Genomic DNA, 115,343 nt, shown 5'->3' with positions numbered 1-115,343 from the left:
CGGATGACCCGCGCGGTCTGCGGTGCGACCCGCACGTCGACCAGACGATCCAGCCGGCCACCCACCACCAGCGTCGGTGCGCGTACCGCCTCGGCGAGCCGCCACAGCGAACCCGACCCTGGCAGGTACGCCCGCAGGAAGCTGGAGACCAGACCACGGAACGTCCGGACGTACGCGGCCGCGTAGTGCTCCGCCTCGTAGCGGACCCGGATCTCCTCCAGCGCCTCGGCCCGACGTTGGTCGCAGATCCGGCTGAGATCGGCGACGCAGGCCTCCAGCACCTGCTGGGCCATCACCTCGGGCGGAAGCTGGGTGAGCCGCCGGGCGACCAACCGTTCGCCGCGCGGAATGGCGAGCACCGGCAGCATCCGCCCCTGCAACGAGCGGCGGAAGTCCAGGAACGGCAGAGCCGGGGAGATCAGGGTGAGGGTACGGACCAGGTCGGGCCGGAGCCCGGCCACCTGGACCGCGACCGCTCCGCCCAACGAGTTGCCGAACAGGTGCACCGGACCACGGTCGGAGTGCTCGATCCAGCGGACGACGAGGTCCGCGAACGCCGGGATCGTGTAGCGGGGCCCCGGCTCGCTACGACCGAAGCCGGGCAGGTCGATGGCCTGACCGTCCAGCCGGTCGGCGAGCAGCCCGGCCAGGTCGGTCCAGTTCTGCGACGACCCGCCCAGCCCGTGCACGTACAGCGCCGGCTCCGCGCCGGCGGCGGTGGCCGGAGTGTCCCGCACGTACGTGACCAGGCCGTCGAGGCGGACCTCCCGGCCCGGCCACGGCGGGGGAACATGGTCGTCGGGAAGGAGGTGGTCCGGCCAGAGGGTGGCGCGTCTCATCGTTCCAGTCTGCCTCGGACCACTCAGGACAGCAGCGCCTCCAGCCGACGGTTCACCGCTGCCAGCGTCGCCCGGACCACCGCCTGCCGGGGATCACCGGCGACCAGAGCCGAGCCGGCGAGCTGCTCGACCCAGCCCTCGCAGACGAGAAGCGCCACCACGGTGGCCACCTCACAGTTGCCGAACGGCACCACAGCGGCGTGCTCGACGAAGCAGCGCCCCCGCTCGGCGTTGTCGGCGCCGCGCAGCAACTCGTCGACAGCTGCGGCCGCCGCCACCGCGCAGAGCCGCAGCACATAACCGTCCACCGCCGGGCCGGTGGCGTACCCGGAGGCGGTCTCGCCCCCGGCCAGCAGCCGGACCTCCACGTTCGCGTCCAGGCCGAAGGTGCTGACCTGCACGTGGTCGATCACCACCCGGGGCCCCGGCGCGCCACCCGTCTCCAACGGCCGGGACGGCGCCGACTCCGTCGTGGTCACCTGACCACCGGAGTACGACGTGCCGAGCGTCGCCGGGCTGCCGGTGGCGGCACCAGCCGGCGCGGCCGAAACCGACCCCGGCTCCTCGACGGTCGCGCGACCCCGGTGCGGCGCGTTCGACCGGCGGCGGCGCGAGACGTCGGTGCCCGGCCTCTGCTCCGGGCCCGTCGGCACGGCCTCCACCCGACCGCCGGACGGTCGGATGGGCGCCGTCGCATCGGCCGCCCGGGCCTCACCGCCACGCGGGTCGGCGCCGGCATCGCGCGCAGCCGCGGTCGGGGAATCCGGGGTACGCCGTTCGGCGACCCGCGGCTCGGCCACGCGACGGCGAACCGGCGGAGGCGGCGTGCTGGGCATTCCGGGCACGTTCTGCGGTGCGGCGGCCAGCCCCATCCGGTCCTGGAGCAGGCGGGCCACCTGTCGGCTCACCTCGGCCGGGTCGGCGCCGTCGGCCAGGTCCAGTCGCAGGCTGTGCGCCCCGGCCGGGGTACGACGCAGCGCGGCGTCGCGGACACCTGCCACCTCACGGACGGCGTCCAGGATCGCGTTGACGTCGAACCCCTCGGGGCGCTCCCGCAACGGTGCCGGCTCGTCGTCGCGGCGGAGGTGCGTGGCGATGCGGGCGGGTTCCGGGGTTTCGGCGGGTGGGTCCACAGCTGGCGGCTCCGGCACGACGGGCACGTCCGGTTCTGCGGGGACGCGCTGCGGCAGCACCACCGCTCTCGGGTCCGACTGCCCGTCGTCGTCGGCGGACGACGCCGCGTCGGGTGCGGATCGGCGAGCCGCATAGGCGGAGGCGGGCGCGGTGGCGGGCCGGTCGCGGGGTTCGGGCCCGTTGGTGGCGGGGGGTGGCACCGCCCCTGTCGAGGACGACGTGACGTCGGTGGATGACGGGGCGCTCGGCGGCGCGGCCGGACGGTGTGACTCGACCGGGCCGGGCGACTCGGGCGTCGCCGGACGGAGCCGGAACGGCCCGGTCGGCCGGACCTCGGGGCGGGTCGGGCCCGGGGTCTCGTCGTCGCCCCCACGGGGACGTTTGGCCGACTGGATCGAAGCCCAGGAAGGACGCTCGACCGGGGTGGCGGGAATGCGCCCCTCGGACCAGTCCGGCCGTTCCTCCCTGCTCGGGTTCGCCGAGCCGGTCGGCGAACCACCGGCCCAGGAGGGGCGTTCCGCCACCAATGGCGGGCCCGCCGGAGCGGGCGGCGGGTCGGCCAGCGTGGGAGGTGCCCCCGCAGGCGCCGGAGGCGGTGTGGTGGGCGACGCCGGGCTGGTGGCCCAGGACGGCCGGGCGGGCGGGGCACTGGTCGGCTCGGCATCGGCCCCGCCGGCCCAGGACGGGCGGGGCGGCGGCGCACTCGTCGGCACCGGGTCGGCTCCCCCGGCCCAGGACGGCCGGGTCGGCGCGACGTCGGCAGACTCGGAATCGCCTCCGCCAGCCCAGGACGGGCGGTCGCTCCGGGAGGCACGGGCGGTCCCGGACCCGGCCCAGGACGGGCGGTCGGCCGGCGGCCCACTGGTCGGGGACGGACCACCAGCCCAGGACGGACGGTCGGCCGGCGGCCCACTGATCGGGGACGGGCCACCGGCCCAGGACGGACGCCCCACGGTGGGCGGCGGTGCCGACGACACCGGCGGGCCGCTGGTCGGGGACGGGTCCGAGTCGACGGACCGGAGCGACCGATCGGCAGGTGGCGCAGCGGACGGAGCAGCCCAGGACGGGCGGGCGGTCGGCGGCACGCCGCCCGGCTCGACAGGGTTGTCCGGCGCGGATTCGGGCGCGGTCTCACCTCGGACGGGCTCGTACCCACGCGGCGGATCGGCGCGGACCGGTTCGTACGGGCGGGGTGACTCGGCCCGTACCGGCTCGTACGGCTGGACCGGATCGGCTACCCAACCGGACGCGGACTCGTCCCGCGTCGGCGGGCCGTCCGGCTCGTCGTTCTGGCGGGACCAGGGCGGTGCCCAACCGCGGTCCCAGCTCGGACGGTTCCAGCTCGGCCCCGACCAGTCCGGCTCGACGGCCGGAGGCTCCCCGGCGCGGTGCGTCTCTCCCGAGCGAGGGCCTTCGGCACCGCGACCCGGCTCGGCACCGCGACCCGGCTCGGCACCGCGACCCGGCTCGGCACCGCGACCCGGCTCGGCACCGCGACCCGGCTCGGCACCGCGACCCGGCTCGGCACCGCGACCCGGCTCGGCACCGCGACCCGGCTCGGCACCGCGACCCGGCTCGGCACCGCGACCCGGCTCGGCACCGCGACCCGGCTCGGCCGCGTCGGCGTGCGCGTCCGGCCCCGGGGTACGCCCCGCTGCTGCCGGAGGCTCCGGGGTCAGCGGGTCCCGCCAGTCGCGTGACGTGGCCGACGGATCGTCCGCCGCGAGTCGTTCCCCGATCGGCGCGTGGAAGCCGGGCGGCACCTCGAAGCCCGACGCGGCGGTGCCGACGGGCGGCACCTGGACGGCCGGCGGCGCCGAGGTGGGCAGCCCGGGCTCGGCCCAACGGGCGCGATGCGCGGCGGCGGGATCGGCTGTGGAACGGGGACCGGCGCCCGTGTCCGGCTCGCCGACGCCCTGCTCCGCCGACGGCACCGGACGTTGCGCGGGAACCACCAGACGGTCGCCGGCCGTCTCGGGTCGCCCCTCGCCGGGCAGCCCGGGTGGTGCGCTCACCGGCGTGGGACGTCCCCCGGTCGGTTCGAGACCGGGGCGACGGACGCCGTTGGTGTCGTCCGGGGGGTGCACACCGTTGGCGTGGTGGCCGTTGACCCGGGCCGGCGGCTCCGGGTCGCCGGGCGACCCGGCCAGGGGCGACGGAAGGTCGCCGTGTCGAGTGGAGGAGGTGCGCCAGCCGGAAGCCGGGTCGGGCTGCCAGCGCGGCGCCTGCTCCCGGGCGTCATCGGGGTCGGCGGCTCGGGGCCACCCACCCGACTGAGGCGCCCACCCACTGACGGGACGACTCGGGTCGTCGTGCTGACCCGCTCCGTCACCGTGTTCTCCCGGGGTGGCGGCTCCGGGTTGCCCTGTTTCACTCACCGCGCGCTCCTTGGTCGCCCCCGCTGAGGCTACCGTGTGCCGAGAGTGGCGATAAGTTACAGCGGCGGGCCATTTCCACGACGGTGGTCAGTGACCTCGCCGGTCTGGGGGGAAAATGCCGGCTCGTACGGAGAACTCGGAGGATCCCATGACCGCTGCGGGGAATGGTGCACAGACCGCTGGCCGGCCCACCCGCCTGCCCCGCTCCGCGCGTCGTAAGCAGCTTCTCGCTGCGGCGCAGGAGGTGTTCGTCGCCCAGGGCTACCACGCCGCCGCGATGGACGACATCGCCGAGCGGGCCGGGGTGTCGAAGCCGGTGCTCTACCAACACTTCCCCGGGAAGATGGACCTCTACCTCGCGCTGCTCGACACGCACTGTGACGCCATCGTCGCTCAGGTGCAGGACGCGATGCGCGGCACCAGCGACAACAAGGAGCGCGTCAGCGCCTCGGTGCGCGCGTACTTCGACTTCGTCGACCACGAGAGTGAGGCGTTCCGGCTCGTCTTCGAATCGGATCTGCGCAACGACCCGGCAGTGCGGCAGCGGGTGGAACGGGTCGAGCAGGGCTGCATCGCGGCGATCACCGACACCATCATCTCGGACACCGGCGTGAGCCGGGCGCACGCCGAGCTGCTCGCCTCCGGGCTGGTCGGCGCCGCCGAGACGGCCGCGCAGTTCTGGCTGGCCGGTGGCCGGCAGGTGCCGAAGGCCGAGGCCGAGGCGTTGGTGGCCGCGTTGTCGTGGCGGGGCATCGCGAGCTTCCCGCTGCAAGGTGAGTCAGCCTGACCGCCGACCCCGTGATCGGATAGCCTTCGCAGGGCGGTTCTTTAGCCCCAGTTGAGGAGGCACAGTGGAGGTCAAGATCGGCGTGCAGTACGCGCCGCGCGAGCTGGTACTGGACAGCGCGCAGTCGCCGGCCGAGATCGAGCAGATCGTGACCGACGCCTTCGCCGGTAACGGCGGCACGCTCTCCCTGACCGACGAGAAGGGCCGGCGGGTCATCGTTCCGGTCGAGAAGGTCGCCTACGTCGAGATCGCCGAGGCGTCGCCCCGGGCGGTCGGTTTTACCGTCCGCTGACCGGTCCGGCCATCGCGGCAGGTCGGCGTTCGGCCCACCTGCCGCAGGCCGGCCCCGGTCCCGACCGTCGCAGACCGGCCCCGACCGGCCGGGCGGTCAGTTGTTCAGCCCGGCGGCGGCCATCCGCTCGGTGTGCGCGGCGGTGAGCCTGCCGAACAGCCCGGGCACGTCGACCCGGTCGTCCCGCGCGATGAGCGTGGTGAGTGCGGCCCGCTCGGTGGCGACACGGCTCGCCTGGGACAGCGCCTCGCCGACCAGCCGCCGCCCCCACATGGACAGCCGGCCGGCCACTCGCGGATCGTCGGCGACCGCGGCCCGGATCTCGGCCGCGGCGAATTCGGCGTAGCGGGAGTCGTGCAGGACGTCGAGCACCAGTGCCCGTTCCGGTTCCTCCAGCGCGTCGGCGATCTCCCGGATGAAGTCGTCGGTGATGGCGTCGCCGACGTACGCCTTGGCGACCACCTCCGCCCAGTCCCGAGGCTCGGTCGAGTCGTGGTACGCCTGCACCGGTTCGACGTAGGGCGCCATCGCGTCCTCGGGCGGCACACCCAGCGCGGTGAGCCGGTCGGCGAGACGCCGGTAGTTGACGATCTCGGCGGCGGCCATCTCGTTCAGCGCGGCTCGACGGCGCAGGTCAGGGGCGAGCCGGGCATCGCCGGCCATCCGCTCGAAGGCGAGCAGTTCGCCGAAGGCGACCAGGCCCAGCAGGTCGGTGACGGCGGGACCGGGGGTGGTCGGCGTGGACACGAGCGCAGGCTACCCCGTCTCCGAACGCTCGGCTTGACGTGACGTAGCTCACATTTGCTTGCCCCGCGTGGCGAGTGGCCGGATGGGAATCGGGACGGGGGCATGCCTGTTCAGGTAGCATGGAGCAGTTGCCGTGGGCGCCGATCTGATCGAAGCTCAGCCCGCGGCGCGCGTGCGGCCCGGTCCGGCTCGGCAGTCTGCCGCCGACCGTGTGGCCCGCGTCATACCGAACGCGCCCTGAGGACATGACGGGCGCACCCACGAGAGGGCACCCCCACATCCAGATGAGCGAGTTGACTCAAGATCTGATGGACGGCCAGGAACTGGCCCCCACCGCCCCGGTTCGACCGGAGGCCCCCACGTTCGCCGCACTCGGCGCCCGCGCCGAGACCGTCGAGGCTCTGGCCGCGGCGGGCATCACCCGCGCCTTCGCCATCCAGGAGTACGCGATCCCGATCGCGCTGCGCGGCGTCGACCTGATCGGCCAGGCACCCACCGGCACCGGCAAGACCCTCGGCTTCGGGGTACCCCTGTTGGACCGGGTGTTCGCGCCGGGCGAGGGAGGCGACGGCGTCCCGCAGGCGCTCGTCGTCGTCCCCACCCGTGAGCTGGGCATCCAGGTCGCCAAGGACCTGGCCGCCGCCGGCCGTACACGCGGCGTCCGGGTGCTGCCGATCTACGGCGGCGTGGCGTACGAGCCGCAGATCGACGCGCTGCGCAAGGGCGTGGAGATCCTGGTCGGCACCCCCGGCCGGTTGATGGACCTGCAGAAGCAGAAGCACCTCCGTCTGGACCGGGTGCACGCCCTCGTCCTCGACGAGGCCGACCGGATGCTCGACCTGGGCTTCCTCGACGATGTCGAGAAGATCCTCGCGATGCTTCCGGAAGACCGGCAGACGATGCTCTTCTCGGCCACCATGCCGGACCCGATCGTCACGCTGTCCCGGCGCTTCCTGCGCCAGCCGATGACGATCCACGCTGGGCACACCGCCGAGACCGGTCCGTCGCCGCAGACCCAGCAGTTGGTCTACCGCACCCACTCGATGAACAAGGTCGAGGTGGTGGCACGCATCCTCCAGGCGGAGGGGCGTGGGCTGACCATGATCTTCACCCGCACCAAGCGGGCCGCCGACCGGGTCGCCGAGGACCTCGACTTCCGCGGGTTCGCGGTCGCCGCGGTGCACGGTGATCTCGGCCAGGGCGCTCGCGAGCGGGCACTGCGCGCCTTCCGCGCCGGCAAGATCGACATCCTGGTCGCCACCGACGTGGCGGCCCGAGGGCTGGACGTCACCGGCGTCACCCACGTGATCAACTACGACTGCCCCGAAGACCAGGACACCTACACCCACCGCATCGGTCGTACCGGCCGGGCCGGCGCGACGGGCGTGGCGGTGACCTTCGTCGACTGGGACGACATGCCGCGCTGGCGGATCATCGACAAGACCCTCGGTCTGGAGATGCCGGAGCCGCCGGAGACGTACCACACGTCGCCGCACCTCTACACCGACCTGCACATCTCCACCGACGTCAGCGGCACGCTGCCCACGGCCGAGCGCACCCGGGCCGGGCTGTCCGCCGAGATCGAGGAGGACCTGGGCGGGACGACGCGCTCCCGCCGGGGCGACGGCGGTGGTCGGGGTTCCCGACGCGGTGAGAGCCGTGGCGAAGCGCGGGGCGAGCGGCGGGGCCGGGGCGACAGCCGCCGTGGCCGCTCCGACGCCGGCACCGCGGACGTCACCGAGGCACCCGCAGTCGACGCCAGCGAGGAAGGCACCCGTACGCCCCGCCGTCGGCGTCGTCGCCGGGCCGGCGAGGTGGTCGCGGGCGAGGCGACCGCGGTGATCGCCGCCGAGACCGGCGCCACCGAGCCGGCCGCCGCATCCGACGGCGAGCCGTCGAAGCCGCGTCGCCGCCGGCGTCGCCGTGGTGGCGGCTCCGGTGCGGGTACGCCGGCCGAGGCGACCGCCGACTGACCAGCAGCCACACCTGACATCCCCCGCACCGCCCCGCGCGGTACGGGGGATGTTCCCTTCCCACCCCACCTGCCGAAGATGGAACGATGCCGGAACCACTGGACGCCGCCCTGACCGAGGTCCGGGCGCTGCTACTCGACCCCGCGCTGACCCGGGCGGTCGCCGCCGGACGACGCCGTGGGCACCGCCCCTCGATGGTTCGGGCCGAGCTGCGGCCGGTGACGCTCAAGGCCGGGCCCCGCATCCAGATCGCCACGTCCGACGGCGCTCGCCCGTACACCCGTAATGTCGCTCGCGGCGCGGAGGCCGCCGTAGCGGTCGACGAACTGTTGGCCGAACCTTTCGGCAATTGGCACGTGGAGACGGCCGACGCGACGCTCCAACTGCGGGTGACCAAGTCCGGCGAGGCTCAGGTGCACCGGGCCGCGACCACCCGTGCGGCGGCGACGCCGGGCGGGAACGACCGGGCCAAGGATTACCTCCTCGATCCCGGTGACCCGATCTTCACCGAGATCGGCGGCTCGGCGGCCAAACGCCGCCAGGTGGACGCGTTCCTGCGGGCCCTCGCCGCGACCCTGCCCGACGACCTGACCGGCCCGCTCCGGGTCGTCGACCTGGGCTGCGGCAACGCCTACCTGACGTTCGCCGCGTACCGCTACCTGACCGGTCGAGGGCTGGACGTGCACCTGGTCGGTGTCGACGTCCGCGAAGACCAGCGGCAGCGCAACACCGAGTTGGCGCAACGGTTGGGCTGGGCCGACCAGGTCAGCTTCGTGGCCGGCACCATCGCCGACGCCGTCGTCGACCCCGCGCCCGACCTGGTGCTGGCGTTGCACGCCTGCGACACCGCCACCGACGAGGCGTTGGCCCGCGCGGTGCGTTGGGACGCCCGCTGGGTGCTGGCCGCCCCGTGCTGCCACCACGACCTGGCGAAGCAGCTCCGCGCCCACCCGGCCCCGTCCCCGTACGACCTGCTGACCCGGCAGGGCATCCTGCGCGAGCGTTTCGCCGACGTGCTCACCGACGCGCTGCGCGCCGGGTTGCTGCGCGTGCACGGGTACCGGGCCGAGGTGGTGGAGTTCGTGGACTCCCAGCACACGCCGCGCAACCTGCTGATCCGTGCGCGCCGCACCGGCGGCGGGCCGACCGAACCGCAGCGTGCGGAGTACCGCGAGCTGGTCGATCAGTGGCAGGTCACGCCTCGGCTGGAGACCCTGCTCTCCGCCGACGCCGAGAAGCTCGCCTAACGGCGGCGGTCGCTGCGGTCGCGGGCGCCGGCACCGCCGTCGAGGACGGACACCCGGTCGATGCCGGGCCGGTGGCCGGCCCGATCGCCGTCTCCCGGAGCGGTCGGGAACGGGACGACCTTGCCCGTGCTCTCGGCGTTGCCGGCTGCGGCGAAGGCGTTCCAGGAGATGTCCACCAGGAGCTTCTTGACCTCGGCGTGCCGGACGGCCGCACTGTGCTGCAACGCCATCCGGGCACCGAGCACGACACCGACCAGCGTCGTGGTGATCGCGCCGGTGGCGGCCAACACGTGCAGACCGGTCGCGGAACTGGTGCGGAGCACCAGGACCAGCAGCCAGACCCAGAACCCGGCAGCGAAGACGCCGGCCTTGGCGACGAAGAAGAGGCTCACCGCACCGGGCTGGTACGGGTGGGGGCGGCTCGGGTCGACCATGGTGCTCCTCGGCGATGGTGCGGTCGGACGCGGCAGGCGCAAGACGCCAGGCCGGGACGGGCACCGAGCTTAGTGGAACAACGATGATGATCGCTCGGTGCACATTTCAGACCGCACCATGCTGCCGGAGAAAAAGTCTCATCCACGGGACAGTTTGTGCGGTCAGTCAATTGTTTCCGCCCTTGGGCGTACTACCCTCGGAAGCGGCATCGTCCCGGTGCTCCGGCAGGAGGGAAAGACACACAGGGATGGCATCAGCCGACGTATCACCGCAGATGGCCTTCGCCCGCTTCGTCCGGCGCGCCATCGATGACGCTCGCGACGAACGTGGCTGGACCGTGACCGATCTTGCCTCACACACGGGCGTTGGCCGCTCCACCGTGTTCCGCTGGCTCGCGGGTGACTGGCAGGACTATCCCGAACTGGCGAAGGTACGCGGCTTCTGCGCCGCACTGGATCTGCCGGTCGCGGCAGCCTTCCGTGCGCTCGGGTTGCCCGACGCCGGCCCCACACCGCGGCGGCGCCACGACGACGGCCCCGTCGAGGCGGACGTCCGCGCCATCCTGGACCGGCTCGCCGACCCCTCGGTCCCCGCCGAGGAGAAGCACCACATCCGCGACCTGCTCCGCTACCTGGCCCGACGCCCCATCCGCCGCGCCGGCTAACCCCCCGCGCCCCCGCGCCACCGCGCCACCGCGCCACCGCGCCACCGCGCCACCGCGCCACCGCGCCACCGCGCCACCGCGCCCAAGATCGTCACAACATCGGCGATGTTGCTGCCTCAGACGCAGCGGAAGCAGCAACATCCCCGATGTTGCGCGGATCTCCCGCCGGAGAGGCTCGCGCGCCAGAAAGCACGACGTCAGCGGCGACCGAGACCGATCCTCGGCCTGGAACGAGAGGGGGCGACCCGGGGCGAGTGGGGCTTCAGGGGACGGCGAGGGTGAACTCCGCCGTGTGGACGGTGGGGCCCACCTGGAAGTCGAGGTAGAGGCGGTAGCGGCCCGGCCCCGGGGTGGTCAGCCAGAACTTGATCTGACCGTCGACCAGTTCCGGTTCCGGGTGCACGTGCAGGTAGCCGAGGTCACCCTCGCGCAGTGCCACCAGGTGCCCGTACGCCCCGAGGTAACGCTCCAGCTGGGCGGCACCGCCCGCGCCGTCGACCCGGAAGGTCAGTGGCACTGTCGTCCCGGCCTGCGGAGTGCCCTGGTAGCCGACCGTGAACCCGTCCACCGTCGTCGAGGTGGCCGGTCCCGGCAGCGGGCGAGGCTGGTAGTCACCGGGCACCACCAGGTCCGCGCCGAGGGTCACCGCGGTCTGCGCGCCGTCGTCCGCGACGACGGTGAAGTCGGTGTACGCGCGCCAGACGCCGGGCTGCGCGAGGGTCAACGGCACCGACCAGGTGCCGTCGGCCGCCATGGTCGGGTGCAGGTGCTGATAGCCGGTCAGGTCCCGTCGTACGACGATGAGGTGCATCGGCTTGTCGTGCACGACGGCGAAGCGGGTGACCGGCCGACGCTGCACGTCGCGTACCTGGAAGCGGAGCTGACCGGGGCGACCGGCGGTGAAGTCGGTGGACAGCGGCACCAGCGTGAGCCCGGCCGAGCTGACCGCCAGGCCACCCGGCTCGGTCGGCGCGCCCTGGTCGGTGCCCGTGGCGGTGCCGTGGTTGTGCGGGCCGACGCCCGGTGGGTCGCTGTGTTCGGCGGCCAGGGAAGGGACGCCGGTGGTGGTGCCGCCCTCGTTCAGCCGGCCGAGGCCGAAACCGAGCAGGACCGCCAGCACCAGCCCGCCGACCACCAGCGCCAGACGGAGTGTGGCCCGGTCCGGCGCGGCGGAGACCTTGTCAGGCACCGGCGCGGCGGAGACCTGGTCAGGCACCGCCGACGCCCAGCACGTGAACCCCCTGGTCGAAGGCGGCGCGGGTGTCGGGCTGCTGGTCGGTCATGCCGCCCACGGTACCGCCGTGCCGGGCCGACCCGGACCGACGCCCGGACGGCGTGGCGACGATCGCATTCGACGCCGCCCGGGAACTTCTCCACCGCCGCCGACCGCCACCGAAGCGAGCCACCGACGCCGAGAGCGGGTCACCCGGCGACGGCCAGGGCGAGCGGGAGCACGTCGGGTGCGCCGGCCCGGCGTAGTGCCCGAGCCACGAGCGTCATCGTCCAACCCGAGTCGATCAGGTCGTCGACGAGGAGCACCGGGCCGTCCAGGCCGGCCACTGCGTCGGCCAGGTCGGTCGGCACGGTGAAGGTGTCGTGCAGCGCGCGTACCCGTTGGGCGCTGTTACCGCGCGGCCCGCCGGGACCACCCGCACCGGCCGGCGTGATCTGGCCGAGAAGCGGCAGCCGACCCACGGCCGAGATCCGCTCGGCGAGCGACCCGACCAGCCGGGGCCGCCGCCGGGAGCCGACCGCGACCACGGCCACCGGTCGGCGGGGCCACGGGTCGTCGCCGTGCGCCCACGCCTTGAGCACCTCCACCACGGCGCCGGCCACGTCGTCGGGCACCGGCGCGTCGGGCGCCTCCGGGCCGACGAGATCCCGTAGCCGGCCACCCCAACCCAGGTCGGAGAGACGCCCGACCGCGCGGCCCGGCAGGGCCTGCTCCGCGGGGGCGATCCGGCCCTTGAGGGGTACGCCCACCGCGTCGAGCCCGGTCGGCCAGAGCTTCTTGGGGGCGATCTCCACACCGGGCCGGCCCAGGAAGGTCTGCGCGGCGGCGAGAGCGGCCGTCGACACGTCGGCGACGAAGAGGGGCTCGGCGCACCTGTCGCAGCGACCGCAGTCGGTCGCCCCGGTGTCGTCCAGGCGTTCCCGTAGATACCGCATCCGGCAGTCGGACGTGGTCGCGTACTCCCGCATGGCCTGTTGTTCGACGGTGCGTGCCTCGGCGACGCGGCGCAACCGGGCCTCGTCATAGGTCCAGGGCTCGCCGGTGGCGAGCCAACCACCGCGCACCCGGCGGACCGCGCCGTCCACGTCGAGAACCTTGAGCATCAGCTCCAACCGGGCCCGGCGCAGGTCGACGAGGGGTTCGAGGGCCTGGGTGGAGAGCGGGCGGTCGGTGTGCAGGGCGGCCAGCACGGCTCGGACCTGCTGCTCCGGCGGGAACGCCAGCGAGGCGAAGTACCGCCAGATCGCGGCGTCCTCCGCACCGGGCAGCAGCAGGACCTCGGCGTGCTCCACGGCGCGCCCGGCGCGGCCGACCTGCTGGTAGTACGCGATCGGCGACGGTGGCGCGCCGAGGTGGACGACGAAGCCCAGGTCGGGCTTGTCGAAACCCATGCCGAGCGCGCTGGTGGCGACCAGCGCCTTGATCTTGTTGTCGAGCAGGTCCTGCTCGGCGGCCCGCCGGTCGGCGTCCTCGACCTGCCCGGTGTACGACGCCACCGGGTAACCCCGGGAGCGCAGGAACTCGGCGGTCTCCCCCGCCGCGGCCACGGTCAGCGTGTAGACGATCCCCGAGCCGGGCAGCTGGTCCAGGTGGTCGGCGAGCCAGGCCAGCCGGTGCGCCGGGCTGGGCAGGTCGAGCACTCCGAGGCGCAGCGACTCGCGGTCCAGGGTGCCACGCAGGACGAGCGCGTCGCCCAACTGCTCGGCCACGTCCTGGGTGACCCGGGAGTTGGCGGTGGCGGTGGTGGCCAGCACCGGCGTGCGCTCCGGCAACTCGGCGAGGAACGTACGCAGCCGCCGGTAGTCGGGGCGGAAGTCGTGCCCCCAGTCCGAGACGCAGTGCGCCTCGTCGACCACCAGCAGCCCGGTGGTCGCGGCCAGCTTGGGCAGCACGCCGTCACGGAAGTCCGGATTGTTGAGCCGTTCCGGGCTGATCAGCAGCACGTCCACGGCCCCGGACTGGATCTCGGCGGTGATCTCGTCCCACTCGTCGAGGTTCGCCGAGTTGATCGTGCGGGCCCGGATGCCCGCCCGGGCCGCCGCCTCGACCTGGTTGCGCATCAACGCCAGCAGCGGCGAGACGATGACAGTGGGGCCGTGCTCACCGCCGTCCCGCAGCAGGGCCGTGGCCACGAAGTAGACGGCCGACTTGCCCCAACCGGTGCGCTGCACGCAGAGCACCCGCCGCCGGTCGACGACGAGCGCCTCGATGGCCCGCCACTGGTCCTCGCGCAGCCGGGCGTGGTCACCGGCCAGCCGGCGCAGCACCGCCTCGGCCCGCTCCCGTACCGCTGCTCGATCGTGGCTCATCCGGCATTTCTACCAGCCGCCGCCGGGGGACCCCCACGGTCAACGGGGGCCGAAGCGCTCCGTTGACCGTGTCGTCGCGGGAGTGTGCACCGGCAGGAAGAGCAGGACGTCGTGGAGCGCCTCGGCCGCCGCTACCGGAAGTGGGCAACGCGCGGCCAACTCCTCCATCGACCCGTACGGGCCGCGTACCCACCGGTCCATCGCCACCTGGCGGCGTTGCGCATCGGTGAGCCCGGGCAGCGTGGCGAGCACCTGGTCGGGTACGGCGTTGACGTCGACGAGCCCGCCGTCGTCGAAGGCGCGGGGCAGGTCCGGTCGGCCGATCGCGAACTCCAGACGTGCCGAGGGGTAGCGGTGCAGCAGGTTGCGCGCCTGCTGGCGACGAATCCGGCGCTCCTCCTCGAGGGCCTGCGCCACGCGCGGCCGACCGGTGATCCGTCCCCAGACCCAGCTGTTGAGCAGGACTATGTGCGCGGAGCCCACCAGCCAGCAGAGAAAGACCACGCCGAGCGCGGAGAACACCTCCGCCGGTGAGTCCTCCGTCTCCAGGTCATCGGTGGCGATCATGACGACAAGCAGCGTCGCGGTGAGGAAGTAGCCGAGGGCCGCGAGGCCGAGCCGTCGACTGCGTCGTCGTACCGCGTACGCCAGCACCACCAGCCAGGTCCCGGTGCCGAACGACACGAGTGCCAGGAGGGTCCCGAGGACGGTGGTGGTGTTGCTCACCCACGTCGGTAGGGGGTGTCGCTCCCGACGTGGCTGTTCGACAGCGAACGGCGACGGCGAGCCGGCGGGTAGACCGTCACGTGCGGGGTGGAGCGGCGAGGGCTGATCCGCGTAAAGAGGAACGGTCGCCGGGTTGTTTTCCTGGACCGGGGCGGCCGCCTGGACCGCTACCGTCGGAGCGGGTCGCTCGGCATTCGGGACGCCCGCGGTGAGGGTCGGCTCTGCCCGAAGGATCCGCGCGTGCAGCTCCCGGAGTGCCTCGCCGGGCCCGATGCCGTGCTCCTCGCGGAGCAGGCTGTCGATGTCCCGGTACGCAGCCAGCGCCTCGGCCTGCCGACCGCTGCGGTACAGCGCGAGCATGTACTGGTGGCGCAGCCGCTCCCGGACCGGGAACTCGGCCACCAACTCGACCAGCTCGCCGACCGTCTCGCGGTGCCGCCCCCTGTCCAGCTCCAGCTCCGCGCGGGTCTCCAGGGCGACGGCCCGTAGCTCCACCAGGCGGCGCCGGGCGGCCTCGAACACACCGCCGGCGAAGCCGGTGAACGGCTCGCCGTGCCAGCGGGCCAGCGCATCCGTCAGCTCGGCCAGCGCCCGCTCCGGGCTTTCCGACGCGTGCCGCCGGGCGGCGTGGACGCCCCGCTCGAAGCGGATCGCGTCCACCGCCTCCGGGTCGACCCGGAGCAAATAGCCGGCATCGGTCAGGCTCAGCACCTGCCCGGGGGTACGCGGCGAACGGTCCGGTTCCAGCACCCGGCGCAGCCCGGCGACGTACTTCTGCACGACGTTGGGGCCGTTCGCGGGCGGATCCTCCGGCCAGACCGCCTCGATGATCTGCCCGGTGGACACCGGACGGCCCGGAGAGAGCAGCAGTACGGCGAGCACCGCGCGTTGTTTGCCCGGACCGAGGTCGATCTCCCGGTCGGCGTACCAGGCCCGCTGAGGCCCGAGGATCTCGAAACGCAGCTGTCCTGACATGCGAGTTTCCGCTCCTGACACCCCCGTGAGCACCGGACGGCAGTGCCCGGCAGCCGGACGGCAGCATATCGGCAGCCGGACCGCCGTGATGGTCCGCAACATCGTCATCGGCAGAAGCCACGCAGCGAGAAAGAGACATGCGATGACACAGGCAACGGGCACCGCCGGCACCTTCGGACGGACGGTCGGCACGATCGCCGCCGTACTGGCAGCGACCACCCTTCTCGGGGGTTGCGGGACGAAGGACGAGCCCGCCGCGGCACAGCAGAGCGGCCCGAGCGCCAGCCCGACGGTCGATCCGAAGCAGGCGCTCCTCGACGCCGTCCCGGACGGCACTGAGGGGACGTTCCGGTTCAGTGGGAAGGACTCCACCAATACGCACACCGGTCGGGTCGACCCCACGTCGAAGGCTGTGGAACTCAGCATCACTGGCGCGCCGGGTTCCGACGGCATCACCACGAAGATGTCGTTCCTGCTCATCGGCGAGGAGGCGTGGCTGAAGGCGAAGTTCAGCGGCAAGCCGGGCCTGCCGAAGTTCCCGGACAAGTGGATGAAGCTGGACCGCGGGAAGCTGACCGGCGCCGACACCATCCCGGCCTACGACAGCGCCGACCAGGGCAACACCGGCCCGCTCATCGAGGCGGCCAGCTCGGTGAAGGAGCAGAGCCCCGGTCAGTACGTCGGTGTCGTCGACGTGAGCACCGGTAACGCGGCAGAGGTGCTGGACGACGGCGAGGCGGCAGCACTCGGCGAAGCCGGTAAGACGGTGCCCTTCACCGCGGTAGTCGACGAGGACAAGCGCCTGACCTCGCTGACGTTGAAGATCCCGGCCACCGGCAAGGCGAAGGCGTACGACTACGTCGTCAACTACACCGGCTACGGCACCACCCCGAAGATCACCGTCCCCACGGGCAGCGCCGCGACCAAGGCGCCGGCGATGGCGTACGACATGCTCAACGGCTGACCCGCATGAGAGGGCGGCGGCCACACGGGGGGCCGCCGCCCCAAACCCTGTTGATCAAGAGGTTTGCGTCATCGTTCGGCCGAATTTTGACGCAAACCTCTTGATCAACGAGGGCGGGGCAAGGGTGGGGGTGGGGTGGGGTGGGGTGGGGTGGGGTGGGGTCAGCGGCGGGGGCGGAGAGCTCTGGTCAGGTGGGCTACGCGGGGGGCCAGGCCCGCCAGGCCGCCAGGGAAGAAGTAGACGGCCAGGATGAAGACCGTCCCCAGGACGAACAGCGGCTGGCTCAACGGGTGGCTGAGGACAGCCGGCAGGTTGTCGACGGCGTCGCTGGCGCCGAAGGCGGTGAGCCGGTGGTCCAGGTACATGTAGAGGACACCGCCGAGCACCGGCCCCCACCGGGTGCCCGGCCCGCCGAGCACCACCATGACCAGCAGCGACAGGGTCAGCTCGGAGGACGTGATGTGCGGCGACGCGCCGCCGACGATCAGGACGTAGACCACCCCGCCCGCCGACGCCAACCCACCGGCCAGGGTGAACGCGACCAGCTTGTAGCGGTACGGGTCCAACCCCAGCACGCCGATCCGCCGTTCGTCGTCACGCAGGCCGGCGAGCACGCGACCGGTCGGCGAGCCGCTGACGCGGTGCACCACGAAGACCACGAGCGTCAGGTACGCCAGTGCCAGCCAGTACAGGTTGACGGTGTTGGTCACCCCGACCAGCCCGGCGGGCAGCCCGGACACGTCCAGCGGCAGGCCCTCCTCACCGCCGGTGAGCCCACCGAAGTCGCGGGCCACCAGGATCGCCCCGACCTGCGCGAAGGCCAGTGTGACCATGGCGAACGCGATGCCCACGGTCCGCAGGGCCACCGCACCGAGCAGCGCGGCGAGGATCGTGCCGCCGGTGACGGTCAGCAGGGCTGCCTGCCACAGCGGCAGGCCGGCCCGGGTGACGAGGATGTCGGTGCCGTAGACGCCGGCGGCGAAGTACAGCGCGTGCCCGAAGGAGAGCATCCCGGTCCGACCGAAGAGCAGGTCGTACCCGGCCGCCAACCCGCCGAAGATCAGGCAGATGGCGAGGATCTGCAGGGTGCCGGGCGAGTTGACCGGCCCCTCGAAGATCCCCGGCAGGGAGAGCGTCGAGTACGGCAGGATCGCCAGCACGACGAGCGCGACGAGCGGCAGGAACGGGCGGACCCGGTGCCACCGTCCCCGCTGCGGGGTCAGTTCGTCCGGCACCTGTGCGGGAGGCGCGTCGATCACCGTCATGCCGTTGCCACCTTTCCGGCGATGCCCTGCGGGCGCAGCAGCAGCACCACGGCCAGCAGCCCGACCACGCAGATGTCGCCCAGCCCGGACGTGCCGTAGTAGTTGACGAACTGCTGCACCAGCCCGACGACGACCGCCGCGTACGCGGAGCCGACCACCGAGCCCATCCCACCGATCACCACCACGATGAACGCGAAGATCAGCAGTGAGCTGCCCTGACCGGGCGAGACGGTGCCGAAGTAGACGCCGCCCAGCGCGCCGGCGAGCGCCGCCGCCGCCCCGCCGATCGCGAAGACCAGCGTGAACGCCTTGCGCACGTCGATGCCGAGCGCGGTCACCATTTCCCGGTTCTCCACCCCGGCCCGGATCACCAGGCCGTACCGGGTCCAGCGCAGGAACGCCAGGATCGCGCCGAGCACCAGCACCGCCGCGATGATCAGCAGCAGGCCGCCGTTCGGCACCTGCGCGCCGAGGATCCCGGTCACCTGCCGCGTCCAGTCGGGGCGCGGGAACGGACGGGCGTCCGCGCCCCAGGTGGCCTGCAACAGCGCCACCCCGGCCAGCGACAGACCGACGGTGACCAGCACCTGCTCGATGGTGCGGGAGTAGAGCGGACGGATCAGCACCAGCTCGACCAGGATCGCCACCAGCGTGCCGGCGGCCACTCCGAACGCGACAGCCAATACGAAGCCGAACCCGTCGGGTCCCGCGCCCGGCAGGTTGCCCGCCGCCCACCAGGTGCCGTACGCGCCGACGCCGAGGAACAGCCCGTGCGCGAAGTTGAGCACGTCGGCCAGGCCGAAGACCAGGGACAGGCCGGAGGCGACGAGGAAGTACAGCGCCGCCAGGCCCAGCCCGGTCAACGCCAGAAGAATGACGGTCCCCATCAGATCTGGTCCTTCCTCGCGACTGCGGGGCTCGCGAGCTCACTCCTCGCGCTCGGCGTGACCGCCTCCGCCGAGCCGACACCCAACAGCGACTTGGTCAACGCCGTCTCCAACAGCAACTCGTGGGCGTCACCGGTCCAGGCAACCTTGCCGGCGGCCAGCACCACCGCGTCGCGGGCCAGCCGGCGTACGACGGCCAGGTTCTGCTCGACGAGCAGCACGGGCACCGACTCCGCCACCCGTTCCAGCACCTCCGCCACCTCGGTCACCACCTTCGGCGCCAGCCCCTTGGTCGGCTCGTCGACCAGCAACAGCCGGTTGTCGTTGAGCAGCACCCGACCGATCGCGAGCATCTGCTGTTGGCCGCCGGAGAGCGAGCCGGCCCGTTGCCGTCCGCGCCGGTCCAGCTCCGGGAAGAGCGCGAAGACCTTGTCGTACGCCGGGCTGGTGCCACGCCGTTCGGCGAGCCGGAGGTTCTCGGCGACGGTGAGGCCGGCGAACACGTCCCGGTCCTCCGGCACGTAACCGAGCCCACCGCGGACCAGCCGGTGGGTGGGCTGGCTCAGCAGGCTCTGCGCGCCCATCCGGATGGTGCCGCGGACCTCCCCGGCGGGCGGGGTGAGCCCGAGGATCGCGCGCAACGTGGTGGTCTTGCCGACACCGTTGCGGCCCAGCAGGACCGTCACGCCGGTCGGGGCGACGGTGAAGGACACGCCCTGGAGGATGTGCAGTCCGGAGATCCGGACCGACAGGTCCTCGACACTGAGAACGGGTTCCAGCTGAGCCGCTTCAGTTCGCGACTGCGGGGCTCGCAAACCCGGCTCACTCCTCGCGCTCACAGCGACTCCCCCAGGTAGGCCTCTTGCACTGTGGGGTTGGCCATCACCGTCTCCGGGGTGTCGCAGGCCAGCAGCGCGCCGTGGTGCATGACGGCGATCCGGTCGGCCAACTCCAGGATGACGTCCATGTGGTGCTCGACCATCAGCACCGCCCGGCCGCTGTCGCCGGTCAGCGACTTGATGACGGCGACGAGTTCCGGGATGTCCTCGGCGCTGACCCCGGCCATCGGTTCGTCCAGCAGCATCACCCGGGGTTCACCGGCGAGCAGCAGGGCGATCTCCAACTTGCGCTTCTCGCCGTGGGCCAGGGTGCCGGCGAGTGCCGTACCCCGGTGGGCGAGGCCGACCCGGTCCAGCGCCGCGTCGGCGGCGGCGGCCACCTCCCGGTCGGCCGCCGCCCGCCGCCACAGTGCCATCGAGCCCCCGCGGTGCGCCTGGACGGCGAGCCGGACGTTCTCCCGCACGCTGAGCGAGCCGAAGACCGAGGACGCCTGGAAGGTACGGCCCAGCCCCAGGCGGGCACGCCGGTGCGGCGGAAGCGCACCGATGTCCTGCCCGTCCAGGGTGATCCGGCCCTCCGTGGCCCGACGCAGGCCGGTGATCAGGTTGAACAGTGAGGTCTTGCCGGCGCCGTTCGGCCCGATCACGCCCAGGAACTCCCCGGGCTCCAGGTCGAGGTAGACGCTGTCGACGATGGCGACCTCACCGATCCGCCAGGTCAGACCGCGGGTGGCGAGCATGGGTCAGCCCTTCATGGCCACGGCCGGTGGCGCGGTCTCGTCACCGGTGAGGCTCTTCTGCGCGGTGGCCGTGAACGCGGTGCCGCTGCCGGCCAGCTTGGCCTGGAACATCGGCTGGAGCAGCGCGTGGTCGGCGGCCCGGATGGTCATCTTGCCCTTGACCCCGTCGAAGCTCCAGCCCTCCAGAGCGGTGACCATCTTGTCGACGTCGTCCCCGCCCTCCTGCGCCGCCCGGACCACCATCTGGGCGGCGGCGAAGCCGTCCGGGTGGAACAGGTCGATGGTGTTCACCTTGGCCTTCAGCGCCTTGCTGGCCTCGGTGTCGCTGGCACCGTCGAAGTAGTGCGACAGGAAGGAGATCTTGGTGCCGGCGGCCCCGAAGGTCGGCCACGAGGCGCGGATGTCCAGACCGGTGACCACGGTGGTGGACGCGAGCACACCCTGCTGGTCGAGGGTCTGCCACATGGCCGGGGCGGTCGTGCCGGCCCAGGCCACGAAGAGCAGGTCCGGCTTGGCGGTCTTGATCTGGCTGGCGAACGGGGTGAACTCGGTGGCGCTGGCCGGGGCCCGGACACTGCTCACGGTGGCGCCCGCCCCGCCGATGACGGCCTTGACGGCCGCCTCGTTGGCGTCGCCGAACGCGCCGTCCTGCGCGAAGACCACCACCTTCTTGCCGGTCGGGTCGCCGATGAACGACTTGGCGGTCACCACGTCCTGGTAGGACTGGCGGCCGGAACGGAACGTGTACTTGTTCGCGCCGGTCACCGCGTCGGTGGCGGCCGGTCCGCTGATGAACAGGACCTTGTTCTGCGCCGCGATCGGCGCGACCTGCAACGCCACACCGGAGGCGGTGGAACCAGCGATGATCTTCGTGCCCTTGCCGATCAGGTCCTTGGCTGCGGAGACGGCCTTGGCCGGGTCACCCGCGTCGTCGACCTCGGTCAACTCGATCTTCCGGTCACCGACCTTGCCGGTGCCCTTCGTGGCGAAGTCGAGCCCGGCCTTGAACCCCTCGATGTACTGCTTTCCGTAACTGGCCAGGGCACCCGACTGGGAGTACACCAAGCCGACCTTGACCGGCGCGGCGCTGTCGCCGCCGCCGGTGGCGGTGTCCTGCGGGCTACCACAGGCCGTGGCGGCCAGCGCCGCGGCCATCATCGTGGCGGCGGAGAGGAACACCCGCCGCGTCGTCCGGACCGTCATTGCGACTCCACATGAGGACTCGGAGGGAGAGAACTTCTTCGTGACGGCTCACGCTAGAAGTGACGTCACCCACGAGCTATGTGGCAGAAACACACAAGTAACAGGAATGAGGTGGCCGGAGGTTACAACGGCCCGCACGGCCGCCGGAGCGTCGTCGGTCCCGGTGGCCCGAACCCCCACGGACCGCACGTGGTGTGTGTCGTCTCGCGCCATCCGCCCCGGTTCGGTCAACCGATGATCGACTCCACATCGGCGAGGTCGTTCCATCCCGAGCGCCGGACACCCCCACGTCGCCGACCTAGTCGATCACTCCGCGTGGCCTGACGGTTCGCGCCTCGGACGTGCCGCTGGCCCGCCGTCCGGGTGGCGGACGACGGGCCAGCGTCTGGGCCGGGCGTGATCGGCCCAGCGATCGGTCGGAGCGGATCAGCTCCGGCCGAGGTCAGTTGTCGGCGAGCAGCGCGCCGGCCACGCCGAGGGTCGAGAGGGTACGTCGCAACGCCGTCTCCTGTCATCGAAGGGTGTCGCGGACAGCAGACCGCCCGCGGTTGGCCGGGAGTTGGTCGACGACTGACCGGCAGGTGAATCTCCGGAATGGGCGTTCCCGCTCCGACATCGGTCCGGAAAAGGAAGATTGTCTGGTGCGCTGGTTCTTTCGCAATCCCGTGCGGCTGGTGCCGCTGGGATTCCTGGTGCCGATCCTGCTGGGCACCGGGCTGCTGATGGCGCGCTGGGCGACAGTCGATCACCAACGTCCGCCAGTGGTCACCGCATTGTTCACCGCCACCTCGGCGGTCTCGGTGACGGGGATGGCGATCAACGACACCCCCAACTACTGGTCCGGCCCGGGCCTGGTGGTGATCACCCTGCTCACCCAGCTCGGCGGTCTCGGCATCCTCACCGCCGCGGCGCTGGTCATCCTGGTGGTCTCGCGCCAACTGGGCCTGCGCAACCGACTGCTGGTGCAGGCGGAGACGGCGGAGTTCGGGATCGGCGACGTGGCCCGCCTGCTGCGTCGGATCGCGGTGACCGTCTTCGCCTGCGAGGCGGTGATGACCGCCGTGGTCGCCGGCCGGCTCTGGTGGGCGTACGACTACGGGCCGGGAAGGGCCCTCTGGTCGGGGGCGTTCCACGCGGTCCAGGCGTTCAACAACGGTGGCTTCGCGCTCTACAGCGACGGGCTGCTGGCCTTCGCCCGCGACCCGTGGGTGTCGCTGCCACTGGCGTTCGGTGCCATCGTCGGCGGGCTCGGGTTTCCGGCCCTGTTCGAGGCGGTTCGTGAGTGGCGCAAGCCGGCGGGGTGGGTGGTGGCCACGAAGCTGACCATCTGGGGCAGCCTCGCCCTGCTGCTGCTGGGCTTCGCCGGCCTGCTCGCCGCCGAGTGGACCAACGCCAGCACCATCGGCTCGTACGACGCCGCCGGCAAGGTGCTCGCGTCGTTCACCCAGATCGCGTTGAGTCGCACCGGTGGGTTCAGCGTGCTGAACATCGCCGAGCTTCAGGAGGAGAGCTATCCGCTGCTGATCGTGCTGATGTTCATCGGCGGCGGCAGCGCCAGCACAGCCGGGGGCATCAAGGTGTCCACGTTCTTCCTGCTCGGGTTCACCATCTGGGCGGAGTTGCGCGGCGAGCCGGACGTGACGGTCGGGCACCGCCGGGTGGCCACCGCCAGCCAGCGGCAGGCCGTCACCGTGGCTCTGCTCAGCGTCGCGCTGGTCACGGCCGGGACGATGCTCCTGCTGCTGCTCACCGAGGGCGTGCGATTCGTCGCGGCCCTGTTCGAGGTCACCTCCGCGTTCAGCACCACCGGGCTCACCGTCGGTCTCGCCGGCGATCTGCCGGCCAGCGGCCAACTCGTGCTCACCGTGCTGATGTTCATCGGCCGGGTCGGGCCGCTCACCCTGGGGTCGGCGATCGCCCTGAACACCCGACGCAGGCTCTACCGCTACCCCCAGGAACAACCAATTGTCGGTTAGGGTCTGTTTTGTGAGGGCGGCCGAGCCGAGGCGGAGTCCGGGCGTCGATCCGGCAAGGCGCGGTTTCGTCCGGATACCGGTGTCGTATCCGGACGAAACCGCAACGCCGCCGGGCGTCGTCCGGGCCCGCCGCAGGCCGGCCAGTTCTCACAAAACAGACCCTGGATGTGAGGAGGGTCGAGGTGTCGGCGAGACGATCTGACGGCGGCGGCATCGTGGTGATCGGGTTGGGTCGCTTCGGCTGCCATCTGGCCTCGTCGCTTACCCGCATGGACCGCGAGGTGCTGGCCGTCGACCGCAACCCGGACCAGGTCCAGCGCTTCTCCGACCAGCTCGACCGGGTGGTGCAGGCCGACTCGACCGAGGAGGGGGCGTTGCGTCAGCTCGGCGTCGCCAGTTTCGCCCGGGCGGTGGTGGCCATCGGGGCGTCGGTGGAGGCGAGTGTCCTCACCGTGCTGGCGTTGGTCGAGTTGGGTGTGCCGCAGATCTGGGCGCGGGCGACCTCGCAGAAACACGCCAAGATCCTGTCGTCGGTGGGCGCGCACCACGTGATCTTTCCGGAGGCGGAGACCGGTGACCGGGTGGCGCACCTGATCGTCAGCCGGCTGCTGGACTTCGTCGAGTTCGACGACGACTTCGCGATCGCCACCGTCCGGGTTCCGGAGTCGTTCGTCGGGCGCACCCTGCTCGACCTGCGCCCGGACGAGCGTTCCGGAGTCCGGGTGATCGGCGCGAAGGTGCCCGGCGAGCGTTTCCGGTACGCCTCGGACGACACGACCCTCACGCAGGGTGGGGTGCTGATCGTGGAGGGCGGGATCGACCAGGTCCAGCGGTTCGCGGGGCGACGCTGACCATCACTTCTTCGGCCCACCGTGCTTCTCAGGGCCCTTCACCCTTTTCCCGGACCACCCCCCTTGGCCTCGCCGGGCTTCCCGGGCCCCTTTCCGGGCTTCGACGGCTTCGCCTTCTGGGCGGCACCACCCCCGGTGCCGCTGGGGGTTGTCGCCTTCTTCGGCGGGGCCTTCGTGGTGGTGGCCGCCTTCGTCGCCGGTGCGGTGGACGGGACGCTGCCGGCCACCCCGGAGACGCGTACCCCGCAGGTCACGTCACCGAGCCGGAACTCCACCGGCAGCGGGTTGGCCCCGCTGTACGTGCCGGACAGGGTGACCTTCTCGGCGGTGCCGGGCGCCAGGGTGGTGCGCTGGGCCGCGGGTCGGATCAGCACGGTGCTCCCCTGCTGCTGCACCGACGTCGGCTCGGCCTTCGTCACGGTCTGCTGGCCGGGGAACGTGAAGTTCATCGTCCAGTCCCGGAGTTCCTGCTTGCCGCTGTTGGTCACCGTCAGCTCGGCGGCGAACTCCTTGCCGGTGTCGGCCCGCAGCGCGTACGTCACGTCGCAGGTCGGTGCCTGCGGCAGGCCCATCCGCGCCTCGGTGGTCGGCCGGTCGTCGCCGCTGGCCGGGCTGCGCGAGGTGAAGCCCCACATCGCGCCGGTGACAGCGATCAGGCCGACGGCGGCCACCCCGGCCTCGACCCGCCGGCGACGCCGGTCCATCCGCCGGCTCCGGTTGCGGGTGCGGGACAGCGGCAACGCGTCGGTCGCCGCGGACCAGGGCAGGATCGTGGTGCCCGCGTTGGCCAGCGCGGTCGGGTCCAGGTGCCCGGCGGCCGGCGACACCGGCACCGCGGCGAGCATTCCGGCCGCCTCGGCGAGGGTCCGGGCCAGTTCGGCGGTCGCCGGGCGGTCACCGGGCCGCTTGGCCAGGCAGCGCCGCACCAGGTCGGTCACCTCGTCCGGCAGGCCGGGCACCGGTGGCATCGGGTCCGGGTCGTTGTACATGTGCGCACGCAGCATCTGCGTGGTCGTGCTGGCCTGCCAGGGCAGCCGACCGGTGAGCATCCGGTAGAGCAGCAGACCGACGGCGTACACGTCGGTGGCCGGGGAGACCTGGCCGTTGTCCAACCGCTCCGGGGCCAGGTAGGCGGGGGTGCCCAGCAGTGCACCGTCCGGGCCCTTCTCGCTCTCCCCCACCAGCGCGGAGATGCCGAAGTCGACGACCTTCACACCGGTCGGCGTGAGCATCACGTTGCCCGGGGTGACGTCGCGGTGCACCACACCACGGGCGTGCGCGGTGGCCAGCGCCGAGCTGACCTCGGCGCCGATCGTCACCGCCTCCCGCCACGGCAGGCTGACCTCCCGACCCAACCGGTTGGCGAGTGAGGCTCCGTCGACCAGTTCCATCACCACGTACGGCACGGTCAGGCCGACCTGCTCGGACTCGCCGTAGTCGTACACGTTGGTGATGTTGGGGTGGCAGAGCCGCGCGGCGGCCTGCGCCTCCACCCGGATCCGGTGACGGAAGGCCCGGTCGCTGGCCAGCCGCGAGGCCAGCACCTTCACCGCGACCTGGCGGCCCAACACCTCGTCGTAGCCACGCCAGACCACCGACATGCCGCCCGCGCCGAGTTGCTCGACGAGCCGGTACCGCTCATCGAGGAGTTGCGCGTTGTTCCGGTCCCCACCGCCCATGGTGGCCGTTGTTGCCCAGGCTGGACACACCTACACCTGAAGGATCGGAATCGGTCAGGAAAGTCACCCGATCAGGCGGTCGCCAACAGTTGGTCCACCGGGGCGTAGTCGTCGGTCAACACCAGCGCCGAGCCGACGAACTCCGTCAGCTCCGCGCCGGAGAGCAGACTGACCTTGGGGTCCACCTGGCTCAGCCGGGCGCGGACGGCCTCCAGCGGCAGCGGCGCGTCCGAGCCGACGATGAGGAAGTTGGAGCCCTGCTGCTCGGCGAGGGCCTCGGGCGGCGCGATCAACGCGACGTGCCGGAACTCGGCCCCGACGGTGGCCAGCTCGGCGCGGATGAACCGCAGTGGCGGGTAGTCGATGACGTTCTGCACGTACACGCCACCGGGGCGGGTCACCCGCCGGATCTCGGCCGCCATCTCCCGGGTGGCCAGGTGCCACGGCACCACCAGGTGGCCGAACGCGTCACCGACGACCAGGTCCCGGCTGTCCGTCGGCTCGCCGGCCACCAGCATCCGGGCGTCACCCACCACCGCCCGCAGCTCCGGCCCCGTGCGTACGCCCAGTTCCCGCCTGCCCAGCTCGACCAGGCCGCCGTCGATCTCGAACACCACGTTCTCGGTGCCCGGCCGGGTGGCGGTGAGGTAGCCCGGGACGGTGAAACCGCCGCCGCCCAGGTGCAGCGCGTCCAGTCGCTGCCCGGTGGGCGCGGCGACGTCGGCGACCGCGCCGATCCACTTCGTGTACGCGTACTCCAGGTGCTTCGGGTCGGCGAGGTCCACGTACGAGTGGTGGGCCGAGTTGAGCAGGAGTGTCCGGCCGGTGGGCCGCTTCGGGTCCGACGCGACCCGGGCGCAGTGGTACGCCGTCTCGATGTCGCACGGGTTCGGCGCGATCGTGGTCAGCCCTGCCCCGACCAGGCCGAGGACAGCCAACGCGGCCCTGGTCCGGGCCGGGCCGGGCAGTGCGGTGGGCTCCTGCCGGCGCAGGTACCAGCCGAGACCGATACCGACCAGCCCGAGCGCGATCGCGAGGGTCAGCAGGATGACAGTGCTGCGCAGCGCGGCGACCAGCACGAAGCCGGTGAGCAGGGTGGCGGTGATGCCGCCCAGGGTGCCGATCCCGGAGAGTCGACCGACCACCTGGCCGGTGCGGCGCAGGTCGGCGAGTTGGAGCTTCACGACCAGCGGGGTGACGGCGGCCAGCAGGGCGGCCGGCACGAACACGGCCAGCGCCACCAGCAGCAGGATGCCGCTGGCCGCCCCGCCGCGCAGCACCTCACCGGCGTAGCGGACCACCGGCAGGGTGATCGCGGTGGCGATGCCGGCCAGCACCAGCGCCGGCGCCAGCAGGCCGCGCGGGTTGCGCCGGTCGGCCAGCCACCCGCCGGACCACGCCCCGTACGCGATGGCGGCCAGCGCGATGCCGATCACCGAGCTGGTCACCTGGAGGGTCACCCCGACGTACGGGCCGACCAGGCGCAGCGCGACGGTTTCCAGCACCAGCACGGCCCCGCTGGAGAAGAAGACCAGGAAGGCGGCCAGACCGTTGGGCAACGCCCGGCCGGTGGCCGGAACGGGCGAGGCCGGGGATGCCGGTGGGGCGGTTACGTCGGACGGTGGGGAGCTCATCGTCGCGATGGTACGCAGCGAAGCTGGTGCTTCGGGTCAGTACATCGAGAGATGAACATGGTTCGTGTGGGATGCGGCGGGGCTGCCGCTGCCACTGTAGGCGCGCCAACCGGTGCCGGGATGCCAGATCTGCCGGTACCAGATCACGTAGAGCACACCGAGGCGGTCGGCGTTGCGCACGTGCCAGGCGGCCAGACTGTCCCCGTACGACTTGTCGCCACCGGTCGCGTTCTTGTCCTCGAAACCGTTGGTGGCAGCCGAGAAGTCGCAGGCCCGGCCCTTGGGGTGCTCGCCCCCGCCACCGCTGCGCTTGCAGGAGACGTGCCGCTTGTAGCCGGCGGCCTGGGTCTCCTTCAGGGCGTGCAGGGTGCGCGGGGTGATGCATCCGGAGGTGGTCGGGTCCTTCACGGAGCACGACTCCGACGGCCAGGAGCCGTCGGAGTTGCGCGGCGCCGGCTTCGCCGAGGTGGAGCTGCCGCCGCTGAAACCGTTGCTGCCACCCGAGCTGACCTCGGCGAGGGCCGCCTCGGCCTCCTTCTTCTTCTTCGCCATCACGGCGAGTTGTTTCTGCTGCTCGCGGACCTCGGCGTCGATGGCGACCTTGGCCTGCTGCGCCTGCTCTTTGGCCTCGACGAGGTCACGCAGCCGCTTGGCGTCGCGCTGGGCCATCAGGTCGAGGTCGCTCACGCGTTCGAGGAACGCCTGCGGCGTGCTCGTGTTGAGCAACATCGTCGCCGGGGTGAGTCGACCGACCCGGTACGACTGTGCGGCCACCTCGCCCACCTGGGCGGTCAGCCCGACCATCCGACCCTCGACAGTCGTCAGCTCGCCGGCCAGCGCCGTCTGGCGACGCTTGGAGTTGTCCAGTTTGGCCTTCGCCTCGATGTGGCCCTTGGCGGTCAGCTCCAGAGCGTCCTGGAGCTTCTTGCTGCCACCCTCGCCGGGCTCCGCGTACGCGGGCACGGCGGCACCGCCGAGCACCAACGCGACGGTGGCGAGCAGAGCGAACAGGGCGCGGCGGCCGAGCCGCGGGCGAAGCCTGGTCCTGGGCACGAAAGCGTCCTTCCGTCGACCGCCGGTGAACCAACTGCGGCGGCGTCCCCGCCGGCGCCGGTCGGCGGCCTGCTGGCGGAGACCGCCGGTCACGATACCGGACGACGGCCTGCTGACCAGCCCCCCGACCGTCGGGCCGCCCAGATGTCGACAGAGCGTTTCGGCGTCGTCGCGCAGGGCGCGGATCAGCTGTCGAGGAGGGCGTCGCGGACCTCGGCCCAGATCTGTTCGTTGGCGGCGACGAGCAGGCCGCGGTCGTCGTCGGCCGGGTGGTAGTCGACGCCGTCGAAACGGCGGGCGACGCCACCGGCGGCGCGGACCAGCAGGGTGCCCGGCGCATGGTCCCACGGCAGGGTGCGCCAGAAGAGGACGAACTGCTGCTCTCCGGTGAGGATGTCCAGGTACTCCCGGCCGGCGCAGTGCTGGCCGGGCAGCAGCTCACCGAGCTGCCGACCGCCGGCGCGGACCCGGTCCCGGGTCTCCGGCGGCAGGAACCGGGTCATCGCCGCCCCGCGCAGCTCGCCCAGTGGTGGGGTCGCTGCGGTGCGGTCCACCGGTCGACCGTTGAGCAGGGTGCCGTCGTCTGCCGAGCCGACGGCGAGGGTGTCCGCGAGCGGGTCGAGGATCCAGCCGGCGGCCGGTCGCCCGTCGGTCAGCAGCGACACCATCAGGGCGAACGGCCGGCGTCCCGCGGCGAAGTTGGCGGTGCCGTCGACGGGGTCGACCAGCCAGACGTCCCCGCCGGAGCGCAGGTGCCGCAGCAGCCCCGGGTCGTCGGCGACGCCCTCCTCGCCGACCACCATCGAGCCCGGCCGGAGCCGACGCAGCCCCGCCGCGAGCAGTTCCTCGGCACGACGGTCGGCGACGGTCACCACCTCACCGGGTGCCTTCTCCGACACGTCGTCGTCGTCGAGCTTGCGGAACAGCGGCAGCACGACCTGGTCGGCGGCCTCCCGCAGGAGGTCACCGACGTCGTCGAGCAGGGTGTCAGCCACGCGGCGGCAGCTTGACCACGCTGACGAAGAACTCGTCGATCTGGCGGACCACCGAGATGAAACGCTCGAAGTCCACCGGCTTGGTCACGTAGGCGTTGGCGTGCAGCTGGTAGCTGCGCAGGATGTCCTCGTCGGCCTGGGAGGTGGTGAGCACCACGACCGGGATCCGACGCAGCTCCTGGTCTTTCTTGATCTCTTCGAGCACCTCCCGGCCGTCGCGGCGGGGCAGGTTGAGGTCGAGCAGGATCAGGTCGGGCGGGACCGCGTCGGCGTACTGACCCTCCCGCCGCAGGTAGGCGAGCGCCTCGGCGCCGTCGGAGACGACGGTCAGCCGGTTGCGCAGCTTGTGCTCCTCGAACGCCTCCTGGGTCATCAGCACGTCACCCGGATCGTCCTCGACGAGCAGGACCTCGATCGGGCTCTTGCCATCCGCCGGCGCGGTCATCCCACCGTCTCCCTCATGTCACCCGTTCTACCGCTTCCCGACGGCTCGTCGGCCCGGTCCGGCCGGTCCGATGCGTCGGACTGCTCGGCCAGCGCTGCCGGAGCCTCGTTCGGGGGCGTCGTGTCGCCCGCCGGCAGAGCCGGCGGCTGGTCCGGCGACTCGACGGCGGCAGCGGCCTCCACGTCCGCCGGCAGCGCCGGCAGGGTGAAGCGGATCGCCGTGCCCTCCGGCACGTCGGTGTCCACCCAGACCCGGCCGCCGTGGTACTCGACGATCTTCTTGACGATGGCCAGCCCGATGCCGGTGCCCGGGTACGCGTCCTTCGAGTGCAGCCGCTGGAAGATCACGAAGATCTTGTCGGCGAACTCCGGCTCGATCCCGATGCCGTTGTCCTCGCAGCTGATCTCCCACTCGGCGCCCACCAGGCGGGCCGAGACGTGCACCTTGGGCGGCACGTCGGCCCGGCGGAACTTGATCGAGTTGCTGACCAGGTTGGCCAACAGGTTGGTGAGCAGCGGCTCCTCACCCAAGATCACCGGCAGGTCGGTCCAGGTCAGCTCGGCGTCGGCGTACTGCCGGGCGGCCTCGGTCTGCCCGGCCACGTCGCCCATCACCTTGTTCAGGTCGACCTCGACGAAGCCGGTGGTGAGCCGGCCGATCCGGGAGAACGCGAGCAGGTCGTTGATCAGGCGCTGCATGCGCTGGGCGCCATCCACCGCGAACGCGATGTACTGGTCGGCCCGCTCGTCCAGCTGCCCCGCGTAGCGGCGCTGGAGCAGCTGGCAGAAGCTGGCCACCTTGCGCAGCGGCTCCTGCAGGTCGTGCGAGGCCACGTACGCGAACTGCTCCAGGTCACGGTTGGACCGGGTCAGCTCCTCGGCCTGCTTCTGGAGCTGGCTGTTGACCCACTCGATGCGTTCGCGCGCGCCCCGCACCTCGGCCAGGTCGGCGGCGATCTTCTGCCGCATCGCGTCGACGTCGTCGCCGAGCCGGATGAATTCCGGAGGGCCGACGGTGGCGATGCGGTGCTGGTAGTCGCCCTCGGCGACCTCCCGAACCTGGTTGGCCAGGCCGGTCAGCGGACGGATCACCATCCGGTCCAGCGAGACCAGCAGCACCGCGCCGGCGACGACCACCACCAGGGCAGCGATGATCAGCAGGACGACCAGCACGTTACTGCTGGTCCGCACGTTGGTCGCGGCCTGCTCACGGGCGGTCAGGATCTCCGCCTGGAGGTCGTTCACCGCGGCACGCACCTGGTCGAACTGCTGTCGGGCCGCTTCGGTGATCAACGCCTGCCCGGCTCTGGTGCCGCTCTGCTCGGTGGTGCTGATCACCGGCTCCGCGACCGACTGCCGCCACTGCGAGCTGCGCTCCTCGACGGTCCGCAACTCCTGACCGATCTGCGGGTAGTCGTCGAGCAGCGTCCGCATCGAGGTGACGACGCTCGCCTCCTGGGCGAGCCCTTCCCGGTAGGGGTTCAGGTCGGCCGGGTCACCGCTGACCGCGTACCCGCGGATCCCGGTCTCCTGGTCGAGCAACGCGTTGAGCAGTTCCTGCGACTGCACCCGCAACGGGCCGGTCTGGTTCAGGACGGCGTCGATCTGGGTGCGGTTGCGGGCCGCCACCGCCGCCTCCGCAGCGGCCAGACCGATCAGCAACACACCGACGACGGCGAACAGGGTGACGACCCGGCGGCGCAGACTCCAGCCGCCGACCACCGGCTTCACCGGCCACCTCCCCGGCTGACCAGCAGCATGGCCACGTCGTCGGCGAGCGGGCCGCCGTTGAGTCGCTCGGCCCTGCCGACCAGCCAGGCCGGCAGCTCGGTCAGCGACACCTCGCGGTTGGCCGGTTCGCCGAGCAGACCGCTCAGACCCGGCACGTCGAGGCGATCGTTGCCCTCGCCCACCCGCCCCTCGATGAGGCCGTCGGTGTACATCAGCAGGGACCAGTCATCGGTGTCGAACTCCAGGTCGTAGGCGATCGGCCGGCGGGGTCGTACGCCCAGCAGGCGGCCACCGGGCGCCGGCACCGGGGCGACCCGGCCACCGGAGAGCAGCAGCGGCGGCGGGTGCCCGGCGAGTCGGACGGTGGCCCGGTTGGCGTCCAGGTCCAGTCTGGCGGTGGCCACTGTCGCGAAGATCTCCTGAAGGCGGCGTTCGCTCATCAGCACCTGCTCCAGCGCGGGCAGCACCTCGTCGTCCGGCACTCCGGCGAGCACCAGGGCCCGCCAGGCCACCCGCAGCTCGACGCCGAGCGCGGCCTCGTCCACCCCGTGCCCGCAGACGTCGCCGACGATCAGGTCGAGGCGGTCCGGTCGGGTCTGCACCACGTCGAAGAAGTCCCCGCCGATCAGCGCGGCGTGCCGGCCCGGCCGGTAGAAGGTGTGCACCGCCACCTGGTCGGTCGTCATCAGCGGCTGCGGCAGCAGGCCGCGTTCGAGGCGGGCCGACTCGGCCTGGCGCAGTTCGACCTCGCGCAGCCGACGGGCGTTCACGTCGGCGCGCTTGCGCTCCACGGCGTAGCGCAGTGCCCGGGTCAGCAACACCCCGTCGACCTGGCCCTTGACCAGGTAGTCCTGCGCGCCCTCGGCGACCGCGACGACACCCAGGTGCTCGTCGGAGCGGCCGGTCAGCACACAGACCGCGGCACCGCTGGACATCTCCAGCACCTGGCGCAGCCCGTCCAGCCCCTGCGCGTCGGGCAGGCCCAGGTCGAGCAGGACGCAGTCCACGTCGGTGATCCGCTGCCGCGCCTCGCTGAGACTGGTGGCGACCACCAGGTCGATCATCGAGTTGGTCTCGGCGAGCAGCTCACCGACCAGGAAGGCGTCACCCTCGTCGTCCTCCACCAGCAGCACCCGCAACCGCTCTCCCGGTGGCAGGTTGGCGTGCCGCGCCAGGCCGCCATGCGGGTACGGCACGACAGGGGAACCGGTCAGACCGGGTCCCCGGGTCGGCCGGGTCACCGCCGCGAGGCGCGGGAGTTCGCTGGTGATGTCGGGCTCCTTCCGAGTGCCCTGCTGATCCTGTATTAGACAACGGTCGCACACAACACGACGCCTCCGGCGCGGGCGGGGAGGGGGATGGGCCGCGTCACTGCCCACCCGACGACAAACCGGGCGGTGGGTCGAGGTACGGCTTACCGGCCATCCCGTCGGCGGGCACCGAGGGGCAGGATGGTGCCACCCCAGGCCCCACCACCCCCCGAGGAGTTTCCGTGGGCGCACCCACCACCCCGGCCACGACGGGCACGCCGTCCCGCCCGACTCGGGGCGTACCCCCGGCCGACCGGGCGTTGACGCGACCTCGCCGGCGGCTGCTGGCCGCCGCGGCGGCGCTGGTCGCGCTGGCCGCCGTCGGCGCCGGCAGCCTGCTCGACCTGCGCACCCCGGCGCCGAAGCCGGCGGACGCGCCGGCTGGCGAGTTCAGCGCGGGCCGGGCGTACGAGGACGTCCAGGTGATCGCGGCCCGGACGCACGTCGCCGGCAGCCCGGCCAACGACCAGGTACGCGCGCACATCGAGCAGCGGTTGCGCGGGCTGGGCCTGGAGACCGAGGTGCAGGACACGGTGGCGCCGGAGGCCGGCCAGCTCAGCGGGGCGGCGGGCGGGGCGACGATGGCCCGGGTCCGCAACGTGGTGGCCCGGCTGCCCGGCACCGCGTCGACGGGTCGGATCTTCCTGGTCGCCCACTACGACTCGGTACAGACCGGGCCGGGCGGCAACGACGACGCCGCCGGCACCTCGGCAATCCTGGAGGTGGCCCGCGCGCTCACCACCGGCCCCCGGCCCCGCAACGACATCGTCTTCGTGCTGACCGACGCCGAGGAGGCGTGCCTGTGCGGCGCGTCGGCGTTCGCCGCCAGTCACCCGCTGGCCGCCGACGGCGGTGTGGTGCTGAACCTGGAGGCCCGGGGGTCCACCGGGCCGGTGATCATGTTCGAGACGTCGACTGACAACGCGAAGCTGGTGGACGTCTTCGGTCGGGCCGCCCCGCACCCGGTCGGCACCTCGTTCGCCGTGGAGATTTACCGCGCGCTGCCCAACGACACCGACTTCACCGCGTTCCTCGACGAGAAGTTCGTCGGGCTGAACTCGGCGTACATCGACGGCGGCGCGATCTACCACACCCCGTTGGACACCCCGGCGGCCATGGACCGGGGCAGCCTCCAGCAGCACGGCGACAACGCGCTGGGCCTGGCCCGGGAGTTCGGCGCCGTCGACCTGACCGACCTGCGCTCCGGGCACGACGCCACCTACTTCCCGGTCCCCGGTGGCCTGGTCCGCTACCCGGGCTGGCTCACACTGCCGCTCGCCCTGCTCGCGGTGGCAGCGGTGGTCGCACTGGGCTGGCTGACCCGTCGGCAGGGTCGGGCCGGCACCGGCCGGCTGGCCGCCGGCTTCGGGCTGGCCCTGGTGCCGATCGTGGCCGCTCCGGTCGCCGCGCAACTGCTCTGGCTCGCGATCACCACGATCCGACCGGGGTACGCCGAACTGCTCGACCCGTACCGACCTGTCTGGTACCGGTTGGCCGTTCTGGCGCTGGCCGCCGCCATCCTGTTCACCTGGTACGCGCTGACCCGCCGCCGGATCGGCCCGGCCGCCCTCGCCGTCGGCGGGCTGGCCTGGCTGGCGCTGCTCGGTGTGCTGCTCGCCGTGGCGGTGCCCGGCGGGGCGTACCTCACCACACTGCCGGCGCTGGCCGGCGCGCTCGGCGGGCTGGTCGCGCTGTGTACCCGTCAGACCGGGCCGTGGCCGGTGGGGGCGGTGACGGCCGCCGCGGCCGTCGGCGTGCTCATCCTGCTGCCGACGGTGGTGCTTCTCTTCCCGGCGCTGGGGATGGGCATGGGCGGGGTGGCCGCCCTGGTCGCGGTGCTGCTCGGCCTGACCGCCCTGCCGGTGGTCGACCTCCTGCACCCGCAGGCCGGTGGGCAACGCGGGCTGCTGGCGCTGCGGGCCCGGCGGCTCGGTGTGCTGCCGGCCGGGGCCGCCGCCGTGGCGGCGCTGGTGCTCGCCGGGGTCGGGCTGGCCGTCGACCGCTTCGACGCCGCGCACCCCGCGCCCACCCACCTGATGTACGCGATGGACGCCGGCACCGGTCAGGCCCGTTGGCTCAGCCACGAGAGCGATCCGCAGCCGTGGACGGACGGCTACGTGGACGGGATGGCCGACGTCGGCGACGACTTCCCCGGGCTCGGCGACGGTGAGCTGCGGGCCGGGCCGGCGCAGACGGCGAACCTGCCGGCGCCGAAGCTCGACGTGGTGGGCGACACCACCGCAGGCGGCGAACGCACGCTGCGGCTGCGGCTGACCCCGCAGCGGGCGGTCCGGCTCGCGACCCTGCACGTCGACACGTCGACCGCCACCGTGCTGCGGGCCGAGGTGGCCGGACGGTCGGTGCCGGTGGAGCCCCGCGAGGGGAAGTGGGGCTTCGGGTTGGTCTTCCACGCCCCGCCGGCGGAGGGCATCGAGGTCACGCTGACGGTGCGCCCCACCGCCGCGCAGGTCGCGGTGCGGGCGATGGACGCGAGCGACGGGTTGGAGGCGCTGCCCGGTTTCCAGGCCCGGCCGCCGGCCGTCGGCGTCGTCGGGTCGCACAGCTCGGAGATGTTGGCGGTCGCCCGCACCTATCCCATCTGACGGACACAGCGGTGGTCCGGCGTGGTGAATCGCCCGCCGGACCATCGACTATTCGTAGCCACCGAAACGCCGGTGACCCTTTCCTGAATCGTTTAGTCGGAATGTGGTCAGTCCACTGGCTCGGGCTGACCGGCGCCGATACGGTGCCACCGATTTCCGTCGTGATCGGTGAAGGTGAGATCCACCAGAACGGTGTCGGCCGGGCGCAACCGGTGTTCGGCCGTAACGGTGACGAAGATGTCCTGCGTGTCGCGGCCAGGAATCCGGCGGACGTGTTTCGCGGCGGCCAGCTCGGCGGACGCGCCGTCCGGGTCGTCCGGCGCGACGACCCGGGCCAGCACCGCCACGTCCAGCACCGGCGCGTCGCTCTCGTTGGCCACCGTGACCCGCAGGACCGACGTGCCACGGATCTCGACCACCGCCGACACCAACCGTGCCTGGGCGGCCCGGATCCGCAGGTCGTCGCTGCGCCGGGCGCGGATCTCCCGCCGCAGTCCAAGGTAGACGAACAGCACACTGGCGATGGAGCCGACCGCGCCGAACCAGTCCGGTACGGAACCCCAGTCGACCACGTCCTGGATTGGCGACCAGTTCATCAGTCCATCGTGGATGCCCCTGTCGAGTGCCACACACGTCGGATCGGTTGGATTCGACTGCGAAATGGGAATCGGGACACCGATTACGGTCATCCGCGTGGACTAAACGGTGAGTGTGCAACACCGCACGACGGTGGATAGGCTTGCTGTCGACGTGGTGTGGTCGACAATCCCTCCGACTGTCCATCAGATGGACAGGATCTTCCGCCGACCCCACTGCAATATCACCACCGAAGGGGGACCGCATTGACTGCGGACGTTCCACCCGAGGATGTCACAGTGCCCCGGCCTGCGTACGACCGGCCGAGTCGCGTCTCCGTGGACCCACCGCTCGGGCGACTCGACAGCCCATTGCACGGCCGCGACGGCCTGATCGACGAGATCGTGCGGCCCTCGGAAGGCACCGAGGGGCCCTCGGTGCACATCCTGTGCGGCATGGGCGGCTCCGGCAAGAGCCACGTCGCCCTGGAGATCGCCCGCCGCGCGCGGGCCGACGGCCGGACGGTCTGGTGGGTGCAGGCGGGGCGGCTCAACTCCGGCATGCGGGAGGTGGTCAGCCAACTCGGCGCCTCGGAGACCCAGGTCGACCAGGCCTGGGCCGGGATGATCAGCGCCACCGACCTGGTGTGGCGCTACCTCAACCAGGCCGCGCAGCCCTGGTTGCTGATCTTCGACAGCGCGGACGAGCCGGCCACCCTGGGCCCCACCGACGGGGTGCTCGCCGACGGCACCGGTTGGTTGCGCCGCCCGGAGGCCGAGGACGGCGTGGTCATCGTGACCACCCGGGACGGCAACCGGGCCACCTGGGGCACCTGGTCGACGCTGCACCAGGTGCGCCCACTGGACGCCGACGCCGGTGCGCAGGTGCTGATCGACCGGGCCGGTCAGCAGGCCGGTGACGTCGCCGACGCCCGGGAGTTGGCCCGGGAGCTGGGCGGTCTGCCCCTCGCCCTGCGCGCCGCCGGCAACTACCTGAAGTCGGTCAACGCCAGCCCGGTCTGGCGCGGCTCGTCCACCATCACCACCTTCGCGGACTACCGGGCCGCCGTGCAGCGCCGGTTCCGCGCACCCCTCGACGCCCCCGACGTCGACCTCGACGAGTCACTCGGTCTGGAGATCGTCCGCGAGGTCGACGACCTGTCCCTGGACCTGCTGTCCCGCCGCAAGCTCCAGCAGAGCCGGCCGCTGCTCAACGTGCTGGCCTGCCTGAGCGTCTCCCCGGTGCCCTACGAGGTGGTGCTCAAGCCGGCCATCCTGGCCGAGTCGCCACTGTTCAAGGGCCTCACCGGCCAGCAACGGGTAAAGGTGCTGGAGGGCATCGCCGACCTCGCCCTGGTCGACTTCGACGTCCAGGACGAGGTCACCGATCCGGCGTTCGCGCACGTGCTGTCGCTGCACCCGCTGGTGCACGCGATGTTCCGCGACCGCGACGAGGTCCGTGAGCAGATCGCCGAATACCACGGGCTGGTCATGAAGCTGCTGCTCGCCGCCACCGAAGGGCTGAGCCCGGACGACTCGGCGGCCTGGACCAACTGGGACGTCCTGGTGCCGCACCTCGTCGAGGCCGTGCGGGAATACCTGGTGCCGCAGAAACACAAGCACGACCCCGAGACGGTACGCCGCGCACTGGAGCTGGCCCGACTCACCGCCCGCTACCTCATCGCGATCGGCCTGCCCGGCTCGGCCTTCGACATCCTCGACCCGATCGTGCGGGGCTGCGCCGCGTACGACCACGACCTGGACCGGCCGCAGGTGCTGGCGCTGCGCCACGAGTTGGGCCGTACCTGGCTGGAGCGCAACCAACCGGAGATGGCCGACCGGGTGCTCCGCGACGTGATCGCGGACCGCACCCGGGTGTTGGGCAGCGACGACGCCGACACCCTCGCCAGCCGGCACAAGCTCACCAAGGCGATCATGGCGCAGCGCCAGTGGCCGGAGGCCGAGACGGAGCTGCGGCAGATCGTCGCCGCGGAGGACCAGGTCCGCGGCCCGGAGCACTGGGACACCATGATCGTGCGGCACAGCCTGGCGCTGGCGGTGCTCGCCCAGCAGCGGGCACCCGAGGCCGAGGAGATGCTGCACGCCATCCTGGAGGTCCGCTACCGGACCTGGCCGCTCAACCAACCGGAGACCTGGCAGGCCCGGCACACGCTGGCCCGCTGCATGCAGGCGCAGGGGCGGCTGGCCGAGGCCGAGGCCGAGCTGCGGGCCACCCTCGCCACTGTGGAGCCCCGGCACGCCGACCGCAGCGAGGTTCTGGCCATCCGGGCCACGCTGGCCGCGGTGCTGCTGCTCGACGGGCGACTGGAACCAGCCATCGAGGAGTACGAGCGGCTGCTGGCCGACCGTCGGCGACTACTCGGGGACACCCACCTGGACACTCTCCAGATCGAACACGCGCTGCGCCGCCTGCGAAACGGCGACTGAGCGGGTCAGTGCGGGGCGGCCGGGCCCAGGTCGCTCGGGTCGGTGTTGCCACCGCAGATGACCACTGCCACGCGCTCCCCCGGCTGTGGCACGTACGCCCCGCCGACCAGCGCGGCCAGCGCGGCAGCGCCACCCAACTCGGCGGCGACCCGCAGCTCCGACCAGAGCAGCCGGCGCGCCCGCACCAGGTCCTCGTCGCGGACCAGCACGGACTCCACACCGGTCCGAACGGCGGTGTCGTAGGCGATCTCGCCGATGCGACGGGCGCCCAGCGAATCCGTGGCGATGCCACCGACCTCGATGTCGACCGGCCGGCCGGCCTTGAGCGCCGAGTGCAGGGTGGGGATCTGCTCGGGCTCGACGGCGACGACCCGCACCGACCCGTCGAACCAACTGGCGATGCCGGACACCAACCCGCCGCCGCCGACCGCCACCAGCACGGTGTCGATCCCGTCGACCTGCCGTTCCAACTCCCGGCCGACGGTCCCCTGACCGGCAACCACCTCCGGCTGGTCGTACGCGTGCACGACCAAGGCGCCGCTCTCCGCGGCCCGCTGCGTGCTCGCGGCCAGGGCCTCGGCGTAGTGCTGGCCGACCTGGCGCACCTGTGCGCCGAGCCCGGCCAACCGCTGCACCTTCACCGGTGAGGCGGTGACCGGCACGAAGACCTCCGCCGGAACGCCCAGCGACCGGGCCGCGTACGCGACGGCGAGGCCGTGGTTGCCACCCGACGCGGCAATCACCCCGGCCGCCGGCAACGATCCCTGGAGCATCCGGTTGAACGCCCCGCGCGGCTTGAACGAGCCGGTGTGCTGGTGCAACTCCAGTTTGAAACTGAGCTGCCCCGGCACCCCCAGGTCGGCACCGTCGACGGCGATGACCGGGGTTTCCCGGACCCGCCCCTCGACCAGTGCCGCAGCCGCCTCGACGTCGCTTCTGTCCACCATGGGAAACGCCCTTCGCTACGACCAGAGGGCCAGTCGACCGTCGTCGGTGAGCCCGACAAAACATCCTATGGAGATCCGGCGGCCATCGGTCGCGGGACGCACCGTGTGATAGTGCCGGGGATCGAACAGGAAACCCTCCCCGAGCGTGGGCCGCAGCGTCAACGACTGCGTGTCGGCGGTCACCGACTCGTCGAAGCCGTACCCGCCGGGGATCCGCCGCTCCTCGTCGCCCGGCTGCCACCGCCGCCGCCACAGCACCGTCTCCCCGCCTGCCGGCGGCACCCGGATGTAGATGTTGAACGCCAACTGCGCCACCACGTCACCGTCGAGCAGCCGGCCCGCGTACTCCCGGACCGCGTCGTCGAAGTGCACCTGGAGGCCGGCGTTGATCTCCCGGACGATGCCGACGTGCATCTCCCGACCCTGCCGACGACCGGGTGCCACATCCGGCCAGGCGGTCCGGAACGCCGCCAGGCACAACTCCCGTGGCGAGTCCGGCAGACCCAACGTGGACCAGCTCTTGTCGGCCGCGCGGGCCGCGTCCCAGTAGTCGTCCCGCAGCTCACCGGCGGCCCGGTGGTCGTTGATGGCCGGGCCGAACTTGGCGACGACCGGAAAGACCCGACTCTCGTCGTAGCGGTCCATCGGCGCGTCGGCAAGCGCAGCCGTGATCGCGTGACAGCGGGCGGCGGACAGCAGCCCCGGCACCCGGATGGCGGCCAGCCGCCCCGCGATGAGCCCGGCGACGTCCGCGCGGGTGAGCGAGTCTGATTCGACGGCGACGAACAATGGATCGGTACTGCTCGAATGCTGCACGGCGGTCCTCCCGTAACGAAGATCCCTCACCGGACATGTCGCGCCCCCCGACCCGCACCGTGCAATGTACAAACCGTCGGCAAGACCGGCTTTACGCAGTTCCGGGCGGGGTGGCACGGCCGCCGCTACCATCGGCGCAACCGGGGTACGCGACACCGAGCCGTACGGCGGGAGCTTTCCACCGATCGGAGAATGGTGACGATTCCCGACGTGCCGCATGATGCGATTAGCTCGAACGCTGACGAGGAGTTCGATATGGCTGGCGCCGGTCCGACGGATCTTGACTTGCACGTCGACCGCCTGGAAATGGCACGTCGAATAGCCCGGGAGATGATCGAGTCCGATCACCTGGCCCTGGAGCTGGCGGTCCGACAGCGCCCCCAGTGCTGGTCCCGCCGCGCGGTCGGCCACGGCTCCCGCGCCGACGCAACGGCCTACTGACCCTCTCGTACGCTGCCCCAGGCCCGCACCGCACCGGCGCTGATCCTCGCTCTGCCGGTCCTGTGTGCGACGCTTCGTCGGTGACTGACCTCGGCATCCGCCCGGCCGCCTCCGCTGATGTCGAATTCCTGGTCGACATGCTCGTGGAGGCCGTGAACTGGCTACCCGAGCGCAACTGGTCCCGCGAACAGATCCTGGCGAACCCCGCGCTGGCCCACTACGTCGCCGACTGGATGCGGCCGGACGACTTCGGCGTGGTTGCGGTGGACCCAACTGACCAGCCGGTCGGCGCGGCCTGGTTCCGATTCCTGACCGCCGCTGATCCGGGCTACGGGTACGTGAGTGACGAGGTTCCCGAGCTGACCATCGGCGTGGTGGAGTCCTGGCGGGGCCGGGGTGTGGGCCGAATGCTTCTACGCGCTGTTCTGGACGCCGCACGAGCACGTGGCATCCGCACGGTGTCGCTGAGCGTGGAGCGGGCCAACTTCGCCGCGAGGCTGTACGCCGCCGAAGGCTTCCGCACTGTCGAGTCGTTCGAGGACGCGGACACGATGGTCGCTGAGATCTAGGGCTGACACCGCTCGCTCAGCAGCGGATACTTCGCTCATGACTCTGGCGCCGTCGCGCACCCACCTCGTTGACGCGCGCTCATCCTTCCTGGTGCTGGCCGGCTGGTACGTAGCTGTCGTCGTTGCGTTCGGCCTGTTCCTCAGCACCCTCTCCGGGGCGGTCCCGGCAGGCTGCGGCGAGGTATGCGAGTCCGAACGGTCGCGGGCGCTGCTCTTCGGGCTCTACGTGGCCATGCCCGCGCTGTTCCTCGCACTGCTGGTCAGCCTGGCGATGCTCGCGGTTCTCGTATCCCGTACCCGGATCCGCTCGTCGGCAGTGGTGGGGACCCTGTCCGCGGTGCTTCCGCTGGCCGCGTGCGGACTCCTGACCACCATCCTCTGACCGCCACAGCTCGCATCAGATCAGCCGCTGGATGCGGATCTTCGGACGCTCGTTCCGCAGGTGGCCGTGTTTGTGCTGGCGGATCTGCTCGTCCCAGACCTCCTGGTCGTAGTCGGGGTCCGGCGGGATCCACTTGTGAGAGCCGTCGCTGTAGTGGAACTTCTCGTCACCCCGCCGAAGGATGCTCATCGGGTCCAACCGAGGAAGCGACGGTGCAGAACCCCGGCAGGCATCCAGGTCAGGTCCTGCGAGGCGCAGACCAGTTGAGCACCCATGTAGAGCGCCAGGGAAACGGCTGCGCCCTCGTACTCAGCGCGTAGTTCCTGCTGTCGCGTCTGGCAGGGCCAAGGCGCGTTGCAGCCTCCGCAGGTCCAGATCGGCATCACCGGGCCGTGGGTGGTCACTGTGGGACGCCGATGAGATGTACGAAGTGCGCCCGCCTCTGGGCCCAGTGCAGTCGCTCTGGGCAGGGGTGGGGCCGACCGCACCGGCACAGGTCGAGTCCAACCTCGTCGTGGCGTGTCAGGAGTACGTCGGCGGCGTCGACTTGACCCCGGGCATGGTCGGTGAGGGCTTCCCAGCCGCAAATGGCAGCCACCCTCACTCCGTCAGGCCTGCACGGTGACGGTGCCAGCGTGCCTCCGCCATGACAGCGGTGGGGTTGATGTCGCCCGTGGCGATGCGGCTCCGGGTAACATCGAGCCGCAGCGATGACGCGACGGGCTGCTCACCGCTCGCGGTTAGCAGGCCTTCGAGGGCGAGGCGTGCCAGGCGGCACGACACAAGTCGGTCGGCCTGTAGCGGACCAACGCTGGGGTAGTGGCCGGCACGGCCGGGGCGGTGGTCCTCCCACAGTGCTCGGCACAGACGCCACAGCAGCCGGTGGCGACAGCCGTCAGGCGGTTCGACCGGTGGGTTCTCGACATCGAACAACATGCCAAGACGGTCCCGCTTGCCGCGGTCTCGCGGCCATGTCCGCCAGCCATATCACGGTGACATGAGCGGGCTCGACCTACACGAGTACCAGACTTAAGCTCCAGGTTGAGCACGATGCGTAGTCGCTCGACAACGGTGGGAGCGGTTGTGCCACTCGACCACTTTCGGATTCCGGACGACTTCTGGGCACGGGAGGACGTCAGGACCGCAGTGCGCGTCCGCGACATCGGCACTCTGTTCCGGCTGCTTGCCCGGCACACGGGGGCGAGCCAGACACGCATCGGGGCCGTGGTTGGCCTGGAACAGGGCTACGTCAGCCGGGTGATCGCCGGGCGGAAGGTGACCTCCATCGACGTGCTGGAGCGGATCGCCGACGGCTGTGGGATGCCCGCCGAGATTCGTATGTCGCTCGGCCTTGCACCCTGCCGCCAACCACATCACCTCTCCCCCGCCAGCACGCGTGGTGATGTGCCAAACGACCAGTCCTGGCGCGAGACCGTCCGCGCCACCACACAGCTGTGGGAAGGCGACGTGAACCGCCGAGACATGCTCCGTCAGACAGTGTTCAGCTCCGCTGGCTACACCCTGCCCGCGCTGCGCTGGTTCACCGCCCCCACCACACAACCCGTCGGACAGAGAGGTCACCGACCGGTCGGTCAACCCGACATCGACACCATCCGCGAAATGACCTCCACCTACCGGCGACTCGACAACCAGCACGGCGGCGGCCACGCCCGCGAAACCCTCGCCCGCTACCTCAACCACGAGGTCACGCCCCTGCTGACCGAGGGACGCTACGATCCGGCGACCGGCCGCAAGCTACTCGCCGCCGTCGCCGAGTTGACTCAGCTCGCGGGCTGGCAGGCATACGACATGGCCGAACACGGCCTCGCCCAGCGCTACCTCACCCACGCTCTCGACCTCGCCCGAGCTGCCGCCGATGCTGGACTCGGCACCGAAATCCTCGCCGCCATGAGCCACCAAGCCACCTACCTCGGCCACAACGCCAGCGGCATCGATCTCGCCCGCGCCGCCCGACAGACGGCACAACGCGCCGGCCTGGCGGTGCTGACCGCCGAAGCGCTGGTCATGGAAGCTCATGCTCACGCCGCCGGGCGCGACGAACGTGCCTGCACCACCGCACTGCACCAGGCAGAACAACTGCTCGACCGCGCCGACCGCAGCAGCGACCCGCAATGGCTCGGCTACTTCGACGAGGCGTACCTGTCGGCGAAATTCGGCCACTGCTTCCGCGCCCTCGGTCGCCACCAGCAGGCCGAACGCTTCACCGTCCGGTCGCTGCAGATGGACGAACGCTACGTCCGGGGAAAGGCCTTCAACCTCACTCTCCTCGCATCCATCCATGCCCATCACGGCGAGCCCGATCGCGCCAGCGCCATCGGGGCCGAAGCGCTCACGCTGACCTCTCAACTGCGGTCAGCCCGAGCCGTCCGGTACCTACGCGACCTACAGACCGAACTCACAGCACACCGCCGCCGGCCAGCCGTCCGACACTTCATCAACCGCGTCGACGCGACCCTCGGTCAACGCCGCTGATTACAGGTCACCCCGGGCCTTGCGCGCGACCAGCTCCAACACCGCGATCACCGTGCCGGACCCCACGATCTCACCCCGGAACACGAGGTCGCGCGCTTCCGCCAACGGCACCCAGGCCACCCGCTCGGCCTCGTTGACGTCAGATGGCGAACCGATATGGGTCGCATCGCGTGCGAGAAACAACAGATTCTCCGCATCCGCCGTCGCCACCCACGGCTGGAACGACAGCATCGGCTCCACCGAACCCGGACGCCATCCGGTCTCCTCCTCAACCTCCCGGACCGCGCATGCCGCCGGCTGCTCGCCGTCATCGACGTAGCCCCCAGGCAGCTCCCACACCCACCGGTCGAACACGAACCGGTGCCGCCGCATCAGCAGCAGGCGCTCCTGCTCGTCAAGCACAGCAACCATGGCTGACCGGGGCGCACGGATCACGTACTGCTCGAAACGGACCCCATCCGGCAGCTCCACGTCGGCAATGCTCAACCGCGCCCGTCGGCTGCCGTCCACTACCCGCTCACCGTGAATCGTCCACCGCGTCGACTCGGTAACCTGCTCCTCCGTCACCCGCCCAGTATCCGACCATTGGCGGGACATCATCGCTGCGCCTCATGACGAAAATGCCGCTCCATCCGATGCCGAGCCTCCTCGGGAGTCGGAACCTCGGCGGCGGCAGGCGCAGTTGCCACGCCCCTCCCGAAGCTAGATCGAGTCTTACTTCGGAGCGATCTACCTAAACCCAAGGGTCGATGACGCGAGGGAGGCCCACCCACCGTCACCACTTCAGTTGGCAGTGGGAAGTCGCCCGACCAGATCAGCCCTCTGCCCTTCCCCTCGTAGCGTGGAGGCCAGAGCTTGAGGGATAGAGGTTCATGGCTGAGACGAGACGCCAGTTCGATCCGGAGTTCCGGGCGGGCGCGGTGCGCATCGTGCGGGAGACGGGTAAGTCGATCGCGCAGGTCGCTCGTGACCTGGGGATTAACAGTGGGACCCTGGCGAACTGGGTGAAGAGGGACCGCGAGGCGCGCGGTGAGGCCGCTGCCGGGCAGTTGGCTGAGGACGAGCGGGCGGAGCTGGCGCGGTTGCGGCGGGAGAACGCCGAGCTGGCGATGGAGCGTGATGTCCTCAAGCGATCCGTGGTCCTGTGGGTCAAGGAGGCGACGGGCCGGTGAGCGTGGCCGGGTTCATCGCTTCCCAGAGGACCGAGCATTCCGTGCCGCACGCGATCGCCTGCCGGGCGTTGGGGGTGTCCGAGTCGTGGTTCTACAAGTGGCGTGACCGGCCGCCAACGCCCCGCGATGATCGGCGTGCCCGGCTGGCAGCCGCGGTCCAGAAGGTGTTCGACGACTCGGGCGGCACCTACGGCAGCCCGCGTATCGGCATCGAGCTGCGCGAGTCCGGCTGGCAGGTATCGGACAACACGATCGCGCAGCTCATGGCCGAGCTGGGCTTAACCGCCCGGGTCAAGCGCCGCCGGCGCGGCCTGACCCGCCAAGGTAAGCGTCCGGCCGCACCGGACCTGGTCAAGCGGGTGTTCACCGCACCGGCACCGGATGTCGCCTGGTGCGGCGACATGACCGAGATCCGCACCGACGAGGGCAAGCTCTACCTGGCCACCGTCATCGACCTGTACTCCCGTCGCATCCTCGGCTACGCCATGGGCGCCCACCACGACGCCGGGCTGGTCGTCGCCGCGCTGAACATGGCCGCCGTCACCCGCGGCGGCAACGCCGAAGGGGTGATCTTCCACAGCGACAGGGGCAGCGAATACTGCTCGGCCGACTTCGCCCGAGCCTGCAACCGGTGGAGGGTACGCCAGTCGATGGGCCGGGTCGGGTCGTGCTTCGACAACGCCGTCGCCGAGGCCACCTTCTCCACCATCAAGGTCGAGTACGTGCACCGCCGTCACTTCCGCACCCGTACCGAGGCCCGCCTGAAGATCGCCACCTGGATCACCGACTTCTACAACCGGCGCCGCCGGCACTCCGTCTGCGACTGGCGCTCACCCATCGACTACGAGCGATCAGAGACCCGCGCCCTGGAGGCCCAGGCCGCATAACGGAGCCCTCCACGATTCCAGGGGATTGACATTCGAACGCGGCCTGCGCCTGGTCGACGGCCTCCGTGTCAGTGATGCCCGCCCTCTCCGCGTAGAGCTGTGCCAGCACAAGAATCATCGTCCCAGCGGCCTTGTTGAGGACGTTGTACTGCTCTTGGAAAACCCGGATGAGGTCGTCGGGACTCTCCGCGACCACCTCCAATTGGCCGTAGACAATCGTCCACATGTCACCACTGGTGCCGGTCGCGGTGTCGTTGATGACCTCTCGCGTGAGGTTGGCGAGCTGGTTGCAGGCGGCTAGGAGCTGTTCGTCTTCGGCATCCATAACGGCACGCTACCTTCGGGCCCGCCGCTTCTGGACCGTGGCTGGCCGCGGTCATGATGGCAGGGTGACGAAGCTCCTAGACTGGATCTCCCGCCGTCTGGCCATCTGGTTCACCGCCAGCGCACTCCTGGCGGGCGGATCGATGTGGTTCATTGCAGCTATCTACCGTGCGCCGGCCGCTGAGGAGCAGCCGAAGGTCACCGACTGGATGCAGGCATGGGGGAGCATCCTCGGCGTGGTCGCCGGCTTGGCGGCGGCAGGTGCCGCCGCGGCTCTCTTCTTGCACGAGCGGCGACGGTCTGAGAACGCCGAACGGCAGCTCGTCGAGGAACGGGAGGAGGCCGCTCTGAATGCGCCTCGAGCAGTGGTAGCCACGCCTGCCCGGTTCGGCACGTTCGGGGGCGACAGTAATGCGCACATCAGCGAAGTGGTGCTCACCGTCCACAACTACGGGTCGAACCCGATCCGGAACCTCGCCGTCATCGTGACTCTGCCGAAGGACGGTAGGCACTTGATTCTGCCCCAACACGAAGGGCTCGGTCCGGGCGACAAGCACGACTTCAGGCAGCGCTACCAGGCCGGACTTCGTGTCCCCGGCCCGTGGTCACCCATCATGGGTAGAGCGCCCGTCACCGTCTGCTTTATCGATCACACCAACCAGGCGTGGCGGCGGACAAGTGACGGCGGTGCGGAACGGACGACTGTGCCCTACCCGTTCCTCGAGGAGGCGCTAAGCACCCTGGGATCTCTCGCCGAGTGGGACTGACCCGGCTGGCTCAGCAAGATCGGTTCGCCGTCACGTCTTATCCGAGGGGCACACCATGTGGTCGGGGTCCCACCACAACACATGGAACACATCCTCGACCCGGAACCCCCAAAGCCGCTTCGGACCAGAGATCCGGAACCGGAAGAGTTCGTCGGTCACCTCATTGAGCCTCAGATCCGCTAGGCGGGCTTGCGCGGTGGAGCCCACAGTTTCCGTGGAGTAGCTGTGGTGCTTCTTGTGACGCTTGTGGCTTGGGCCCGTCTCCTGCGACAGGATCTCGCCCCAGGTCAGGCGAGAAATCTCGCACAGGAAGTCCAGGACTTCCCAAGCATCGTGGGTGCCTGCCGCTGGCCAACTCCACGCACCGTCAAAGGCCCTGTCGACATGCTGGAAAGAGACGACCAGTCGTCGGTCGTTACCGGGCGGCCGGAGGATCGCCTTTGGCTGGCGCTCCCCGGCCGCCTTGGTAAGCGTCCCTGCCTTGACCTTCGGTCTCTTCGGCGACACGGCGGGTTAGCGGTACGCCGCCGAGTCGCTGGCCCAGTCTCCCCAGGGCAGCTCGTCTACCGGCACGGCATCTTCCGCGGTGTCGATCGTTGAGTAGTACTCGGCCATCACCTCTGTCGTGATTTCCGCGTCAGAGCGTGCCGTGGGGGGGAGGCCGTGGCGGGCGTTGATCCACGGATCCTCGCCGTGGGTCAGGTGACTCAACTGCCGGGCGTCGAGGTGGCCGTAGTTGTCCAGCACCGCGTCGATGGTGCCCCGCTCGGCTGCGTTGAGATTGTCGGGGTCACCCAGCGGCCACTGATCGACAGCGAACTTTCCGCGATGAGCGTCGTAGAGTTCGCGAATGACCGGGCCATTCGCCCAAGCCTCGATCCTCTCCGGAAACAGAGGGCTGTCGGCCCAAACAAGGTGCCAGGCCTGGGAGTAGTAGACGAGTTTCTGCAGCTTCATGGCCGACGTCTGTCCGCGGCGGGACAGGATGTACGCGGCCACGTCGTGCGCGTTAGCCATGTTGATCACTCCTTGGCGGGGAGGGGGTCCCGCTCTGGGGGGCCAAGGGTAACTGCTGCCTACGTCACTCCTGTGCTCAACGGTACCTTCGCCTGACCGTTACGGGTCCGTTTTGCCAGTTGGGAGCGGTTCATCACGAGTGCGCTGAGCGAAGGATCGGCTCTCTTGCGCTCGAACCGCTGAGACAGGCCGGCACATACAAGTGTCCATGGAACGAGCAACCGCAGGCCGAATCGGCGCCCACACCTGGGGGGACAAGACTCCAGGTTGGTCCGCCGCGACCGAGCCCGCCCGCCGCGCCGCTACGTAGAAGTGGCTGCGCGAGGTCCAGGCCGAGTTCCCCGACCTGGACCTCGCGCAACATTGGAAGACATTGAAAGACCGCGACGGGTGTTTCGCAGTTCAGAGCCTAGATCGGAAAACCCTTCGACGTATCAGGTGACCGCTGGCCTACTTCCAGCGGAAGTGGACGAAGAGACGGCCGAAGTTCTTCGAGTCCTTCTCCACCCGGTGGTAGAGCTGCTTGACGTCCTTCTGGTCGAGGAACCGCAGCACGCGCTTCTTGAGCTGACCGGACCCCTTACCGGGGATGATCTCGACGAGGGTGGCCTTCTTCGCCACCGCCTCGTCCATGATCCCGCGTAGCGCGCGGTCGATGTCCTGGCCCTTGTTGAAGATGTCGTGCAGGTCCAGCTTGAGCTTCATGCCGCAGCCCCCGGCCGGTCAGGTCCCATGTCCGCCATCCTAGGCACGCCGGACGGCACGCCCACCAAACGACCGGGGCCGCCCACCGAACGCCCAGGGCAGCAGCCGGACGACGAAGGGGCGGCCCCGGAGGACCGCCCCTGCCACGTCACCGGTCCACGCTCAGCGTGTGCCGCCCACTCGGGTCTCCACCCGCTCCAGCGCGGTCCGGTAGTCGTCGTTGGTCGCGTACATGGCGGCGGCGATCCGCAGGTGCCGCAGCGCGTCGTTGTGCCGGTTCAGCCGCTCCAGCGTCCGTCCGAGCACGTGGTGCGCGTAGTGGTCGCTGGGGTCCCGGTCGATCAGCTCCCGCAGGTGCTCCTCGGCCCGGTTGAGCTGGGCCGACTGGAAGTACGCCCGGGCCAGTAGCTGCCGAACTGCCGCGTTGCCGGGTTCGGCGTCGACGATCGGCTCCAGCAGTCGGGCCGCTCCGCTCGGGTCACCGGTTTCGAAGAACATGGTCGCCCGCCGGTAGTCCGCCAGAAGATCCATCTGCCCCACCCCCTCGGTCGCACCGTCACCTGTTCCGACGCTGGCACAACACCGGACGTTTGGCGACTGTTCCCGGGAGTCGAATAGGGGTCAGGTGCGGGCGTCCCGACGTCCGGCGGAAAGCTCCCAAGCACGGACACCACCGACGATTCCGGCGGTATTCGGCACCACCACCACGTCGTCGCCCATCCGGGCGAGCTGCTCGGGCCGGATCAGTCGGGAGTTGCCCCCGCCCAGGTAGAGCCGGTCCCACCGGAACACCGGGCGCAGCCCGTCGACCACCTGCCGGATCCGGCGGGACCAGAAGGCGTCGCCGAGCCGTCGGCGTTCCGGCTCACCCACGTACGTGTCGTAGGTGGTGCCCCACCGCACCGGCGCGTGCGACAGCTCCAGGTGCGGAGCGAGCACCCCGCCGTCGAAGAGCGCGCTGCCCAGCCCGGTCCCCAGGGTCAACACCAGCTCGCAGCCGGTGCCGGCGACCACCCCGGCACCGTGCACCTCGGCGTCGTTGAGCACCAGCGCCGGCACCCCGAACGCGTCCGCGAGGGCGCCCCGGGCGTCCCAGCCGGACCACTCGGCGAGCAGGTCCGGGTCGACGCGGCTGCGCGGGCCGCTGCGGGTCACGTAGTGCGGCGTGGCGACGACCACCCCGTGCCGGATCATCCCGGGTACGCCGACGGTCAGCCGGTCCGCCGTCGGCAGGCGTCCGCCCAGATCCAGCAGGGTCGAGACGAAAAGCGCAGGCGGCAACGGGTACGGGGTGGGCACCCGCAACGGTCGGGCCCGCATCGTGCCCGCCTCGTCCAGCACGGAGGCCTTGATGCCTCCGCCGCCGCAGTCGATCGCCAGTGTGGTCACCACGTCGTTGAGTCTGCCCGCTGCCGTCGGCTCGTATGCCGGCAGCCGGATAGGCTGCCGTCCTGATGAGCGCCACGATGATCGTCAAGGACCTGGCCGCCGGGCACGGCGACCGCTCACTCTTCGCCGGGTTGGACCTGGTTGTCGCCCCCGGCGACGTGATCGGCCTGGTCGGGCCGAACGGGGCCGGCAAGTCGACGTTGCTGCGTACCCTCGCCGGGTTGTTGCCGGTCGAGGCCGGCAGTGTCCGGCTCAGTCCGCCCACCGCGACGGTCGGGCACCTGCCGCAGGAGCCGGAACGGCGACCGGGTGAGACGGTGCGTGACTTCCTGGCCCGGCGGACCGGGGTGACCGCCGCGCAGGCGGCGTTGGACGCGGCGACCGAGGCGTTGACCGCCGGGACGGCGGGCGCCGACGACGCGTACGGCGACGCGTTGGAGCGCTGGCTCGCCCTCGGCGGCGCGGATCTGGACGAGCGCGCCGAGCAGGTGAGCGCCGACCTGGGTCTGGCGGTGGACCTGGACCACGCCATGACCGGGTTGTCGGGCGGTCAGGCGGCCCGGGCGGGGCTGGCGTCGCTGCTGCTCAGCCGGTACGACGTGTTCCTGCTCGACGAGCCGACCAACGACCTGGACCTGGCCGGGTTGGAGCGGCTGGAGGAGTTCGTCACCGGGCTGCGTGCCGGCACGGTGCTGGTCAGCCACGACCGGGAGTTCCTGACCCGCACGGTGACCCGGGTGTTGGAGCTGGACCTGCCGCAGCAGCAGGTCAACCACTACGGCGGTGGCTACGCGGCCTACCTGGAGGAGCGCGAGGTGGCGCGCCGGCACGCCCGCGCGGACTTCGAGGAGTACGCCGACACGAAGGCCGGTCTGGAGGCGCGGGCCCGCACCCAGCGTGGCTGGATGGAGAAGGGCGTGAAGAACGCCCGCCGCAAGGCCACCGACAACGACAAGATCGGTCGGAAGTTCCGGAGCGAGGCGAGCGAGAAGCAGGCCGGCAAGGTCAAGCAGACCGAGCGGCTCATCGAACGGCTCGACGTGGTCGAGGAGCCCCGCAAGGAGTGGGAGCTGCGAATGGAGATCGCCGCCGCGCCCCGCGCCGGCGCCGTCGTGGCCACGCTGCGCGGCGCAGTGGTACGTCGAGGGTCGTTCACCCTCGGCCCGGTCGACCTCCAGATCGACTGGGCGGACCGGGTGGCGGTCACCGGGGCGAACGGCTCGGGCAAGTCGACACTGCTGGCCGCGCTGCTCGGCCGGCTGCCGCTGGACGCCGGAACCGCCTCGCTCGGGCCCGGCGTCGTGGTCGGTGAGGTGGACCAGGCCCGCGGGTTGTTCCTCGGTGACGCGCCGCTGATCGACGCGTTCCACGCCGCCGTACCCCACATGTCGCCCGCCGACGCGCGGACCCTGCTGGCGAAGTTCGGGCTGCGTGCGGCGCACGTGCCCCGCCCGGCGGCCACCCTCTCCCCCGGTGAGCGGACCCGGGCGGCGTTGGCCCTGCTCCAGGGCCGTGGGGTCAACCTGCTGGTGCTCGACGAGCCCACCAACCACCTGGACCTGCCCGCCATCGAACAGCTCGAATCGGCGCTGGCCACCTACCCCGGAACGCTGCTGCTGGTCACCCACGACCGGCGGATGCTGGCCGCCATCGAGACCAACCGGCGCCTGCGGGTCGACGGCGGGCGGATCGCCGAGGATTGATCCGGGCCCGCGGGCCGCTGCGGGGTGAGAATGACGCCATGCTCAAGTGGGAGTACGCCCTGCTGGTCCGCCGCCGCCAGGCGGCGACCAACGACCTCGGCTGGGAGGTCGTGTTCGTCTGGTACGGCCCGGACGGCTCGATGGTCGACGTGACGCCCTACGGCGACACCTCGCTGGCCCACCTGAACCGGGCCGGCGACCAGGGCTGGGAACTGGTCGCGATGAGCGAGGACCCGTCCCTGCCCGGGAACCACGAGTTGCACCGCTATCACCTCAAGCGGCCGAAGCCGGCCGACCCGCCGCCCCGTCAGCGGATGCGCGGGGGCCGCCGCACCCTCTCCGGCTGACCCGGCCGCCCGAAGTGGCCGCTCGGGGCATGGCCCGCCCACCACGTAGGCGCCCCGCCGTATGGCCGCTCTGGCCCGGCTGCCCGCCGCGTGACCGGTCCGGCTTGGCCGCTCGGGGCGTGGCCGCGCGGCGCGTGATCACTCCGTCGCCGCCCGGCCCGTAGTCGCTCGGACCCGGCCGCTCAGCGTGGCCATTTTGCGAGGCCCAGACCTTCCGCGGGCGGTCTGACCGGGTGGCGCTGACTGGGCCCGGTGTTCCCAGTGAGCGATATACCTGTGAGTCATATTTATGACTCACAGGTATATCGCTCACCGGAGTAATGCCCGCCGGACAGCCGAGCTACCGCTCCGCCAATGCGGTCACGGGCCAGGCCGGACCAGGGCTCGACCCAGGCAGGTCGCGGCTTTCCGGCCGGGGGCCAGGCTGCGGCTGTCCGCTGACGAGCGCGCCGATCCGCTGCCCGAGCCGGTCCGCGGGGCATACCGGGCGCTATTGCGGGTATCGCGCGGCGGGAGGTGGCCCGAATGGTCGCTTTGGCACAGACTCCGCCCTCGGCCGACCGGCTGCGGGCGATCGACGACTTTCTCGCCCAGGCGTGGGCGGACCAGGTCCGGCACGACGACCGGCTGCGGGACCTGGCGGTGGAGGTGCGGTTCGACCGGGGGGTGGCCCACCTCAGCGGGGACGTCGCCGAACCCGCCGAGTTACGGCTGGTACGCGACCTGGTGGGGCAACTGGCCGGCGTCTACGGCGTCTGGTGCCGGGTCGGCATCGACGGACGGGCACCGGTGGTGGTGGACCTCGGTTGCGGGCCGACCAAGCAGTGGTCGAGCAACCTGGGACTGGACATCTACCCCGCGCCGGGGGTGAACGCGGTCGCGGACCTGTCCGGCTCCCTGCCGCTGGCGGACAACTCGGTGGACGTCCTCTTCGCGGTGCACATCCTGGAGCACCTGATCGACTTCCTGCCGCTGGTGGACGAGTGCCACCGGGTGTTGCGTCCGGGTGGCGTCCTGCACGTGATGAGCCCCTGGTGGGGGCACGTGAACGCGGTCGCCGACCCGACCCACGTCCGGTTGATGGACGTGCAGACGTTCAAGGGGATCTGCCAGGGCCGGCCGCCGGGCACCCCGCGGTGGTACCCGCTGCACGCGGGCTGCGACGGCGCCTCGATCTTCGCCGACCTGACCCCACTCCCCCCGGACGCCGACCTGGCATCCAAGCCGCACCTGGCCCGCTTCTTCGACTAGGGCCTGTGTCGAAGTCCTCGATCGAGCCGAGGCGGAGTCCGGGCGGCGGTCCGGCAAGGCGGATGGTCGTTCGGATACCGGTGTTGTATCCGGGCGACCATCCAACGCGGCCGGTCGTCGTCCGGGCCCGCCGCAGGCCGGCCAGGGGCTTCGACACAGGCCCTAGCAAGTCCTCGTGGACTCGCGCAGCTCCAGGCGGTAGGGAGCGGAGAGCGCCTTCGCGGGGGCGGCAGGGTCGCCGTCCAGGCGGTTGGCCAGGAGTTCGACAGCCAGGTGGGCGATCCGTTCCTTGTCCGGCGCGACGGTGCTCAGGGTGGGGATGGAGAACCTGCCGTCCTCGATGTCGTCGAAGCCGACCACCGCCACGTCCTCGGGCACCCGCAGGCCGGCCTCGTGCAGAGCGCGCAGGGCGCCGAGGGCCAGCGTGTCGTTGAAACAGAAGACGGCGTCGGGGCGTACCCCGGAGGTGAGCAGGCCGCGCATCGCGGCCGCGCCGTCGGCGCGGTGCCAGGCCGGCGCGGGCGCCACCAGGGCCTCGTCGTGGTCGAGCCCGGCGGCGCGCAGCGCGTCGGCGTAGCCGGCCAGGCGCAGTCGGGCGCTGGCGCCCTCGTCGGTGCGCTGGGAGCCGATGGCCGCGATCCGGCGGTGGCCGAGCTTGATCAGGTGATCGGTGACCTCCCGCGCCGCGGACACGTTGTCGATCACCACGCGATCGGCCGGGCCGTGCGCGACCCGCTCGCCGAGCAGCACCATCGGCGTGCCGTCCAGGCCGGCCAGGTCCTCCGCGGTGAGCGCCAGCGGGCTGACGATGAGCCCGTCGATCAGGTGGTCGGTGATGCCGGAGGCGACCACCCGTTCCTGCTCACGCCGGCCGCCGGTCTGGTCGATCAGCACCGTCCAGCAGTACGCGGCGGCGGCGGTGACCACGTGGCGGGCCAGCTCGGCGAAGTACGGGATGTCCAGTTCCGGAACGGCCAACGCGATCACGCCGGTGCGGCCCTTACGCAGGTGCCGGGCGGAGAGGTTGGGCCGGTAGTTGAGCTCGGCGAGCGCCTCTTCGACGCGGGCCCTGGTGTCCGGCCGGACGTGCACGTAGCCGTTGACGACGTTGGAGACGGTCTTGACCGACACCCCGGCGCGCTCGGCCACGTCCTTGAGCCTGTGCCGCACGTCGCAACCTCCCCGATGTGACCCAGCGCACCGTACCGCGCCGGTGCCGTCGCCACGGTGCCCGTGAACGATGCGCGAAAAGGCCCCCGCCGAGGCGGGGGCCTTTCGGTGTGGCTGATGTTAGGCGCTCGGTTCGCGCGGCTGCGGGGCGGCGACGGCCGGCTCGTGGCGGGCCAGCCGGTTGCGGCGGTAGCCGTAGCCGAAGTAGATGAGCGCGCCGAGCAGCATCCAGGCAAGGAACCGCAGCCAGGTCTCCACCGACAGGTTCAGCATCAGGTAGAAGCAGGCCAGCGCGGAGACGATCGGCAGCACCGGGGAGAACGGCACCCGGAACGGCCGCTCCAGGTCGGGGCGCTTGCGGCGCAGGATCGGCACCGCTACCGACACCAGCACGAACGCGCAGAGCGCGCCGATGCTGACCAGGTCGGCCAGAGCGGACAGCGGCAGGAACCCGGCCAGCAGCGCGACCGCCACCGTCATGATCGCCGAGATCCGGTACGGGGTGCCCCAGCGCGGGTGCACCTTCGCGATCGAGGGCGGGATCAGGCCGTCCCGGGCGATGGCGAAGCCGATCCGGCCCATGGCCACCAGATCGACCAGGATGACGCTGGTCAGGCCGGCGACAGCGGCGATGGAGACCAGCACGGCGGCCCAGCCCGCGCCGACCGATTCGAAGGCCGACGCGATCGGGGCGCCACGGTCGATCTCGGTGTACGGCACCATGCCCACCACGACCAGCGAGACGCCGATGTACAGCACTGTGGAGATCAGCAGCGTGCCGAGCAGACCCAGGGTGAGGTCCCGCTTGGGCTTGCGCGTCTCCTCGCCCAGGTTGGCCACGGCCTCGAAGCCGGTGTACGCGAAGAAGACCACAGCGGCGGCGCTGAGCACTCCGACGAAGCCGAAGACCGACGGTTCCAGCCCGAAGAGGGCCTGGGTGACCGGCTGCTTGATGCCGTCGTCGCCGCTGCCGGCGGGCTCGGCCGGCGGGATGAACGGGGTGAGGTTGGCGGCCCTGACGAAGAACAGACCGGCCACCACCACGAAGACGCAGATGGCCACCTTGACCAGCACCAGCAGGTTGGTGATCCGGGCGGACTCGCGGATGCCGACGATCGCGACGACGCCGAGGATCAGCACAATGGCGATGGCGCCGAGGTTGACTGTGCTGCCTTCCTCGCCGAACCAGCGGGTCGGCAGGTCGAGCAGTTCGGCGAGATAGCCGGACCAGCCTCGGGCGACCACGGCGGCACCGAGCGCGAACTCCAGCAGCAGGTCCCAGCCGATGATCCAGGCGACGATCTCGCCCATCGTGGCGTACGCGTAGGTGTAGGCGCTGCCCGCGGTCGGCACGCTGGAGGCCAGCTCGGCGTAGCAGAGCGCGGCGAGCAGGGCCACCACGCCGGCGATGGCGAAGGAGATCACCACGCCCGGCCCGGCGCTGTCCCGGGCCTCGATGCCGGTGAGCGTGAAGATCCCGGTGCCGATCACGATGCCGATGCCGAAGCCGGTGAGGTCGAGCGCCCCGAGCCGCCTCTTCAGCCCGAGCCCGCCTTCGGAGCCGTCCGCCTCACTCTGGGCTATCACGTCCTTGATCGGTTTTGTGCGCAGCACGGACACGCGGTCACCCCTCCCACCGTGCGACCACCTGGTGGCGGCCGGTGACCGGCGTTGCTACCCAGCGGCGGGAATGGTCAACCACGAACCCTTGCGGTTCTCACCCGATTGTGAAAATTTCCTACCAGCGGTAGATAGCCATCGGCGAATCTTGCCGAACCGCCGCGTTGATCACACGGGAGCCCCAACGAAGGGACACACCGCATGAAAGCAACTCGTTTCGGAGCCGCCGGGCTCGTCACCGCCCTGCTCGGCACCCTCGTCGCCGCCACCCCCGCGCACGCGAACCCTCGTACCACCAGCACCGACACCACCACCTGCACCACCGACCCGGCCACGCCGAAGCGGCAGTTCCGCGCGATGTGGATCTCGTCGGTGGTCAACATCGACTGGCCCAGCAAGGCGTCCCAGACCAGCCCCGACCGGATCACCGCCCAGCAGACCGAATACCGCGCACTGCTCGACCTCGCCGAGCGACTGCACCACAACGCGGTCGTGGTGCAGGTCCGGCCCACCGCCGACGCGCTCTGGCCCTCGCCGTACGAGCCCTGGTCGGAGTACCTCACCGGCACCCGTGGGCAGGACCCGGGCTGGGACCCGCTGGCCTTCCTGGTCGACGAGTCGCACAAGCGCAACCTGGAATTCCACGCCTGGTTCAACCCGTACCGCGTCTCCATGCCGGCACCCGGCGGCGCCGGCGCGGACCTCAGCCAGCTCGCCCCCGGCCATCCGGCCCGGCAGCACCCGGACTGGACCTTCGCCTACCCGCCGGCCGGCGTCGCCGGCAGCCGGCTCTACTACAACCCCGGCATTCCCGAGGTACGCGAGTTCGTGCAGACCGCGATGATGGACGCGGTCCGCCGGTACGACGTCGACGGCGTGCACTTCGACGACTACTTCTACCCGTACCCCAGCGGCGCCTACCAGGTGCCCGACGACGCCACCTTCGCCGCGTACAACAGGGGCTTCACCGACCGGGCGGACTGGCGGCGGGACAACATCAACCTGCTGATCCAGGAGATGAACGGCAAGATCAAGGCGGCGAAGCCGTGGGTGAAGTTCGGGGTCAGCCCGTTCGGCATCTGGCGCAACAAGGCCGTCGACCCGCTCGGCTCGGACACCACCGGCAGCCAGTCCTACGACATCATCTCCGCCGACACCCGCACGTGGATCAAGCAGGAGTGGATCGACTACGTCGTGCCGCAGCTCTACTGGTACATCGGCCAGTACCCGGCCGCCGACTACGCCCGGCTGGTGCCGTGGTGGGCCGAGACGGTGCGCGGCACCCGTGTGCAGCTCTACATCGGCCAGGCCGACTACAAGAGCGGCGATCCGGCGTACGGGTCGTACTGGCAGAACCCGCGTGAGCTGTCCGACCACCTGACGCTCAACAGGTCGCACCCGGAGGTGCAGGGCAACGTGCACTTCTCGGCCGTTCAGGTGCGGGCCAACCGGCTCGGCGCGACCGACATCTACGCCGCCGAGCACTACTCCCGCCCGGCACTCGTACCGGCGATGCCACACCTGCCGGCCAAGCCGTTGCTCTTCCCGGTGGTCACCAAGACCACCCGGCAGGCCGACGGAGTCCGGCTGACCTGGCGTCAGCCGGCTGACGGGGTCGGCCCCCTCGGCACCGCCACCTCGTACGCGATCTACCGGTTCGACGGCACCACGTTGCCCGACCGGTGCGGCACCGCGGACGCGGCGCACCTGGTCGACACCGTGCGGGCCACCCCCGGTGCGGCCCAGTCCTGGGTGGACACCACCGCCGTGCCCGGCCGGCGCTACACCTACCAGGTGACCGCGCTGGACCGGTCGGCCAACGAGAGCTCTGCCAGCCCACCGGCGTTCAGCCTGCGCTGACGCGCCTTTCCCGAATGCCCCGGACGTCCCGACGTCCGGGGCATTCGTCTGTTTCGACGTATGTCACCAATAGTTGGCGACGCGCATACCACCTAGTTGATCAGTTGATCGACACTGATCGACATCCGGTGACCCGCCGGTAACTTCCGTCCCACCCGCCCACCCCGCGGAGGTAACCCGTGCCCCGACGTCTCGCCACACTGTTCGCCTCGGGCGCTCTCGCGCTGCTCGCCACCCTCGTCGCCGCCTCCCCCGCCGCCGCCGTCACCCCCGCCGAGAAGCTGTCGGTGCTGTCCAGTTGGACGCAGACCAGCGCGTCCAGCTACAACTCCTGGAACAACGCCCGGGTCAACCGGGCCCCCTGGGCCGAGTACAACTTCAACTGGTCCACCGACTACTGCTCGTCCAGCCCGGACAACCCGCTCGGGTTCACCTTCAACCTGGGCTGCTACCGGCACGACTTCGGCTACCGCAACTACAAGGCGGTAGGCCAGTTCCCGGCCAACAAGTCCCGCCTGGACAGCGCCTTCTACGAGGATCTCAAGCGCGTCTGCACCACGTACAACACCGTCGTCCGTCCGGCCTGCTACAGCCTGGCCTGGACCTACTACCAGGCGGTCAGCATCTTCGGCTCGGTAGCTGCCGTCCAGCAGGCCGACATCGACCGCGCCGCCCGAATGAAGGCCCAAGCCGAAGCCGCCGCCTCCCGCGCCTAACCCCCCAACCCCCCACCCCACCCCCAACCCCCACCCCTCGCCGCGGTGATCAAGAGGTTTGCGTCAGAATCCGGGCTCCGGATGACGCAAACCTCTTGATCACGATGGCACCGCGGCGCAGTCTCGCGCTGGCCAGGGAGCTGGTGGGGTCAGGCGCGTTCGGTGCGAGACGCCGGGTGGCGGTCGGGGTCGGTGTCGGTGTCGGCGGGGAGGCGTGGGGTCGGCTGGGACAGGCCCGTGCTGAAGCGGGTCGAATCCGCTGCCAGATCCGGATGTTCCACGTCGAGTGCCAGCGCCGCCGCCTCGTCCAACCCCAACTCGGCACCCTCGCCGTACGCGTCGTCGAACGCCGTGTCACCCAGCACCGTACGCAGCTCCGCCTGCTGTTCCGCCCAGTAGCCGCCGTAGATGCCCGGGGTCGCCCGCATACTCGCCCGGGTGGCCTGCGCCGCCCCGAACAGGCGGGCGGCGGTCAGCCGCTCCCCGCCGATCGCACAGCGCACCGCGATCGCGTTCAACGTGTCGCACGCGCGGCCGTGATAGCCGTGGCCCATCCGGGAACGCAACGCCACCAGCAGATGCTCGTGTGCGGCGACGACATCGCCGCGGGCCAGCGCGACCATGCCGAGCAGCATGTCCACCGATCGCCGTCCCCGCTCCACCGGCCGGGTCGCCTCCACCGGGCGGACCGCGGCCAGCAGTTCCGCCGCCTCCTCCAGCGCACCCCGCCGCCACAGCAGCTCGGCCAGGCTGAACACGGCGAACAACGCCTCGCCGACCACGTCCTGCCCGTGCGCCCAGTCGATGACCTCCCGGCACACCCGCTCGGCCTCGACGAACTGTCCCATGTCCACCAGCGGCGCTGCCCTGCCGGCAAGCACCCGCGCCAGCAACCCCGCGTCACCGGCCTGCCGGGCGGCCGCCTCCGCCCGCTGCGAGTAGCGCAGCTCCTCGGCGAACTCGCCGTCGGCACCGGCGTGCAACGAGTGCATGTGGTAGGCCGCTGCCAGCTCCGACTCGGGGATCCGTTCCCCCGTCTCGGCGATCCGCCCGTACAACCGGAACAGCCACAGCCGCCCCTCCCGGGCCAGGCCCCGCTCGAGCCACCACTGGTCCAGGCCACCGGCCAACCCGAGACCGGCACGGGCGCTGCCACCGGTGGCACACCACCGCAGCGCGGCACGCAACTCCCCGGCCAGCGGGTCCAGTGCGTACAACGACAGCGTGACCGGTCGACCGTCCTGACCCAGGTGTGCCCGGTCCAACGCGTGCGCCGACCACGCCACGTGCCGGTTCCGGGCGGCCTGCTCCTCGCCTGCCTCGGCCAGCCGTCGCGCCGCGTACGCCCGGATGGGGTCGAGCATGCGGTAGGAGCTGCCGGACGCGCGCGGCTCGGCCAGGACCATCGACTTGTCCACCAGCACCGAGAGCGGGTCCAACGGGTCGTCCCCCAGCAACCACTCCACAGTCGCCAGGTCCACCGGCCCGGCGAAGACCGCCAGCCACCGCAGCAGGCGGGCGGCCCGAGGCCCCAGCGTCCGGTACGACCAGGTGACGGTGGCCTGCATGGTCAGGTGCCGCTCGGTGGCGGAACGCTGCACCGCCCTGCTCGCCGGAGTGGGCGGCGACACCCCGGCAGCCGCGGCGACCAGGTCCACCGTGTCCTGCTGGTTTCCGGACCAACCCCGCTCGACCGGCGGCGGCTCCGGGTCGTCCCGCCCGGCGTCCAATGTGCCGAGCACGTCGTCGAGCCGCTCGGCGAGCTGGCCGACGGAGAGCACCCGCAGTCGGGCGGCGGCCAACTCGATGGCGAGCGGCAACCCGTCCAGCCGCTGCACCACCCGGCGCAGGTCGGCGGACTCGGCCGGGTCCGGCTGCCGACCGCCGCGCGCCGCCGCCGTCCGGTCCAGCAGCAGCGCCACCGCGTCGCTCTCCGCGCCCTCCGTCGGCGGGTCGACGGCGAGCGGCGGGATCCGCCACACCACCTCACCCGGCAGGCTGAACGACTCCCGACTGGTGGCCAGCACCCGCACACCACCCCCACCGGACAGCAACCGCGCGATCACGTCCGCGCAGGCGGCCGGTTGGGTGTCGCAGGTGTCCAGCACGACCAGCATGCGGCGGTTGGCCGCGTACTCGACCAGGGTGTCCACCATCGGGCGACCCGGCTCGGGTCGCAGGCCGAGCACCGCGGCGATCGCGAACGCCACCAGCCCCGGGTCGGTCACCGCGGCGATGTCGACGAACCAGACCCCATCGGGGTACGCCTCGACAACTCCGCTGGCCAACTCGACAGCGAGCCGGGTCTTGCCCGCCCCGCCCGCGCCCAGCACGGTGACCAGGCGGTGCTGCCGTACCAGGATGCCCAGCTCGATGCGCTCGGTCTGCCGGCCGACGAACGAGGTCACCTGGGTCGGCAGGTTGTGCGCCACGGTGTCGGCGGTACGGGGGCGGGGGAACTGCCGCTCCAGGCCCGGCGCGACCAACTGGAACAGTCGTTCCCGGTCGTCGAAGCCGCGTAGGCGGTGCAGCCCCAGGTCGAGCAGGGCCGCACCCGGCGGCAACGGCTCGGCCCGACGTGCCGTGGACGCCGAGCAGAGCACCTGCCCGCCGTGCGCGGCGGCGGCCACCCGGGCTGCCCGGTGCACCTCGGGGCTGGCGTACTCACCGTCGCGCGGCTCGGCATAGCCGGTGTGCAGACCCATCCGCACCCGGGGCGCGGCTTCGGGGGTGGGCCAGTCGTGGCTGGACAGTGCCCGCTGGGCGGTCAGGCACGCGGTCATCGCCGCGGTCGCGTCCTCGAAGGCCAAGAAGAACGAGTCGCCCTCGGTCAGCAGCTCCGCGCCACCCGTGCTGGCCAGCGTCCGGCGCAGCAGCCGCCGGTGCTCGGCGAGCACCGGACGGTAGTCCGGGCCGAGCAGCTGGGCCAACCGGGTCGAGCCCTCGATATCGGTGAACACGAAGGTCACCCAACCGCTCGGGAGCTGGATCCGTGGCGACATGCGTGGAACCTCCGCCCGTGACGTCGGATTCATGCTGCCTGAGTCCGAGCGATCACACATCGTGAGAACGGCCGGGCAGGTGCCGCCTCAAAGTGCCACTCGGCCCTGCTCACGGCAAGGACAGCCCACCATGCGGCAGAAAGTCGGCCGGATCAGCAGCCGCAGGCGCCGCCGCAGCAACCCCCACCGGCGGGTGCCGGGGCACCACCGGCGGCACCACCCCGGCCGGTGACCGCGATCGCGGACAGCAGCTTGACCGTGTCGGTGTGGCCGTGCGGGCAGTTCGCCGGCTCACCGGCCGCCGCCATCGAACGGTTGACCTCGAAGGTGTCGCCGCAGGCGCGGCAGCGGAACTCGTACCGGGGCATGCACCCAGGGTACGTGGATCTGACGTTCGGCGGGCTATGGGTGATACTCGACGTGTGGTGGACGGCGAGGACGACACGCGTGTGCAACGGTTACGACCGGCCGCTCCTCTGGACGAGCCACTGGAGGGCTCGGGGGCGGCGCCTGATCCGGTGTCCGCGGTGCCTCGCCCCCGCAGACCCTGGCTGAGCGGACGTTCCGGGGGCGCAACGCGCACACCAGCTGCCACGCCGACCGCCGACGCTGCTTCCGGTCCGGGCGCGGGCGGCACGCCGACCCCGGGCACGCCCGACTCGACCACCGACAGCGGGAACACGCCGGTCGAAGCCCCGAAGACCGAGGCCACAGCGGTCGCGGACCCGAAGATCGAAGACCCGAAGGCCGCAGGTCCGACAACCACGGAGGCCAAAGCCACCGACGTCACGGCCGCAGAGGCGGAAGGCACCGACGCCACCGGGGCCAAAGCCACCGACGTCGCAGAGACCGAGGGCACCGACGCGCAACCCAAGACGCTGGCCGCCGCCAAGGACCCGGCGAAGACCACCGTGGACGAACTGCCGGTGGTGCCCGCGTCCGGCCGGGCCCGGCGACGCCGGGTGCCCTTCGCGCACGCGGTACGGCTGGAGCCGCGCCGCGCGGCAACGACCGCCGCCTACGCGACCCGTGCCTGGGCTCGCCGCCCGAGCGGCCGACTCACCCTGCCGGGGGTGTTCCTGCTGGCGCTGGTGGCCGCCACCGCCGCGGCGGGTGCGCTGCTCGTGCCGGCCACGATTCGCGCACCCCGCCCGGTCGCGGCCGACGCCACCGCGACGGCGACGCAGGGCGCGCCGCCCGCTGTGCCGCCCGGCCTCCCCATCGAACCGCTTCCCACCGGCCCCCTCCCGACCGGACCGTTCCCGACCGGTTCGGTCCCCGGCGGCGGGCTACCCAGCGGTGGACTGCCGACCGGGCAGCCGACCGTAGGGCCGGTGATCGGAGGTCGACCGTCCGACGCCCTGGCCGGCTGGGCTCAGCAGGTGGGCGCCAAGGTGGGCGTCCCGGCTGTCGCCATGCAGGCGTACGGCTACGCCGAGCTGGTCCTCGCCCAGACCAACCGCAGCTGCGCGCTGAGCTGGACCACGTTGGCCGCGATCGGCCAGGTCGAATCGGGGCACGGCTCGGCGAACGGTGCCCGGTTGGGCCAGGACGGCAAAGCCCTGCCGAAGATCATCGGCCTTCCGCTGGACGGACAGGGCGGCCGGATGCGGATCATCGACACCGACCGTGGGGAGCTCGACGGCGACCGGGTTCTCGACCGCGCGATCGGGCCGATGCAGTTCATTCCGACCACCTGGAAAGAGATCGGCGCGGACGCCGACAACGACGGAGTCAAGGACCCGCACGACCTGGACGACGCCGCCCTGGCAGCAGGCAACTACCTCTGCAAGGGCGGGCGCAACCTGAGCATCGCCAGCGACTGGTGGAACGCGATCCTGTCCTACAACGATGTGCGGCGGTACGCCCAGGACGTCTACAACACCGCGGACCGGTACGGACGGGCCAGTCGCTGATGAAGTGATCGTCTCGATACGTTGGAGAACTGGACACTTCCCCCGGGCAGCTGTTAGCGGCAAGCTAGACGGGTGATGGTGCGCGAGTGGGACCCCAGGACCGCGTCGTCTGCCGAGATCGCGTCGCTGCTGGGCACGCTGAACGCGGTTCTGGCGGCCGATCTGCCGCAGGACCCGCCGTGGCGGGAGACCTCGCTGCGGGAATACCTCACCGAGGTAATGCCGGGTGAGCGGCGGATCTCGTGGATCGCCCAGGCTGAGCCGACCGGTCCGGGCGACCCGGGCGCGGTGCTCGGCCAGGTGCATGTGCTACTCCTCGGTGACATCGGTGTGCTCGAGGTGCTGGTGCACCCGTCCGCGCGGCGCAGCGGTCTGGGCCGTGACCTGGTGTTGCTTGCCGCCCGCCGGGTCTACCAGGAGGGCTTCCAGTCGATCGGGGTGGAGGTCGTCGGCGACACGCCAGCGGTGGCGTTCTACGAGTCGCTCGGCTTCACCCGGGAGTACGTGGAGACCCGCAGCGTGCTCGACCTGACAGCTGTCGACTGGGCCGAGCTGGCCGAGATGGCCACCGGCATCGGCGCGGGCTACCAGGTGGAGTTCTTCCCCGGCGGGCCGCCGGACGACCTGCTCGAGGCGTACGCGCGGGCGAAGGCCGAGGTGCGCGACGTCGACGAGGTTGAGCTGCGCCCCAGCTCCTACGACCCGGAGCGGCTGCGCGACAGCCTCGACACCCTGCACCGACGGGGTATGAAGCCGTACATCGTGCTCGCCCGGCACGAGCAGAGCGGCGAGGTGGCCGGCCTGACCGAGGTGGTCGTCCCGGCGCAGCACCCGACCCGCGCCGACCAGTACGACACGATCGTCGCGCAGGACCACCGGGGTTACGGCATCGACCGGGCGATCAAGGCTCGGATGCTGTTGGAGTTGCGCTCCGCCGAGCCGGAACTGATCGAGGTGCAGACCTGGAACGCGCAGGCCAACGAGGCGATGCTGAAGGTCAACGCCGAGTTGGGTTACCGGTCCGACCGGGACTGGTGCGAATACAGCGTCGACGTCGCTGAGCTGGTGCACCGCCTAGACCCGCCGCACTGAGGGAATTCACGAAACTGTCCATTAGGGGATGGACGGTGGACAGTCGCGCACCTTAACGTGCGTTGACCCCCATCCACCCATCGTGGAGGCCCTATGCGCCCGCGCCGCTCATTCGCCGCGCTCGCGACCGCCACCGCCGCCGTGACAGTCACGGCGCTCGGCGTCGCACCCACCGCGGCCAGCGCCGCGCCCACCGACCTGTTCATCTCGGAGTACGTCGAGGGTTCGTCGAACAACAAGGCGATCGAGCTGTTCAACGGCACGGGTGCCGCCGTCGACCTGGCGGCCGGCGGCTACCAGTTGCAGCTCTACTTCAACGGCTCCACCACGGCCACCACCATCGCGTTGACCGGCACCGTGGCAGCCGGCGACGCGTTCGTGTTCGCCAGCGCCTCGGCCGGGGCCGCCATCCTCGCCCAGGCCGACCAGACCACCGGGGCGAGCCTGTTCAACGGTGACGACGCGATAGTGCTGCGCCGGGGCACCACTGTGCTCGACTCGATCGGTCAGGTGGGCGTCGACCCGGGCACCGAGTGGGGTGCCGGCACGACCAGCACGGCGGACAACACCCTGCGTCGGCTGCCGACCGTCGCCGCCGGTGACACCGACCCGTCGGACGCGTTCGACCCCGCCACGCAGTGGGCCGGCTTCCCGGTCGACACCTTCGACGGCCTCGGCACGCACACCGTCGACGGCGGGGGCCCGGTCGACGCGCCGGCCACGCTGACCTGCGGCAGCGCACTGGTCACCGCGGCCGGCACGGCCGCGACCCGCGAGGTCACCGCCACCGACCCCGACGACACGATCGTCGAGCTGGCGGTGACGGCGGTCAGCCCGACCCCGTCCAGCGGGTCGATCACCCGTACCGCGTTCACCCCCGCAGAGGGTGTGGGCGGCACCGCCCGCGCCACCGTCAGCGCGAGCGCCGACCTCGCCGCCGGGGCGTACACCGTCACCCTGACCGCCACCGACGCGGGCGGTGGCACCGCCAGCTGCGCGCTGGCCGTGCAGGTGACCCGGGAGCTGACCGTCGGCGAGGTGCAGGGTCCGACCACCGACGCCGAGGCCGGTCCGACCGACAGGTCGCCGCTCGCGCCGGCGAGCGGCAACGGCACGAGCAGCACGCTGTACGACGTACGCGGTGTGATCACCCAGTTGACCCTGGCGCGCACCTCGGCCGGGGCGGATCAGCACGGCTTCTTCCTGCAGAGCCGTACCGGCGACACCGACGGGGATCCGACCAGTTCCGACGGCATCTTCGTGTTCATGGGCGCGTTCACCTCGCTGATCGGCGGCTACGTGCCGACCGTCGGGGATGAGGTCGTGCTGCGGGCCCGGGTGTCGGAGTACTACAACTTCACTCAGCTCTCCGGTGCCTCCCTGGTTCGTCGGATCGCCGGTGGCCTGGCCGTGGACACCTCGGTAGCGGTCACCGACGCGGTGCCACCGGTCGAGCTGGCCGACGCTCAGCGTTTCTGGGAGCGGCACGAGGGCGCCCGGATGCGGGTACGCGCGGGCAGCGGCGCGGTCAGCGGACGGGACGTGTTCTCGTCCACCGCCGACGCCGAGCTGTGGGTGGTCGACCGGGACGACCCGCTGCTGGACCGCGCCGACCCGTACACCAGGCGGGTCTTCCGCGATTCGCACCCGCTGGACAACGACCCGACCCGCCGCTTCGACGACGGCAACGGCCAGCGGACGTTGCTCGGCAGCATGGGCGTGAAGGCCACCGCCGGGGACAGCACCGCGCTGCTCCCGCCGGCGCACACCTTCGACACGCTGCGGGCGGACGCTGTCGGCGGCGTCTACTACTCGTTCGAGAAGTACGGCGTCCAGGTCGAGAGTGCCGAGTTCGACGCCGGTGCCGACCCGTCGAAGAACAACCCGCCGAAGCCGGCCGACCGGTCGCAGGAGGTGGCGGTCGCCACCTACAACGTGGAGAACCTGTACGACTACCGCGACGATCCGTTCGACGGCTGTGACTTCGCGGGCAACGCCGGCTGCACCGGGGTCAGCCCACCGTTCGACTACGTGCCGGGCAGCGAGGCGGAGTACCGGCAGCAGCTGGCCGCGCTCGCCGACCAGATCGTCAAGGACCTGCACGCCCCGGACCTGATCCTGGTGCAGGAAGCCGAGGACCAGGACATCTGCACGGTCTCCGGCACTGCGCTGAGCTGCGGCGACACCAACGACGCGGACGGTGCGCCGGACAGCATCCAGGAGTTGGCGCTCACCGTCGCGGCCGCTGGCGGGCCGGCGTACGCCGCCGCCTATGACCGGACCGGCGCGGACGCCCGCGGCATCACCGCCGCCTTCCTCTACCGCACGGACCGGTTGTCGCTGGCCGCCGCGACGGCGAACGACCCGCTGCTGGGCTCGGCACCGACCGTGCAGTACCGCTCGGCGGGGTTGCCGACCAACGCCGATGTGCAGAACCCGAAGGCCCTCAACGCGGTGCTGCCGTCGGACGTGGACACCTCCACCGGGAAGGACGGGAACAACGTCTTCACCCGTGCTCCTCAGCTGGGCAAGTTCACGGTGGCCGCCGCGCCCGGCTCGTCGGAGCGGTTCACCCTGTACGCGCTCAGCAACCACTACTCGTCCGGTCCGGACAGTCGGGTCGGGCAGCGGCGGGAGCAGGCTCGCTACGGCGCGGCGATCGTCACCGCGATCGAGGCGGCCGACCAGACGGCCCGGGTGGTCTACGGCGGGGACCTGAACGTCTTCCCCCGCCCCGACGATCCCATCTCGACCGGCGATCAGCCCACGCCGTCGGACCAGCTCGCCCCGCTGTACGAGGCCGGCCTGCACAACCTGTGGGACACCCTGGTCGCGGAGGTGCCGTCGTCGGCCTACTCGTACAGCTTCGAGGGGCAGGCGCAGACGCTCGACCACCTGTTCGTCAACGACGCGCTCCACGACGACCTGGTGCAGGTGCGGGCGGCACACGTCAACGCCGACTGGCCGGCGGAGTTCACCGGCGACGGGTCGCGGGGTTCCAGCGACCACGACCCGCAGGTGGCCCGGTTCCGCTCGCGGGCGTCGCTGACCGTCGCCGACACGGCGGTGGTAGAGGGCAACCAGGGCACCCGGCAGCTCACCTTCACCGCCACTGTGTCCCGGCCGCTGTCCCAGCCGGTGCTGCTCTGCGCCGCCACCGTCGGCGTCACCGCGCAGGTCGGCACGGACTTCGACGCGTACGCCGGATGCAAGGTGTTGGCGGCAGGGCAGACGTCGGTGGTGTTCCCGGTGTCGGTACGCGGTGACCGCAAGCGGGAGTCGGACGAGAAGTTGACGTTGCTGGTGGCCGGCGTACCCGGTCTCCGGCTGGTCGATCCGCTCGCGGTCGGCACGATCACCAACGACGACTGACGTCGAGCGATTCGGCGAGGCCCGTCGACCCGTACCGGGTCGGCGGGCCTCTCTCGTGCCGGGCTCACACCAGCCCACGCGGAGGCCAGGGCGGCCGGGGCAGGTGCCGGTTCTGGGCCACGCGAACCTCCCATTGGCTGCGCCGACGCATCGCGTCCCGGACCTCCCGATTGCGGTAGAACGTCTCCGGTGGACGGGCGAGCCCGTAGACGTCCGCCCACCACTCGCCCGGCTCGGGGTCGAGGATGGTGTCCAGGTGCGATGGGTAGCGACGCTCCGCGCCGTTGAGAGTGTCCTGCCAGTCGCGCATCGGTTTCAGCACCCGGCCGAACTCGTCAACCACGGTCAGCCGGCAGCCCACCACCCCGATGATGCGCCGGAGCAGGACGATGCTCGGCACCATGCGGCCGGCCTCGATCCTGCCGATGGTGGCGTGGTGCACACCCGCCCACCGGGCCAGCTCGCGTTGGCTCAGATCGGCGCGGCGCCGGACCGCTCGGACGATGCCGGCGGCCGGCCAGGGCGCGGCGGACGGTTCGGTGATCAGGACCGGCTCGGCTGGGGAATCACTCACGTCGTCACCGTCCCGCCTGGTGCGGCTGGCCGCAATCCCGAACGCCTCAGCTGTGGACAACGAGCTGGCCTGTGGATAACTCCCACGGCTGGCAGGTGACTGTCCGTGTTTGAGCGCTGGCATGTGTCGCCGTCACGCGGAGTGAAGGGATTTCGCGCTAATCGGCCGGGTCGGAACATCTGAACGTGCCCACCCCTCGCTCGACCAGGGAGACTCGGGTCCCGCCGGCCAGCCACCCAACACCCCCACCGCCCCCTTTGCTCTGCAGTTCGATATGCACCAGTGACGGACTGTAGGCGTCGCCGTCGTGGGTGCAAAGCAAAGGATGGGAGGAGGGTGTTGGGTGCTGGGTAGATGGTTACGCTGCGCAAGCGGGCAAGCCGGCGGGCGGGCGCGACCTGCGCGCCACGAGCCGGTGTGGCAAATCGGTCGTCAGTTGGCCGTTCGGGCTACGCCTGCTTCGCCCATCGCGCCTTGATCCACTCGGGTTCGCCGAAAACGCGGTATCCGAGGGCGGGGATACCGCCAGATCGGGGAACCCGAGTGGATCAAGCCCGGTTCGGCAGGACCTACCGCCGCTGCCGCCTGCGAGCCCCGGCCACGACGCGGTCAGGACGCGGCAGGGCGTGCGCGAGGCCGCGCGGTCCTGCGCGCTGCGGGGCGGCGTAACCAGCAGGGGCAGGCAGGCCCCGAGTCAGTCGGCCCAGGGCTTGGTAGGCACCGGGTCGGAAGGCACCGGGTCGGTAGGTCCCGGTCAGTGGGCCCCGGGTCAGTAGCGCTCGCGCAGCAGCTGGGCGGCTTCGACGGCCCAGTAGGTGAGGATGACCTGCGCGCCAGCCCGCTTGATCGAGGTGAGCGTCTCCAGCATCACCCGCTCCCGGTCGATCCAGCCGTTCGCGGCGGCGGCCTCGACCATCGCGTACTCACCGGAGACCTGGTAGGCGGCGACCGGGACGTCCACGGCGGCCCGCACCGCCGACACCACGTCGAGGTACGGCAGTGCCGGCTTGACCATCACCAGGTCGGCACCCTCGGCGACGTCGAGCGCGACCTCGCGCAGCGACTCCCGCAGGTTGGCCGGGTCCTGCTGGTAGGTGCGCCGGTCGCCCTCCAGCGCCGACTCCACCGCGTCGCGGAACGGGCCGTAGAACGCCGAAGCGTACTTGACGGCGTACGCCAGCACCGCCACATCCTGGTGCCCGGCGGCGTCGAGGGCCCGGCGGACCACGCCGACCTGGCCGTCCATCATCCCGGACGGCCCGACCATGCCGACCCCGGCGGCGGCCTGGGCCACCGCCATCTCGGCGTACGCGGCGAGGGTCGAGTCGTTGTCGACCTCGCCGTCGGGGGTGAGCAGCCCGCAGTGCCCGTGCGAGGTGAACTCGTCCAGGCACAGGTCACTCATCACCACGGTGGCGTCACCCACCTCGGCCACCACGTCGCGGATCGCGACGTTGAGGATGCCGTTCGGGTCGATGCCACCGGAGCCGGTCGGGTCCCGCTGCTCCGGCACGCCGAAGAGCATGATCCCGCCGACACCGGCCTGGACGGCCTCGACCGCCGCCTTGCGCAGCGAGTCCCGGGAGTGCTGGAGCACTCCCGGGAGCGACCCGATTGCCCGGGGCTCGCTCAGCCCTTCCTTGACGAACATCGGCACGATCAGCTCGGCCGGGTCGACCCGGGTCTCGGAGACCAACCGGCGGATCGCCGGGGTGCGGCGCAGCCGGCGGGGCCGGATCTCGGGGTACGACATGGAAGGGCCTCCTCGAACGACTACCGGAAGCGCAGAGCGGTCGGGCCCTGCACCTTTGAGCCGCGGCGCTGCTTGGCCGGCATGGCGGCCAGCTTCTCGCGCAACTCGACGGCGTAGGCGGCGAGCGCCTCCACCAGGTCGGGCACCGAGGCGTGCGGCGGCTGGACGTCGACCCGGAGGCCGAACTCCGTCGCGGTCTCCGCCGTCTTGGGCCCGATGACGGCAACAACGGTGCGGGCGTGCGGCTTCCCGGCGATGCCGACCAGGTTGCGCACGGTGGAGGACGAGGTGAAGAGCACCGCGTCGAACCCGCCCGACTTGATCGCGTCACGGATCTCGGCGGGCGGCGGCGCGGCCCGTACCGTCCGGTACGCGGTCACGTCGTCGACCTCCCAACCGCGCTCGGTGAGCCCGGCGGCGAGCGTCTCGGTGGCGATGTCGGCGCGCGGCAGCAGCACGCGGCCCACCGGGTCGAGGATCTCGTCGTGCGGGGAGAACTCGGCCAGCAGCCCCTCGGAGGACTGCTCCCCGGCGGGGATCAGCTCCGGCTGGATGCCGAACGCGCGGACCGCGTCCGCCGTGGCCTCACCGATGCAGGCGATCTTGACGCCACCGAAGTGCCGGGCGTCCAGGCCGTGCTCGGCGAACTTCTCCCAGACCGCGCGGACCGCGTTGACCGACGTGAAGATCACCCAGGCGTACCGGCCGTCGACCAGGCCCTTGACGGCCCGCTCCATCTGCGCTGGAGTACGCGGCGGCTCGACGGCGATGGTCGGCACCTCGCACGGGATCGCCCCGTACGCGCGCAGTCGGGCGCTCATCGCACCGGCCTGCTCCTTGGTGCGGGGTACGAGCACCTTCCAGCCGTACAGCGGGCGGTTCTCCCACCAGCTCAGCTTGTCGCGCTGGCCCACGCCGACACCGACGGTGAGCACCACCCGGCCGGTGAAGCCGAGCGCGGCGGCCACGAAGCTGTCGACTGTCGACGTGGTCGTGTACTGGGTCTCGCCGGTGCCGTCGCCGGTCACGCCGACACCGGTGGTGCCGTCGACCCCGGCGGCGAGCAGCCCGTCCCGGACGGCGGCGAGGTCACCGGCGTCCACGGCGAGCGCGAGGGAACCCCGGCCGACGGCAGTGGCGAGCGCCTCGAAGTCCAGTGCGCTGACGTCCTCGACGTCGGCAGCCGTACGCACACCCGGCAGGGGAACACCGGCGTAGGTGGCCACACCCTCGGCCTGGCCGACGCCGGGCACCACCTCGAAGTGGGCGGCGGTGCGGGCCACCGCCTGCACCTCCTTGACCACCGAGTCGTGGCCGAACGGGTCACCAGCGACCAGGTGCACCGCGTTCAACCCGGAACGGGCCGCGGAGATCAGCACCTTCGCCACGTCCCCCGGCGCGCCTTCGGCGGGGGTGAACTCGGCGTCGTCCCTGGCTTCGGCGCGTACGACGGCGAGCAACGACTCCGGGACACCCCGGTCGTAGATCACCTGGTCGGCGTCGACCAGGGCGTCGTGCGCCCGGCGGGTCAGCAGGCCCGGGTCACCGGGGCCAGCCCCGACGAACGCGATACGGCCGACGGGCTTACGGGTGCGGGTCATTCTGTGCTCCCAAATTGCTGGGTCCCCGGGCCGGTGTGTCCTTCGTGGCCGAGGATCGAGTCGGCGCCGAGGTCGAGGAGTTCGGCGGCGAGTGCCTTACCGATCTCCGCCGCGTCGGCGGGCGTTCCGGTGCGGGACAGCCGGAGGTCACGAGTGCCGTCCGGGCTGATCACCGCCCCGCGCAGGTAGATCTCATCGCCGGTCTCGCCTTCGGCGAGCTCGGCATAGGCGGCGACGGGTGCGCTGCACCCGGCCTCCAGGGTTGCCAGAAACGCGCGTTCCGCGGTGACCGCGGCACGCGACGGTGCGTGGTCGAGCACCGCGAGCAGCTCGACCAGGTCCTGGTCGTCGGCCCGGCACTCCACGGCGAGCGCCCCCTGGGCGGGGGCGGGCAGCATGAGCATCGGGTCCAGCGATTCGGTGATCACGTCGAGCCGGCCGAGTCGGGCCAGCCCGGCCCGGGCCAGGACGACAGCGTCGAGGTCGGCGTCGGGGCCGAGCACCCGCGCCAGTCGGGTGTCCACGTTGCCGCGGATCGGGGTGACCTCCAGTTGCAGGCCGAGGGCGTGCAACTGGGCGATCCGACGCAGCGCGCCGGTGCCGACGGTGGCCCCGGCCGGCAGCTCGGCGAGCGTCCGACCGCCGCGGGCGACCAGCGCGTCACGCGGGTCCTGCCGGGCCGGCACCGCCGCGATGTGCAGCCCGCCGTCGGCAGCCGTGGGCAGATCCTTGTAGGAGTGCACAGCGAAGTCGATCGTCCTGGCGACCAGGGCGTCGCGCAGCGCGGAGACGAACACCCCGACGCCGAGCCGGTGCACCGGCGCGGTGGAGCGGTCGCCCGCCGTGACGACCTCGACCAGTTCGACGGGGCGGCCGGTGGCGGCGGTCAACGCTTCGGCGATCTGGCCCGACTGGGCCATCGCCAGGGCGCTGCCCCGGGTGCCGAGGCGCAGGGGGGCGGTCATCGCGCACCTCCGGTGGGCGGGGTCGGCTCGGCGGTGTCGACCCGGGGCATCGGGTCGGTGCCGGGCAACGGCAGGCCGAGGTCGGGCGTGAGCACGTCCGGAACGGTGTCCACCGGCGAGGTCTGCGGGACCTCGAGGTCGAACAGTTCGCGCAGCAGGGCCGCGTACTGGTCGCCGCCGGGCTCGGCAGCCAACTGCCGGACCTTGACGGTGGGTTGGTGCAGCAGCCGCTGCACGACCCGGTGCACCGTGCGGGCCACCTCGGCTCGCAGGTCGTCGCCGAGGTCGGGGCGACGCTGGGCGAGCCGGCGCAGCTCGGCGGTGACGACGTCGTCGGCGCGACCACGCAGCGCGGCCACTGTGGGTGCCACGTCGGCACCGCGCAGCCAGGTGAGGAAGCCCTCCACCTCGCTCAGCACGATCCGTTCGACGGCGGCGGCGTCGGCAGCGGCCGGACCGTCGGCGAGCAGCGCCGCCATCCGGTCGATGTCGATCACCTCGACGCCGGGCAGCTCGGCGACGCCCTCTTCGACGTCGCGCGGTACGGCCAGGTCGAGCAGGACCAGCGGACCTCGGGCCGGGTCCCGTTCGGCCAGCGCGGCGCTGACCAACGTACGGGTGAGGACCGGTTCGGTGGACGCGGTGGCGGCCACTACGATGTCCACTGTGGAGAGGGTGTCGGCCAGTTCGGTCATCGGCGCGGCACTCGCCCCGTACGACTCGGCGAGCCGGACGGCCCGCTCGGCGCCCCGGTTGCTGACGGTGAGCGGGCCGGCTCCCAGTCGGGACAGCGTGGCCACTCCGAGCGAGCCCATCGCGCCGGCGCCGACGACCAGGGCCGGGCGGCCGACGAGGTCGCCGTCGAGGTGCCCGGCGGCCAACTCCAGCGCGGCGGTGACGACGCTCTGGCCGGCCCGGTCGATGCCGGTCTCGGCGTGGGCCCGCTTGCCGACCCGCAGGGCCTGCTGCATCAGCTCGTGCAGCAGCCGGCCGGCCGAGTCGGCGCCGGTGGCCCAGTGGTACGCGTCGCGCAACTGCCCGAGGATCTGCGCCTCGCCGACGACCATCGAGTCCAGGCCGGTGGCGACCCGGAAGACGTGGTCCACGGCGGCGGTGTCGTAGTGCACGTACAGGTGGCTGGCGAGCGCCGCCGGTGGGCTGCCGGCCTGCTCGGCCAGGACGGCACAGACGTCGCCGAGCCCGCCGTGGAAACCGGACACGGCGGCGTACACCTCCACCCGGTTGCAGGTGGAGACGATCACCGCCTCGGAGACGTACGGCTGGGCGATCAGGCGGTCCAGGGTGCGGGTCAGGTCGGCGGGGGGCACGGCCAGCTGCTCCAGCGTGGCGACCGGGGCGGTCCGGTAGGACGCGCCGACGACGAGCAGTTTCACGTGCCGATCGCCTCCTGGGTGTCGGGGGCCGCGAACCCGCCCGGCAGGGCGGTGAGAGCGGACCCGCCGGCGGCGGGCAGCGCGGTCAGCGATGCCTTGCGGTGCTCGTGGAAGGACAGAATCTGCAGCTCGATGGCGAGGTCGACCTTGCGCACGTCGACCCCCTCCGGAACCGAGAGTACGCACGGCGCGAAGTTGAGGATGCTCGTCACGCCGACGGCGACCAGAAGGTCTGCGACCTGCTGGGCGGCGGCGGCCGGGGTGGCGATCACGCCGATCGCGAGGGATTCCTCCGCGGCGACGGTGGGTAGGTCGTCGACATGCCGGACGACCAGGCCGTTGATCACCTCGCCAACGCGGGAGGGATCGGCGTCGAGCAGTGCGGCGATCCGGAAGCCTCGGCTGGCGAAGCCGTCGTAGCCGGCCAGGGCGTGACCGAGATTACCCACGCCGACCAGGGCGACAGCCCGTCGTTGGGTGAGCCCGAGCACATACTCGATCTGCTCGATCAGGAGCGCGACGTCGTAGCCGACTCCCCTGGTGCCGTACGAGCCGAGGTGTGAGAGGTCCTTGCGGAGCTTCGCGGAGTTGACCCCGGCGGCGGAAGAGAGGCCCTCGCTGGAGACCGTCTCGTGCCCGCTGTCAGCGAGGTTGTGCAGCGCGCGCAGGTATTCCGGGAGCCGAGCGACGGTCGCCTCGGGCAGGTCCGGGAGCGCTGGTACGGCACCGGCGCGGCCGGGCGCGCCTGGGTGACGGTGCTGACTCATGAGACTCCGTGCGGTGCGATCCTCGGCCAACTCCGCTGGTCGGCCGCTTATGGACTCCCGCTGGCGACCGAGGTTGCCGGCTGTGCTAGCAGGGCGCGTCGGAGTCACAGCGTAGGCGCTTGTGAAGACGTGCACAAATCGCGATCTTGCCGCTGCGTCACGCAACCTCACCAGCACCTCCATTCCGCAAGATCGATCCGACGGGTCTGCCCGCGCGCCGCCCGGGCGATTATTGCTCAATCCCGACTTCTCTGACCAATCCCGCGCCGGCCCGGATCCGGGCCCCTCCGCGGGGGTAGGGGCAGCACTACGACGGAGAGGCGGGGTTTCGGGATGGGGGCGGCGTGCCCCGCTGCCTAGCCTTTTGGCATGACCACCGTTGCCGCCACCAGCGCCCGGCCGCCGCTGGCACCGAGCATCCCCCGCCAACTCCTCGTCGACTCCGGCTACGTGCTGCTCGGCCTACCCCTGGGGCTGGCCAGCTTCGTCGTTCTCGTCGTCGGCCTCTCGGTGAGCGTCGGCCTGGTCGTCACCGTGATCGGCATCCCGATCCTCAGCGGCACCCTCTACGCCGCCCGTGGCCTGGCCGACATCGAGCGGCTGCGGATGGCCGCGGTGCTCCGGCAACCCCGGGTCCGACCGCGCTACCGGCTGCCAGAGCCGGGTGCCAACGTGTGGCGCCGAATCTTCGTGCCGATCCGGGACGCCCAGTCCTGGCTCGACCTGGCACACGGCATCCTCCGGCTGATCGTGGCGATCGGCACCTTCGTGGTGACCGTGGTCTGGTGGGGCATCTCGATCGCCGGGGCGCTCTACTGGGCCTACGACTGGGCCATTCCCAAGCCGTCCGGCGAGGGCGACCAGAACCTGGCCCAACTGCTCGGCCTGGGCGACTCGACCACCGCCCGGATCGGCCTGAACACGGCGGTCGGGGTGTTCTTCCTGATCACCCTGCCGATCGTGGTCCGGGGCTGCGCGCTGCTCCAGGCCAGCTTGGCCAAGGCCATGCTGACCGGGGTGGCCGAGATGCGGGACCGGATCACGGTGCTGGAGGAGCAGAAGCGGGCCGCCGTGTCCGCCGAGGCGTCCGCGCTGCGCCGGTTGGAACGCGACATCCACGACGGCCCCCAGCAGCGACTGGTCCGGCTGGCGATGGACCTCAGCCGCGCCCGGATGCAGCTCAACTCCGACCCGGAGGCGGCCGGCCGGACCATCGACGAGGCGGTCACCCAGACCCGGGACACGCTGGCCGAGCTGCGGGCGCTGTCCCGGGGCATCGCCCCACCGATCCTGGTCGACAGGGGCCTGCCCAGCGCCCTCGCCGCGATCGCCGCCCGCGGGCTGATCCCGATCGAGCTACAGGTGGATCCGCAGCTCGGCACCCCGGCCGGTCGGCTCGACCCGGCGGTGGAGAACACCGCCTACTTCGTGGTGGCCGAGGCGCTGACGAACGTCGCCAAGCACGCCCGGGCCACCGAGGCCACGGTGGCCGTCGCCCGCCACGGTGCCCACCTCCAGGTGCGGGTCGGCGACGACGGGCAGGGCGGCGCACACCTCGCCAAGGGTCACGGTCTGACCGGGATCGCCGACCGGGTACGGGCGGCCGGCGGTGAGCTGACCGTGGTCAGCCCGACGGGCGGGCCCACCGAGGTCCGCGCCGACCTGCCGCTGTGAACCACCGAAAGGCAGCCCCGACGTGGTAGACAACACAGCCATGCGCATCGTGATCGCCGACGACGCCGTCCTGCTCCGCGAAGGGCTGGTCCGGCTGCTGACCGAGAGCGGACACCAGGTGGTGGCCGCCGTCGGGGACGGCGACGCGCTGGTCGAGGCGGTGGTGGAGCATCAGCCGGACGTGTCGATCGTCGACGTCCGGATGCCGCCGTCACACACCGACGAGGGGCTGCGGGCGGCGGTGGAGGCCCGCCGGCTGGTGCCGCGTACCCCGATCCTGGTGCTCTCCCAGTACGTCGAGGTCTCGTACGCCGATGATCTGCTCGCCACCACCGGCGGCTCCGGTGGTGGGATCGGTTACCTGCTCAAGGACCGGGTCGCCGCGATCGACGAGTTCCTGGACGCGTTGCGCAGGGTGGCGGCCGGCGGCACGGTGCTCGACCCGGAGGTGGTGGGTCAGCTCTTCGCCCGACGTCGCCGGGACGACCCGCTGCGCGAGCTGACCCCCCGCGAACGCGAGGTGCTCGCCCTGATGGCCGAGGGGCGCTCGAACACCGCCATCGCGCGTGCCCTGGTGGTCAGCGACGGGGCGGTGGAGAAGCACGTGCGCAACATCTTCACCAAGCTCACCCTGCCGCCGGACACCGAGCAGCACCGTCGGGTGCTGGCCGTCCTCACCTATCTGCGGAACTGACCTGCCGGGCCAGGGTGACCGCGTCGGTGAGGGTGTCGGCCACCGGGTGACCGGAGGCGCGCAGCCGGGCCGGGTCGGTGAACCCGCCGGTGTAGAGGACGGCCCGGCCGCCCACCGCGGTCGCCGCGTCCGCGTCGTCGATGGAGTCACCGATCAGCACCACCGAGGTGCCGTCCACGCCCAGCTCGGCCAGGTGCAGTTTGAGGGACTCGGCCTTCCGGTCGCCGCCGACAGTGGCCCGCAGGCCGTCGACCCGGGTGAAGTGGCCGGTCAACCCGTACGTGTGCACGGCCGGCACCAGCTCCTCGTGGAACCACATGGAGAGCAGGCTCTGGCTGCCGGGCCACGCGGCCATCGCGGTGCGCGCGTCGGCGGCCAGCTCACAGGTCGTCAACCCGGTGCGGTACGCGTCGTGGAAGATCCGGTCCAGTCGGCCGAACTCGTCGGCGTCCACGGCCTGCCCGAGCACCTCGGCGTAGTACTCGGCGATCGGCCGGCGGAACCGCACCCGGTGCTCGTCGGGGGTGACCGTCGGCCCGCCGAGGCTGGCGAACACGACGTTGGTGGCGGACACCACCAGGCTGAGGTCGTTGAGCAGGGTGCCGTTCCAGTCCCAGACGAGGTGCGGGTGCGCAGTGGTCATCAGAGCACCCTAGGTCCCGTGTCAGAGCTGCGGCGTCGTCAGGTCCCGCAGCAGCCGGTCCTCCTCGACCCGCCAGTAACCGTGCTCCTTGCCGTCCAGCATCACCACCGGCAGCCGGTCCCCGTACTCCCGTTCCAGGCCCTCGTCACCGGTGACGTCCCACTCGACCCACTTGTCGCCGGTGACCGCCACCACCCGGTCGAGCGCCGCCTTGGCGTCGTCGCACAGGTGGCAGCCGGGTCGGGTGATCAGGGCGAGCCGGGCGTCAGTGGCCATCGGTTACCTCCGTGCGGGTGTCGGCGGGTGCGGGCCGGCCGGCCGGGGCCGCCGACCGGAGATCAGTCTTGCGTACCTTGCCGATCGCCGAGTGGGGCAGGGCGTCGACGATCTCGACGGCGGTCGGGCACTTGAACCGGGCGAGGTTCCGTGCGCAGTGGGCGAGCAGGTCGTCGCTGGTCACCGGTCGCCCCGGCTTCGGCACCACGTACGCCCGCACAGTCTCGCCGGTCCGCGGGTGCGGCACACCCAGTACCGCCGACTCGGCCACCCCGGGGTGCCCGGCCAGCACCAACTCGACCTCGTGCGGATAGACGTTGAACCCGTTGACCAGGATCAGCTCGCCGAGCCGGTCGACCAGGAAGAGGTCACCGTCCTCGTCGGCGTAGGCGACGTCCCCGGTGCCCCACCAGCCGTCGGCGTCCGGCCCACCCCGACCGTCGGGCCAGTAGCCGTCGAAGAGGTTGGGGCCGCGCACGACGATCTGCCCGGGGTCGGTGCCCGGCGTCACATCGGAGATGTCCAGCTCGTCCGGGTCGTCGTCTCCGACGGCGACCCCGTCGCGCCAGAGGTCCACCCCGTCGGCGCCGACCAGGCGTAACCCCACCCCGGGCAGGGGGCGGCCGATCGAGCCGGCCTTGGCCACACCACCCACCAGGGTGGAGGTCAGCACCGGGGCGGTCTCGGTGAGGCCGTACCCGATGTGCACCTGATGCCCGGTGGCCTCGGTGAAGCGCGCCGCGACCGGGGGTTCCAGCGGCGCCGCGCCACAGACCGCCAGACGCACCGACGCGGTCGCCGCGCGGGCCGTGGGGGCATCGGCCCAGGTCAGAAACATCGACGGTACGCCGACCAGCACGGTGACCCGGTGCCGGGCGATGTCGTCCAGCCCTGCGGTTGGGCCCAGCTCGTCGAGCAGCACTCCGGTCGCTCCGTTGTCGATGACCGCGCCGAGCCCCGAGTTGAGCCCGTACGCGTGGAACAGCGGCAACGCGAGCAGCACGGTGTCCGTCGGCCCGACCACCGGCGGATCGATCCCGTCGACCTGCTGGAGGTTGGCGAGCAGCGCCCGGTGCGAGAGCATCGCGCCCTTGGGTCGCCCCTCGGTGCCGGAGGTGTAGAGCAGTACCGCCAGGTCAGTGCCGCCGCGGCGCGGGCGGTCCGGGCCGGGCGGGTCGGCTGTCGGCGGCGTGCCGTGCACGGCGACGAGCGCGGGCAGCTCGGCGGTCAGGTCGGCGACGAGGTTTCGGACCCGGTCGGTGGCGACGAGCACCGACGCGCCGGAGTCGGACAACACGTGCCGCAGTTCCGGTGCGGTGAAGCCGGGGTTGACCGGCACGGCGACCAGTCCCGCGCGCAGGGCGCCGAGCCAGGTGACCACGAAGTCGATGGTGTTGGGCAGCGCGATCGCGACGCGTGGCGGCGTACCGCCGGGGTCGGTGTGCGGGGCGGCGGCGGACAGGCCACGCGCGGCGGCGTCCACGGCGGCGTCCAGGTCGGACCAGCTGAGCGTCTGGTCGCGCCAGTGCAGCGCGGCCCGGTCGCCGCTGTCGTGAGCCGCCCGGCGGACCCGGTCGGCGAGGTTCGGCGCGGGGTGTACCGAGGCGTCCTGCACGGTGATCGAGTCTGGCACAGCGGGCGACGACAGGCCACGCCCGACGGACGGCCGGGCGCTCGGACGGCGACCCCGATGAGAGTCCCATTCACGGGACTGCCTGGTGTGCCACCGGCGGTTCGATCGGGTCCTGCCGATGGGACGGGCGGCGGCGTCCACAAGCGCTTCGGCGCGCCGGTGCGACTGCCCGGCGGGGTGGGCCGGCCGAACGTCCGACATGCCCTCCGATCAGGTGATCCATCGTGGAACAGCGTGTGAACGGAAAGTCAAACGCACACGACGGACAACCGGTCCGGCATTGGTGCGACGGAGCGGGAAATACTTCCGCCTTGTGTAACGGACTTGCCACGCGCGGGTGACGTTGGCCCTATCATCACTCGGGTCGGGTCACCCCATTTGCCGTGAGTCGACACCCCTCAGCCCGAGGAGGCCCCCGTGCCTGTGAGCGCATTGGACCAGCACCTCCAGGGGAATTGCCGCCCGTCGGCAACCCCCGCGACCGTTCTGCCCGACCGGGAGCCCGGTCGGCCCGTCCCGACGACCCACAGACCGACCCGTCCGACGACCAACGGGGCGGGGGCAGCACGGTGACCACCTTCGGTTACGCGGACCGCCCGCTCGGCCTGACCGGTCAGCCGGCTCGCTCCCACGTCAACGAGCGGCCCACGGCCCGTTCCCCGCTGGACGATCCACACGGCACCGCCGTGCGGGGCGACGGCGCGGCGCACCGGATCCGCAGTCGGCCACACCCGAACGAACCCACACCGCGCCCGTCGGTGCCCGGCGGCAACACGAAGACGCCCGGGGGTCGGGTCGGCGTACCCCCCCGGCCGTTGCCCGCGCAGGGCCGACGGGGCAGCGACACGCCGACGGTGACCACCGATCCGGCGGCGGGCGAGACCGCGGTGATTCCGGCGGTGCCGGCGGAGACGGCGGTGATTCCGGCGGTGCCGGCCGAACCCGCGACCACCCCGACCGGGTTCCCGAGCCGCCCGGATCCGTCCGACCCGGCCACCGAGGTCTGGACGCTGATCGAGCGGGCCCAGGCCGGCGACTCCGAGGCGTTCGGCCTGATCTACGACCGGTACGTGGACACCGTCTTCCGGTTCGTCTACTTCCGGGTCGGCAACCGGCAACTCGCCGAGGACCTCACCTCGGACACCTTCTTACGCGCGCTCAAGCGGATCGGCAGCTTCACCTGGCAGGGCCGAGACCTCGGGGCCTGGCTGGTGACGATCGCCCGCAACCTGGTGGCGGACCACTTCAAGTCGGGTCGGTACCGGCTGGAGGTCACCACCGGCGACGTGCTCGACGCCGACCGGGAGGACCGGGGCCCCGAGGGCAGCCCGGAGGCCGCGGTGGTGGAGCACATCACCAACGTCGCGCTGCTCACCGCCGTGAAGCAACTCAACCCGGAGCAGCAGGAGTGCATCGTTCTCCGCTTCCTCCAGGGCTTCTCCGTCGCCGAGACGGCCCGCGCCATGGGCAAGAACGAAGGCGCCATCAAGGCCCTCCAGTACCGGGCTGTTCGCGCCCTGGCCCGACTCCTCCCGGACGGCTTCCAACCGTAGATTGTTTCGAGAAACCGATGGATGTCGATCAACGTCTGCCCAGCTCAGAGCCGGTGCAGTCCGGTGACAACCATCACTTTGTGTAATTTCCGCCCCGCCTGGCCCGTAACCCGTGCCCGGTCCGCCGCGTTTCTCCGGGTGCGACCGGTGGAGGTCCCGGCAGGCCCGGGCACCGAGGTCCCACCGGTACGCCGGCGGCACCTCACCTCCGTGGTGTCACACTGCCGCCCGGTCGCTGGCAACGACGGCGGCCGACCGGCCGTGACCAGCGAGAGGAGGTGCCTGCGGTGGACGACATCCTCTTCTCCCGCCGGCGCGCCGAGCGCTTCGCGCAGCTTCTCGACGAGGCCAACGGCGCTCGCCGGCACCACGTGCGATCGCGGGTGGACGCCCAACTCGCGCCACTCGTGGCGGTGGGCCAGCGCCTCAGCGTCGATCCCCCGGCTGTCGAGGTGAACCCGGAATTCCGGACCGGCCTGCGGGCGATGCTGCTCGCGACGGCCGAACGGGAAGGGCTGGGCACCGCACCAGCGGCCGGCGAACCAGCCACCACGACGACCCGTGGGCGGCTGCTACCGGCGGTCACCGCGCGTCGGGCCCGAGCCCGGGGCGCGATCCTGGTCGGCATCGCCGCCGGCGCCATCGCCGTCTCCGGCATCTCCGCCGCCAGCGAGAACGCGGTGCCCGGCGACGCGCTCTACGGCATGAAGCGCTCGACCGAACGCGCCCAGCTCGCCCTGGCCAGCTCGGACATCAGCCGCGGCCAGCTCTTCCTCGACTTCGCCCGGACCAGGCTCGGCGAAGCCGCCAAGCTGCGCGGCGACCGGATCGGCTACAGCGCGGTCCTCGACGACATGGACGCCGACACCCGGCAGGGCGTACGCCTGCTCACCTCCGCCGCGGTGCAGCGGGCCGAGCCGGGCAGCCTGGACACCCTCAACACCTTCGTCGCAGGCCAACGTCGCGCGGTGAGCGGCCTGCTCGACGGGAGCACCCGCGCCGACCGGGAACGCACCCAGCGGTCGCTGCTCCTCCTGGACGACATCCGGGAACGTTCGGACTCGCTGCGCGCGGCTATCGCCTGCGGCCTCCCGGCGCCGACCACCAGCGACACCCTCGGGCCCGACCCGAAGGCCTGCCCCGGGTCCCGCTGATCCCTATACCGCACGTCCGACCGGCCGCGCCACAGTTCGTTGTGTGCTCGGCCGGTCGACCGTCTGCGGCGGATACCCTCGCTGGGAGGCATCTGTCGTACCGGTGAAGGGAGTCGCGTGGCGCGCAGCCGTAAGGTGACGGTCAGCACCGACGCCGAGGGGCACACTGCGGGCTGGGCGGAGACCGACCTGGCCCCGGCCACCGCACCGGACACGGCGGCTGCGGCGTTCTTCGACGTGGACAACACGATGATGCAGGGCGCGTCGATCTACTGGTTCGCCCGTGGGCTCGCCTCCCGCAACTACCTCACCACCGGTGACCTGGCCCGATTCGCCTGGCAGCAGCTCCGGTTCCGGCTGCTCGCCCGGGAGCACGCAGGTGACATGTCACTGGCCAAGGAGGCCGCGCTGGCCTTCGTGCAGGGCTGGCGGGTCGACGAGGTGGAGCACCTCGCGGAGGAGATCTTCGACGAGATGATGGCGCCGCGGATCTGGGCCGGCACCCACCAACTCGCACAACGTCACCTGGACGCCGGCCAGCGGGTGTGGCTGGTCAGCGCCGCCCCGGTCGAGATCGGTCGGGTGATCGCCGCCAGGCTCGGTCTCACCGGTGCGATCGGCACGGTGGCCGAGGTGCTGGACGGGGCGTACACCGGGCGGTTGGTGGGCGACCTCATGCACGGGCCGGCGAAGGCCGAGGCGGTCACCCAACTCGCCGCGGTGGAAGGGCTCGACCTCACCCGCTGCGCCGCCTACAGCGACTCCGCCAACGACCTGCCGCTGCTCTCCGCCGTCGGCAGGGCCGTGGCCGTCAACCCGGACGGCAGTCTGCTGCGGCAGGCCCGCCGGCACGGTTGGGAGGTGCGGGACTTCCGCACCGGCCGTCGGGCGGTGAAGATCGCGGTGCCGTCGACAGCGGCAGCCGGGCTGGTCGCCGGGGCGGTCACCGCCGGCCTGGCCCTCCAGCGACGCCGTCGCGCCGGCTGACGCACGCTGCGCCGCCGCCGCTCGTTCAGGGGCCGAACGGGTCGGGCCGTCGCTCCAGCAGCGTGTGCACGGTCTGCTGGATAATCTCCCGCACCTGGTCGGCGAGGTTGAACACCACCAGCGGGTCGTCCGCCGAGTCGGTCAGGTGGGCGGTGGGGATCGGCGGGCAGAACTCGATCAGCCACTTGCTCGGCAGCGGCACCATGCCCAACGGCCCGAGCCACGGGAAGGTCGGCGTGACCGGGAAGTACGGAAGCTTGAGCAGCCGCGCCAGCGGCTTGATGTCGGCCAGCATCGGGTAGATCTCCTCGCCACCCACGATGGCGACCGGCACGATCGGCGTGCCGGTGCGCAGCGCCGCCGAGACGAACCCGCCCCGCCCGAACCGTTGCAGCTTGTACCGGTCGGCGTAGAGCTTGCCGATCCCCTTGAAGCCCTCGGGGAACACGCCGACCAGGTCACCCCCGCCGAGCAGCCGCTCCGCGTCCGGGTTGCAGGCCACCGTGCCGCCGGTCTTGCGGGCGATCTCGGAGACCACCGGCATCCGGAAGACCAGGTCGGCGCCGAGCAGCCGCAGGTAGCGATGCGCGGGATGCTTGTCGTGCAGCGCCGCCGAGAGGATCAACGCGTCCAGCGCCACCGTCCCCGAGTGGTTGCCGACCACCAGGGCGGGCCCGTCGACCGGCACATGCTCGACACCACTGACCTCGGTGCGGAACCAGTCCCGGTAGAGCAGCCGCAGCAGCGGGTGGAAGACCGCGTCGGTCAACTCCGAGTCGAAGCCGAACTCGTCGACCTCGTAGTCACCGGACAGCCGCCGACGCAGGAACGCCAGGCCGTTGGCGACCTTGCGGTCCCAGTGGTCACCCGGCCGATCCGCCACGGCCGGCTCGGTGCCACCCGGCGTCCGGGCTCCCGCCGGGTCGCCCGCGTTCGCCACGGGCTCGTCGGTGGCCGCGGTGTCGACCTCGTCGGCGGGCGTCGTCGGGGTCGGCGCGACCCGCGCGACCGGCCGATGCCCGTTCCGCCGCGCCGGCTCCGCGTCCGGCGCGGGCGACTGCTGCGGTACGTCGAAACGCCCGACCCCCTGCGGGTCACGTCCCTCCGCCGGCCCCGTCATGGTGTGCGGTCCGTCACGGCCGCGCGGACCTGCCGAATGCCGTCCCGGACGAGCTGTTCGGCAACTGCCAACTGGTCCCGGGTGACCACCACCCCACCGTGGTGGGCGCGGATGAAGTCCTCGAACGCTTCGGCCGTCGAACGCGGCGTGAAGCCGTACTCCTGCTCCAGCCGGCTGGTGTCGACCACCCGGCCGTGCACGAAGAGGTCGACCTGGTCCAGGCCGTAACGGCCGAAGCCCATGGTGCGGGCCAGTGCCGCGGCACCGGAGAGACCTGGTTCCAGCACCGGCACAGCCACCCGGCCGGCCCGCCGGATCGCCTGCGACAGCGACAGCACCCCCGGACCGGCGACGTTGTAGGTGCCGGGATGGTCCTCGACGATCGACCGGTGCAGCACCTCCAACGCGTCGTCGAAGTGCAGGAACTGCAGGCGGGGGTCACGGCCGAAGACGGTCGGCACGAACGGCTGCGCGAAGTAGCGGGTCAACGTGGTGTCGGCGGTCGAACCGATGAACGGCGCGAAGCGCAGCACCGTCGCGGTGACGTCGGGCCGGCGGCGTCGGAAGCCGCGAACGTAGCCTTCGACGTCGAGAATGTCGCGGCCGAACCCGCCACGTGGCACCTCGCGCGGTTCGGTCTCCTCGGTGAAGACCGCCGGGTCCCGGAACGAGACCCCGTACGCGGCGGTCGACGAACGGACCACGAGCTTGCGCAGCCGGGGCGCCCGTTGGCAGGCGGCCAGCAGGTGCATGGTGCCGATGACGTTCTGGTCCTTCATGGCCGACCGACCACCGTGCTGCTGGTCGGGGGCGCTGACCAGCGCGAGGTGCACCACCGCGTCGACGTCCAGGTCGGCGAGGAGGCCGCCGAGCGAGTCGCTGTCGAGGCGGATCCGTTCGACCCGGTCCAGCAAGTCGGTGAACTCGGTGCCCGAGTCCGGGGCGTCCACCCCGATGACCCGTTCGATCCGGGGGTCGGCGGCCAGTCGGGCCGCCACGTTGGCACCCAGGTAGCGGCCTACCCCGGTGACGACGACGACCCCCGGAGCACCTGAGGTGCTACCGGGGGTCATCTGACGCACCTACCCCGGCAGGGAGGACCGAGCCGGGACGACCACGGCCTGATCACCTGAGCCTCCGGGGATCGACAGTTGGGCAAGTGACGCCGAGCGCCGGGCGGTGAGCCCGGCGGCGATCACTTGCCGAGACGGCGACGCTGGACGCGGGTCTTGCGCAGCAGCTTGCGGTGCTTCTTCTTAGCCATGCGCTTACGGCGCTTCTTGACCACCGAGCCCATACGACAGCCTTTCGATACAACGTGCGGGGCGGACCGGATGACACCACGCAGGTGGCGACGGCGACCGCTTGCGGACAAGGGACCGGACCAGTCTGGGCGGCGGGGCGCACCGGTGGGGTCTCGGTCGGACTCCAGGGTAGCTGGACAGCGTCAGCCGGACCAACGCGCCCCCGTCGGAGCCGCCTTTCGCTCGCGACTGCGGGGCTCGCAAGCTCATTCCTCGCGCTCACCGATGCCGATCAGATGGCAGTCGGAGGGCGGGGCGGTGGCTCAGGCGGTCTCCTGAAAAGCACCCCGGAGATATTCGTGCACCGCATGCTCTGGCACCCGGAATGAGCGGCCGACCCGGACGGCGGTGAGCTCACCGCTGTGCACCAGGCGATAGACCGTCATCTTCGACACCCGCATGACCGTCGCCACCTCGGCAACGGTCAGGAACTTGACCTCCGACAGCCGTCCGTCGGACTGCGACCCGGCCATGGCTCACCGACCCATCCCATGCCCGGCGCGTGCCAACCCGACGGATGCTCCGGGCCGGGCCGACGACGCGCGTGTTACCAGTACGGTAGCGGGGCGGTTGTGACCGGCGCGATCCCTTCGTACAACTGATCATGTTTCTCCTCGCCGGTTCACCCGATCCGTGCTTCCGGTTTCCGCCCACCTGAGGCCGCCGTCCCGTCTGTTCCGCCACTGCTCACTCGGCGCGCAGCGCCACCACCGGGTCGAGGCGACCGGCGCGCTGCGCGGGGACGACCCCGAAGACGATGCCGACCACAGCTGACACGCCGAACGCGAGCGCCAACGACCACCAGCTGATCGCGGCCGGGATCGGCGACAGGGCGTCGACCAGCAGGGCGGTCCCCACCCCAAACGCCATTCCGGCCAGCCCGCCGATCGTGGTGAGCAGCACCGCTTCCAACAGGAACTGCACACCGATGTCGCGGGGACGCGCGCCGACCGCCTTGCGCAGACCGATCTCCCGGGTCCGTTCCCGGACGCTGACCAGCATGATGTTGGAGACACCGACGCCGCCGACGAGCAGGGAGATGCCGGCGATGGCGGCCAGTACGCCGGTGAGGACGCCGAGGATGTCGCCGAGCACACCGAGGATCTGCTGCTGGGTGACAGCGCTGAACTCGGTGTCGGGGTGGCGGCGGTTCAGCTCGGCGACGATCCGCTCGCCCAGTTCGTCGATCCGCTCCCGGTCGGGTGCCTTCACGGCGATGCCGTCCACCCGCTGGGTGCCCCAGAGTCGCTGCGCGGCGGTCACCGGCACGTGCACCTCTGCGTCCCGGTCGACGCCGAGGCTCTGCCCCAGCGGCGCGAAGACCCCGATCACCCGGAACCGCACCCCGGCCAGCGCCACCTGCTGGCCGAGCGGGTCCCGGTCGGGGAAGAGCGCCCGGGCGACCGAGTCGCCGAGCACCGCGACGCGTCGGCTGGTGTCCACGTCGGTGCCGGTGAGGTAGCGACCACGGGCCAGCGAGCGGGCGAACACCGCGGGGGTGGTCTCCAGCACTCCCTGCACCGTGGTGAAGTCGGAGCGGTTTCCGGCTCGGGCGGTCGCCCCGGAGGCGACGGTGACCGCCACCCGGTCCGGGTCGCCGACCACGCGGCTGACGGCGTCCACGTCGCGAAGGGTCAGCGGCGACACCACCGGGGCGTTGCCCACCTCGATCCGGCCGGGGACGACCAGCAGCAGGTTGGAGCCGAGGCCCTCGACCTGCTGCTCGACCTTCTGTTTGGTGCCGGTGCCGATGGCCACCAGCAGGACGACCGAGGCCACCCCGATGATCACCCCGAGCATGGTGAGGGAGCTGCGCAGTCGGTTGGCGCGGAGGGCGTCCAGCGCGACGCGCCACGCCTCGGCGACCCTCACGCCGCGCCGCCGGGCCGCTCGATGTCGAGCTGACCGGCAGCGGCGTCGCGCTGCTCGACCTCGCGCGGAAGGCACCCGGTGGCTCCGGCGGCGCCACCGGAGCCACCGGGTGGGTGCCCCGGGCCGCTTCCGGACGCGGACCGGGGCTCCGCGCTGGGAGCGGGGACCAGTGTCGCAGGTCGACCGTGATCGACGGACGGCGGTCGATCATGGGCGGAGAGCGGGTCGTCGCTGTCCGCCACCACCACCCCGTCGCGCATGGTGATCCGGCGGCGGGCACGCGCCGCCACCTCCTGGTCGTGGGTGACCATCACCAGTGCCACCCCGGACTCGGCGTTCAACCGCTCCAGCAGTTCCAGCACGGCCGCGCCGGTGACGCTGTCCAGGTTGCCGGTGGGCTCGTCGGCCAGCAGCACTGTCGGCTCGGTGACCAGCGCGCGGGCGATCGCTACCCGTTGCTGCTCACCGCCGGACATCTGGTTGGGCCGGTGGTCCAGGCGGTGCCCGAGGCCGACCCGGCCGAGCACCGCCGCCGCCCGCTCCCGGCGTCGCCGGGCCGACACACCCCGGTAGACCAGCGGCAGTGCCACGTTCTCCACAGCCGACGTACGCGGTAGCAGGTGGAACGCCTGGAAGACGAAACCGATCGTCTCGTTGCGCAGGGTGGCCATCTCCGGTGGGGCCAGGGTGTTGACGTCCCGCCCACCGATCACCAGACGGCCACCGGTGGGGCGGTCCAACCCGCCGAGGAGGTGCATGAGCGTGGACTTGCCCGAGCCGGACGGGCCGACCAGGGCCACGTAGTCCCCCGGTCGCACGACCAGCGACACCCCGCGCAGCGCCTCGACGGACACCCCGTCGAGGTGGTACGTGCGGGACACGTCGACCGCCTCGATCGCCGGCGGGGCGACGGTCACCGCACCTCCTGACCGTCACGGACCTGGTCGGTGCCGCGCACCACGATCCGGTCCCCGGGTTGGACACCGTTGAGGATCTGCACGAGATCGGACCCCTGGACGCCCACTGTCACCGCCGCCCGCCCGGCCCTGCCGTCGCGGACCACCCAGACCGCGTCGCGGCCGTCGGCGGAGAACACCGCCGAGGCGGGCACGGTCACCGCGTCGGCGGCCTCGCGTACCCGCAGGTGGACTATCGCGTTCATGCCCGGGCGGGGCGTGGGCGCCGGCTCGTCCTCGGCCAGCTTCCCGGTGCCCAGGGCGAGGCGTACCCGATAGGTGACCCCGCCCTGGGCGGAGTTGGTGGGCAGCACGTCGACGGAGCGGACGGTGGCGTCGTAGCTGGCCCCGGTGACGGCGTCCAACTCGACGGTGGCGGTCACGCCGGCCTTGACCAGCAGCACGTCGGTCTCGTCCACCTCGGCGAGCAGCCCCAGCTGCCCGGTGTCCACAACGGTCAGGACCGGTGTGCCGGCGGTGACCCGGCCGCCGACCGCCACCGCGTCGTCGACCCCGGCAGGTGGCCCGCCCTGGCCGGGGGCCAGCGCGGACGGGTCGAGGCCGGCGGTCTGAGCGCCGCCGGCCTGCTCCAACAGCCCGGCGAGACCACCGGTCGGGCTGCCGCCGGCCCGGGTACCGCCCGGCTGCACCACGCCGGCGATGGGAGCGCGCAGCGTCAACGCGTCCACTGTCGCCTTCGCCAGGTCGTACCCCTGCTGGGCCTGGAGCCGCTGCGCCGCGGAGAGCGCGCCGACGGCGGAGCTCAACCCGTTGATCCCCCGTTGGACGGCGCGCACGGCCTGGTCGGCGCTGCGGGCGGCGGCGGTGTACTGCCGCTGGGCGGACGTCACCTGGGTCAGCAGCGCGCCGCGCACCTGCGGGTCGGCGATCTTCTCGGCGGCGTCGCGGGCGGCGTCGAACGCCTCGTTCGCGGCCTTGTCCGTGCCGCGTCGGCTGCTGGTCAGGTCACCGGTGGAGACACCCCGGCCGGCGCGCTTCGCGGCGTTCAGGGCCTCCTTCGCCTGCCGGAGCCGCTGCTGGGCGGAGGGCGAGTCGACCACGGCGAGGATCTGGCCGCGCTTCACCGACTGGCCGGGCTGGACACGGAGGCTCGCCAGCGTGCCGTCGGCGGGAGCGGTGAGGGTGGCGGCGGCGCGGGCGGTCACCGTCGCCGGCGCGTCGATCACCTCGCTGACCGGGTTGCGGGCCGCGGACGCCAACGCGAGGTCCGGGGCGTCGTCGCCGCAGGAGGCGGCGGTGGTGGCGGTGAGGACGGCGACGGCGGTCAGGGCGACGAGCAGGCGGGGCCGCGTGGTGCCGGCCGGCCGCGGCAACTGGGGGCGGCGCACCCATCGATGGTACGACCGACCGTCACACCGCCGACCAGCCCGTCAGGCGGTGACGGCGCGGATGTACGCGACGCACTCGTCGTGCAGCGTCGACCACTTCTCACCGAACGCCTGCTCGGCGGCCACGTCGAGGGTGTCGCGCTCGTGCACCACCGCCTTGAAGAAGGCGAGCAACGACTGCGGCCCGTACCTGTCGACGAGGTGCCGGACGGCGAGGTAGCCGACGCCGTAACTGCCGGCGACCCGCTCGGCCGAGGCGTCGTCGGCGGGGTTGACGCCCGCCAGCTGACCGTCCCAACCGCCCCGGACCAGTTTGCGCACCTCGGGGATGCCCTCGTACCTGTCGACCGCCTGACCACCGGCACCGGCCAACTCGGCCAGTCCTTCCACCAGCCACCAGGTCGTCTTGCCCGGGTAGCCGCGCTCGGGCAACGAAGCCGCGTGGGTCAGCTCGTGCCGGAGCAGGTCGTCAGTACCGCTGCTGGAAAGCCCTTCGGCGTTGAGCACCACCTCGTGGTGGCCGCCGCCGACCGTCACCGCGTAGCCTCCGGTCCACTCCGGCCGGTCGCCGCCGTACCACCGCTGCCACTCGGTCGGGCCGGCGTAGAAGATCCGGTAGCGGTCCGGCGGCGAGCCGGTCAGCGCGTACCCGTCGGCGACCTTGGCGGCCGCCTCGGCCTGGGTGAGCAGGCCGGGCAGTTTGCCGCGCAACGCGGGGGTGGTGGCGACGATGGTCCGCGCGCCGACCGCCACGGCCAGATCGCTGATCTCCCATGGTCGGGTGCCGGTCTCCACCGACTTCGATTCCTCAAGTGCGACCAGTCGGGGCTGGTCGCCGTTCTCCCGCCAACGGGTGCCGACCAGCACCGGGCTGGGCCGGCAGTTCGGTGCGACGAAGCAGTACTGGAAGCGCACCAGGAGCCGCCACTCCCCCGGCTTGCCGACGACCGGTGCGGGCAGACCGCTCGGTTCGGCCCGCCAGACGGTCACCTTGAGCCCGCGGAGCGCGGCGAAGCGTCGGCGCAGGTCACCGTGTGCCGCGGGGTCGGCGACGGCGAGGAAACCGGCGCGGTCCCCACCGAGCAGCGCGGTGGACTGCAGATTGAGCTGGGTTGTCATCCGGTCGGCGAGCGCACGGGCCGCCACCGTGGCGGGATCGTCGGCTGTCGAGACGCCGGCTCGGCTGAACGTGGCGCGGGCGCCGTTCTCCCGGATCACTCCGACGACGAGCACCGCCGGCACGCCACAGCCCAGCAGCACGACGACCACCAGGAACACCGTCCACAGCGGCCAGAGCCGCCGTGGTGCCGGCCGTTGCTGCACCCCGTCAGTCACCCGCCGAAGGGTACGACCATTCCCTGAGCGGGGCGAGGCCGCCCCGGGCCGGTCCGTTCACGCGTCCGTGACCGGCCAGGAGCGGAACGAGATGTCCAGGCTGGCGACCAGTTGGTGGTACGAGCGGTCGAGTTCGCGGGGCAGGCCGAAGCCGCCCGCGGCCTCCAGGGCGACGAAGCCGTGCAGGGCGCTGCGCAGGGCACGGGTCGCGTCCACGGCGTCGTCGCCGGTGAGCCCGTACCCGCGCAGCACCGCGAAGATCGCGCCGACCGCGCGCTCGCCCGCCTCGACGTGCTCCGGATCGGTCGGGTCGGGCACCTGCTGCGTCGCCGGGTAGCGGCCGGGATGCCGGTGGGCGTAGTCGCGGTAGGCGTCGGCCATCGCCCGCAACGCGTCCCCACCCGAGCGACCGACGGCGGCGGTGGTCAGCTCGGTGGCCAACTCGGCGGTGGCCAGGGCGGACAACTTCTGGGCCAGCGCGTCCGCACCCCGCACGTGTTTGTAGAGGCTGGGCAGCGCCACCCCGAGCCGGCCGGCGAGCGCGGCCAGGGTGAGCTGCTGGTAGCCGACCTCGTCGGCCAGCCGGGCGGCCTCCCGCACCACTGTCTGCTGGTTGAGGCCGACCCTAGGCACCGGTGCACACCGCCAGGAAGCCGAGCAGCTCGTCGGCCGTGCGCTGCGGCCGGTCGGCGTGCGGGTAGTGGCCGGATTCCTCGATCATCCGGGCCTCGGCGGTGCGGAACAGCCGCCGGGCGGCTCGCGCCTCGGCCCCCGGGTCGGGGAAGTCCGGGTCCTTGGCGCCCATCAGCACCAGCACCGGCTGCCGCACCTGGGCGGCGCGGGCCGTCCAGTGCGGCTCGACCGGCACGATCACGCCGCGCATCGCCGCCATCCGGCCGGGCTCGCGCAGGTTGGCCACCATCGAGCTGCGGTACGCGGCGTCGTCGGCGGGTCGGTGCACCGGGAACAGCGTCTTGTGGAACATCCCGAACAGTCGGGGGCTGTGCAGCACCGACCACATCGCCAGCCGCACCAACGGGTTGAGCTTGCGCTGGCCGACGAACGCGCCGACCTGCACGATGCCGCTGACCAACTCGGGCGCGTCGGCCGCCGCGAAGACCACCGCCGCCGCGCTGGACGAGCTGCCCACCAGCACGGCCGGACCGGCGTCGATGTCGCGGACCACGGCCAGCAGGTCCGCGCCGACCTCCGCCGGCGCGTACGTGGGCCAGCCGACGCTGGACTCGCCGTGACCCCGGACGTCGACCGAGGCGACCCGGTGGCCGGCCGCGACCAGCAGCGGCACCAGGTGCCGGTAGCTCGCCCGGTTTTCTCCCATGCCGTGCGAGAGGACGACCAGAGGACCCTCGCCGTGCACCTCGTACGCGATGTGGCCGCCGTCGCGGCGAACTTGGCTAGTTGTCATAGCCGTAAAGCTAACATGCTTAGCCATGCTCGACAAGGCGCACACGCGAACGGGCCGGCGGGACCACAGAGGTCACCGCCGGCCCGTCGACCGCATCCGTGTTACTTCTTGGAGATCAGAGCCCGCCCGAAGAAGACCAGGTTGGCCGGGCGCTCGGCGAGCCGGCGCATCAGGTAGCCGTACCACTCGTCGCCGTACGGGACGTACGTCCGAACCGTGTAACCCTCGCCGGCCAGGCGCGCCTGCTCCTCCGGGCGGATGCCGTAGAGCATCTGGAACTCGAAGCGCTCCGGCCCCCGGTCGAACCACCGAGCCCGGTCCTCACCGATGGCGATCATCCGAGGGTCGTGGGTCGCCAACATCGGATAACCGTCGCCGGACATCAGGATGTTCATGCACCGCACGTACGACTTGTCCACCTCACGGGCCGACTGGTACGCCACCGACTCCGGCTCCTTGTAGGCGCCCTTGCACAGCCGCACCCGCGAGCCGGCGGAGGAGAGCTCCCGGCAGTCCGACTCGGTCCGGCGCAGGTACGCCTGGAGCACCGCACCCGTCGACGGGAAGTCCTTGCGCAGCCGGCTCAGCACCTCCAGGGTCGAATCCGTGGTGGTGTGGTCCTCCATGTCCAGGGTGACTGTGGTGCCCGCCGCGTCGGCCGCCGTGCAGATCGCCCGCGCGTTGTCGTACGCCAACTGCTCGTCGAACATCTGGCCGAGCGCGGACAGCTTCACGCTGACCTCGGCGGCCGGGGTGAGCCCGGCGGCGGCGAGCAACTTCAGCAACTTCAGGTACTCGTCACGGGTGGCGATGGCCTGTTCGGGGGTGACGGTGTCCTCACCGAGGTGGTCGAGGGTGACCGCGAGGCCGTCGTCGACGAGCCCGCGGGTCGCGCGCAACGCGTCGTCGGTGGCAGCGCCGGCGACGAACCGGCGAACGACGTCCCGGGTGTACGGGGCGGTCGCGACGAGCCGCTCGACCTGGGATGACCGGGAGGCGGCGAGGATGACGGAACGGAGCATGAGCCGAGCGTAACGCCCCTGCCGGGCCCTCCGCCGAGGGGCGGCCGGGGCTGCGCCGCTGGCGCGCATCGGCTACAACGATGCCGTGGACCAACGCCCCCGCCGCCGGCTCCGGTCGGCCTCCGTGCAGCTCGGCGCGCTCACCGCTCTCGCGCTCGCCCTCTCCGGCTGCAACATGACCTCGGACGACGACGATGACGACGACTGCGCCCTCGGGCCGGTCGGCGGCGGCGACACCGTCGCGCTGGCGATGCGGGTCCCCGACCCGGCCGCCGGTCGCGGCGCCCCGGAGCCGACCACCGCCGCCCTGCCCGACCGCGGCGGGTTCGGCACCCACCTCGCCGCCTGCGGCGGCTGAGATGCGTCGCGAGACCGTCACCCCGCGGCCCGACTGGAACACCAGCATCCGGGAGCAGGGCCTGATCTACGTCGACACCGAACTGCCCGACGGCGGGATCATGTCGTACTGGGACGAGACGGCCGCGTACGCCTTCGACCTGGACGAGGTGCTGCGGCTGGAGGAGGCCACCGAGGAGCTGCACCGCATGTCGGTGGCCGCCGCCGAACACGTGGTGGCCCACCGCCGGTACGCCGAGTTCGGCATCCCGGCCTGGGCGGCCGACGCCGTGGCCAGATCGCTGCGCGAGGCGCCACCCACCCTCTACGGGCGCTTCGACCTGGCGTACGACGGCACCTGGCCCCCGAAGATGCTGGAGTACAACGCGGACACCCCGACCGCGCTGGTCGAGGCGAGCATCATCCAGTGGTACTGGCTGGAGCAGAGCCGACCGGAACTTGACCAGTGGAACAGCCTGCACGAGCGGCTGGTCGGCACCTGGGCGAAGATCGGAGCCGGCTTGCACGAGCCCCGGGTGCACGTGCTCTGGTCGAACGAGGAGGAGTCCGGCGAGGACCACATGACCGCCGGTTACCTCGCCGAGACGGCCCGACAGGCCGGCCTGAGCGTCACGTTGCAGCCCATCCAGGAGATCGGCTGGGACGGCCGGCGCTTCGTCGACGCCGACGACCAGCCGGTGACCACCTGCTTCAAGCTCTACCCGTGGGAGTGGATGCTGGCCGAGCCTTACGGGCCGGCGGCACTGGCCCCGGGCACCCCGACCACCTGGATCGAGCCGGCCTGGAAGCTGCTGCTGTCCAACAAGGCGTTGCTCGCCGTTCTGTGGGAGCTGTACCCCGACCACGAGTACCTGCTCCCGGCCTACCTCGACTCGCCGCGCGGCATGCCGGAGTACGTGGCCAAGCCGCTGCTCGGCCGGGAGGGCGGTTCGGTACGCATCGTCACCGCCGACGAGGAGATCCACAATCCGGGGATCTACGGCGACGAGGGCTGGTGCTACCAGGAGTTCCGAGCGTTACCGCAGTTCTCCGGCAACCGGGTGGTGCTGGGCAGTTGGATCGTCGACGGCGAGTCGGCCGGGGTCGGGGTGCGGGAGAGCGCCAGCCTGATCACCGACGGCTACGCGCGGTTCCTGCCGCACTACATCGACGCGCCACGCACCCCGTGAGTCGTCTACCGTTGGGGGCGTGAACTTCGACGCGTACGCCCGGACCGGTGTTGACCTGGTCAACGCCCGCCTGGACGACCTCGACGACCTGCGTGCCCTCTTCACCGAGGACCACTCCTGGATGAGCGACGAGGTCGTGGAACGTGATGTGGCGATTTTCCGGCGGGCGCAGAAGCGACTGCGGGACGTCTTCGAGTACGGCACCTCGGGGCGCGACGCCCAGGCGGTGACCGAGCTGAACGCGCTGCTGGAGGCGTTCCCGGTGCAGCCGCGCATCTCCGGGCACGACTCCAGCGACTGGCACATGCACGTGACCAGCCGGGGCGCGTCGGTCAGCGCGGAATACCTGGCCGGCGCGGCCTGGGGGTTGTCGGTCTGGCTGTGCGAGTACGGCAGCGCCCGCTTCGGGGTCTGCGCCGACGAGCGCTGCGGCAACGTCTACCTGGACACGTCGTCCAACTGCTGCCGGCGGTTCTGCTCCGAGCGCTGCGCCACCCGCTCGCACGTTGCCGCGCACCGGGCCCGCAAGCGGGCGGCGGTCGGTGAGCAGGTGCCTGTCGCGGCGCAGCCGACTGGCGGCGTCGAGTCGCTCTCGCCGGTGAGCTGACACCGCCCTCTTCGGGCCGGGCCGGTCAGGCGTCGACCGGGGACGACGCGGTCAGGTGTTGGCGGGCGAAATCCAGCGCGGCACGCAGGTCCGCCTCGCGCACCGCGCGGCTCTTCGCGCCCCGGGTGGCGACCTCCACCGCTACCGCCCCGGTGAAGCCACGCCCGGCCAGCGAGGAGAGCAGCTCACCGCAGGGCTGGGTGCCGCGACCGGGCACCAGGTGCTCGTCGCGTCCCTCGCCGGTGCCGTCACCGAGATGCACGTGCGCCAGCCCGGCGCCCATCCGGTCGGCCATGTCGAGCGGGTCGCTGTGCGAGGCCGCGCAGTGCGAAAGATCCAGGGTGTACGCCGGGTAGCCGGTGTCGGTGGGATCCCAGCCGGGGACGTACGGGACGAACTGCCGCCCCGCCATCCGCACCGGGTACATGTTCTCCACCGCGAACCGCAGCCCGGGGAACCGGTCCCCCACGGTGGCCAACCCCTCGGCGAAGTTGCGGGCGTAGTCCCGCTGCCAGGTGAACGGAGGGTGCACCACGACGGTCGGCGCCTCCAACGTCTCGGCCAGCTCGGCGGCCTTGCGCAGCCGCTCCCACGGGTCCGGACTCCACACCCGCTGGGTGACCAGCAGGCAGGGCGCGTGCACCGAGAGCACCGGCACACCGTAGTGCTCCGACAGGCCGCGCAACGCGCCCGCGTCCTGGCTGACCACGTCGGTCCAGACCATCACCTCGACGCCGTCGTACCCGAGTGCCGCAGCCAGTTGGAACGCCGCCGCGGTCGGCTCGGGAAAGACCGACGAGCTGGACAGGAGCACGGGAACGCGGGAAGTCACATCAGCCAGCGTAGCCGGGCGGCGCACAGGACATCGTGACGAGCGCCAGCAAACCATCCGAAACCGGAAGTCCGATCAGATCGGTTCGAGTTGATCGAGCCGGCGGAGGATGACCCCCTCACGCAGGGCCCACGGACAGATGTCCAGCGAGTCGATGTCCAGCCTCCGCATCACCGCCTCGGCGACCACCGCGCCGGCCAGCAACTGGTGGGCCCGACCGGAGCTGACCCCCTCCAGCTCCATGAGCTGAGCCGGTGGGATGTGCCGGATGAACCCGATCACCTGCCGCAAACCGGCGCGGGTCAGGCTGCGCCGCACCCACAGCCCGGCACCGGACGGCGCCGCCCCGGCCAGCCGGGCCAGGGTGCGGAACGTCTTCGAGGTGGCCACCGTACGGTCCCAGCCGACCTGGGTGATCTGATCGGCCACCTTGTCCAGCCGACCCTCGACGTACTCCCGGAGCTTCTCCACGGCCTCCGCCGACGGCGGCGCCGCGCTGCCCGGGTCGACCCGCAGCCGCTCCCGGGTCAGCCGGCCGGCGCCGAGCGGCAGCGAGATCGCGACGTCCGGGTCCTCGTCGATCCCGGCCGCGATCTCCAGGGAGCCGCCGCCGATGTCCAGCACCAGCAGCCGCCCCGCCGACCAGCCGAACCAACGCCGGACCGCCAGGAACGTCATGCGCGCCTCGTCCGCCCCGGAGAGCACCGCCAGGCGTACGCCGGTCTCGTCGCGGACCCGGGCCAGCACGTCGGCCGCGTTGGTGGCGTCACGCACCGCGGACGTGGCGAACGCGATCAGGTCGTCGGCCTCCAAGCCGGCGGACGCCGCCTTGGCCATGCCGACGGCCTTGACCAGGCCGTCCGCGCCCGCCTCGGCCAGCGCCCCGTCGGGGCCGATCTGCTCGGCGAGCCGGAGCACCACCTTCTCCGAGTGCGCGGGCCACGGGTGCGCGCCGTGATGCGCGTCCACCACGAGGAGGTGCACCGTGTTGGATCCGACGTCGAGGACACCCAGTCGCATGATGAAGACCCTAGGCGCAACACGTTTGCGCGGCTCGCCGGCCTGCCGACCACACCGCGCGTACGCTGGGCCGGGTGACGATGGAGCTCCGTGTGCTGGTGGACGACCCGGGCGATCCCCGTAGCCGCGAGGTGCCACTGGACTTCCCCCGGGAGTGGATCGAGTTCGCCGACCCGGCTGACGAGACGCACCTGATCCGCGCCGACCTGACCTGGCTGCTGTCCCGCTGGACCTGCATCTTCGGCAAGGGCTGCCACGGCATCATCGCCGGCCGCGCCGCCGACGGCTGCTGCTCGCACGGAGCGTTCTTCACCGACTCCGACGACGAGAAGCGGGTCCGCAGCGCCGTCAAGCGGCTCACCCCGGCGACCTGGCAGCACTTTCAGCGCGGGTTCAAGAACTGGACCGACGAGGACACCATCGACGGCAAGACCCCGGCCCGCCGCACCGCCACCCAGGGCACCGAGGGTCCGTGCGTGTTCCTCAACGATGCCGACTTCGTCGGCGGCGGCGGCTGCGCCCTGCACGCACAGGCGTTGCGCGACGGGGTCCACCCGCTCGAATACAAGCCGGACGTCTGCTGGCAACTGCCCATCCGCCGCGATCAGGACTGGGTCAAGCGGCCGGACAACTCCAAGGTCCTGGTCTCCACCCTGTCCGAGTTCGACCGGCGGGGTTGGGGAGCCGGCGGGCACGACCTGGACTGGTGGTGCACCTCCTCGACGGACGCGCACGTCGGCACCGAGCCGATGTACCTGTCGTACGGGCCGGAACTGACCGCGCTGATCGGCGCTGCCGCGTACGAGCGGCTGGCCGAGCTGTGCGCGGCCCGGACCCGGCAGGGCATGGTCGCCCCGCACCCCGCCGACGAGCTGTAGCTGATCAGCGCAGGGCGTCGTCGACGAGGGTGCGGGCGCTGCGCCGGGCCGCGTCGGCGATCAACGGGTCGGCGTCCAGCACACCGCTGGCGAGCCCGCCGTCCAGCAAGAGGGTGAGCTGCCGGGCAAGCAACTCTGGTTGGGCCGCACCCGCCTGACGGGCCAGTTCGGTCACCCAGGCACGCACCACGGTCTTGTGTTCCACCGTCCGGGCGTGCACCCGGCCTCCGTCAGGTGATTCGGCGGCGGTGTTGATGAACGCGCACCCGTGGTAGCCGTCCCGGCGGCACGCGCCCGCCAACGCGTCGAACATGCCGACCAACTGCTCCCGCGGCTCGTCGCCGGCGTCCCGCGCCGCGGCGCGCAGCGCGCCGAACCACGCCTGGTCGACCCGATCCAGGTACGCCAGCACGAGATCGTCCTTGCGAGGAAAGTGCTTGTAGAGCGTCGCCTTGGCCACGCCCGACTCGGCGATCACCGTGTCCACCCCTACGCCGCGCGGCCCGTGCGCGTAGAACAGCCGGAACGCCGTGTCCAGGATCCGGTCCCGGGCCCCGCCGGCCGGAGTGCGCTGCACGGACATCGGTACTCCCTCGAAGGCGTGGTAGCAGGCGCGATCCTACAGACAGTTCCGTCTGCACCTTGTGCCGACCCGCAGCCCAACCCCAACACCTCCCGTGGACCCTGTCGAGCTGCCCCGCGTCCGGGGCGGCGCTTCGGGCGGGAGGGATTGAAACCGCTCACGATCTGCCAGGAACGGTGAGGGTCCCCGCGATCCAGGCAGCTCTCCCGCGAGAACCCCCTGCGCTGGAGCTGCCCCAGATCCGGGGCAGCTCGACAGGGCGAGAACAGAAGTCCAACCCGCCGATCGGTCCGCCTCGCCGGTCCAGGCGCGCAGCCGTCCTTTCGGGACAGCAGTAGACAGACCTGTCTGTTAGTCTGCGGGAAATCGACGCGAGCCCACTCTTCCCGCCCACAACGGAGGATCGATCGACATGCGTATCGCGGTTCTTGGCACCGGCTCGGTCGGACAGGCTGTCGCAGCCCGCGCCGCGGAGCTCGGCCATCAGGTCACCATCGGCACCCGTGACGTCGCGGCCACCCGGGCCGGCGCCTACGCCGCCTGGGCCGCCGAACACCCTGGGGTCGGCTTGGCGACCCTGACCGCGGCGGCCGCCGACGCGGAACTGGTGGTCAACGCCACCAGTGGCAGCGGCTCCCTGCCGGCGCTCACCGCGGCCGGCGCGGCGAACCTGGCTGGCAAGGTCCTGCTCGACATCGCCAACCCGCTCGACTTCGGTGTGGGTTTCCCGCCCACCCTGACGGTGCACAACACCGATTCCCTCGCCGAGCGGATCCAGCGGGAGTTTCCGCAAGCCAAGGTGGTCAAGTCGCTCAACACGATGACCGCCGAGCTGATGGTGCACCCGCGCCGGCTCGCCGACGGCGCGCACAGCGTCTTCGTCTCGGGCGACGACGAGGAGGCCAAGCGGATCGTCACAGGGCTGCTCGTCAGCTTCGGGCACACCGACGTGATCGACCTCGGTGACCTCTCCACCGCCCGGGGCACCGAGATGCTGCTGCCGCTCTGGTTGCGGCTCTACGGCCGGCTCGACACCGCCGACTTCAACATCAAGGTCGTCCGCTGACCGAGCGGGAACAGACCGAAGGGGGCCTGCGCCGAGCGCAGACCCCCTTCGCGTACGCCGATCACGGCTCGAACTTGTAGCCCAGACCCCGGACGGTGACGATGAAACGGGGCGCGGACGGCTCCGGCTCGATCTTGGAGCGCAGGCGCTTGACGTGCACGTCCAGCGTCTTGGTGTCACCGACGTAGTCGGCCCCCCAGACCCGGTCGATGAGCTGGCCCCTGGTGAGCACCCGGCCCGCGTTGCGCAGCAGCAGCTCCAGCAGCTCAAACTCCTTCAACGGCAGCTGCACGGCCCCACCGTCGACGGTCACCACGTGCCGCTCGATGTCCATCCGCACCGGCCCGGCGGCCAGGGTGGGAGCACCCGCCTCGGCCACCTCCGGGCTCTGCCGGCGCAGCACCGCCCGGATCCGGGCGACGAGCTCGCGCGGCGAGTACGGCTTGGTGACGTAGTCGTCGGCGCCGATCTCCAGCCCGACCACCTTGTCGATCTCGCTGTCCCGGGCGGTGACCATGATGATCGGCACGGCCGACCGCTGCCGCAGTTGCCGGCAGACCTCGGTGCCCGACATCTCGGGCAACATCAGGTCGAGCAGCACGATGTCGGCGCCGGTCCGGTCGAACTCGGTGAGGGCGTCGGTCCCGGTCGCGGCGACCGAAACCTCGAAACCCTCCTTACGGAGCATGTACGACAAGGCGTCGGAGAACGACTCCTCGTCCTCGACCACCAGAACGCGGCTCAACGGGGATTTCCTTTCCATTGCTGTCAGACCTGCCGTAGCCCAGCCGGACCGGAGTCGATCCCAACCGGCGGCAGTGTCGCCAGAAGGTCGTCCGGTGGACTGGCGGGCAGCCGGAGGGTGAACGTCGACCCACCACCAAGAGTGCTCGACACCTCGACCCGTCCGCCATGGTTGCTCGCGATGTGTTTCACGATCGCCAGTCCGAGCCCGGTGCCGCCGGTGGCACGGGAGCGGGCCTGGTCGGCTCGGTAGAACCGCTCGAAGATCCGGTCCACGTCCGTCGGGGCGATGCCGATGCCCTGGTCAGCGACGGCGACCTCGACGTGTTCCTCGTCGCCTCGGAGGGTGACCCGGACCGTGGTGTCCTCGCCCGAGTAGTTGATGGCGTTCTCCACCAGGTTCGCCACCGCCGTGGCGAGTTGGGAGTCGCTTCCGTACGCGGTGAGGCCACGCTCACCGTCGACGGTCACCTCGACCCCCCGGGCGGAGGCCGTGGTGCGGGTCCGATCGACCACCTCGGCGATCACCCAGTCCAGCGCGACCGGCTCCGGTGGCGGTTGCGGCTCAGCCCCCTGCAACCGGGTCAGCTCCAGCAACTCCTGCACCAGCCGGCCCAGCCGGGTCGACTCGTGCTGGATTCGTTCGGCGAACCGGCGGGCTGCGACCAGGTCCTCGGAGAGGTCGGGCGCTGCGGCGTCGGCTGGCTCGGTCGCGTCCAGCAACGCCTCGGCGAGTAGTTGGAGCGCCCCGATCGGGGTCTTGAGCTCGTGGCTGACGTTGGCCACGAAGTCGCGGCGTACGCGGGTCAGGCGGTGCGACTCGGTCACGTCGACCGCCTCGACCGCGATGAAGCCGTTGCCGATGCCCATCGCCCGTAGGTGCACGCCCAGCGGGTTCTCCCCCGCGCCGTCGCGACCTCGGGGCAGGTCCAGCTCGATCTCGCGCCGCACGCCGGTGCGTCGCACCTGACCGGCGAGGGTACGGATCAGCGGGTGCGCGGCGATCGAGCCGGGGGTGCTGCCGGTGCGCAGGAGCCCCATCGCGCGGGCAGCCGGATTGATCAGCACGGGAACGTCGTCGTTGTCGAGTACCACGACACCGGCGCGGAGCGAGTCGATCGTCCGACGGCCGAGCCCGGTCTGCTGCTCGTCGGCTATCGCGGGCCTCCCCCTGCTCCAGCGGGAGCCCACGCTGCCCGTCGACGTGGAGCGACCGTCCCGCACGGGCAGGAACCGGGGCAGCAGGAAACCGGCGGCCATCCCGGCCACCAACGCCACGGCCACCACGACCGCCACCGCCCACTCCACCCGGCGATCGTAGGGGCATTGTTAACCTGGCTACCACACAGATCGGGACGAACTACCCTCGCTTCCGAAAGTGTTCACCAGTGCGTCTGGCGTCGTTCACCGTGGTTCATCCCGGGTCCGTCCGCGCGACCTACCGTTGGCGTCACACCTGCTCAACCCCCTGCGCCGGCACCCGTCGGCGGCGACCGACCACAGGACGTGATGATGCGCGACGAGTTCCGGGCCGACCTCCAGATCGTCAGCCAACTGCTGGTGGACATGGCGGAGGGCGTCCGCGCCGCCATGCGCCAGGCCACCCGGGCCCTGCTCACCGCCGACCGGCAGTCCGCCGAGACGGTCATCGAGCGGGACGCCGAGATCGACGACCTCTACCGGCACGTCGAGGAGCGGGTCTGTGACCTGCTCGCCCGACAGGCGCCGGTCGCCTCCGACCTCCGCGCGATGATCACCGCGCTGCACGTGGCCGCTGACCTGGAGCGGATGGGCGACCTGGCCGAGCACGTGGCGAAGACCGCGCTACGTCGGCACCCCTCGCCGGCCGTCCCGGCCGAGCTGCGGGCGGTCTTCACCGAGATGTCCGAGATCGCCGACAGGATGGCCGTGAAGATCGGGTCGGTGCTGGCGAAGCCCGACGCCGACCTCGCCAGCGAGCTGGACGGTGACGACGACGCCATGGACGAGCTGCACAAGAACCTGTTCGCGGTGCTGCTCGGCGACGACTGGCCGTACGGGGTGGAGACCGCCATCGACGCCACCCTGCTGGGTCGCTTCTACGAGCGCTTCGCCGACCACGCGGTCAACGCCGGCGAGCACGTGGTGTACCTGATCACCGGAGAGAGCAGCCCCACCAGCACCAACTGACGCGAAGAAGAAGGGCCCCCGCGATGCGGGGGCCCTTCTTCTTCGTGGTCAGCGGCCCTGGTTGGCGACCGCGGCGGCGGCTTCCTTCGCCGCCGTCGGGTCGAGGTACGTGCCGCCCAGGCTGAGCGGACGCAGCTGCGGGTCGAGGTCGTAGCGCAGCGGGATGCCCGTCGGGATGTTCAGCTTGGCGATCGCCTCGTCGGAGATCTGGTCGAGGTGCTTGACCAGAGCGCGCAGCGAGTTGCCGTGCGCGGCCACCAGCACCGTCCGCCCGGCCAGGATGTCCGGCACGATCGAGTCGTACCAGTAGGGCAGCATCCGGTCGACGACGTCCTTGAGGCACTCCGTCCGGGGCATCAGCTCGGTCGGCAGCAGCGCGTAACGGGGGTCGCCCACCTGCGACCACTCGTCGTTGTCGTCGATCGGCGGCGGCGGCGTGTCGTACGACCGGCGCCAGAGCATGAACTGCTCCTCGCCGTACTCGTCGAGGGTCTGCTTCTTGTTCTTGCCCTGCAGGGCGCCGTAGTGCCGCTCGTTGAGCCGCCACGACCGGCGCACGGCGATCCAGTGCCGGTCGGCGGCGTTGAGCGCCAGCTCGGCGGTGCGGATCGCCCGGCGCATCACGCTGGTGTGCACGACATCCGGCAGCAGGCTGTGCTCGCGCAGCAGCTCGCCGCCGCGCCTCGCCTCGCCCTCGCCCTTCTCGGTCAGGTCGACGTCCACCCAGCCGGTGAAGAGGTTCTTGGCATTCCAGTCGCTCTCACCGTGTCGCAGCAGGACCAGCGTCCCGACGGTGGGCCCTTCGCTCGCAGTCATGCGGATCATCCTGCCTCAACCGGCGAGTGGACACGCGGGCACCCGTCGTGACGACCACCACGTGAAAATGCGGATGACCAGCGGCTCCGCCCGCCACTAGGGTTGTAAGGCACGGCAGTCACATCGGTCATTACATGCAAACGGGGCGCCATATGCGGACGATGCGGAGTTGGTTCCGGGACACCACCGGCGGCCTACCGACCACCTTCTGGTACCTGTGGTCAGGGACCCTGATCAACCGACTCGGCTCGTTCGTCCTCGTCTTCCTCGCCATCTACCTGACCCAGGAACGTGGCTTCTCCGCCTCCCAGGCCGGGCTGGTGATCGGCCTGTGGGGCGTCGGCGGGGCGTTCGGCACCACAGCGGGCGGCACCCTCGCCGACCGGTGGGGACGGCGACCGACGCTGCTCACCGCACACGTGGGCGCCGCCGCCATGATGCTCGCGCTCGGACTGGCCCGGGACCTCTGGGCGGTGGCGCTGGGCGCTCTGCTGCTCGGCATGTTCGCCGAGGCGGCCCGGCCCGCGTTCGGCGCGATGATGATCGACGTGGTGCCGGCGAAGGACCGGCTGCGCGCGTTCTCGCTCAACTACTGGGCCATCAACCTGGGCTTCGCCTGCGCCGCCGTCCTCGCCGGTCTCGCCGCGCAGGCGGATTATCTGCTGCTGTTCGTGGTCGACGCCGGCACCATGCTGGTCACCGCGCTGATCATCTTCGTCAAGGTGCCGGAGACCCGACAGTCCGGCGCGTCCTCCGCCACCGCGTCGAAGGTCTCGCGCGGAGCCCTGCGCACGATCCTCACCGACCGGGTCTACCTCGGCTTCGTGGCACTCAACCTGTTCGCCGCGCTGGTCTTCCTCCAGCACATCTCGATGCTGCCGATCGCGATGGGCGACGACGGCCTGAGCCCCGCCACCTACGGCTCGGTCATCGCGCTCAACGGCATCCTCATCGTGGTCGGCCAGCTCTTCGTACCCCGACTGATCCGGGGTCGGAGCCGCTCACACGTGCTGGCCCTGGCGTCCGTGGTGATGGGCGTCGGGTTCGGGCTGACGGCGTTCGCCGGCACGGCCTGGTTCTACGGGTTGACGGTGCTGATCTGGACGGTCGGCGAGATGCTGAACTCGCCGTCCAACTCCACGCTGATCGCCGAGCTGTCCCCGGCCGAGCTGCGCGGTCGCTACCAGGGCGTGTTCTCCCTCTCCTGGCAGATCGCCGGAGCCAGCGCGCCGATCCTGGGCGGCCTGGTACGCGAGCATGCCGGCAACGACGCGCTCTGGTACGGCTGCGCCGCGCTGGGCGCCCTGACCGCTGTGGCCCACCTGGTGTCCGGGCCGGCCCGGGAGCGGCGCGCCACCGAGCTACGTCGCTCCGGCGAAGCGCTGGCGCCGGTCACGGCCGACCGGGGAACCCAGCCCGCCAAGGCCGTCGCCTGACGACATGCCCGAAGATCAGACCTGGACTGGCGCGACGCGGCTCGAGTTTTCTACCGTGCAGAGGAAACGGTTAAGAAACTGAACTGTCGGGAGGACGGTTGCACGCCGTGCGGCGCTGGTGGCACGACACCGCGGGCGGGCTCCCCGCCACCTTCTGGTATCTCTGGTTCGGCCTACTGATCAACCGGGCCGGCGCCTTCGCCATGCTGTTCCTCTCGCTCTACCTCACCGACGTACGCGAAGCGAGCGTCGGGCTCGCCGGCACAGTCGTCGGCCTGTACGGGGCCGGCGGCGCGGCAGGTGTGCTGCTCGGCGGGGTGTTGGCCGACCGATGGGGCCGACGGGCGACTCTCCTCGCCGCGCACCTGACGACTGCCGCACTCATGGTGGCGCTCGCCTTCAGCCAGTCCCTCCTCCTCATCGCGGTGCTCTCCGCGCTGGTCGGCGTGGTCCACTCGATGCCCAGTCCGGCCTTCGTCGCGGCGATCGTCGACGTGGTGCCCGCCGAACGCCGCTCGCGCGCGTTCAACCTCCAGTTCTGGGCGTTCAACCTGGGAATGGCTGTCGCCTCGTTGCTCGCCGGGGTGCTGGCCGAGGCGAGCTTCACCGCCCTGTTCCTGGTCGACGCCGCCGCCACGCTGACCGCCGCCGCCGTCATCGGCTGGAAGGTGCCGGAGACCCTACGCCTGGCCACGTCGCCAGCCGACCAGACACTCGCCGCCCGTCCGGCACCGAGGTCCCTCCGGACCCGCCGACCAGGGCTGCACACGGCCCTCACCGACCGCACCTTCCTGGTCTTCGTCGGGCTCACCTTCGTCCTGGCCGTACTCACCATGCAGACCTCGACGATCATGCCGCTGGCCATGCGCGCGGACGGTCTGGGCCCATCGGCGTACGGGCTGGTGGTGGCGCTCGGCGGCGCGCTGATCGTGATCGGGCAACTGTTCGTACCCCGGCTGATCGACCGACACCGCAAGGACGTCGTGCTGGCCACCTCCACCGCGCTGCTGGCGCTCGGCTTCGGCGTGCTCGCCGTCGCCGACGAGCTGGCTGTCTACCTGGGTGCCGCGGTGGTCTGGACGGTGGGCTCGATGATCGCCGCACCGCCCAACGCGCAGATCAACGCCGACCTGGCACCGCCGCAACTACGGGCGCGCTACCAGTCGGTCTTCTACCTGACGTTCCCGGCCGCCGCATTCGTCGCCCCCACCCTCGGCGGGGTGAGCCTCGAACACCTCGGCGACAAGCACTGGCTGATCGTGGGTGGGCTGGGCCTGCTGGCCGCCCTCGGGCACCTGCTGGCCGGACCGCCCCGGGAACGGCACGTCGCCGCACTTCAGAAAGCCGCGGAGCCAACCACAACCGCAGACCGGATATCGGCGTCGTAATTGCCGTAACAACGCAAAGCGCCCACCACTACCCGAAGGTTGTGGTGGGCACCCGCCGGTGGGGCCGGCGGCGGCGGGCAACACTCACCCCCGTAAGCATCGCCCGCTCACGCCGCCGGTCCAAACAGGTGGTCACCGTCCCCCAACGGCTAATCCACCCGTCCCCTCGCGTCTCGCCTGGTGCACGGATCTGATCGATCCGCCGCTCCCCCGAACGTTTCCAAGCGTGACGCGGCGCAATAAAGCTAGTTCGCCCGGATTCTGGATTCAACCCAGAACGGCTGTCTCGCCGGTCACAACTGACGAGTATCCGCTGCTCCGGCCTCGGTCTTTGGCAACAGCCGCGTACCCGCCAGCCATTCCCGCAAACACCTCATCCGTCTTCCCGATCGGGTGACTCGGTCCGGAAGAAGTTGCTCGGCCGCCCGTCCCGCAACTGTTCCTGATAAATCAGGTTCAGCCGGCGCAGGTCGAAGGTGTAGAACCACTCATCCCAGGTGATCTCACGGATTCGGCTGCTTTCCCGGTATCCGGGGATGTTGAAGGTCAACACACCCGCCCGGCCATCCCGCTCGGTGCCGGCGATGGTCGCCGGCTTGGCACCCCGAGCCCGGGCCCACCGCTGGATCACCTCGTGATTCGCGGTGATCAGGCTTCGCCCGGGCCGCTCCGGCCGATCCATCGTCGACGAGATCACCTGCGAGCTTCGGACCGATCGCCCGGTCCCCCGTCCGGTCCGGATCCCGCCGGCCGCCGCCGACGGAGGCGCGGTGCGCTTGGCAGGTGCCGCACGCTTCGCCGCCGGCCGCGCCGACGCCTTCTTGGCCGGTGCCTTCTTGGCCGGCGCCTTCTTCGCCGCCGCCTTCCGCGCGGAGGCCGCCTTCCGGGCCGACGTCGTACGGGCCGTCGCTGTCGTGCGCGCGGCCGTCGTCTTGCGGGCGGCCGTCGACTTGCTCGCCGTCGCTGTCTTGCGCGCGGCGGTCGGCCTGCTCGCCGCTGTCGTCTTCTTCGCGGGCGCGGTCTTGCGCGCCCCGCCTGTCGACACCCGCGCTGACGTCACCCTCTTCGCGGCGGTCGTCTTCTTCGCGGCGGCCCGCTTGGCGGGTGCGCTCTTGTTCGCCGGCGCGGCCTTGGCGCGACCAGGTGCCGCCCTCGACGCCGACTTCTTCGTCGCGGCGGCCCGACCGGCCGACGCCCTGGTGCCGGTGGCCCGACCAGCCGGTCCGGTACTGCGCCGGGCCGCACCAGAAGCACCGGAACGCAGCGAGCGGACCAACTGTTTCACCAACTCGGGCTTGCGCAGCGCGGAGATCCCGGAGACCCCGCGTTTGCGTAGCTGCCCGCGGATGTCGTCCACCCGCATTCGGGAGATCTCCGACTCGGAGACCCCTGGGGTACCCGGCGTCTGGTTGCCGGCCTGCCGCTTCGTCCTGGTCGCAGTCCCGCCGCGACCTGAGCTGTTCCGCTGAGCCATGGGACGCTCCGCTCCTCGACACTCCGTCCTCGGCGCGCGGGGGTCCCTTGCCGCACCGCGCGGTGCGGCATACCCGTCAGGAGCAGTCCGAACCTCTGCCGGCTCGCCATGATCGTGCTGCACCCGCCCCGGCCACCAGCGCGCTGCTACGCACCCGCCCTGCCGAAATGCCCCAGCCGAGCGAACCAGCACCGCCTTGATCCACACGGGTTCACCGATATCGCGGTATCCGAACGCCGGGGACACCCCGACTTCGGCGAAACGGAGTGGATCAACCCACAAGCGCAGCACGGTGCGGGGTGACACGCCCAGGGCGTCCCTGGGTGTGCGCGAAGCCTGCGCCGTGTGCGCGGTTCCTGGTTCGGGCACGATCATGGGAAACGGCGCTAGGCGCAAGGCACAGGGCGCGGCGCGGCGCCGGGCGAGCCGTCAGGCCGGGTCCGGGCCGGCGCCGGAGGGCTCGAAGAGATGCGCGAACGCGGCCAGGTTGGCGGTCGACTCGCCGCGCTTGACCCGCCACTCGTACTCGCGTCGGATCGAGCTGCCGAAGCCGATCTCCAGCATCGTGTCGAACGACTCGTCGGCGTACGTGAGCACCGACCCGAGCAGCCGGTCCAACTCGTCGGCGTCCACCCCGGCCGGGTTGACCCGCCCGGTCAGGTAGACGTCGCCGACGGCGTCGGTGGAGAAGGAGACGCCGTACATGCGCGCGTTGCGCTGCAACAGCCAGGCCCACAACTCCTCGCGCCGCTCGTCGGGCTGGCGCATCACGAACGCCTCGATCCGCAGCGCGTGCTCACCGACGATCAGGTTGCAGACCGTCTTGAGCTTGTGGGTGCCCGGCAGGGTCACCGCGTACGAGTCGGGGCCGGTCGACTCCCAGGCCAGATCCCGCTCGGCGCAGACCGACTCGATCAGGGTCGCAAGATCGCTCTTCGGGCTCACCGGACCCACTCTACGACCGACGCGGCCGGCGCACCTGTCGGCGACCGACGCCCGGGGTCACCAGGAGCAGGAGAGCGCGGGACCACCCGCCAGGTCAGCCGCGAGTCGAGCGCGGTGCGCGGCGATGGCCTCGCCGTACACATCGAGCAGACCGGTGACGGTGCGGTCCCAGGAGAAGTGGCGGGCGTGCTGCGCGGCGCCGTGGGCCAGTGCCGCCCGGCGGGCCCGGTCCGGCAGGAGGTGGCCCAGCGCGCGGGCCCAGTCGACCGGGTCATGGCCGTCGATGAGTACGCCGCTGACCTGATCCCGCACAGCCGTGACCAGTCCTCCGACGGCGGCGGCCAGCACCGGCGTACCGCAGGCCTGCGCCTCAAGCGCGACCAGCCCGAACGATTCGTTGTGCGACGGCACCGCGACCAGGTCGGCTGCCCGGTACAGCGCCGGCAGGTCGTCACCGGTGAGCGGTGGCAGGAACCGCACCCCGTCGGCGACCCCGAGCGTGGCGGCCAGCTCGATCAGCGCTGTCGGCCGGTCCAGTCCACTTCCGCTGGGACCGCCGCAGATGACCACTGTCACCTGGTCGGCGAGTGCCGGGTCGCGTTCACGCAGGGCGGCAACCGCGCGGATCAACACGTCGGGGGCCTTGAGCGGCTGGATCCGGCCGACGAAGGCGACCACGTACCCGTCGGCAGGAAGCCCCAGCCGACGGCGGGCCTCGCGGGCAGCCGCCGACCGCTCGCCCGGCGCGGGCCGGAACCGGTCCAGGTCGACTCCCGGTTGTACGACGGACACCCGAGTCGGGTCGGCGTCGTAGCGGGCGAGGAGGTCGCTGGCCTCGACCCGGGTGTTGGCGACCAGCCGGTCGGCCTCGGCGACGACCTGCTCCTCGCCGATGACGCGGGCCTTCGGCTCCGGCCGGTCACCGGCCGCGAGCTGAGCGTTCTTGACCTTCGCGAGGGTGTGCGCGGTGTGCACCAGTGGCACCCCCCACCGCTCCTTGGCCAGCCAGCCGACCTGGCCGGACAGCCAGTAGTGGGAGTGGATCAGGTCGTAGTGCCCGGGCGGGCGCGACGCCTCGGCACGCAGCACCCCGGCGGTGAAGGCGCAGAGCTGCCCGGGTAGCTCCTCCTTGGTGAGGCCCTCCAGGGGGCCGGAGGTGATGTGCCGGACCTGCACGCCGGGTGCCATCTCGACCACCGGGGGAAGGTCACCGGAGGTGGCCCGGGTGAAGATCTCGACCTCGACGTTGGCCTCGGCGAGTCGCCGGGCCACTTCGAGGATGTAGACGTTCATCCCACCGGCGTCGCCCGTGCCGGGCTGGTGCAGGGGGGAGGTGTGCACCGAGAGGGTGGCGATGCGGCGGGGCCGGGGCCACGGTCGGGCACCTCGTTGCCGCCCGACACCGGTGTGCATATCCGCCACATCCGCTCCTTCTTCACGGTTGATGCCGTCTCGCACGACCGGCGCTTCTCGGTCAACCTGTACGCCGGATGTCATCTTCCCCATCGGGCATCGGAAATTCCCCAGCGCGGCCCCCGCGCGTGACGGACCTCATCACCGGACGCCGTCGATGGCTGCCGCACGCCCGGTCGGGGCGGGTCGTGTGGCCGGGGGGACAATGCCGGTATGACCTCTGTCGCCATCGTCACCGGAGCGTCCAGCGGCATCGGCGCGGCCACCGCCCGCCGGCTCGCCGCCGAGGGCTTCCACGTGCTCGCCGCCGCCCGCCGAGCCGATCGGCTCACCGACCTCGTCGCCGAGATCACCGCCGCCGGCGGGCAGGCCACCGCCGTGACCTGCGACATCACCTCGGACGAGTCGGTGGCCGCGTTGGCCGAGGCCGCCGCCCAGGCACCCGGGCCGGTCACCCTGCTGGTCAACAACGCCGGCGGGGCGCGCGGACTGGACCCGGTGGAGTCCGGCTCGGTCGCCGACTGGCAGTGGATGTACGACGTCAACGTGCTCGGCACGCTGCGGGTCACCCAGGCGCTGCTGCCGGCGTTGGAGGCGTCCGGCTCGGGCACCATCGTGGTGGTCTCCTCCACCGCCGGCCTGACCGTCTACGAGGGCGGGGGTGGCTACACGGCGGCGAAGCACGCGCAGACCGCCATCGCCGGCACGCTCCGCCTGGAGTTGTGCGGCCGGCCGCTGCGGGTGATCGAGATCGACCCGGGCATGGTGAAGACCGAAGAGTTCGGGTTGGTTCGCTTCGAGGGCGACGCGGAGCGGGCAGCGGCCGTCTACGCCGGGGTGCCAGGGCCGCTGGTCGCCGAGGACGTCGCCGACTGCATCGCCTGGTGCGCGACCCGCCCGGAGCACGTGAACATCGACCGGCTGGTGGTCCGGCCGCGGGCGCAGGCCGCCCAGCACAAGGTGCACCGGGTCTCCTGACTCGGGGCCGGGCGCATGAGCGGGGCCCCACGACGCCGCCCCCTGGGCGTGGTGACCCGGGGCACGACCAACCCGAACCGGCTGCGTCGAGTGGACAACTGGATCGTCGCCACCTGCGCCGATCGACTGCGGGCGGCGCACGATCCGCTGGTGGTCGACCTGGGCTACGGCGCCACGCCGGTGACCGCCGTGGAGCTGCGCGCCCGGCTGGCGGCCGGGGTTCGTCCGGACGTACGGCTGGTGGGGTTGGAGATCGATCCGGCCCGGGTGGCCGCGGCGGCCCCGGCCGCCGACCCACCCGGCCTCACGTTCGCCCGGGGTGGGTTCGAGCTGGCCGGGCTCCGGCCGGTGCTGGTCCGCGCGTTCAACGTGCTGCGGCAGTACGACGAGAGCGAGGTGCCGCACGCCTGGCAGACCATGACCGGCGCGCTCGCCCCGGGCGGCGCGCTCGTCGAGGGTACGTGCGACGAGTTGGGCCGGCTCGCCACTTGGCTGTTGATCGACGCGGACGGCCCTCGGACGCTGACCCTCGCCGCGAAGCTCACCACGCTGGGCAGCCCGGCGGAGCTGGCCGAGCGGCTACCGAAGGCGTTGATCCACCGCAACGTTCCCGGCGAGCCGGTGCACGACCTGATCCGCGCCCTGGACGACGCCTGGCAGGCCGCCGCCCCGTACGCCACCTTCGGCCCGCGCCAACGCTGGTTGCGGGCTGTGGGCCGACTCCGGGAAACCGGCTGGCCGATCCTGAACGGCCCCACCCGCTGGCGTAAGGGCGAGCTCACCCTCCCCTGGGCGTCAGTGGCCCCCACCTGACGCGTTGATCATGAAGTCATCGTCCCGGCACGCCGATCCGGGCGACGACAACTCCATGATCAACCGGGGGGGTCAGAGGGTGCAGTTGACCAGGACGGGCTCGGGGTGGAGGGTCACGCCGAAGCGGTTGTGGACCTCGTCGCGGATGTCGCGGGCCAGGGCCAGCAGGTCGGCGGTGTGGGCGGTGCCGCTGCGGTTGGTGAGGGCGAGGGTGTGCTTGCTGGAGATGGCCGTGCCGCCCGGCCCGGGGTGCCCCTTGGTGAAGCCGGCCTTGTCGATCAGCCAGGCCGCGCTGACCTTGACCATGCCGTCGGCCCCGGGCCAGGCGGGAGGGTCGCCCACGTCGGCGGCGCGTTCCCGGAGCAGCTCGTACGTCGCACCGTCGAGCACCGGATTGGTGAAGAAGGAGCCGACCGAGCGGGTGTCCGGGTCGTCGGCGTCGAGCACCATCCCCTTGCCGGCCCGCAGTCGCAGCACCGCCGCCCGAGCGTCCGCCAGCGGCACCTGGTCGCCGACCTCGACACCGAGGGCCCTGGCCAGCTCGGCGTAGCGCACCGGCCCGGAGAGCGGAGACCGGGTGAGCTGGAAGTCGACGGAGAGCACCACCCAACGGTCCCCGTACTTGAAGATGCTGCCCCGGTAGGTGAACCCGCACTCGGCGGCGGGGATGATCCGGCGGGTGCCGTCGACCCGGTCGTACACCTCGACACCGGTGATCGTCTCGGCGACCTCCTGGCCGTACGCGCCGACGTTCTGGATCGGGGTGGCGCCGGTCGAGCCGGGGATGCCGGAGAGGCATTCCAGGCCGGCCCAGCCGTTGGCGACGGTGGCGGCCACCAGGTCGTCCCACGGTTCGCCGGCGTCGACGCGTACGGTGACCGATTCGGCGTCCTCCGTGACGACGTGGAGGCCACGGGAGCGCACCAGGACGACGGTGCCGGGGAAGCCGTCGTCGCCGATGACCACGTTGCTGCCGCCGGCCAGGATCAGGACCGGCTCGTCCGCGGCCCGGACCGCCCGGATGATCTCGTCGGCGCTGTCCGCGGCCACGATCCGGGCGGGCGTTCCACCCGTCCCTAGGGTCGTGTAGCCGGCCAGTGGACCGGGGATGGCACGATCGGCTGCGGTTGTCGGCTGGGCGGAGGCGTCTGGCACGCCCTTCACCTTAGGCTGACTGATAGCCGTGGCACCCACTGGTCGCCCGGCACCCCCGGGAGGATGGCGATGAGCAGACTGCAGGGCAGCAAGGATTTTTGGATCGGAGCGCTCCGGACGGAGGGCCCGGCCTTCGCGGCGGCGGTCGCCGAGGCACCGCCGGAGACACCGGTGCTGTCCTGTCCGGGCTGGACGGTCAACGACGTCACACTGCACCTCGCCGGCATCTACCACTGGGTTTCGTCGTTCGTCGGCTCCGGCTCGACCACGCAGCCGGCCCGCCGGGTCCCCCTTGAGGCGGAGCCGGGCGTGAGCCCCCTTCAGCTCTGGCAGCAGGGGTACGACCGGCTGCTGACCGTGTTCGACGGCCTGGACCCGGAGGCGCCGGCCTGGAACTGGGCGCCGCAGCCGAAGAAGGCCGGCTTCTGGCCGCGTCGGATGGCGCACGAGACGGCTGTGCACCGGTGGGACGCCCAGCTCGCGATCGGTGCGGGTGACCCGGTCGAGGCGAAGCTCGCGGCCGACGGGGTGAGCGAGGTGCTGGACACCTGGC

105 protein-coding genes and 1 pseudogene (2 of these 106 running past the window's edge) are annotated in these 115,343 nt (G+C 71.6%); 41 read left to right on the top strand and 65 right to left on the bottom strand.

Annotated elements, in window-relative coordinates; translation table 11 throughout:
* Positions 1 to 839, bottom strand: partial view of an alpha/beta fold hydrolase gene (locus O3438_RS25615; RefSeq protein WP_269682267.1) — the 5' portion only. It extends 136 nt beyond the left edge of the window; the window shows 839 of its 975 coding nt (coding positions 1-839); it begins with the start codon at positions 837 to 839; its stop codon lies beyond the left edge, outside the window.
* 23 nt (positions 840 to 862) lie between these two features.
* Complete coding sequence (locus O3438_RS25610; protein WP_269682266.1) at positions 863 to 4,351, bottom strand: hypothetical protein; 3,489 nt, start codon at positions 4,349 to 4,351, stop codon at positions 863 to 865.
* Positions 4,352 to 4,499: 148 nt separating this feature from the next.
* Between O3438_RS25610 and O3438_RS25605 the strand changes: the two genes are divergently transcribed.
* Together O3438_RS25605 and O3438_RS25600 are read left to right on the top strand one after the other, a co-directional pair.
* The gene (locus tag O3438_RS25605) at positions 4,500 to 5,138 is read left to right on the top strand and encodes a TetR/AcrR family transcriptional regulator (protein ID WP_030489514.1); all 639 of its coding nucleotides are present in this window, start codon (positions 4,500 to 4,502) and stop codon (positions 5,136 to 5,138) included.
* A gap of 64 nt (positions 5,139 to 5,202) precedes the next feature.
* The gene (locus O3438_RS25600; RefSeq protein ID WP_030329796.1) at positions 5,203 to 5,430 is read left to right on the top strand and encodes a DUF3107 domain-containing protein; all 228 of its coding nucleotides are present in this window, start codon (positions 5,203 to 5,205) and stop codon (positions 5,428 to 5,430) included.
* A gap of 96 nt (positions 5,431 to 5,526) precedes the next feature.
* On the opposite strand, the gene O3438_RS25595 is transcribed toward O3438_RS25600, so the two are convergent.
* Complete coding sequence (locus O3438_RS25595; RefSeq protein ID WP_269682265.1) at positions 5,527 to 6,177, bottom strand: ferritin-like fold-containing protein; 651 nt, start codon at positions 6,175 to 6,177, stop codon at positions 5,527 to 5,529.
* 284 nt (positions 6,178 to 6,461) lie between these two features.
* Here O3438_RS25595 and O3438_RS25590 point away from each other — a divergent pair, with 284 nt between their 5' ends.
* Together O3438_RS25590 and O3438_RS25585 are read left to right on the top strand one after the other, a co-directional pair.
* Positions 6,462 to 8,150 (top strand): DEAD/DEAH box helicase, encoded by a 1,689-nt coding sequence (locus O3438_RS25590; protein ID WP_269682264.1) that lies wholly within the window; start codon positions 6,462 to 6,464, stop codon positions 8,148 to 8,150.
* Positions 8,151 to 8,236: 86 nt separating this feature from the next.
* Positions 8,237 to 9,397 (top strand): class I SAM-dependent methyltransferase, encoded by a 1,161-nt coding sequence (locus O3438_RS25585; RefSeq protein WP_269682263.1) that lies wholly within the window; start codon positions 8,237 to 8,239, stop codon positions 9,395 to 9,397.
* Here O3438_RS25585 and O3438_RS25580 read toward each other — a convergent pair.
* Entirely contained in the window at positions 9,394 to 9,831 is a 438-nt protein-coding gene (locus O3438_RS25580; RefSeq protein WP_269682262.1) for a hypothetical protein, read from the bottom strand. The genes O3438_RS25585 and O3438_RS25580 overlap by 4 nt on opposite strands.
* Before the next feature lie 248 nt (positions 9,832 to 10,079).
* Here O3438_RS25580 and O3438_RS25575 point away from each other — a divergent pair, with 248 nt between their 5' ends.
* Positions 10,080 to 10,496, top strand: coding sequence for a helix-turn-helix domain-containing protein (locus O3438_RS25575; RefSeq protein WP_269682261.1), 417 nt, complete (start codon positions 10,080 to 10,082; stop codon positions 10,494 to 10,496).
* 262 nt (positions 10,497 to 10,758) lie between these two features.
* Here the strand turns inward: O3438_RS25575 and O3438_RS25570 are convergent, their stop codons facing one another.
* The 3 genes from O3438_RS25570 to O3438_RS25560 form a co-directional block, all read right to left on the bottom strand.
* Positions 10,759 to 11,712: a hypothetical protein gene (locus O3438_RS25570; protein WP_269682260.1), complete on the bottom strand. Its 954-nt coding sequence runs from the start codon at positions 11,710 to 11,712 to the stop codon at positions 10,759 to 10,761.
* Between the two features lie 206 nt (positions 11,713 to 11,918).
* A complete protein-coding gene (locus tag O3438_RS25565; RefSeq protein ID WP_269682259.1) occupies positions 11,919 to 14,039 on the bottom strand; it encodes a RecQ family ATP-dependent DNA helicase in 2,121 nt (706 codons plus the stop codon).
* A gap of 39 nt (positions 14,040 to 14,078) precedes the next feature.
* Positions 14,079 to 15,740 carry an AfsR/SARP family transcriptional regulator gene (locus O3438_RS25560; RefSeq protein WP_269682258.1) on the bottom strand — a complete coding sequence of 554 codons (1,662 nt, stop codon included), beginning with the start codon at positions 15,738 to 15,740 and terminating at the stop codon, positions 14,079 to 14,081.
* A gap of 142 nt (positions 15,741 to 15,882) precedes the next feature.
* On the opposite strand from O3438_RS25560, the gene O3438_RS25555 reads away from it, so the two are divergent.
* Positions 15,883 to 16,704 carry a hypothetical protein gene (locus O3438_RS25555; protein WP_269682257.1) on the top strand — a complete coding sequence of 274 codons (822 nt, stop codon included), beginning with the start codon at positions 15,883 to 15,885 and terminating at the stop codon, positions 16,702 to 16,704.
* Between the two features lie 161 nt (positions 16,705 to 16,865).
* On the opposite strand, the gene O3438_RS25550 is transcribed toward O3438_RS25555, so the two are convergent.
* Genes O3438_RS25550 through O3438_RS25530 form a run of 5 tightly spaced genes read right to left on the bottom strand, consistent with a single transcriptional unit; the run spans position 16,866 to position 21,638 of the window.
* A complete protein-coding gene (locus O3438_RS25550) occupies positions 16,866 to 17,969 on the bottom strand; it encodes a branched-chain amino acid ABC transporter permease (protein ID WP_269682256.1) in 1,104 nt (367 codons plus the stop codon).
* The gene (locus tag O3438_RS25545; protein WP_088987511.1) at positions 17,966 to 18,856 is read right to left on the bottom strand and encodes a branched-chain amino acid ABC transporter permease; all 891 of its coding nucleotides are present in this window, start codon (positions 18,854 to 18,856) and stop codon (positions 17,966 to 17,968) included. The genes O3438_RS25550 and O3438_RS25545 overlap by 4 nt, the downstream gene beginning before the upstream one ends.
* Positions 18,856 to 19,635, bottom strand: coding sequence for an ABC transporter ATP-binding protein (locus O3438_RS25540; protein WP_269683753.1), 780 nt, complete (start codon positions 19,633 to 19,635; stop codon positions 18,856 to 18,858). The genes O3438_RS25545 and O3438_RS25540 overlap by 1 nt, the downstream gene beginning before the upstream one ends.
* Positions 19,636 to 19,691: 56 nt before the next feature.
* Positions 19,692 to 20,435 (bottom strand): ABC transporter ATP-binding protein, encoded by a 744-nt coding sequence (locus O3438_RS25535; protein WP_145778829.1) that lies wholly within the window; start codon positions 20,433 to 20,435, stop codon positions 19,692 to 19,694.
* Between the two features lie 3 nt (positions 20,436 to 20,438).
* Positions 20,439 to 21,638: a substrate-binding domain-containing protein gene (locus O3438_RS25530; protein ID WP_269682255.1), complete on the bottom strand. Its 1,200-nt coding sequence runs from the start codon at positions 21,636 to 21,638 to the stop codon at positions 20,439 to 20,441.
* Positions 21,639 to 22,279: 641 nt separating this feature from the next.
* Between O3438_RS25530 and O3438_RS25525 the strand changes: the two genes are divergently transcribed.
* Complete coding sequence (locus O3438_RS25525) at positions 22,280 to 23,614, top strand: TrkH family potassium uptake protein (RefSeq protein WP_269682254.1); 1,335 nt, start codon at positions 22,280 to 22,282, stop codon at positions 23,612 to 23,614.
* A 182-nt stretch (positions 23,615 to 23,796) separates the two neighbouring features.
* Positions 23,797 to 24,465: a potassium channel family protein gene (locus O3438_RS25520; RefSeq protein WP_269682253.1), complete on the top strand. Its 669-nt coding sequence runs from the start codon at positions 23,797 to 23,799 to the stop codon at positions 24,463 to 24,465.
* A 38-nt stretch (positions 24,466 to 24,503) separates the two neighbouring features.
* On the opposite strand, the gene O3438_RS25515 is transcribed toward O3438_RS25520, so the two are convergent.
* The 7 genes from O3438_RS25515 to O3438_RS25485 form a co-directional block, all read right to left on the bottom strand.
* A complete protein-coding gene (locus tag O3438_RS25515) occupies positions 24,504 to 26,144 on the bottom strand; it encodes a serine/threonine-protein kinase (protein ID WP_269682252.1) in 1,641 nt (546 codons plus the stop codon).
* Positions 26,145 to 26,215: 71 nt separating this feature from the next.
* Positions 26,216 to 27,778 (bottom strand): fused MFS/spermidine synthase, encoded by a 1,563-nt coding sequence (locus O3438_RS25510; protein WP_269682251.1) that lies wholly within the window; start codon positions 27,776 to 27,778, stop codon positions 26,216 to 26,218.
* Between the two features lie 36 nt (positions 27,779 to 27,814).
* Positions 27,815 to 28,831, bottom strand: coding sequence for a coiled-coil domain-containing protein (locus tag O3438_RS25505; RefSeq protein ID WP_442929659.1), 1,017 nt, complete (start codon positions 28,829 to 28,831; stop codon positions 27,815 to 27,817).
* A gap of 185 nt (positions 28,832 to 29,016) precedes the next feature.
* Positions 29,017 to 29,826, bottom strand: a complete 810-nt coding sequence (locus O3438_RS25500; RefSeq protein ID WP_269682250.1) for an inositol monophosphatase family protein — start codon at positions 29,824 to 29,826, stop codon at positions 29,017 to 29,019.
* Positions 29,819 to 30,271, bottom strand: coding sequence for a response regulator (locus O3438_RS25495; protein ID WP_269682249.1), 453 nt, complete (start codon positions 30,269 to 30,271; stop codon positions 29,819 to 29,821). The genes O3438_RS25500 and O3438_RS25495 overlap by 8 nt, the downstream gene beginning before the upstream one ends.
* A complete protein-coding gene (locus O3438_RS25490; protein ID WP_269682248.1) occupies positions 30,268 to 32,001 on the bottom strand; it encodes a sensor histidine kinase in 1,734 nt (577 codons plus the stop codon). Before O3438_RS25490 ends, O3438_RS25495 begins: the two co-directional genes overlap by 4 nt.
* Positions 31,998 to 33,197, bottom strand: a complete 1,200-nt coding sequence (locus O3438_RS25485; protein WP_269682247.1) for a PP2C family protein-serine/threonine phosphatase — start codon at positions 33,195 to 33,197, stop codon at positions 31,998 to 32,000. The genes O3438_RS25490 and O3438_RS25485 overlap by 4 nt, the downstream gene beginning before the upstream one ends.
* A gap of 296 nt (positions 33,198 to 33,493) precedes the next feature.
* Between O3438_RS25485 and O3438_RS25480 the strand changes: the two genes are divergently transcribed.
* Positions 33,494 to 35,914 carry a M28 family peptidase gene (locus O3438_RS25480; RefSeq protein ID WP_269682246.1) on the top strand — a complete coding sequence of 807 codons (2,421 nt, stop codon included), beginning with the start codon at positions 33,494 to 33,496 and terminating at the stop codon, positions 35,912 to 35,914.
* Positions 35,915 to 36,021: 107 nt separating this feature from the next.
* On the opposite strand, the gene O3438_RS25475 is transcribed toward O3438_RS25480, so the two are convergent.
* Complete coding sequence (locus O3438_RS25475; RefSeq protein WP_269682245.1) at positions 36,022 to 36,510, bottom strand: hypothetical protein; 489 nt, start codon at positions 36,508 to 36,510, stop codon at positions 36,022 to 36,024.
* Positions 36,511 to 36,789: 279 nt separating this feature from the next.
* Here O3438_RS25475 and O3438_RS25470 point away from each other — a divergent pair, with 279 nt between their 5' ends.
* Positions 36,790 to 38,937 (top strand): tetratricopeptide repeat protein, encoded by a 2,148-nt coding sequence (locus tag O3438_RS25470; RefSeq protein WP_269682244.1) that lies wholly within the window; start codon positions 36,790 to 36,792, stop codon positions 38,935 to 38,937.
* 5 nt (positions 38,938 to 38,942) lie between these two features.
* Here the strand turns inward: O3438_RS25470 and O3438_RS25465 are convergent, their stop codons facing one another.
* Positions 38,943 to 39,884 (bottom strand): threonine/serine dehydratase, encoded by a 942-nt coding sequence (locus O3438_RS25465; RefSeq protein ID WP_269682243.1) that lies wholly within the window; start codon positions 39,882 to 39,884, stop codon positions 38,943 to 38,945.
* Positions 39,885 to 39,899: 15 nt separating this feature from the next.
* Positions 39,900 to 40,700: a 2OG-Fe(II)-dependent halogenase WelO5 family protein gene (locus tag O3438_RS25460; RefSeq protein WP_269682242.1), complete on the bottom strand. Its 801-nt coding sequence runs from the start codon at positions 40,698 to 40,700 to the stop codon at positions 39,900 to 39,902.
* A gap of 195 nt (positions 40,701 to 40,895) precedes the next feature.
* Between O3438_RS25460 and O3438_RS25455 the strand changes: the two genes are divergently transcribed.
* The 3 genes from O3438_RS25455 (at position 40,896) to O3438_RS25445 (ending at position 42,092) form a co-directional block, all read left to right on the top strand.
* On the top strand, positions 40,896 to 41,141 hold the full coding sequence (locus tag O3438_RS25455) for a hypothetical protein (protein WP_269682241.1): 246 nt from the start codon (positions 40,896 to 40,898) through the stop codon (positions 41,139 to 41,141).
* 80 nt (positions 41,142 to 41,221) lie between these two features.
* Complete coding sequence (locus O3438_RS25450) at positions 41,222 to 41,710, top strand: GNAT family N-acetyltransferase (RefSeq protein WP_269682240.1); 489 nt, start codon at positions 41,222 to 41,224, stop codon at positions 41,708 to 41,710.
* Positions 41,711 to 41,747: 37 nt separating this feature from the next.
* Entirely contained in the window at positions 41,748 to 42,092 is a 345-nt protein-coding gene (locus tag O3438_RS25445) for a hypothetical protein (protein WP_269682239.1), read from the top strand.
* Between the two features lie 15 nt (positions 42,093 to 42,107).
* On the opposite strand, the gene O3438_RS25440 is transcribed toward O3438_RS25445, so the two are convergent.
* The 3 genes and pseudogenes from O3438_RS25440 to O3438_RS25430 form a co-directional block, all read right to left on the bottom strand.
* Positions 42,108 to 42,281, bottom strand: coding sequence for a hypothetical protein (locus O3438_RS25440; RefSeq protein ID WP_269682238.1), 174 nt, complete (start codon positions 42,279 to 42,281; stop codon positions 42,108 to 42,110).
* A pseudogene (locus O3438_RS25435) lies at positions 42,281 to 42,496 on the bottom strand (hypothetical protein); the annotation flags it as partial. The pseudogene O3438_RS25435 and the gene O3438_RS25440, both read right to left, overlap by 1 nt.
* A 196-nt stretch (positions 42,497 to 42,692) precedes the next feature.
* Positions 42,693 to 43,028, bottom strand: a complete 336-nt coding sequence (locus tag O3438_RS25430) for a hypothetical protein (protein ID WP_269682237.1) — start codon at positions 43,026 to 43,028, stop codon at positions 42,693 to 42,695.
* Between the two features lie 147 nt (positions 43,029 to 43,175).
* On the opposite strand from O3438_RS25430, the gene O3438_RS25425 reads away from it, so the two are divergent.
* Positions 43,176 to 44,585, top strand: a complete 1,410-nt coding sequence (locus O3438_RS25425) for a helix-turn-helix domain-containing protein (protein WP_269682236.1) — start codon at positions 43,176 to 43,178, stop codon at positions 44,583 to 44,585.
* Here the strand turns inward: O3438_RS25425 and O3438_RS25420 are convergent, their stop codons facing one another.
* Positions 44,586 to 45,152, bottom strand: a complete 567-nt coding sequence (locus O3438_RS25420; protein ID WP_269682235.1) for an NUDIX hydrolase — start codon at positions 45,150 to 45,152, stop codon at positions 44,586 to 44,588.
* Between the two features lie 305 nt (positions 45,153 to 45,457).
* Between O3438_RS25420 and O3438_RS25415 the strand changes: the two genes are divergently transcribed.
* The 3 genes from O3438_RS25415 (at position 45,458) to O3438_RS25405 (ending at position 47,735) form a co-directional block, all read left to right on the top strand.
* Positions 45,458 to 45,757 (top strand): transposase, encoded by a 300-nt coding sequence (locus O3438_RS25415; RefSeq protein WP_269678633.1) that lies wholly within the window; start codon positions 45,458 to 45,460, stop codon positions 45,755 to 45,757.
* Positions 45,730 to 46,644 (top strand): IS3 family transposase, encoded by a 915-nt coding sequence (locus tag O3438_RS25410; protein WP_332367468.1) that lies wholly within the window; start codon positions 45,730 to 45,732, stop codon positions 46,642 to 46,644. The genes O3438_RS25415 and O3438_RS25410 overlap by 28 nt, the downstream gene beginning before the upstream one ends.
* Positions 46,645 to 47,033: 389 nt before the next feature.
* A complete protein-coding gene (locus tag O3438_RS25405; RefSeq protein WP_269682234.1) occupies positions 47,034 to 47,735 on the top strand; it encodes a hypothetical protein in 702 nt (233 codons plus the stop codon).
* Between the two features lie 30 nt (positions 47,736 to 47,765).
* On the opposite strand, the gene O3438_RS25400 is transcribed toward O3438_RS25405, so the two are convergent.
* From O3438_RS25400 to O3438_RS25380, 5 genes are all read right to left on the bottom strand, one after another.
* Positions 47,766 to 48,242, bottom strand: a complete 477-nt coding sequence (locus tag O3438_RS25400) for a hypothetical protein (protein WP_269682233.1) — start codon at positions 48,240 to 48,242, stop codon at positions 47,766 to 47,768.
* Positions 48,243 to 48,248: 6 nt separating this feature from the next.
* Entirely contained in the window at positions 48,249 to 48,752 is a 504-nt protein-coding gene (locus O3438_RS25395) for a Panacea domain-containing protein (RefSeq protein WP_269682232.1), read from the bottom strand.
* Positions 48,753 to 49,202: 450 nt separating this feature from the next.
* Positions 49,203 to 49,457, bottom strand: coding sequence for a Smr/MutS family protein (locus O3438_RS25390; RefSeq protein WP_088987488.1), 255 nt, complete (start codon positions 49,455 to 49,457; stop codon positions 49,203 to 49,205).
* Positions 49,458 to 49,619: 162 nt separating this feature from the next.
* Positions 49,620 to 49,988 (bottom strand): tetratricopeptide repeat protein, encoded by a 369-nt coding sequence (locus tag O3438_RS25385; RefSeq protein WP_088987487.1) that lies wholly within the window; start codon positions 49,986 to 49,988, stop codon positions 49,620 to 49,622.
* A 90-nt stretch (positions 49,989 to 50,078) separates the two neighbouring features.
* Positions 50,079 to 50,849, bottom strand: coding sequence for an ROK family protein (locus O3438_RS25380; protein ID WP_088987486.1), 771 nt, complete (start codon positions 50,847 to 50,849; stop codon positions 50,079 to 50,081).
* A 62-nt stretch (positions 50,850 to 50,911) separates the two neighbouring features.
* On the opposite strand from O3438_RS25380, the gene O3438_RS25375 reads away from it, so the two are divergent.
* The 3 genes from O3438_RS25375 to O3438_RS25365 all read left to right on the top strand — a co-directional run bounded on the left by O3438_RS25375 (position 50,912) and on the right by O3438_RS25365 (position 54,147).
* Positions 50,912 to 52,549: an ABC-F family ATP-binding cassette domain-containing protein gene (locus tag O3438_RS25375; protein ID WP_269682231.1), complete on the top strand. Its 1,638-nt coding sequence runs from the start codon at positions 50,912 to 50,914 to the stop codon at positions 52,547 to 52,549.
* Between the two features lie 38 nt (positions 52,550 to 52,587).
* Positions 52,588 to 52,896 (top strand): hypothetical protein, encoded by a 309-nt coding sequence (locus O3438_RS25370; RefSeq protein WP_124822832.1) that lies wholly within the window; start codon positions 52,588 to 52,590, stop codon positions 52,894 to 52,896.
* Positions 52,897 to 53,421: 525 nt separating this feature from the next.
* Positions 53,422 to 54,147, top strand: a complete 726-nt coding sequence (locus O3438_RS25365; RefSeq protein ID WP_269682230.1) for a methyltransferase domain-containing protein — start codon at positions 53,422 to 53,424, stop codon at positions 54,145 to 54,147.
* Between the two features lie 162 nt (positions 54,148 to 54,309).
* Here the strand turns inward: O3438_RS25365 and O3438_RS25360 are convergent, their stop codons facing one another.
* Complete coding sequence (locus O3438_RS25360; protein WP_269682229.1) at positions 54,310 to 55,317, bottom strand: LacI family DNA-binding transcriptional regulator; 1,008 nt, start codon at positions 55,315 to 55,317, stop codon at positions 54,310 to 54,312.
* A 120-nt stretch (positions 55,318 to 55,437) separates the two neighbouring features.
* Complete coding sequence (locus O3438_RS25355; protein ID WP_269682228.1) at positions 55,438 to 56,937, bottom strand: amino acid permease; 1,500 nt, start codon at positions 56,935 to 56,937, stop codon at positions 55,438 to 55,440.
* Between the two features lie 201 nt (positions 56,938 to 57,138).
* Here O3438_RS25355 and O3438_RS25350 point away from each other — a divergent pair, with 201 nt between their 5' ends.
* Together O3438_RS25350 and O3438_RS25345 are read left to right on the top strand one after the other, a co-directional pair.
* Positions 57,139 to 58,797, top strand: coding sequence for a glycoside hydrolase family 10 protein (locus O3438_RS25350; RefSeq protein ID WP_269682227.1), 1,659 nt, complete (start codon positions 57,139 to 57,141; stop codon positions 58,795 to 58,797).
* Positions 58,798 to 58,976: 179 nt separating this feature from the next.
* Positions 58,977 to 59,513, top strand: a complete 537-nt coding sequence (locus tag O3438_RS25345; RefSeq protein WP_269682226.1) for a phospholipase — start codon at positions 58,977 to 58,979, stop codon at positions 59,511 to 59,513.
* A gap of 149 nt (positions 59,514 to 59,662) precedes the next feature.
* Here O3438_RS25345 and O3438_RS25340 read toward each other — a convergent pair whose 3' ends face one another.
* Together O3438_RS25340 and O3438_RS25335 are read right to left on the bottom strand one after the other, a co-directional pair.
* The gene (locus tag O3438_RS25340) at positions 59,663 to 62,515 is read right to left on the bottom strand and encodes an ATP-binding protein (protein ID WP_269682225.1); all 2,853 of its coding nucleotides are present in this window, start codon (positions 62,513 to 62,515) and stop codon (positions 59,663 to 59,665) included.
* A gap of 152 nt (positions 62,516 to 62,667) precedes the next feature.
* Positions 62,668 to 62,883 carry an FmdB family zinc ribbon protein gene (locus O3438_RS25335; RefSeq protein WP_269682224.1) on the bottom strand — a complete coding sequence of 72 codons (216 nt, stop codon included), beginning with the start codon at positions 62,881 to 62,883 and terminating at the stop codon, positions 62,668 to 62,670.
* Between the two features lie 54 nt (positions 62,884 to 62,937).
* On the opposite strand from O3438_RS25335, the gene O3438_RS25330 reads away from it, so the two are divergent.
* The 3 genes from O3438_RS25330 (at position 62,938) to O3438_RS25320 (ending at position 68,895) form a co-directional block, all read left to right on the top strand.
* Complete coding sequence (locus O3438_RS25330) at positions 62,938 to 64,431, top strand: lytic murein transglycosylase (protein ID WP_442929658.1); 1,494 nt, start codon at positions 62,938 to 62,940, stop codon at positions 64,429 to 64,431.
* Positions 64,432 to 64,506: 75 nt separating this feature from the next.
* Positions 64,507 to 65,523: a GNAT family N-acetyltransferase gene (locus O3438_RS25325; protein WP_269683751.1), complete on the top strand. Its 1,017-nt coding sequence runs from the start codon at positions 64,507 to 64,509 to the stop codon at positions 65,521 to 65,523.
* Between the two features lie 93 nt (positions 65,524 to 65,616).
* Complete coding sequence (locus O3438_RS25320; RefSeq protein ID WP_269682222.1) at positions 65,617 to 68,895, top strand: lamin tail domain-containing protein; 3,279 nt, start codon at positions 65,617 to 65,619, stop codon at positions 68,893 to 68,895.
* A 64-nt stretch (positions 68,896 to 68,959) separates the two neighbouring features.
* On the opposite strand, the gene O3438_RS25315 is transcribed toward O3438_RS25320, so the two are convergent.
* From O3438_RS25315 to O3438_RS25290, 6 genes are all read right to left on the bottom strand, one after another.
* Positions 68,960 to 69,469 (bottom strand): helix-turn-helix transcriptional regulator, encoded by a 510-nt coding sequence (locus O3438_RS25315; RefSeq protein ID WP_269682221.1) that lies wholly within the window; start codon positions 69,467 to 69,469, stop codon positions 68,960 to 68,962.
* A 769-nt stretch (positions 69,470 to 70,238) separates the two neighbouring features.
* Positions 70,239 to 71,222 carry a porphobilinogen synthase gene (gene hemB / locus O3438_RS25310; protein WP_269682220.1) on the bottom strand — a complete coding sequence of 328 codons (984 nt, stop codon included), beginning with the start codon at positions 71,220 to 71,222 and terminating at the stop codon, positions 70,239 to 70,241.
* A gap of 20 nt (positions 71,223 to 71,242) precedes the next feature.
* The gene (locus O3438_RS25305; protein ID WP_124819086.1) at positions 71,243 to 72,823 is read right to left on the bottom strand and encodes a uroporphyrinogen-III synthase; all 1,581 of its coding nucleotides are present in this window, start codon (positions 72,821 to 72,823) and stop codon (positions 71,243 to 71,245) included.
* Positions 72,820 to 73,788, bottom strand: a complete 969-nt coding sequence (hemC, locus tag O3438_RS25300) for a hydroxymethylbilane synthase (RefSeq protein ID WP_269682219.1) — start codon at positions 73,786 to 73,788, stop codon at positions 72,820 to 72,822. Before hemC ends, O3438_RS25305 begins: the two co-directional genes overlap by 4 nt.
* On the bottom strand, positions 73,785 to 75,182 hold the full coding sequence (locus O3438_RS25295) for a glutamyl-tRNA reductase (protein WP_269682218.1): 1,398 nt from the start codon (positions 75,180 to 75,182) through the stop codon (positions 73,785 to 73,787). The genes hemC and O3438_RS25295 overlap by 4 nt, the downstream gene beginning before the upstream one ends.
* Entirely contained in the window at positions 75,179 to 75,949 is a 771-nt protein-coding gene (locus tag O3438_RS25290; protein WP_269682217.1) for a redox-sensing transcriptional repressor Rex, read from the bottom strand. The genes O3438_RS25295 and O3438_RS25290 overlap by 4 nt, the downstream gene beginning before the upstream one ends.
* A gap of 369 nt (positions 75,950 to 76,318) precedes the next feature.
* Here O3438_RS25290 and O3438_RS25285 point away from each other — a divergent pair, with 369 nt between their 5' ends.
* Together O3438_RS25285 and O3438_RS25280 are read left to right on the top strand one after the other, a co-directional pair.
* Positions 76,319 to 77,623, top strand: coding sequence for a sensor histidine kinase (locus tag O3438_RS25285; protein ID WP_269682216.1), 1,305 nt, complete (start codon positions 76,319 to 76,321; stop codon positions 77,621 to 77,623).
* Between the two features lie 40 nt (positions 77,624 to 77,663).
* Positions 77,664 to 78,317 (top strand): response regulator, encoded by a 654-nt coding sequence (locus O3438_RS25280; protein WP_269682215.1) that lies wholly within the window; start codon positions 77,664 to 77,666, stop codon positions 78,315 to 78,317.
* On the opposite strand, the gene O3438_RS25275 is transcribed toward O3438_RS25280, so the two are convergent.
* Genes O3438_RS25275 through O3438_RS25265 form a run of 3 tightly spaced genes read right to left on the bottom strand, consistent with a single transcriptional unit; the run spans position 78,298 to position 80,851 of the window.
* Positions 78,298 to 78,960: an HAD family hydrolase gene (locus O3438_RS25275; protein ID WP_269682214.1), complete on the bottom strand. Its 663-nt coding sequence runs from the start codon at positions 78,958 to 78,960 to the stop codon at positions 78,298 to 78,300. The genes O3438_RS25280 and O3438_RS25275 overlap by 20 nt on opposite strands.
* A 21-nt stretch (positions 78,961 to 78,981) precedes the next feature.
* Positions 78,982 to 79,236, bottom strand: a complete 255-nt coding sequence (locus O3438_RS25270; RefSeq protein ID WP_030329740.1) for a glutaredoxin family protein — start codon at positions 79,234 to 79,236, stop codon at positions 78,982 to 78,984.
* Positions 79,226 to 80,851, bottom strand: a complete 1,626-nt coding sequence (locus O3438_RS25265) for an AMP-binding protein (protein WP_269682213.1) — start codon at positions 80,849 to 80,851, stop codon at positions 79,226 to 79,228. Before O3438_RS25265 ends, O3438_RS25270 begins: the two co-directional genes overlap by 11 nt.
* A 587-nt stretch (positions 80,852 to 81,438) precedes the next feature.
* On the opposite strand from O3438_RS25265, the gene O3438_RS25260 reads away from it, so the two are divergent.
* From O3438_RS25260 to O3438_RS25250, 3 genes are all read left to right on the top strand, one after another.
* Positions 81,439 to 82,422 carry an ECF subfamily RNA polymerase sigma factor, BldN family gene (locus O3438_RS25260; protein ID WP_269682212.1) on the top strand — a complete coding sequence of 328 codons (984 nt, stop codon included), beginning with the start codon at positions 81,439 to 81,441 and terminating at the stop codon, positions 82,420 to 82,422.
* 278 nt (positions 82,423 to 82,700) lie between these two features.
* Positions 82,701 to 83,576, top strand: a complete 876-nt coding sequence (locus O3438_RS25255) for a DUF5667 domain-containing protein (RefSeq protein ID WP_269682211.1) — start codon at positions 82,701 to 82,703, stop codon at positions 83,574 to 83,576.
* A gap of 117 nt (positions 83,577 to 83,693) precedes the next feature.
* Complete coding sequence (locus O3438_RS25250; RefSeq protein ID WP_269682210.1) at positions 83,694 to 84,563, top strand: HAD family hydrolase; 870 nt, start codon at positions 83,694 to 83,696, stop codon at positions 84,561 to 84,563.
* A gap of 25 nt (positions 84,564 to 84,588) precedes the next feature.
* Here the strand turns inward: O3438_RS25250 and O3438_RS25245 are convergent, their stop codons facing one another.
* From O3438_RS25245 to O3438_RS25195, 11 genes are all read right to left on the bottom strand, one after another.
* Positions 84,589 to 85,683, bottom strand: coding sequence for a lysophospholipid acyltransferase family protein (locus tag O3438_RS25245; protein ID WP_442929656.1), 1,095 nt, complete (start codon positions 85,681 to 85,683; stop codon positions 84,589 to 84,591).
* Entirely contained in the window at positions 85,680 to 86,756 is a 1,077-nt protein-coding gene (locus tag O3438_RS25240; RefSeq protein ID WP_269682209.1) for an NAD-dependent epimerase/dehydratase family protein, read from the bottom strand. The genes O3438_RS25245 and O3438_RS25240 overlap by 4 nt, the downstream gene beginning before the upstream one ends.
* 122 nt (positions 86,757 to 86,878) lie before the next feature.
* Positions 86,879 to 86,980, bottom strand: a complete 102-nt coding sequence (locus tag O3438_RS25235; protein WP_007465623.1) for a 30S ribosomal protein bS22 — start codon at positions 86,978 to 86,980, stop codon at positions 86,879 to 86,881.
* Between the two features lie 270 nt (positions 86,981 to 87,250).
* Positions 87,251 to 87,460: a helix-turn-helix domain-containing protein gene (locus tag O3438_RS25230; RefSeq protein ID WP_007465625.1), complete on the bottom strand. Its 210-nt coding sequence runs from the start codon at positions 87,458 to 87,460 to the stop codon at positions 87,251 to 87,253.
* 214 nt (positions 87,461 to 87,674) lie between these two features.
* The gene (locus O3438_RS25225; RefSeq protein WP_269682208.1) at positions 87,675 to 88,859 is read right to left on the bottom strand and encodes an ABC transporter permease; all 1,185 of its coding nucleotides are present in this window, start codon (positions 88,857 to 88,859) and stop codon (positions 87,675 to 87,677) included.
* Complete coding sequence (locus O3438_RS25220) at positions 88,856 to 89,776, bottom strand: ABC transporter ATP-binding protein (protein ID WP_269682207.1); 921 nt, start codon at positions 89,774 to 89,776, stop codon at positions 88,856 to 88,858. The genes O3438_RS25225 and O3438_RS25220 overlap by 4 nt, the downstream gene beginning before the upstream one ends.
* Positions 89,773 to 91,164 carry an efflux RND transporter periplasmic adaptor subunit gene (locus tag O3438_RS25215; RefSeq protein ID WP_269682206.1) on the bottom strand — a complete coding sequence of 464 codons (1,392 nt, stop codon included), beginning with the start codon at positions 91,162 to 91,164 and terminating at the stop codon, positions 89,773 to 89,775. Before O3438_RS25215 ends, O3438_RS25220 begins: the two co-directional genes overlap by 4 nt.
* A 42-nt stretch (positions 91,165 to 91,206) precedes the next feature.
* Positions 91,207 to 92,499, bottom strand: coding sequence for a hypothetical protein (locus tag O3438_RS25210; RefSeq protein WP_269682205.1), 1,293 nt, complete (start codon positions 92,497 to 92,499; stop codon positions 91,207 to 91,209).
* 57 nt (positions 92,500 to 92,556) lie between these two features.
* On the bottom strand, positions 92,557 to 93,132 hold the full coding sequence (locus tag O3438_RS25205) for a TetR/AcrR family transcriptional regulator (protein WP_269682204.1): 576 nt from the start codon (positions 93,130 to 93,132) through the stop codon (positions 92,557 to 92,559).
* A complete protein-coding gene (locus O3438_RS25200) occupies positions 93,125 to 93,925 on the bottom strand; it encodes an alpha/beta fold hydrolase (RefSeq protein WP_269682203.1) in 801 nt (266 codons plus the stop codon). The genes O3438_RS25205 and O3438_RS25200 overlap by 8 nt, the downstream gene beginning before the upstream one ends.
* Before the next feature lie 101 nt (positions 93,926 to 94,026).
* Positions 94,027 to 94,947, bottom strand: a complete 921-nt coding sequence (locus O3438_RS25195) for a proline dehydrogenase family protein (protein ID WP_269682202.1) — start codon at positions 94,945 to 94,947, stop codon at positions 94,027 to 94,029.
* An 85-nt stretch (positions 94,948 to 95,032) separates the two neighbouring features.
* Here O3438_RS25195 and O3438_RS25190 point away from each other — a divergent pair, with 85 nt between their 5' ends.
* The 3 genes from O3438_RS25190 to O3438_RS25180 are packed head-to-tail and all read left to right on the top strand — an operon-like array spanning position 95,033 to position 97,080.
* A complete protein-coding gene (locus O3438_RS25190) occupies positions 95,033 to 95,305 on the top strand; it encodes a hypothetical protein (protein WP_269682201.1) in 273 nt (90 codons plus the stop codon).
* 1 nt (position 95,306) lies between these two features.
* Entirely contained in the window at positions 95,307 to 96,473 is a 1,167-nt protein-coding gene (locus O3438_RS25185) for a glutathionylspermidine synthase family protein (RefSeq protein WP_269682200.1), read from the top strand.
* 19 nt (positions 96,474 to 96,492) lie between these two features.
* A complete protein-coding gene (locus tag O3438_RS25180; RefSeq protein WP_269682199.1) occupies positions 96,493 to 97,080 on the top strand; it encodes a CGNR zinc finger domain-containing protein in 588 nt (195 codons plus the stop codon).
* 25 nt (positions 97,081 to 97,105) lie between these two features.
* Here the strand turns inward: O3438_RS25180 and O3438_RS25175 are convergent, their stop codons facing one another.
* Positions 97,106 to 97,912 (bottom strand): sugar phosphate isomerase/epimerase family protein, encoded by an 807-nt coding sequence (locus O3438_RS25175; protein ID WP_269682198.1) that lies wholly within the window; start codon positions 97,910 to 97,912, stop codon positions 97,106 to 97,108.
* Positions 97,913 to 97,987: 75 nt separating this feature from the next.
* Entirely contained in the window at positions 97,988 to 98,932 is a 945-nt protein-coding gene (locus tag O3438_RS25170) for a Ppx/GppA phosphatase family protein (protein WP_269682197.1), read from the bottom strand.
* 80 nt (positions 98,933 to 99,012) lie between these two features.
* Here O3438_RS25170 and O3438_RS25165 point away from each other — a divergent pair, with 80 nt between their 5' ends.
* Positions 99,013 to 99,810, top strand: coding sequence for a hypothetical protein (locus tag O3438_RS25165; protein ID WP_269683749.1), 798 nt, complete (start codon positions 99,013 to 99,015; stop codon positions 99,808 to 99,810).
* Between the two features lie 4 nt (positions 99,811 to 99,814).
* On the opposite strand, the gene O3438_RS25160 is transcribed toward O3438_RS25165, so the two are convergent.
* Complete coding sequence (locus O3438_RS25160; protein ID WP_269682196.1) at positions 99,815 to 100,393, bottom strand: TetR/AcrR family transcriptional regulator; 579 nt, start codon at positions 100,391 to 100,393, stop codon at positions 99,815 to 99,817.
* A gap of 412 nt (positions 100,394 to 100,805) precedes the next feature.
* Here O3438_RS25160 and O3438_RS25155 point away from each other — a divergent pair, with 412 nt between their 5' ends.
* Positions 100,806 to 101,459 carry an NADPH-dependent F420 reductase gene (locus tag O3438_RS25155; protein ID WP_269682195.1) on the top strand — a complete coding sequence of 218 codons (654 nt, stop codon included), beginning with the start codon at positions 100,806 to 100,808 and terminating at the stop codon, positions 101,457 to 101,459.
* Positions 101,460 to 101,520: 61 nt separating this feature from the next.
* On the opposite strand, the gene O3438_RS25150 is transcribed toward O3438_RS25155, so the two are convergent.
* On the bottom strand, positions 101,521 to 102,204 hold the full coding sequence (locus O3438_RS25150; RefSeq protein ID WP_030329696.1) for a response regulator transcription factor: 684 nt from the start codon (positions 102,202 to 102,204) through the stop codon (positions 101,521 to 101,523).
* A 23-nt stretch (positions 102,205 to 102,227) separates the two neighbouring features.
* Positions 102,228 to 103,511 carry a sensor histidine kinase gene (locus O3438_RS25145; RefSeq protein ID WP_269682194.1) on the bottom strand — a complete coding sequence of 428 codons (1,284 nt, stop codon included), beginning with the start codon at positions 103,509 to 103,511 and terminating at the stop codon, positions 102,228 to 102,230.
* 204 nt (positions 103,512 to 103,715) lie between these two features.
* Here O3438_RS25145 and phoU point away from each other — a divergent pair, with 204 nt between their 5' ends.
* Positions 103,716 to 104,372, top strand: a complete 657-nt coding sequence (phoU, locus tag O3438_RS25140) for a phosphate signaling complex protein PhoU (protein WP_145778766.1) — start codon at positions 103,716 to 103,718, stop codon at positions 104,370 to 104,372.
* Positions 104,373 to 104,420: 48 nt separating this feature from the next.
* On the opposite strand, the gene O3438_RS25135 is transcribed toward phoU, so the two are convergent.
* Positions 104,421 to 105,188, bottom strand: a complete 768-nt coding sequence (locus tag O3438_RS25135; protein ID WP_088987447.1) for a phosphoglyceromutase — start codon at positions 105,186 to 105,188, stop codon at positions 104,421 to 104,423.
* A gap of 152 nt (positions 105,189 to 105,340) precedes the next feature.
* Between O3438_RS25135 and O3438_RS25130 the strand changes: the two genes are divergently transcribed.
* Both O3438_RS25130 and O3438_RS25125 read left to right on the top strand, forming a co-directional pair.
* Complete coding sequence (locus O3438_RS25130) at positions 105,341 to 106,624, top strand: MDR family MFS transporter (RefSeq protein WP_269682193.1); 1,284 nt, start codon at positions 105,341 to 105,343, stop codon at positions 106,622 to 106,624.
* A 98-nt stretch (positions 106,625 to 106,722) separates the two neighbouring features.
* The gene (locus O3438_RS25125) at positions 106,723 to 108,012 is read left to right on the top strand and encodes an MFS transporter (RefSeq protein WP_269682192.1); all 1,290 of its coding nucleotides are present in this window, start codon (positions 106,723 to 106,725) and stop codon (positions 108,010 to 108,012) included.
* A 373-nt stretch (positions 108,013 to 108,385) separates the two neighbouring features.
* Here the strand turns inward: O3438_RS25125 and O3438_RS34215 are convergent, their stop codons facing one another.
* The 3 genes from O3438_RS34215 to mshA all read right to left on the bottom strand — a co-directional run bounded on the left by O3438_RS34215 (position 108,386) and on the right by mshA (position 111,853).
* Positions 108,386 to 109,276 (bottom strand): hypothetical protein, encoded by an 891-nt coding sequence (locus tag O3438_RS34215; RefSeq protein ID WP_442929740.1) that lies wholly within the window; start codon positions 109,274 to 109,276, stop codon positions 108,386 to 108,388.
* A 639-nt stretch (positions 109,277 to 109,915) separates the two neighbouring features.
* Complete coding sequence (locus tag O3438_RS25110; protein ID WP_145778762.1) at positions 109,916 to 110,431, bottom strand: YbjN domain-containing protein; 516 nt, start codon at positions 110,429 to 110,431, stop codon at positions 109,916 to 109,918.
* A gap of 57 nt (positions 110,432 to 110,488) precedes the next feature.
* Positions 110,489 to 111,853, bottom strand: coding sequence for a D-inositol-3-phosphate glycosyltransferase (gene mshA / locus O3438_RS25105; protein WP_442929654.1), 1,365 nt, complete (start codon positions 111,851 to 111,853; stop codon positions 110,489 to 110,491).
* A gap of 204 nt (positions 111,854 to 112,057) precedes the next feature.
* On the opposite strand from mshA, the gene O3438_RS25100 reads away from it, so the two are divergent.
* Both O3438_RS25100 and O3438_RS25095 read left to right on the top strand, forming a co-directional pair.
* Positions 112,058 to 112,822, top strand: coding sequence for an SDR family oxidoreductase (locus tag O3438_RS25100; RefSeq protein WP_269682189.1), 765 nt, complete (start codon positions 112,058 to 112,060; stop codon positions 112,820 to 112,822).
* A gap of 15 nt (positions 112,823 to 112,837) precedes the next feature.
* Positions 112,838 to 113,635 carry a class I SAM-dependent methyltransferase gene (locus O3438_RS25095; RefSeq protein WP_269682188.1) on the top strand — a complete coding sequence of 266 codons (798 nt, stop codon included), beginning with the start codon at positions 112,838 to 112,840 and terminating at the stop codon, positions 113,633 to 113,635.
* Between the two features lie 72 nt (positions 113,636 to 113,707).
* Here O3438_RS25095 and O3438_RS25090 read toward each other — a convergent pair whose 3' ends face one another.
* On the bottom strand, positions 113,708 to 114,790 hold the full coding sequence (locus O3438_RS25090; protein WP_269682187.1) for a UDP-N-acetylmuramate dehydrogenase: 1,083 nt from the start codon (positions 114,788 to 114,790) through the stop codon (positions 113,708 to 113,710).
* A 69-nt stretch (positions 114,791 to 114,859) separates the two neighbouring features.
* Between O3438_RS25090 and O3438_RS25085 the strand changes: the two genes are divergently transcribed.
* Positions 114,860 to 115,343 carry the 5' portion of a maleylpyruvate isomerase family mycothiol-dependent enzyme gene (locus O3438_RS25085; RefSeq protein ID WP_269682186.1) on the top strand. The gene runs 275 nt beyond the window's last position, so the window shows 484 of its 759 coding nt (coding positions 1-484); it begins with the start codon at positions 114,860 to 114,862; its stop codon lies off the right edge, out of view.

This window comes from Micromonospora sp. WMMC250 (assembly GCF_027460215.1).
In the GTDB taxonomy this organism is placed as follows: Bacteria; Actinomycetota; Actinomycetes; order Mycobacteriales; family Micromonosporaceae; genus Micromonospora; species Micromonospora taraxaci.
Note: the sequence above shows the minus strand (reverse complement) of the source record. Positions and strands in the feature narration are given on the sequence as shown.

Coding starts and splice junctions, on each gene's coding strand:
- O3438_RS25605 (WP_030489514.1), top strand. CDS start 4,500: ATGACCGCTGCGGGGAATGGTGCACAGACCGCTGGCCGGCCCACCCGC.
- O3438_RS25590 (WP_269682264.1), top strand. CDS start 6,462: ATGAGCGAGTTGACTCAAGATCTGATGGACGGCCAGGAACTGGCCCCC.
- O3438_RS25585 (WP_269682263.1), top strand. CDS start 8,237: ATGCCGGAACCACTGGACGCCGCCCTGACCGAGGTCCGGGCGCTGCTA.
- O3438_RS25580 (WP_269682262.1), bottom strand. CDS start 9,831: ATGGTCGACCCGAGCCGCCCCCACCCGTACCAGCCCGGTGCGGTGAGC.
- O3438_RS25575 (WP_269682261.1), top strand. CDS start 10,080: ATGGCATCAGCCGACGTATCACCGCAGATGGCCTTCGCCCGCTTCGTC.
- O3438_RS25565 (WP_269682259.1), bottom strand. CDS start 14,039: ATGAGCCACGATCGAGCAGCGGTACGGGAGCGGGCCGAGGCGGTGCTG.
- O3438_RS25560 (WP_269682258.1), bottom strand. CDS start 15,740: ATGTCAGGACAGCTGCGTTTCGAGATCCTCGGGCCTCAGCGGGCCTGG.
- O3438_RS25555 (WP_269682257.1), top strand. CDS start 15,883: ATGACACAGGCAACGGGCACCGCCGGCACCTTCGGACGGACGGTCGGC.
- O3438_RS25550 (WP_269682256.1), bottom strand. CDS start 17,969: ATGACGGTGATCGACGCGCCTCCCGCACAGGTGCCGGACGAACTGACC.
- O3438_RS25545 (WP_088987511.1), bottom strand. CDS start 18,856: ATGGGGACCGTCATTCTTCTGGCGTTGACCGGGCTGGGCCTGGCGGCG.
- O3438_RS25535 (WP_145778829.1), bottom strand. CDS start 20,435: ATGCTCGCCACCCGCGGTCTGACCTGGCGGATCGGTGAGGTCGCCATC.
- O3438_RS25530 (WP_269682255.1), bottom strand. CDS start 21,638: ATGACGGTCCGGACGACGCGGCGGGTGTTCCTCTCCGCCGCCACGATG.
- O3438_RS25515 (WP_269682252.1), bottom strand. CDS start 26,144: ATGGGCGGTGGGGACCGGAACAACGCGCAACTCCTCGATGAGCGGTAC.
- O3438_RS25510 (WP_269682251.1), bottom strand. CDS start 27,778: ATGAGCTCCCCACCGTCCGACGTAACCGCCCCACCGGCATCCCCGGCC.
- O3438_RS25495 (WP_269682249.1), bottom strand. CDS start 30,271: ATGACCGCGCCGGCGGATGGCAAGAGCCCGATCGAGGTCCTGCTCGTC.
- O3438_RS25475 (WP_269682245.1), bottom strand. CDS start 36,510: ATGAACTGGTCGCCAATCCAGGACGTGGTCGACTGGGGTTCCGTACCG.
- O3438_RS25465 (WP_269682243.1), bottom strand. CDS start 39,884: ATGGTGGACAGAAGCGACGTCGAGGCGGCTGCGGCACTGGTCGAGGGG.
- O3438_RS25445 (WP_269682239.1), top strand. CDS start 41,748: ATGACTCTGGCGCCGTCGCGCACCCACCTCGTTGACGCGCGCTCATCC.
- O3438_RS25440 (WP_269682238.1), bottom strand. CDS start 42,281: ATGAGCATCCTTCGGCGGGGTGACGAGAAGTTCCACTACAGCGACGGC.
- O3438_RS25430 (WP_269682237.1), bottom strand. CDS start 43,028: ATGTTGTTCGATGTCGAGAACCCACCGGTCGAACCGCCTGACGGCTGT.
- O3438_RS25415 (WP_269678633.1), top strand. CDS start 45,458: ATGGCTGAGACGAGACGCCAGTTCGATCCGGAGTTCCGGGCGGGCGCG.
- O3438_RS25395 (WP_269682232.1), bottom strand. CDS start 48,752: ATGGCTAACGCGCACGACGTGGCCGCGTACATCCTGTCCCGCCGCGGA.
- O3438_RS25390 (WP_088987488.1), bottom strand. CDS start 49,457: ATGAAGCTCAAGCTGGACCTGCACGACATCTTCAACAAGGGCCAGGAC.
- O3438_RS25385 (WP_088987487.1), bottom strand. CDS start 49,988: ATGGATCTTCTGGCGGACTACCGGCGGGCGACCATGTTCTTCGAAACC.
- O3438_RS25375 (WP_269682231.1), top strand. CDS start 50,912: ATGAGCGCCACGATGATCGTCAAGGACCTGGCCGCCGGGCACGGCGAC.
- O3438_RS25370 (WP_124822832.1), top strand. CDS start 52,588: ATGCTCAAGTGGGAGTACGCCCTGCTGGTCCGCCGCCGCCAGGCGGCG.
- O3438_RS25365 (WP_269682230.1), top strand. CDS start 53,422: ATGGTCGCTTTGGCACAGACTCCGCCCTCGGCCGACCGGCTGCGGGCG.
- O3438_RS25350 (WP_269682227.1), top strand. CDS start 57,139: ATGAAAGCAACTCGTTTCGGAGCCGCCGGGCTCGTCACCGCCCTGCTC.
- O3438_RS25340 (WP_269682225.1), bottom strand. CDS start 62,515: ATGTCGCCACGGATCCAGCTCCCGAGCGGTTGGGTGACCTTCGTGTTC.
- O3438_RS25335 (WP_269682224.1), bottom strand. CDS start 62,883: ATGCCCCGGTACGAGTTCCGCTGCCGCGCCTGCGGCGACACCTTCGAG.
- O3438_RS25325 (WP_269683751.1), top strand. CDS start 64,507: ATGGTGCGCGAGTGGGACCCCAGGACCGCGTCGTCTGCCGAGATCGCG.
- O3438_RS25320 (WP_269682222.1), top strand. CDS start 65,617: ATGCGCCCGCGCCGCTCATTCGCCGCGCTCGCGACCGCCACCGCCGCC.
- hemB (WP_269682220.1), bottom strand. CDS start 71,222: ATGTCGTACCCCGAGATCCGGCCCCGCCGGCTGCGCCGCACCCCGGCG.
- O3438_RS25305 (WP_124819086.1), bottom strand. CDS start 72,823: ATGACCCGCACCCGTAAGCCCGTCGGCCGTATCGCGTTCGTCGGGGCT.
- hemC (WP_269682219.1), bottom strand. CDS start 73,788: ATGACCGCCCCCCTGCGCCTCGGCACCCGGGGCAGCGCCCTGGCGATG.
- O3438_RS25290 (WP_269682217.1), bottom strand. CDS start 75,949: ATGAGTCAGCACCGTCACCCAGGCGCGCCCGGCCGCGCCGGTGCCGTA.
- O3438_RS25285 (WP_269682216.1), top strand. CDS start 76,319: ATGACCACCGTTGCCGCCACCAGCGCCCGGCCGCCGCTGGCACCGAGC.
- O3438_RS25280 (WP_269682215.1), top strand. CDS start 77,664: ATGCGCATCGTGATCGCCGACGACGCCGTCCTGCTCCGCGAAGGGCTG.
- O3438_RS25275 (WP_269682214.1), bottom strand. CDS start 78,960: ATGACCACTGCGCACCCGCACCTCGTCTGGGACTGGAACGGCACCCTG.
- O3438_RS25270 (WP_030329740.1), bottom strand. CDS start 79,236: ATGGCCACTGACGCCCGGCTCGCCCTGATCACCCGACCCGGCTGCCAC.
- O3438_RS25245 (WP_442929656.1), bottom strand. CDS start 85,683: ATGACGGGGCCGGCGGAGGGACGTGACCCGCAGGGGGTCGGGCGTTTC.
- O3438_RS25240 (WP_269682209.1), bottom strand. CDS start 86,756: ATGACCCCCGGTAGCACCTCAGGTGCTCCGGGGGTCGTCGTCGTCACC.
- O3438_RS25235 (WP_007465623.1), bottom strand. CDS start 86,980: ATGGGCTCGGTGGTCAAGAAGCGCCGTAAGCGCATGGCTAAGAAGAAG.
- O3438_RS25230 (WP_007465625.1), bottom strand. CDS start 87,460: ATGGCCGGGTCGCAGTCCGACGGACGGCTGTCGGAGGTCAAGTTCCTG.
- O3438_RS25200 (WP_269682203.1), bottom strand. CDS start 93,925: ATGACAACTAGCCAAGTTCGCCGCGACGGCGGCCACATCGCGTACGAG.
- O3438_RS25195 (WP_269682202.1), bottom strand. CDS start 94,947: ATGCTCCGTTCCGTCATCCTCGCCGCCTCCCGGTCATCCCAGGTCGAG.
- O3438_RS25185 (WP_269682200.1), top strand. CDS start 95,307: ATGCGTCGCGAGACCGTCACCCCGCGGCCCGACTGGAACACCAGCATC.
- O3438_RS25170 (WP_269682197.1), bottom strand. CDS start 98,932: ATGCGACTGGGTGTCCTCGACGTCGGATCCAACACGGTGCACCTCCTC.
- O3438_RS25165 (WP_269683749.1), top strand. CDS start 99,013: ATGGAGCTCCGTGTGCTGGTGGACGACCCGGGCGATCCCCGTAGCCGC.
- O3438_RS25160 (WP_269682196.1), bottom strand. CDS start 100,393: ATGTCCGTGCAGCGCACTCCGGCCGGCGGGGCCCGGGACCGGATCCTG.
- O3438_RS25155 (WP_269682195.1), top strand. CDS start 100,806: ATGCGTATCGCGGTTCTTGGCACCGGCTCGGTCGGACAGGCTGTCGCA.
- phoU (WP_145778766.1), top strand. CDS start 103,716: ATGCGCGACGAGTTCCGGGCCGACCTCCAGATCGTCAGCCAACTGCTG.
- O3438_RS25135 (WP_088987447.1), bottom strand. CDS start 105,188: ATGACTGCGAGCGAAGGGCCCACCGTCGGGACGCTGGTCCTGCTGCGA.
- O3438_RS25130 (WP_269682193.1), top strand. CDS start 105,341: ATGCGGACGATGCGGAGTTGGTTCCGGGACACCACCGGCGGCCTACCG.
- O3438_RS25100 (WP_269682189.1), top strand. CDS start 112,058: ATGACCTCTGTCGCCATCGTCACCGGAGCGTCCAGCGGCATCGGCGCG.
- O3438_RS25095 (WP_269682188.1), top strand. CDS start 112,838: ATGAGCGGGGCCCCACGACGCCGCCCCCTGGGCGTGGTGACCCGGGGC.